General features: G+C 51.2%; 89 protein-coding genes, 1 tRNA gene and 7 pseudogenes (2 of these 97 only partly in view). 45 read left to right on the top strand and 52 right to left on the bottom strand.

Annotated features, from left to right (window positions below; all coding sequences use genetic code 11):
- Positions 1–3 carry the 5' portion of an ABC transporter ATP-binding protein gene (locus SBL51_RS00460; protein ID WP_317928497.1) on the bottom strand. 1,935 nt of this gene lie to the left of the window's left edge, so 3 of the gene's 1,938 nt are visible here — the first part of the coding sequence; it begins with the start codon at positions 1–3; its stop codon lies off the left edge, out of view.
- Positions 1–1,856: the 5' portion of an ABC transporter ATP-binding protein gene (locus SBL51_RS00455; RefSeq protein ID WP_317928496.1), read on the bottom strand. 1 nt of this gene lie to the left of the window's left edge; only the first 1,856 of its 1,857 coding nucleotides appear in the window; the start codon lies at positions 1,854–1,856; its stop codon straddles the left edge of the window (only 2 of its three bases are visible, at positions 1–2). Before SBL51_RS00455 ends, SBL51_RS00460 begins: the two co-directional genes overlap by 4 nt.
- A 175-nt stretch (positions 1,857–2,031) precedes the next feature.
- Complete coding sequence (locus SBL51_RS00450; protein ID WP_317928495.1) at positions 2,032–3,294, bottom strand: MFS transporter; 1,263 nt, start codon at positions 3,292–3,294, stop codon at positions 2,032–2,034.
- 55 nt (positions 3,295–3,349) lie between these two features.
- Positions 3,350–5,200, bottom strand: coding sequence for an NAD(P)/FAD-dependent oxidoreductase (locus SBL51_RS00445; protein ID WP_317928494.1), 1,851 nt, complete (start codon positions 5,198–5,200; stop codon positions 3,350–3,352).
- A gap of 40 nt (positions 5,201–5,240) precedes the next feature.
- Positions 5,241–5,732, bottom strand: coding sequence for a cupin domain-containing protein (locus SBL51_RS00440; RefSeq protein WP_317928493.1), 492 nt, complete (start codon positions 5,730–5,732; stop codon positions 5,241–5,243).
- 223 nt (positions 5,733–5,955) lie between these two features.
- Positions 5,956–6,897 (bottom strand): NAD-dependent epimerase/dehydratase family protein, encoded by a 942-nt coding sequence (locus tag SBL51_RS00435; protein WP_317928492.1) that lies wholly within the window; start codon positions 6,895–6,897, stop codon positions 5,956–5,958.
- A 316-nt stretch (positions 6,898–7,213) separates the two neighbouring features.
- On the opposite strand from SBL51_RS00435, the gene SBL51_RS00430 reads away from it, so the two are divergent.
- The 5 genes from SBL51_RS00430 (at position 7,214) to SBL51_RS00410 (ending at position 11,274) form a co-directional block, all read left to right on the top strand.
- Positions 7,214–7,513 (top strand): antibiotic biosynthesis monooxygenase family protein, encoded by a 300-nt coding sequence (locus tag SBL51_RS00430; RefSeq protein WP_317928491.1) that lies wholly within the window; start codon positions 7,214–7,216, stop codon positions 7,511–7,513.
- Between the two features lie 87 nt (positions 7,514–7,600).
- Positions 7,601–8,935 carry a histidinol dehydrogenase gene (gene hisD / locus SBL51_RS00425; RefSeq protein WP_317928490.1) on the top strand — a complete coding sequence of 445 codons (1,335 nt, stop codon included), beginning with the start codon at positions 7,601–7,603 and terminating at the stop codon, positions 8,933–8,935.
- Positions 8,928–9,698, top strand: a complete 771-nt coding sequence (locus SBL51_RS00420; RefSeq protein ID WP_317928489.1) for an SDR family NAD(P)-dependent oxidoreductase — start codon at positions 8,928–8,930, stop codon at positions 9,696–9,698. The genes hisD and SBL51_RS00420 overlap by 8 nt, the downstream gene beginning before the upstream one ends.
- A gap of 20 nt (positions 9,699–9,718) precedes the next feature.
- Positions 9,719–10,870: an alpha/beta hydrolase gene (locus tag SBL51_RS00415; protein WP_317928488.1), complete on the top strand. Its 1,152-nt coding sequence runs from the start codon at positions 9,719–9,721 to the stop codon at positions 10,868–10,870.
- Positions 10,870–11,274: a VOC family protein gene (locus tag SBL51_RS00410; protein ID WP_317928487.1), complete on the top strand. Its 405-nt coding sequence runs from the start codon at positions 10,870–10,872 to the stop codon at positions 11,272–11,274. Before SBL51_RS00415 ends, SBL51_RS00410 begins: the two co-directional genes overlap by 1 nt.
- A 194-nt stretch (positions 11,275–11,468) precedes the next feature.
- Here SBL51_RS00410 and SBL51_RS00405 read toward each other — a convergent pair whose 3' ends face one another.
- The 10 genes from SBL51_RS00405 to SBL51_RS00360 form a co-directional block, all read right to left on the bottom strand.
- Positions 11,469–12,608 carry a CaiB/BaiF CoA-transferase family protein gene (locus tag SBL51_RS00405; protein ID WP_317928486.1) on the bottom strand — a complete coding sequence of 380 codons (1,140 nt, stop codon included), beginning with the start codon at positions 12,606–12,608 and terminating at the stop codon, positions 11,469–11,471.
- Between the two features lie 14 nt (positions 12,609–12,622).
- Positions 12,623–13,393 carry an SDR family NAD(P)-dependent oxidoreductase gene (locus SBL51_RS00400; RefSeq protein ID WP_317928485.1) on the bottom strand — a complete coding sequence of 257 codons (771 nt, stop codon included), beginning with the start codon at positions 13,391–13,393 and terminating at the stop codon, positions 12,623–12,625.
- Between the two features lie 204 nt (positions 13,394–13,597).
- Positions 13,598–14,827: an acetyl-CoA C-acetyltransferase gene (locus SBL51_RS00395; RefSeq protein ID WP_317928484.1), complete on the bottom strand. Its 1,230-nt coding sequence runs from the start codon at positions 14,825–14,827 to the stop codon at positions 13,598–13,600.
- A 138-nt stretch (positions 14,828–14,965) separates the two neighbouring features.
- Complete coding sequence (locus SBL51_RS00390) at positions 14,966–16,138, bottom strand: acyl-CoA dehydrogenase family protein (protein ID WP_317928483.1); 1,173 nt, start codon at positions 16,136–16,138, stop codon at positions 14,966–14,968.
- A 67-nt stretch (positions 16,139–16,205) separates the two neighbouring features.
- Positions 16,206–18,362 (bottom strand): enoyl-CoA hydratase-related protein, encoded by a 2,157-nt coding sequence (locus SBL51_RS00385; RefSeq protein ID WP_317928482.1) that lies wholly within the window; start codon positions 18,360–18,362, stop codon positions 16,206–16,208.
- A gap of 52 nt (positions 18,363–18,414) precedes the next feature.
- A complete protein-coding gene (locus SBL51_RS00380) occupies positions 18,415–19,197 on the bottom strand; it encodes an enoyl-CoA hydratase/isomerase family protein (protein WP_317928481.1) in 783 nt (260 codons plus the stop codon).
- A 19-nt stretch (positions 19,198–19,216) separates the two neighbouring features.
- Positions 19,217–20,158, bottom strand: a complete 942-nt coding sequence (locus SBL51_RS00375) for a nitronate monooxygenase family protein (protein WP_317928480.1) — start codon at positions 20,156–20,158, stop codon at positions 19,217–19,219.
- Positions 20,159–20,257: 99 nt separating this feature from the next.
- On the bottom strand, positions 20,258–21,613 hold the full coding sequence (locus SBL51_RS00370; protein ID WP_317928479.1) for an MFS transporter: 1,356 nt from the start codon (positions 21,611–21,613) through the stop codon (positions 20,258–20,260).
- A 154-nt stretch (positions 21,614–21,767) separates the two neighbouring features.
- Positions 21,768–23,303, bottom strand: coding sequence for an acyl-CoA synthetase (locus SBL51_RS00365; protein ID WP_317928478.1), 1,536 nt, complete (start codon positions 23,301–23,303; stop codon positions 21,768–21,770).
- 285 nt (positions 23,304–23,588) lie between these two features.
- The gene (locus tag SBL51_RS00360) at positions 23,589–25,820 is read right to left on the bottom strand and encodes a TonB-dependent receptor (protein ID WP_317928477.1); all 2,232 of its coding nucleotides are present in this window, start codon (positions 25,818–25,820) and stop codon (positions 23,589–23,591) included.
- 324 nt (positions 25,821–26,144) lie between these two features.
- Here SBL51_RS00360 and SBL51_RS00355 point away from each other — a divergent pair, with 324 nt between their 5' ends.
- The 3 genes from SBL51_RS00355 (at position 26,145) to SBL51_RS00345 (ending at position 29,207) form a co-directional block, all read left to right on the top strand.
- Positions 26,145–26,768, top strand: coding sequence for a TetR/AcrR family transcriptional regulator (locus SBL51_RS00355; RefSeq protein ID WP_317928476.1), 624 nt, complete (start codon positions 26,145–26,147; stop codon positions 26,766–26,768).
- Between the two features lie 112 nt (positions 26,769–26,880).
- Positions 26,881–27,915 (top strand): phosphotransferase family protein, encoded by a 1,035-nt coding sequence (locus SBL51_RS00350; protein WP_317928475.1) that lies wholly within the window; start codon positions 26,881–26,883, stop codon positions 27,913–27,915.
- A gap of 35 nt (positions 27,916–27,950) precedes the next feature.
- Positions 27,951–29,207 (top strand): acyl-CoA dehydrogenase family protein, encoded by a 1,257-nt coding sequence (locus SBL51_RS00345; protein ID WP_317928474.1) that lies wholly within the window; start codon positions 27,951–27,953, stop codon positions 29,205–29,207.
- A gap of 423 nt (positions 29,208–29,630) precedes the next feature.
- Here SBL51_RS00345 and SBL51_RS00340 read toward each other — a convergent pair whose 3' ends face one another.
- Together SBL51_RS00340 and SBL51_RS23240 are read right to left on the bottom strand one after the other, a co-directional pair.
- The gene (locus tag SBL51_RS00340) at positions 29,631–30,419 is read right to left on the bottom strand and encodes an SDR family oxidoreductase (RefSeq protein ID WP_317928473.1); all 789 of its coding nucleotides are present in this window, start codon (positions 30,417–30,419) and stop codon (positions 29,631–29,633) included.
- Between the two features lie 17 nt (positions 30,420–30,436).
- Positions 30,437–30,715: a GFA family protein gene (locus SBL51_RS23240; RefSeq protein WP_411860457.1), complete on the bottom strand. Its 279-nt coding sequence runs from the start codon at positions 30,713–30,715 to the stop codon at positions 30,437–30,439.
- On the opposite strand from SBL51_RS23240, the gene SBL51_RS00335 reads away from it, so the two are divergent.
- The 6 genes from SBL51_RS00335 (at position 30,614) to SBL51_RS00310 (ending at position 39,065) form a co-directional block, all read left to right on the top strand.
- Entirely contained in the window at positions 30,614–30,859 is a 246-nt protein-coding gene (locus SBL51_RS00335; protein WP_317928472.1) for a hypothetical protein, read from the top strand. The genes SBL51_RS23240 and SBL51_RS00335 overlap by 102 nt on opposite strands.
- Before the next feature lie 813 nt (positions 30,860–31,672).
- The gene (locus SBL51_RS00330) at positions 31,673–33,928 is read left to right on the top strand and encodes a TonB-dependent receptor (RefSeq protein WP_317928471.1); all 2,256 of its coding nucleotides are present in this window, start codon (positions 31,673–31,675) and stop codon (positions 33,926–33,928) included.
- 16 nt (positions 33,929–33,944) lie between these two features.
- Positions 33,945–35,174 carry a cytochrome P450 gene (locus SBL51_RS00325; RefSeq protein ID WP_317928470.1) on the top strand — a complete coding sequence of 410 codons (1,230 nt, stop codon included), beginning with the start codon at positions 33,945–33,947 and terminating at the stop codon, positions 35,172–35,174.
- Positions 35,175–35,294: 120 nt separating this feature from the next.
- Positions 35,295–36,725: an aldehyde dehydrogenase family protein gene (locus SBL51_RS00320; protein ID WP_317928469.1), complete on the top strand. Its 1,431-nt coding sequence runs from the start codon at positions 35,295–35,297 to the stop codon at positions 36,723–36,725.
- A 20-nt stretch (positions 36,726–36,745) separates the two neighbouring features.
- Positions 36,746–37,861 (top strand): NAD(P)-dependent alcohol dehydrogenase, encoded by a 1,116-nt coding sequence (locus SBL51_RS00315; RefSeq protein WP_317928468.1) that lies wholly within the window; start codon positions 36,746–36,748, stop codon positions 37,859–37,861.
- A 334-nt stretch (positions 37,862–38,195) separates the two neighbouring features.
- Positions 38,196–39,065, top strand: a complete 870-nt coding sequence (locus tag SBL51_RS00310; RefSeq protein WP_317928467.1) for an AraC family transcriptional regulator — start codon at positions 38,196–38,198, stop codon at positions 39,063–39,065.
- Between the two features lie 343 nt (positions 39,066–39,408).
- Here the strand turns inward: SBL51_RS00310 and SBL51_RS00305 are convergent, their stop codons facing one another.
- Both SBL51_RS00305 and SBL51_RS00300 read right to left on the bottom strand, forming a co-directional pair.
- Positions 39,409–40,734 carry a glycoside hydrolase family 1 protein gene (locus SBL51_RS00305; protein WP_317928466.1) on the bottom strand — a complete coding sequence of 442 codons (1,326 nt, stop codon included), beginning with the start codon at positions 40,732–40,734 and terminating at the stop codon, positions 39,409–39,411.
- 179 nt (positions 40,735–40,913) lie between these two features.
- The gene (locus tag SBL51_RS00300; RefSeq protein ID WP_317928465.1) at positions 40,914–43,220 is read right to left on the bottom strand and encodes a TonB-dependent receptor; all 2,307 of its coding nucleotides are present in this window, start codon (positions 43,218–43,220) and stop codon (positions 40,914–40,916) included.
- 339 nt (positions 43,221–43,559) lie between these two features.
- Here SBL51_RS00300 and SBL51_RS00295 point away from each other — a divergent pair, with 339 nt between their 5' ends.
- The 8 genes from SBL51_RS00295 to SBL51_RS00260 all read left to right on the top strand — a co-directional run bounded on the left by SBL51_RS00295 (position 43,560) and on the right by SBL51_RS00260 (position 51,084).
- Entirely contained in the window at positions 43,560–44,456 is an 897-nt protein-coding gene (locus SBL51_RS00295) for a LysR family transcriptional regulator (RefSeq protein ID WP_317928464.1), read from the top strand.
- Between the two features lie 118 nt (positions 44,457–44,574).
- Positions 44,575–45,813, top strand: coding sequence for an amidohydrolase family protein (locus tag SBL51_RS00290; protein ID WP_317928463.1), 1,239 nt, complete (start codon positions 44,575–44,577; stop codon positions 45,811–45,813).
- Positions 45,814–45,851: 38 nt separating this feature from the next.
- On the top strand, positions 45,852–47,408 hold the full coding sequence (locus tag SBL51_RS00285) for a bifunctional 3-(3-hydroxy-phenyl)propionate/3-hydroxycinnamic acid hydroxylase (RefSeq protein WP_317928462.1): 1,557 nt from the start codon (positions 45,852–45,854) through the stop codon (positions 47,406–47,408).
- Positions 47,405–47,839, top strand: a complete 435-nt coding sequence (locus SBL51_RS00280; protein WP_317928461.1) for a heme-binding protein — start codon at positions 47,405–47,407, stop codon at positions 47,837–47,839. Before SBL51_RS00285 ends, SBL51_RS00280 begins: the two co-directional genes overlap by 4 nt.
- Positions 47,836–48,723, top strand: coding sequence for a VOC family protein (locus tag SBL51_RS00275; RefSeq protein WP_317928460.1), 888 nt, complete (start codon positions 47,836–47,838; stop codon positions 48,721–48,723). Before SBL51_RS00280 ends, SBL51_RS00275 begins: the two co-directional genes overlap by 4 nt.
- 36 nt (positions 48,724–48,759) lie before the next feature.
- Positions 48,760–49,590, top strand: coding sequence for a fumarylacetoacetate hydrolase family protein (locus tag SBL51_RS00270; RefSeq protein WP_317928459.1), 831 nt, complete (start codon positions 48,760–48,762; stop codon positions 49,588–49,590).
- Positions 49,591–49,703: 113 nt separating this feature from the next.
- A complete protein-coding gene (locus tag SBL51_RS00265; protein WP_317928458.1) occupies positions 49,704–50,567 on the top strand; it encodes an alpha/beta hydrolase in 864 nt (287 codons plus the stop codon).
- Between the two features lie 25 nt (positions 50,568–50,592).
- A complete protein-coding gene (locus SBL51_RS00260; RefSeq protein ID WP_317928457.1) occupies positions 50,593–51,084 on the top strand; it encodes a hypothetical protein in 492 nt (163 codons plus the stop codon).
- A gap of 45 nt (positions 51,085–51,129) precedes the next feature.
- Here the strand turns inward: SBL51_RS00260 and SBL51_RS00255 are convergent, their stop codons facing one another.
- From SBL51_RS00255 to SBL51_RS00245, 3 genes are all read right to left on the bottom strand, one after another.
- Positions 51,130–51,774: a glutathione S-transferase family protein gene (locus SBL51_RS00255; protein ID WP_317928456.1), complete on the bottom strand. Its 645-nt coding sequence runs from the start codon at positions 51,772–51,774 to the stop codon at positions 51,130–51,132.
- A 117-nt stretch (positions 51,775–51,891) separates the two neighbouring features.
- Positions 51,892–53,487 carry an arylsulfatase gene (locus SBL51_RS00250; protein ID WP_317928455.1) on the bottom strand — a complete coding sequence of 532 codons (1,596 nt, stop codon included), beginning with the start codon at positions 53,485–53,487 and terminating at the stop codon, positions 51,892–51,894.
- A gap of 201 nt (positions 53,488–53,688) precedes the next feature.
- Entirely contained in the window at positions 53,689–57,096 is a 3,408-nt protein-coding gene (locus tag SBL51_RS00245) for a glycosyl hydrolase (protein ID WP_317928454.1), read from the bottom strand.
- 946 nt (positions 57,097–58,042) lie between these two features.
- Here SBL51_RS00245 and SBL51_RS00240 point away from each other — a divergent pair.
- The gene (locus SBL51_RS00240; RefSeq protein WP_317928453.1) at positions 58,043–58,654 is read left to right on the top strand and encodes a TetR/AcrR family transcriptional regulator; all 612 of its coding nucleotides are present in this window, start codon (positions 58,043–58,045) and stop codon (positions 58,652–58,654) included.
- A gap of 47 nt (positions 58,655–58,701) precedes the next feature.
- Here the strand turns inward: SBL51_RS00240 and SBL51_RS00235 are convergent, their stop codons facing one another.
- The 5 genes from SBL51_RS00235 to putA all read right to left on the bottom strand — a co-directional run bounded on the left by SBL51_RS00235 (position 58,702) and on the right by putA (position 70,146).
- Positions 58,702–60,090: an MFS transporter gene (locus tag SBL51_RS00235; protein ID WP_317928452.1), complete on the bottom strand. Its 1,389-nt coding sequence runs from the start codon at positions 60,088–60,090 to the stop codon at positions 58,702–58,704.
- Positions 60,087–61,325 carry a metal-dependent hydrolase family protein gene (locus SBL51_RS00230; protein ID WP_317928451.1) on the bottom strand — a complete coding sequence of 413 codons (1,239 nt, stop codon included), beginning with the start codon at positions 61,323–61,325 and terminating at the stop codon, positions 60,087–60,089. Before SBL51_RS00230 ends, SBL51_RS00235 begins: the two co-directional genes overlap by 4 nt.
- 35 nt (positions 61,326–61,360) lie before the next feature.
- Positions 61,361–63,814, bottom strand: a complete 2,454-nt coding sequence (locus SBL51_RS00225) for a S9 family peptidase (protein ID WP_317928450.1) — start codon at positions 63,812–63,814, stop codon at positions 61,361–61,363.
- A 107-nt stretch (positions 63,815–63,921) separates the two neighbouring features.
- The gene (locus SBL51_RS00220) at positions 63,922–66,057 is read right to left on the bottom strand and encodes a TonB-dependent receptor (RefSeq protein WP_317928449.1); all 2,136 of its coding nucleotides are present in this window, start codon (positions 66,055–66,057) and stop codon (positions 63,922–63,924) included.
- A 435-nt stretch (positions 66,058–66,492) separates the two neighbouring features.
- Positions 66,493–70,146, bottom strand: coding sequence for a bifunctional proline dehydrogenase/L-glutamate gamma-semialdehyde dehydrogenase PutA (gene putA, locus SBL51_RS00215; RefSeq protein WP_317928448.1), 3,654 nt, complete (start codon positions 70,144–70,146; stop codon positions 66,493–66,495).
- Positions 70,147–70,312: 166 nt separating this feature from the next.
- Here putA and SBL51_RS00210 point away from each other — a divergent pair, with 166 nt between their 5' ends.
- Complete coding sequence (locus SBL51_RS00210; RefSeq protein ID WP_317928447.1) at positions 70,313–70,807, top strand: winged helix-turn-helix transcriptional regulator; 495 nt, start codon at positions 70,313–70,315, stop codon at positions 70,805–70,807.
- A 207-nt stretch (positions 70,808–71,014) separates the two neighbouring features.
- On the opposite strand, the gene SBL51_RS23235 is transcribed toward SBL51_RS00210, so the two are convergent.
- The 3 genes from SBL51_RS23235 to SBL51_RS00200 form a co-directional block, all read right to left on the bottom strand.
- A complete protein-coding gene (locus SBL51_RS23235; protein WP_411860444.1) occupies positions 71,015–71,173 on the bottom strand; it encodes a DUF4400 domain-containing protein in 159 nt (52 codons plus the stop codon).
- A 184-nt stretch (positions 71,174–71,357) separates the two neighbouring features.
- On the bottom strand, positions 71,358–71,609 hold the full coding sequence (locus SBL51_RS00205) for a helix-turn-helix transcriptional regulator (protein ID WP_317928446.1): 252 nt from the start codon (positions 71,607–71,609) through the stop codon (positions 71,358–71,360).
- A gap of 5 nt (positions 71,610–71,614) precedes the next feature.
- Positions 71,615–72,226 (bottom strand): hypothetical protein, encoded by a 612-nt coding sequence (locus SBL51_RS00200; RefSeq protein WP_317928445.1) that lies wholly within the window; start codon positions 72,224–72,226, stop codon positions 71,615–71,617.
- A gap of 319 nt (positions 72,227–72,545) precedes the next feature.
- Here SBL51_RS00200 and SBL51_RS00195 point away from each other — a divergent pair, with 319 nt between their 5' ends.
- The 5 genes and pseudogenes from SBL51_RS00195 to tnpC all read left to right on the top strand — a co-directional run bounded on the left by SBL51_RS00195 (position 72,546) and on the right by tnpC (position 75,947).
- A complete protein-coding gene (locus tag SBL51_RS00195; protein ID WP_317928444.1) occupies positions 72,546–73,772 on the top strand; it encodes a CoA transferase in 1,227 nt (408 codons plus the stop codon).
- 108 nt (positions 73,773–73,880) lie between these two features.
- Complete coding sequence (tnpA, locus tag SBL51_RS00190; RefSeq protein ID WP_317928443.1) at positions 73,881–74,174, top strand: IS66 family insertion sequence element accessory protein TnpA; 294 nt, start codon at positions 73,881–73,883, stop codon at positions 74,172–74,174.
- Positions 74,171–74,527, top strand: coding sequence for an IS66 family insertion sequence element accessory protein TnpB (gene tnpB, locus SBL51_RS00185; protein ID WP_317928442.1), 357 nt, complete (start codon positions 74,171–74,173; stop codon positions 74,525–74,527). The genes tnpA (SBL51_RS00190) and tnpB (SBL51_RS00185) overlap by 4 nt, the downstream gene beginning before the upstream one ends.
- Positions 74,528–74,556: 29 nt before the next feature.
- On the top strand, positions 74,557–75,252 hold the full coding sequence (locus SBL51_RS00180) for an IS66 family transposase zinc-finger binding domain-containing protein (protein ID WP_317928441.1): 696 nt from the start codon (positions 74,557–74,559) through the stop codon (positions 75,250–75,252).
- A pseudogene (gene tnpC / locus SBL51_RS00175) lies at positions 75,237–75,947 on the top strand (IS66 family transposase). Before SBL51_RS00180 ends, tnpC begins: the two are co-directional and overlap by 16 nt.
- 219 nt (positions 75,948–76,166) lie before the next feature.
- Here tnpC and SBL51_RS00170 read toward each other — a convergent pair.
- From SBL51_RS00170 to SBL51_RS00155, 4 genes and pseudogenes are all read right to left on the bottom strand, one after another.
- A pseudogene (locus tag SBL51_RS00170) lies at positions 76,167–76,337 on the bottom strand (transposase); the annotation flags it as partial.
- Between the two features lie 254 nt (positions 76,338–76,591).
- On the bottom strand, positions 76,592–78,217 hold the full coding sequence (locus SBL51_RS00165) for an arylsulfatase (RefSeq protein ID WP_317928440.1): 1,626 nt from the start codon (positions 78,215–78,217) through the stop codon (positions 76,592–76,594).
- A gap of 734 nt (positions 78,218–78,951) precedes the next feature.
- Positions 78,952–80,730: an alkyl sulfatase dimerization domain-containing protein gene (locus SBL51_RS00160; RefSeq protein WP_317928439.1), complete on the bottom strand. Its 1,779-nt coding sequence runs from the start codon at positions 80,728–80,730 to the stop codon at positions 78,952–78,954.
- A gap of 461 nt (positions 80,731–81,191) precedes the next feature.
- Positions 81,192–83,378 carry a TonB-dependent receptor gene (locus SBL51_RS00155; protein WP_317928438.1) on the bottom strand — a complete coding sequence of 729 codons (2,187 nt, stop codon included), beginning with the start codon at positions 83,376–83,378 and terminating at the stop codon, positions 81,192–81,194.
- Positions 83,379–83,741: 363 nt separating this feature from the next.
- On the opposite strand from SBL51_RS00155, the gene SBL51_RS00150 reads away from it, so the two are divergent.
- The 3 genes and pseudogenes from SBL51_RS00150 to SBL51_RS23225 all read left to right on the top strand — a co-directional run.
- Positions 83,742–83,951, top strand: coding sequence for a hypothetical protein (locus tag SBL51_RS00150; protein WP_317928437.1), 210 nt, complete (start codon positions 83,742–83,744; stop codon positions 83,949–83,951).
- Positions 83,939–84,133 carry a transposase gene (locus SBL51_RS23230; protein ID WP_411860456.1) on the top strand — a complete coding sequence of 65 codons (195 nt, stop codon included), beginning with the start codon at positions 83,939–83,941 and terminating at the stop codon, positions 84,131–84,133. The genes SBL51_RS00150 and SBL51_RS23230 overlap by 13 nt, the downstream gene beginning before the upstream one ends.
- 28 nt (positions 84,134–84,161) lie before the next feature.
- Positions 84,162–84,278, top strand: a pseudogene (locus SBL51_RS23225) (IS3 family transposase); the annotation flags it as partial.
- A 138-nt stretch (positions 84,279–84,416) separates the two neighbouring features.
- On the opposite strand, the pseudogene SBL51_RS00140 reads toward SBL51_RS23225, so the two are convergent.
- The 5 genes and pseudogenes from SBL51_RS00140 to SBL51_RS00120 all read right to left on the bottom strand — a co-directional run.
- Positions 84,417–84,947, bottom strand: a pseudogene (locus SBL51_RS00140) (SDR family NAD(P)-dependent oxidoreductase); the annotation flags it as partial.
- A 37-nt stretch (positions 84,948–84,984) separates the two neighbouring features.
- A complete protein-coding gene (locus SBL51_RS00135) occupies positions 84,985–85,173 on the bottom strand; it encodes an acyl-CoA dehydrogenase family protein (RefSeq protein ID WP_317928436.1) in 189 nt (62 codons plus the stop codon).
- Positions 85,174–85,199: 26 nt separating this feature from the next.
- Entirely contained in the window at positions 85,200–86,768 is a 1,569-nt protein-coding gene (locus tag SBL51_RS00130; RefSeq protein WP_317928435.1) for a class I adenylate-forming enzyme family protein, read from the bottom strand.
- A gap of 1 nt (position 86,769) precedes the next feature.
- Positions 86,770–87,999, bottom strand: coding sequence for a thiolase family protein (locus SBL51_RS00125; RefSeq protein WP_317928434.1), 1,230 nt, complete (start codon positions 87,997–87,999; stop codon positions 86,770–86,772).
- Positions 88,000–88,376: 377 nt separating this feature from the next.
- On the bottom strand, positions 88,377–89,108 hold the full coding sequence (locus SBL51_RS00120; protein WP_317928433.1) for a TetR/AcrR family transcriptional regulator: 732 nt from the start codon (positions 89,106–89,108) through the stop codon (positions 88,377–88,379).
- 105 nt (positions 89,109–89,213) lie between these two features.
- Between SBL51_RS00120 and SBL51_RS00115 the strand changes: the two genes are divergently transcribed.
- A complete protein-coding gene (locus tag SBL51_RS00115; protein WP_317928432.1) occupies positions 89,214–91,016 on the top strand; it encodes an acyl-CoA dehydrogenase in 1,803 nt (600 codons plus the stop codon).
- Between the two features lie 68 nt (positions 91,017–91,084).
- On the opposite strand, the gene SBL51_RS00110 is transcribed toward SBL51_RS00115, so the two are convergent.
- The gene (locus tag SBL51_RS00110; protein ID WP_317928431.1) at positions 91,085–91,480 is read right to left on the bottom strand and encodes a nuclear transport factor 2 family protein; all 396 of its coding nucleotides are present in this window, start codon (positions 91,478–91,480) and stop codon (positions 91,085–91,087) included.
- Between the two features lie 242 nt (positions 91,481–91,722).
- Here SBL51_RS00110 and SBL51_RS00105 point away from each other — a divergent pair, with 242 nt between their 5' ends.
- From SBL51_RS00105 to SBL51_RS00085, 5 genes and pseudogenes are all read left to right on the top strand, one after another.
- A complete protein-coding gene (locus tag SBL51_RS00105) occupies positions 91,723–94,128 on the top strand; it encodes a TonB-dependent receptor (protein ID WP_317928430.1) in 2,406 nt (801 codons plus the stop codon).
- Positions 94,129–94,267: 139 nt separating this feature from the next.
- Positions 94,268–95,500: an acyl-CoA dehydrogenase gene (locus SBL51_RS00100; protein WP_317928429.1), complete on the top strand. Its 1,233-nt coding sequence runs from the start codon at positions 94,268–94,270 to the stop codon at positions 95,498–95,500.
- A gap of 37 nt (positions 95,501–95,537) precedes the next feature.
- A complete protein-coding gene (locus SBL51_RS00095) occupies positions 95,538–96,641 on the top strand; it encodes a saccharopine dehydrogenase family protein (RefSeq protein WP_317928428.1) in 1,104 nt (367 codons plus the stop codon).
- A 265-nt stretch (positions 96,642–96,906) separates the two neighbouring features.
- Positions 96,907–99,525, top strand: a complete 2,619-nt coding sequence (locus SBL51_RS00090) for a LuxR C-terminal-related transcriptional regulator (protein WP_317928427.1) — start codon at positions 96,907–96,909, stop codon at positions 99,523–99,525.
- A 112-nt stretch (positions 99,526–99,637) separates the two neighbouring features.
- Positions 99,638–99,775 (top strand): annotated as a pseudogene (locus tag SBL51_RS00085) (helix-turn-helix domain-containing protein); the annotation flags it as partial.
- A gap of 513 nt (positions 99,776–100,288) precedes the next feature.
- Here the strand turns inward: SBL51_RS00085 and SBL51_RS00080 are convergent.
- From SBL51_RS00080 to SBL51_RS00055, 6 genes and pseudogenes are all read right to left on the bottom strand, one after another.
- The gene (locus SBL51_RS00080) at positions 100,289–100,585 is read right to left on the bottom strand and encodes a hypothetical protein (RefSeq protein WP_317929926.1); all 297 of its coding nucleotides are present in this window, start codon (positions 100,583–100,585) and stop codon (positions 100,289–100,291) included.
- 182 nt (positions 100,586–100,767) lie between these two features.
- On the bottom strand, positions 100,768–101,532 hold the full coding sequence (locus SBL51_RS00075) for an enoyl-CoA hydratase-related protein (protein ID WP_317928426.1): 765 nt from the start codon (positions 101,530–101,532) through the stop codon (positions 100,768–100,770).
- A gap of 10 nt (positions 101,533–101,542) precedes the next feature.
- Entirely contained in the window at positions 101,543–102,730 is a 1,188-nt protein-coding gene (locus tag SBL51_RS00070; protein ID WP_317928425.1) for an acetyl-CoA C-acyltransferase, read from the bottom strand.
- A gap of 21 nt (positions 102,731–102,751) precedes the next feature.
- Positions 102,752–104,833, bottom strand: coding sequence for a 3-hydroxyacyl-CoA dehydrogenase NAD-binding domain-containing protein (locus tag SBL51_RS00065; RefSeq protein ID WP_317928424.1), 2,082 nt, complete (start codon positions 104,831–104,833; stop codon positions 102,752–102,754).
- A 796-nt stretch (positions 104,834–105,629) separates the two neighbouring features.
- Positions 105,630–106,391: an SDR family oxidoreductase gene (locus tag SBL51_RS00060; RefSeq protein ID WP_317928423.1), complete on the bottom strand. Its 762-nt coding sequence runs from the start codon at positions 106,389–106,391 to the stop codon at positions 105,630–105,632.
- A 169-nt stretch (positions 106,392–106,560) separates the two neighbouring features.
- Positions 106,561–107,296 (bottom strand): annotated as a pseudogene (locus tag SBL51_RS00055) (IS481 family transposase); the annotation flags it as partial.
- On the opposite strand from SBL51_RS00055, the gene SBL51_RS00050 reads away from it, so the two are divergent.
- From SBL51_RS00050 to SBL51_RS23215, 7 genes and pseudogenes are all read left to right on the top strand, one after another.
- Entirely contained in the window at positions 107,260–107,511 is a 252-nt protein-coding gene (locus tag SBL51_RS00050) for a hypothetical protein (RefSeq protein ID WP_317929941.1), read from the top strand. The pseudogene SBL51_RS00055 and the gene SBL51_RS00050 sit on opposite strands and share 37 nt — an antisense overlap.
- 19 nt (positions 107,512–107,530) lie before the next feature.
- Positions 107,531–107,827 carry an IS66 family insertion sequence element accessory protein TnpA gene (gene tnpA, locus SBL51_RS00045; RefSeq protein WP_317928422.1) on the top strand — a complete coding sequence of 99 codons (297 nt, stop codon included), beginning with the start codon at positions 107,531–107,533 and terminating at the stop codon, positions 107,825–107,827.
- Complete coding sequence (tnpB, locus tag SBL51_RS00040; RefSeq protein WP_317928421.1) at positions 107,824–108,180, top strand: IS66 family insertion sequence element accessory protein TnpB; 357 nt, start codon at positions 107,824–107,826, stop codon at positions 108,178–108,180. The genes tnpA (SBL51_RS00045) and tnpB (SBL51_RS00040) overlap by 4 nt, the downstream gene beginning before the upstream one ends.
- A 20-nt stretch (positions 108,181–108,200) precedes the next feature.
- Positions 108,201–108,902, top strand: a complete 702-nt coding sequence (locus SBL51_RS00035) for an IS66 family transposase zinc-finger binding domain-containing protein (RefSeq protein ID WP_317928420.1) — start codon at positions 108,201–108,203, stop codon at positions 108,900–108,902.
- A pseudogene (locus SBL51_RS00030) lies at positions 108,887–109,478 on the top strand (IS66 family transposase). The gene SBL51_RS00035 and the pseudogene SBL51_RS00030 overlap by 16 nt, the downstream one beginning before the upstream one ends.
- A gap of 17 nt (positions 109,479–109,495) precedes the next feature.
- Positions 109,496–109,609 carry an IS66 family transposase gene (locus tag SBL51_RS23220; protein ID WP_411860455.1) on the top strand — a complete coding sequence of 38 codons (114 nt, stop codon included), beginning with the start codon at positions 109,496–109,498 and terminating at the stop codon, positions 109,607–109,609.
- Positions 109,609–109,737: a transposase domain-containing protein gene (locus tag SBL51_RS23215; RefSeq protein WP_411860454.1), complete on the top strand. Its 129-nt coding sequence runs from the start codon at positions 109,609–109,611 to the stop codon at positions 109,735–109,737. Before SBL51_RS23220 ends, SBL51_RS23215 begins: the two co-directional genes overlap by 1 nt.
- Before the next feature lie 1,121 nt (positions 109,738–110,858).
- Here the strand turns inward: SBL51_RS23215 and SBL51_RS00025 are convergent.
- The 5 genes from SBL51_RS00025 to pheS form a co-directional block, all read right to left on the bottom strand.
- A tRNA-Pro gene (locus SBL51_RS00025) sits at positions 110,859–110,935 on the bottom strand.
- 114 nt (positions 110,936–111,049) lie between these two features.
- Positions 111,050–111,406 carry a MerR family transcriptional regulator gene (locus SBL51_RS00020; protein ID WP_317928419.1) on the bottom strand — a complete coding sequence of 119 codons (357 nt, stop codon included), beginning with the start codon at positions 111,404–111,406 and terminating at the stop codon, positions 111,050–111,052.
- Positions 111,384–111,692 carry an integration host factor subunit alpha gene (gene ihfA, locus SBL51_RS00015; RefSeq protein ID WP_317928418.1) on the bottom strand — a complete coding sequence of 103 codons (309 nt, stop codon included), beginning with the start codon at positions 111,690–111,692 and terminating at the stop codon, positions 111,384–111,386. Before ihfA ends, SBL51_RS00020 begins: the two co-directional genes overlap by 23 nt.
- A 38-nt stretch (positions 111,693–111,730) precedes the next feature.
- Positions 111,731–114,127, bottom strand: coding sequence for a phenylalanine--tRNA ligase subunit beta (gene pheT, locus SBL51_RS00010; RefSeq protein WP_317928417.1), 2,397 nt, complete (start codon positions 114,125–114,127; stop codon positions 111,731–111,733).
- 82 nt (positions 114,128–114,209) lie between these two features.
- Entirely contained in the window at positions 114,210–115,202 is a 993-nt protein-coding gene (gene pheS, locus SBL51_RS00005; RefSeq protein WP_317928416.1) for a phenylalanine--tRNA ligase subunit alpha, read from the bottom strand.
- Positions 115,203–115,343: the final 141 nt, after the last annotated feature.

Below are 115,343 nucleotides of genomic sequence, written 5' to 3'. Positions count from 1 at the left end.
CATGATTTTGGCTCCTCTTCGGTGGCAGCTTCCCTATCGGCAACCCGTTCTTCGTCAGTAAACGCCCCCTCTTGCGACTGTATTGCAGATTGCTGCCCCTCTGCCGCCTGTAGCTCCCAGGTCTGGCGATAGAGAGGCGAGGTTGCCAACAACTCCTGATGCGTACCCCGGGCAATAATACGCCCATCATCCATCACCAGAATAAAATCCACCCGCTCCAGCACACTGGCCCGATGCGAGACAATAAGTATGCTTTGGCTCTGCATATTGTCGAAAATCTGGCCGAGCAGGAAGCGCTCGGTATCGTTATCAACGGCCGATAAAACATTATCCAGAATCATCAGTTTAGAGGGCGTATACAGAGCACGAGCCAAACTTAATCGCTGCTTTTGGCCACCGGACAACAGAATGCCCTTTTCGCCAACCAGCGTCTGTGCGCCGGCTGGGAACTGCTCCACCTCATTCAGTAAATTGCTCTGATAGAGCACATCATCGATCGGCTGTGATGCTTCGTTACCGGCACTAAAGCGAATGTTGTTAACCACCGAGTCGGAAAAGAGAAACGGCTCCTGAGTAATGGTACGCACGGCACTGCGCAAATCCCGCCGCGACAACTGAGTAATATCATAGTCATCAATAAAAATAGTGCCGGGCTCAACCTCCAGGTGGCGGTTGATGCAATTAACCAAGGTCGACTTACCCGCCCCAACCTGCCCCAGAATACCGATCGTCTGGCCGGGCCGAATATCAAAACTCACGTCCATTAGTGCCGCCTGTGTCTGCCCCGGATAGGTGTAGCTGAGGTGGCGAATGCTGACCCCCGAACTGAACAGCTGGTGGCGCTGCTCGTCGGCAAGGTGCTGATGATCCTGAGGCGGGGTTTCCCGGTCGAGTATTCGGCGCAGGCTCTCGATACTCAGAATGCCATTTTGGAAGGAGGAAAATATCATCGCCATGGAAAAGAACGGCATGGCCAGCAAGCTGGCATAGGTCAAAAATGCGACCACATCCCCCAGCGACATACCGGATCTAATCACCGCCACACCACCAACAGCCAGAATCAACACCTTCATGATGCGATCGGTATAGCCCAGAATCGGCAAGATCAGTGTGCGTATCCGGGCCAGCTGCAGCGAGCGTTGTAAGAGGATGTCATTGCCACGGGCGAATTCGCGTCCTGCCCACGCCTGAATACGGTTGGGTTTGATCACCTCGATACCCGACAAGAGCTCAACCGAATCCGTCGACAGTGCCTGTAACTCCTCCATGCGCACCTTCATCATCCGGCGCATACGGCCAATGGCCCGGTGTGACACCAGAAAAGTCGCTATCACCGGCACTAAACAGAAGAGCGTGAGTTCGGGCGATAATTGCCACATTTTGTAGGGGGTAAGCGAGAGGGCAAAACTGATATTGAATACCTGCAACAACACCACACCGGCCAGTGCCCGTATACCATTGATGTCGTTATTAACAATAGAGATCAGCGTGCCGGTGGGGTGTCGCTCATAGAAATCCCGCTGCAGGTGCGTCAATTGAGCGAAGGCTTCGTTTTTTAAATCCCGCTCAATAGCCCGGCCCGGGTTGAAAAAGAGCATCCTCGACAGCGTGCGCGTCACCATCATCAGCAGCGCGAGGCCGGCAATCAACAGCACCAGGGTATTGAGCTCCCCCTGGTGCAGGGGTAAAGGTTCATTGAGGAGGTCAATCGAGGCACCAATGTAACGCGGGATATTAACCGCAAACCAGTTGGTGGCTAGCAGCAGTACGACACCTGTACCATAGGACCACTTATGACGGAGTACATAGCGGCAGAAAAAGTGCCAATTCGATTCTCTTGCGGGGGCGTGTGACAAAACAGTTCCAAGCTATATTTAACAGGTGATAGTAGCGGCTGGCACCGGTTTCGGTAGAACAGTGCCTATATCATCTGGCGATAAACCGCCAAGTCCGCTACAAGTGGCCCGCTATAATACTCTCAATGCCGCTGATTTCACGCCCCCCAAGCGCCATCTGGTCGCCACTTAGGTGTTAATGAGCATGTGGCGTAATGCCGTGTCCGTTACCGGCTCGGATATTTGGTAAGAAGATCACCGAAATCACACACACCAGCAGCGCTACTACACCAAACACCTGGAATGACGCCAAATAGTTATCGCTGCCAACCAGAGAGACAACCCAGGCAAAAACCAGGGTTGTGGCGAACTGCCCTACAGCAAAAGTAGACTGCCACATACCGGTACCACGCCCCCGTACCGAGAAATCCAGCGGCGCCACCGCCCAGGTTAGCAAGGTGGGCAATAACATGCCGGCACCAAACTGATTGAGCAGCCCGGCGACCACGAACCACTGATAATTGGGGGCGTGACTGAGGCAAACAAAGCCTAACGCCAACAGACCAAATTCAATGGCGATCAGATTGCGAATACTGAAATGGTGGTGCGCGTAGCGATAGAAGATCGCACCGGCAGGAACGCCGATGCTGGCCAGCGCCAACAACCAACCACTGACCGCCGAGTTGGAGATAGCGTAACTCTCCAGCGCTGTGCTCATTTGAAACTGCAGAATGTAGAAGAATATGCCACCAATCAGCGTGTAGGCGCACACTTTGAGCATATGCAGCCAGGGTAAACCCTGCCTCTCTGCAATATGGGCATTGTGATCGTGTTCGCTGGCCGCTTCCGGAGAGACATCCCAGGTAAAGAACAGCACCCCCGCCAACATAACCAGGCTGAGACCATAGATGGCAAAGGGTCCTCGCCAGCCGTACACACTGCCCAAGTAACCCGCCAGGGGAAACAGGCACATGGCCGTCAGTGACGCCAAAGCGGCTTGGCTGCCCAGCCATTTATCGCGCTGGTCACCACTGAAATAGTCGCCAATCAGGGTGGTGGAACAGGTGATGACAATCGCTTCACACAAACCAACCCCCACTCGCGAGGCAAAAATGGCCCAGTAAGAGTCGAGGAAGATGGGTAATATGCCGCAAAAGCCATACACCAGCATGGATCCGATCAGCAGCTTGCGTCGCCCTACCCTGTCGGCCAACCAGCCGGCAAATGGCGCTCCTAGCGCGATACACAATGCCGGCAGAGACAAGAGTACCGGCACCAGATAATTGGCGTTGGGCATATCGCCAAACGCCTGCATCAACTGCGGAACAATGGGGGCTAACAGAACCGCCCCCATCACCGTCAGTGTAATCGGCAGAATCAGTACCACCCCCTGCAGGTTGCCAGGTGCTCGTGCCCTGGAGGGCGATCTGTTTGATGAACCGTATATCTCTGAAGACATGGTTTTATCCTTATTAGCGTCTTAACGGTAGCGGCAGCAGAAAAGCCGGTGCGGTTTAATCCTTGCGGAATAGCATCGTTAACAACACCCAGAGTTTTTTCGGACTCAAACTTAACTTAATCGCACGCCGCAAATCACCCGGTCCTAAACGGGCCACCAGCGGCATGGTGCCGAATGTCTTGCCCTTGATAACCAATTCATCTTCGGTCACCTCAATACGGTCCACCGCCATCAACTCTTGGTCCTGTTCATCGAACAGTCGCATGGCACCATCTTTCGGGGCCATCGAGCGGGCGGACGTCTTTTTCATAGCGTCGTCGACCACATCAAAGGTGCGATTAAAATCCATACCCAGATCGTCAAACATAACCATGGCCGCCGCGCGCCCGGCTCCGACCACGCCACCGGCCGGAGGCATGGACGGCCCAACCAGATACAAGCCTTCGATACCCGGCACCCGGAACTGCCCCAGATCCGCCGTTGGCCGGTTGCCGACACTCTGATAAAAATAGGGCGCGACCCCGTGAACATCGCCTTTCACCATGGAGTTGGGTGAGTTGCGTTCCAGGTCGAGCGGCGTGTAAAACTTGTGAGCGATGATATTGTCGCTATTGAGGTTGCTAACAAAGTGCGACTGCTGCGCCTGCCGCATGGCCCCATACTCCTCACGGAACTCATCCCAACGGGAGTGGCCACCTTCGATCAGGTCATAGGGGGCGAAGCCGGTGCTGTGCCACATACCGGCACCAGCGGGAACACGACTTGGGTCGGACTTCGACTCATCGTTACCAGCAAACATCATGCGTTTGGTGAGTTCGCCGCGCTTCAAAGCATCGAAGTCGGATTGCAGCTCGGCCATACTCTCGTGCTGACAGAGGGTCAACATAATGGCCTGTTCAACATCCTTCTCGCTGGTACAAAACTGGATGGGTTCACGCAGGTCGTAATGGGAGACAAACAGACTGAACGCCGCCAGTGAAGCTCTCTCCGCCCGTTGCAGAACCGGCTCCGCCACACCATCGACAAACTGACGTAATCGATGTGGATGCATGGAACCAACCACGGCATCTTTGGCCATGATCTTTTCACCATCACTCAGCTCAACACCCGCGGCCTTGCCGCCGCTAATAAGGATTCGTTTAATTTCAGAGTTGTAACGCAGCTCACCGCCATTGGCTTCAATACTGCGCACCATGGACTCCGACAATTTGCCACTGCCGCCGTAGGGCTGCGAAACACCGTAGGTGTGCATCAAAGCGGTAAACATGACGGTACCCATACCGGTACCCAACTCGTCGGGCAGCTGCAGATTTTCAGAGACGGCACGGGCGATGTGCATCTGTACTTTATCGTTTTCAAACCACTGACGAATAATATCGAGACTGCTGCGCTGCATCAGATCCAACATCACCCGCCCCTCATCACTGCTATCGAGCATGGCGACCAATTGGCCCAGCGGCGGCTGTGGTTTATACATGCCTGGCATTACCATGGGCAGCATGGTTTGCCCTAACTGCACAAAACGGCGGTAGGATTCAGCATCCCGCTGCGAATAACGGGCGATGCATTCACAGGTTTTATCCAGATCTTTGTAGGTAATCAGTACTGATTGATCGTTGAAAATAGTAGCGTGGGGCACGTCAGAATATTTGTACTTCATGCCGTGCTTACTGAACAGGTCTAACTCGTCGTTAGTGATCAGCGGGTTGGCCTGAATCATAATATGCACACTGGAGTGCAGATCGTGGTGGTAGCCCGGTGTTAAAATTTGTTGAGTGGCAACACCGCCACCGGCATAAGCGTGGCGTTCAAGCAACAACACTTTTTTCCCGGCTTTGGCCAGATAACCTGCGGTTGTCAGGCCGTTGTGGCCGGCTCCCATGACGATAATATCGTAATCAGACATAGTTATAATTTTCCTGATTTAAATAAAAAATCTTGGTCTGTTAAGGATGAACCTCAGGTAGAGGCTTGCCTTCGAATTCAACCGCTGTTGCCTCGGTCAGAATAAAGACAATACGGCATCGCTCGCTGGCACTGGGATTACGCCACAGGTGGATGGTGCCTCGTTGCACAACAATGTCGCCAGGGTGCAGCAAGGTCTTAACGCCGTCATCCAACTCCAGTTCCAATTCACCGCTCAGCACAATGCCATAATCGAGACTATTGGAACGATGCATGGGAGAGGACTGACCAGGCAGCATATCCACCACCCGTATAACAGAACCGCCATTGAGCGTGAGCCCGGCCTCGCGCTCACGACCATCGATCGGGTCATTATTGTCGACAGGTAGATCCGGAGCCGTCCAAAGCAAGGTGAACTCGGCGTCGCCACTGGGAATCAATTGGGTTTCAAAAGCGGAATCGTTTAAGAATACGGCCTTGCCCTGAGGGTCGTGGCCAGTAACAACACGTCTAACGGGGGGCAATTTGCTCATCACAACACTCTCTTGCCTATTGTTTTTATGAATGGTCAGGCGCACTTCAGTCGCCCTTTTTATTGACTTGATGCCAGACTACTGGGCCAATGCAGAGAGGACAAATCGCCTTTGCCGATAAGAACTATAGCTCGCACGAATTCAGGTTTTATCCCGCCATGGCAGGCGCATTAAGTGGCAGCACTGCCGCTTAATACGGAGCAGGCGAGCGGGCCAACGCCCACTAATCAAGCGCGGCCACGGCCTCGCGCACCAGCTGCTGCACAGAACCGTCGTGGGCAAAACCGGCACGCTCGGCCGCAGGAGTCTGTAAGGGGGGATGAGAGCCGAAATGCGCCTCGAGATCGGCATCTGGATTGTAGCTAACCAACTCCAGCGACACCTTCAACTCAGCGGCAACCGCCTGTAACAACTCACCCATGGTGCAGCGCAAGGCCGGTAGCGTCACCACCCGTGAAGCCGGCATCAATGTGCTATCCAGTTGGGCCGCGTGGATCAGGTTGCTCACGCATTGATTGACAGACATTAACCACAGAGTCGCCTGTGCCGAAACCGGACTGACAAACGCCTCTCCTGCTCTAAGCGAGTGAAACAAGTTACTCATAAATGCCGATTTAAGCCCGCTGGGGGCCAGTGGCCGGGCCACGATTCCCGGCAGACGAACCGCCACCGAATCCAGCACTGCCCGGCGGGACATATCGGCCAACGCCAGCTCAACCATCGCTTTGTGAGTACCGTAAATCATGGCGGGTTGAATCCGGCAATCATCGGTAACAACATTCGGCAAGGGCGCCCCCAGTACCGCGATAGTGCTGGTGAACACCACCCGCGGTTGCGATCCTGCTGCGGCGGCCTCTTCAAATAACGCCAGTGTCGCATCCAAGTTCACCTGTTTAGAGAGCGCCGGATTCGACTCTGCCGCACCACCGGGAAGCGCCGCCAAATGGAACAGGACGTCGACACCATCCCGCAGCGCCTCCTGCCGGACCTCTGGCTCCTGCAACTGCCCCTGCACCAAGCGCAGGCGATCACTACCCTTTAAACTGGCCTCAAACATCGACAGCTGAGCATCAACCAACACCACATTCAGCGACTCGTCCGCCAGCAATCGCTGGGTGAGTGCACGACCGACGAAACCGCCGGCTCCGGTAACCACTACATTCATCGCCAGAACTCCCCTAGCTAACTGCGTATTTGTTTATCACTTCGGTCAAATGAATTGCTGAATAGTCCAGCGCGACCCTGAATGGACCATACTAATCGAGCCCAGTTGACGCATCCAGAAAGAGGCCGCCATTTGCTATCGCAATTATGGATAGTGACCTTCCAAACAACGGATAGGGATCGCCTTGACCCTTTTTCTTGATCTATGCGAAGTTATAACCGCTGAAAAACAGACCAATAAAAACTCAGTGTGCCTGCAACACTGTTTCAAAAACCTAATTAAAACCGATTATTTAAAACCAATTGGAATCTTCCCAATGATTTACGAAATCGCTGAAATCGATATAACTCCCGGCTCAGAAAATCAATTCGAATTAGCGGTCAAAGAGGCCAGCAAACAGTTTCGTAATGCCAAAGGTTGCCAAAGTTTGAAACTGGAGCGCTGCATTGAGAATCGCAGCCGCTATCATCTGGTAGTTGGCTGGAATTCGGTTGAGGATCATATGGAATCCTTTCGAAATTCCGAGGGCTTTCAGGTATGGCGACAGCTGGCCAGCCCTTTTTTTAGCTCCCCGCCCAGGGTTGAGCATTACGAGAGTATCCTCGACGCCTTCTGAAAGATTTATTAAATAAACATCGAATGTTTAAACCCCGCAACAAGATAAAAAATTTGACGTTAATAATTAAATTGAGGTTAATCACTGATGGCCACTTGGTTAAAAAAAGGCGCTGCGGTAGAAGTCAAAGCCGATGCCGATCGCAAAGTACGAGACATTGTTGAGTCGACTCTGGCCGATATCGAACAGCGTGGTGATGCTGCCGTACGCGACCTGTCGATCAAGTTCGATAACTGGGATCGCGAAGATTACCAACTCACACCCACTGAAATCCAAGCGTGCATTGATAGCCTCTCCCCCCAAGCGCTGAAAGACATCGAGTTCGCCCAAACCCAGGTGCGCAACTTTGCCCAGATTCAGCGGGATTCGATCAAAGATGTGGAAGTTGAAACCCTGCCCGGGGTTATTCTGGGGCATACCAATTTGCCGCTCAATTCCGCCGGCTGCTACGTACCTGGCGGCAAGTACCCACTGCTGGCCTCGGCGCACATGTCGGTGATCACGGCCAAGGTCGCCGGTGTACCACGTATTATTACCTGTGCCCCACCCTTCCAGGGGAAGCCGGCGCCAGCCATTGTCGCAGCTCAGGCGCTTGCTGGTGCCGATGCCATCTACGCACTGGGCGGTATTCAGGCAGTCGGCGCGATGGCGCTGGGTACCGAAAGCATTAAACCGGTGGATATCCTGGTCGGCCCCGGCAACGCCTTTGTCGCCGAGGCCAAACGTCAACTGTACGGCCGCGTCGGTATCGACCTGTTTGCCGGCCCGACTGAGACCCTGGTCATTGCCGATGAAAGCGTCGATGCCGAACTCTGCGCCACTGATATTTTGGGGCAGGTCGAGCACGGCCCAGACAGCCCGGGAATCCTATTGACCAACTCCGAAAAGCTGGCCCGTGAAACCATGGCGGAAATCGAGCGCCTGCTGGAGATACTCCCCACTGCCGAGCACGCACGCAAAGCTTGGGATACCTTTGGCGAAGTGATTGTGGCAGAGAGCTATGAAGAGATGGTCCAGATTGCTGATGAGATCGCCTCGGAACACGTACAGGTGATGACCGAGGACCCCGAGTACTTCCTCGACAACATGACCAACTACGGCGCCCTGTTCCTGGGCCCCCGCACCAACGTCGCTTATGGCGATAAGGTGATCGGCACCAACCACACACTCCCCACCAAAAAGGCCGCCCGCTACACCGGTGGCTTGTGGGTCGGTAAGTTCATCAAGACCTGTACTTATCAAAAAGTGTTAACCGATGAAGCCTCGGCCCTGGTGGGTGAGTATTGCTCCCGCCTGTGTGGTTTGGAGGGCTTTGCCGGGCATGGCGAACAGGCCAATATCCGTGTGCGTCGCTACGGCGGTCGCGATGTTCCTTACGCAGGCACAGCCGAACCTACAGACAGGACCCGAGCCAATGGCTGAACCACTGCCCCAAACACCGAGCTTCCGTCTCGACGGTAAGCGCGCCCTGGTCACCGGCGCCGGCCGCGGTATTGGTTTAGCCGCGGCCGCAGCTCTGGCGCAAGCGGGCGCCGAGGTCACCCTGGTGGCCCGCAGCGGTCAGGAAATCGAAAGCGCCGCTGAAGCCATCTGCAGTGCCGGTGGCAAAGCTCAAGCCACTACGCTCGACGTTTCAGATCTGGCCGCCGTCCAGCAGTTCTTTGCCGGGCGACCGGCTTTTCATATTTTGGTCAACAACGCCGGTACCAATCGGCCAATGGCCATGCAGGAGGTCACCGAAGCGGACTTCGATGCGGTCATGGGGCTGAATCTGAAGAGCGCCTTTTTTGTTGCACAGGCGGCGGTCAAGCGGATGCTCAGCGAACAGATCAGTGGCTCGCTGATTCATATCGGTTCGCAAATGGGGCACGTCGGTGGCCCAGAGCGGTCGCTCTACTGCGCCTCTAAATGGGGGCTGGAAGGCCTTAATAAGGCAGTCGCACTGGATCTGGCTGGAGTCGGTATTCGCAGTAACACCATCGCCCCCACCTTCATCGAAACACCGCTGACCAAACCCTTTTTTGAGAATAAAGCGTTTCTCGACAGCGTACTGAACAAGATTAAATTAGGCCGTCTCGGCCAGGTAGAAGACCTGATGGGCGCCATCGTCTTTCTCGCCTCCGATGCCTCCGCCTTAATGACCGGCGCCAGCATGGTCATCGATGGCGGCTGGACTGCGGACTGATACCCTTTTAGGAGAACAACATGTACGAACCCTTCCCAGGCAATTACGTTTGGAACCTACAGGTCAACCTTGCCTTAGTGTGCGGCGGCAACCACGGTGAAATCGATGAGGCCTGCCGCCCCCTGATTGAAGCCGCTGCCAAAGGTGAAGACGCGGGTACCGCGCTGCTGTTTGACAGCTGGATTGCCGTTGCCAAACAGGTCGAAGCCAATGCCCGAGCCGATGAGGAAGCGGGCTACCTGCTCTCGGCCGGCACTAAATACGGCCGCGCCTCTGGCTATTACCTATCGGCGGAACGGATGCAGTCGCGCGACTATGCACCCCGTTGGGAAGCCTATGACAAAGGTCTCGAGCTCTACCGCAAGCACGTGCAACTGAGAGGTTTGCATGTGGATTTTGTCGATATTCCCTACGAAGGCAGCAGCTATCCGGCCATTTTTGTTCACGATGGCAGTGGCATTAAACGCCCGGCGCTGGTCTCCTGTAACGGCCTGGATTCCATGAAAGAGCAGGTGAATATGGCCGGCCATGGTCAATCAAATTTGGAACGGGGCATCTACACCCTGTTTGTCGACCAGCCCGGTACCGGTGAAGCCCTGCGTAAACGTGGCTTACCAGCCATCTACGATACCGAGCGCTGGGCCACGCCCGCCTATGAATACCTGGCCTCACGTGCCGACGTGGATGCAAACAAGATCGGTATGTTCGGCTTGTCTTTAGGTGGCTACTACGCCCCCCGCGCCGCCGCCAATGAGCCGCGTTTTGCCCTGTGTGCCGTGATGGGGGCCAACCACCTTTGGGGCCAACGGCAGGAAGAGCGCATGAAAAACGAGGGTGAAAATCCGGTGCCACACTACTGGGATCATGTGATGTGGGTGTGGGGTAAGCAGAGCCTGGAAGAGTTTATGGCGTACATGCCCAATGTCACCCTCGATGGCCAAATCGAGAAGCTGAAAATGCCGTTCCTGGTGACCCACGGTGCAGGCGACCGACAAATACCGGTCAGTAATGCCGATCGCTCCTATGAGCAGGCCGTTAACAGTGTCAAACGCCATAAACGAATTTTCACCAAAGCCGATTTTGAAATTGAACACTGTGGTGCCGACAACGGCACCGGCATGCGCGACTATATTGCCGACTGGTGTGCGCAAACCTTCAAGGAAATGGATTGATGGAATTTCACTTTCACCACGGCGCCGTCAACGTACCGGATCTGGAGCAAGCACTGCAGTGGTACCACGATGTATTGGGCTTTGAAGTTGAAAAACAGTTTGAAATTCCGCCGGCCAATGCCCGCGTTGCCATGGTACGCAAGGGGCCTTTACGATTTGAAATCTTCGAAACCAAGCACGCCAATCCACTGCCAGAGGAGCGGCGCATGCCAATCACCGACCTAAAGACCCATGGCAATAAGCATGTGGCCTTTCAAGTCGATGATCTCGAGGCCTTCCTCGTGGAAGCCGAAGCCAAAGGTGCCGATGTCGCCTTTGTGGTGCGGGAGGCCTTTGGCAAAGGCTGCTTTATTCGTGACTGTGCCGGCAATTTGATTGAGTTTGTGGAAGAACCTAACCACTGAGAGGCCGGTTAATTTAAAACTAAGCCACCCTCTTCCCGATTGGCATTCAAATTCGAACCACCGGCAATCCCTCACTTAAAGAGCAATGCAGAAATACGGAAAAGTAGTCGACGCGGCTGAGCTGGTGAGCCGCTCGGCCGCTTCCGATAGCACGCTTATCATCATTCAGATTGACAATGCTCCATAGCAATTGCTTAGGGTTGTTGCAGAACATCGGCATCCAGCAATTTCGCTATTTCGTCTGTGCTAAAACCCATTGCTGCCAGCACAGTGGCACCATCTTCACCTGGCTGATGTTTGCCATGCTGGACTTCTGAAGGGGTGCGACTGAAACGCGGGGCCGGTGCGGGCTGAATAAAGCCATCCAGTTCCATATAGGTGTTGCGTGCAATATTGTGCGGATGCTGGGGCGCTTCCGTCATGGAGAGCACGGGCGCGTAGCAGGCATCGGTACCCTCCAGTAGGGCATTCCACTCCTGCTGGGTTTTGCTTTTAAATACCTTGGCCAGCTCAGTTTTCAAGTTTGGCCACTGATTACCGGCCATCCGCTTGGCAAAGAGTTCCGGGTCCAGCTCCGCCTTTTCCATCAGCAGTGCGTAGAATTGTGGCTCGATGGCACCTAAGGCGATGTACTTGCCGTCGGCGGTCTCATAGCAGCTATAGAAATGCGCACCGCCGTCCAGAATATTGACGCCGCGCTCGGCGGCATTCCACATACCCTGCGCATGAAAACCGTGAAACATCCACATCAGTTGCGCGGCACCATCCAACATCGCGGCATCGACCACCTGTCCTTGGCCGGATTTCTGTGCTTCCAGCAAGGCCGCCAATACACCAGACACCAATAACATGCCACCACCGCCCATATCGCCCACCAGATTGAGTGGCGGTGTCGGTGCCTCGCCCTGACGACCACAGGCGTAGAGTGCGCCGGTTAAGGCGATGTAGTTGATATCGTGACCGGCGGCATGAGAGAGTGGCCCCACCTGCCCCCAACCGGTCATGCGGCCATACACCAAGCGCGGGTTATGCTGCCAGCAATCCTCGGGGCCAATGCCCATCTTCTCCGTGATACCCGGCCGATAACCCTCAATCAGTACATCGGCCTTTTCCACCATGCGCAGGAGTGCCAATCGGCCCTGATCAGACTTCAGGTTAAGCACCACCGACTGCTTGCCACGATGGCTGGCATCTCTGGCCTGATGGGGGTCCTGTTCCAGGCTGCGTTCAATGCGGATAACCGAGGCCCCCATATCGGCCAGCATCATGCCGGCCATCGGCGCCGGACCAATTCCAGCGAGTTCGATAACCGTAAAACCGTTTAAAGGCCCCATCGGACGGCGACTCCTTAACGAGGCTGCATACGAATTGCACCATCCATTCGCACACACTCACCATTCATGTAATCGTTATCGACAAGGTGCGCCGCCAGCTTGGCGATCTCTTCCGGGCGACCAAGACGCTGGGGGTAAACCACGGAAAGCTCGAGTGACTTGTAGTAAGACTCCTCAATCGTCTCGAATAGCGGCGTATGAATCAAACCGGGCGCGATGGTATTTACGCGAATACCAAATTCTGCCAATTCACGAGCCATAGGCAGTGTCATACCAACAATGGCACCTTTGGTTGCACTATAAGCCACCTGACCAACCTGCCCTTCATAGGCTGCTACCGAAGCGGTGTTGATAATAACACCGCGGCCGCCGTCAGCAGTGACAGGCTCGTTCTGAGCCATTTTTTCAGCGGCCAAGCGTGCCACGTTAAAAGTACCTATCTGGTTAACCTGCACAACCTTAATGTAATTATCCAGATTGTGAGGGCCTTTCTTACTGAGCGTTTTCTCCGCGCTACCGATGCCGGCATAGTTACAGCAGATATGAACGGCACCAAAGGCTTCCACAGTTTTATCCAATGCACTTTGCACCGACTCCGGGTCGACAACGTTGACATTGAAATAGATAACGCTATCGCCAAGCTCTTTAGCCAGAGCTTCACCGGCCGCTTCGTTCATATCAAAAATAGCAACCTTTGCCCCCTTCTCTACGAACAGTTCAACGGTCGCTTTACCAAGGCCCGAAGCACCGCCGGTAATGACGGCAACTTTGTCTTGAATATCCATGGTCTTCTCCTGTTAACATCGGTAAAAAGCTTGATCGCTTTTATTTTTAGAAAGTGGCTACTCGAGCCTTTTAATAATTTCGCAGCAGTTGTAATAGCCAGCCATCACAAGCACGCTAGGCCGCTAACTATTTTCATCAATAAAAAAAGGGCTGCCCCACAGGTTCATAACGGGACAGCCCATGCCAAAAAAAAGTTACAACGGTTAAACTCTTTCGACAATAATTGCCGGAGCCATTGCCCCAGCAGCACACATGGTCACCAAGCCGAGTCCCTGATCACGGCGCTCAAGCTCATCCAGCAGTGTGCCAATCAGCATACAACCGGTGGCACCAATCGGGTGGCCCAAGGCAATAGAGCCACCATTAACATTAAGTTTGTCGTGGGGCACATCCAGGTCACGCATAAACTTCATCGGCACCACCGCGAAGGCCTCATTCACTTCAAACAGGTCGATATCACCAATAGTCATGCCGGCTTTATTCAGAACTTTTTTTGCCGCATCCACCGGCGCATTGAGAATGTATTCCGGTTGATGGCCCATATTGGCCATGGCCCGAATCTTGGCGCGGGGTTTAAAACCGTTGGCCTTGGCATACTCTGGCGAAGCCAAAATCAAGGCACTGGCGCCATCGACGACACCGGAGGAGTTACCCGCGTGGTGGCGGTGGTCTATCACCATCCCCGGCCAGCGCCCTTCCACCAGCTCGCGATAGGTCTGGCCCGTGCCAAAAAATTCGCTATCCATCAAGCGGCCAAAGACAGGCTCCAGTTGCGAAAGTGTTTCCAGTGTGGTTTGCGGGCGGGGGTATTCTTCGTGATCAAGCGCCAGTGAGCCATCCTCATGGTAGACGGGCACCAGGCTTTTATTAAAACGGCCTTCAGCCAGCGAGACGCCAGCACGACGTTGGGACTCCAGTGCGAACTGATCCAACTCCTGTCGAGTGATACCCTCTTCATTGGCAATAATGTCGGCAGCCAGGCCAACGTTGGTCATTGGGTAGAGGCGACGCAGGCGTTCATTCCAGGCGTCGGTAGGCATAGAGGCGGTGATGGGCACAGTCATCGACATCATCTCCACACCACCGGCGACAATGAGATCCTCCATGCCGGCCATAATACTGGCCGCGCCCATGTTCACCGAGCTGATACTGGAGCCACAGAAACGGTCGACGGTAATACCCCCAGCTTTAACACTGTAACCGGCATCCAGAGCAGCCATACGTGCGATGTCAGAACTCTGCTTTTGCACCTGTGTACAACAGCCAATGATAACGTCGTCGATATCTGCGGTATCTAATGAATTGCGCTCGGCCAACGCCTTTAACACAGTGGATAACAATTGCTGAGGATGGACTTCCCAGAGAGCGCCTTTACCAACTTTGCCAACGCCTCGGGGAGTTCGCGCGGCATCAATAATCCAAACTTCATTCATGATATTGTTCCTCTGTTAGCTAGACGGTCAGTCGATAATTAATAAGTCGACTCGTTGTTTGCTCTATTTAAATTTACTTAAAACAACAGTATGGCTAAGCGTTGAATGACTTCGAGTGTAATTAGTCGGCAAGACTTATTACGGTTTGTCGATATAGGGAACAAACTCCTTGCGGAAGATATCCCTGCTGATAATCAGTTTCATCACTTCCGATGAGCCAGCATAAATTCGTGTGACACGGGCATCGGTGTACATACGTGAAATCGGGTATTCGTCCATATAGCCCGCCCCACCATGCAGCTGTACCGCTTCATCCACCATTCGACCAAGGGTCTCGGTGGTTGCCAGCTTGGCTTTGGCGGCATCCTCTGGGGTGAGTTGATCCAGGTTTAACGCCTTAACACATTGGTCGACATAAACCTGTTGTATATCCAATTCGGCTCTTAGCTCTGCCAGTTTGAATTGTGTATTTTGAAAATCAGCCAGCCGTTGCCCAAACAGCTTTCTTTCACGGCAGAATTGGTCCGCCAGATCAAAGGCTTTCTGGGCCGCAGAGAGCGCCTCTACCGCAGCAATAAGCCTCTCCTCTGCCAGCGCCTCCATCAGGTGCGATAGCCCTTTGCCTTTAGTTCCGAGCAAATTCTCTTTGGGGATTTTCACGTTAGAAAAAAATAGTTCGGCGGTATCCTGAGCTTTTTTGCCCATCTTCTTTAAATTGGCGCCCCGCTCAAAGCCTGCCATGCCCCGTTCGACCAAAAACAGGCTTATTTCCCGCGGTTTATTAACTGGGTCTATTTTGGCAGCAACGACAACGAGATCGGCATTAATACCGTTAGAGATATAGGTTTTACTGCCGTTAAGCAGATAATGGTCTTCCTGCTCCAGGGCGGTTGTACGCATACCGGCCAGGTCGCTACCGGCATCTGGCTCAGTCATTGCGATCGCTAAAATAGATTCGCCCGATACACACTTGGGCAGGTATTTCTGCTTCTGGTCGCTATTGCCAAACCGTTGGATATAGGGCCCCACCAATCGGCTGTGCAGCGTCGTATACCAGTCGGAGGTGAGTGCGTACTGATTCTCTTCGATCATGATCTGCTCGAAGCGAAAATCGGGGTCACCCAAGCCACCATACTCTTCGTCCGCCCAGGTCAGCAGAAAGCCATTGTCGCCGGCTTTCTTGAAAAGATCCCGTGCAACAATCCCCTGCTCCCGCCAGGATTCCATATGAGGAGTAACTTCAACCTGCAGAAAGCGTCGATAGGCCTCACGAAACGCCTCCTGCTCCGCTGTAAAGTCTCGCTTAAACATAATCTATGCTCTTAATTTTCTAGTGATGGAATAGCAGCCAATAGGGTCCGAAGCAAAGGCACGAAAGCTAATCAATAAAAGAGGCTCCAGCCTTCAACTTCTCTAAAACAATTTCCGGCGTTTTAAAGCGGTCACCGAACAGCGTTGCAAGTTGATCACAACGCAGGATAAATTTTTCCAGGCCGTAGGTATTCACAAATTGCAAAAAACCACCGGTCCAATGGGGGGCGCCGATAGCCAGCAGAGAAGCAATATTGCCCTCACCAACAGAGCGCAAAACACCCTCCTGTAAACACTTCAAAGCCTCGATCACCAGGCGAAACAATAGCCGGTCTTTAATATCCTGCTCGGCCATAGAGAGCTGCGGTGTAAAGAAGAGTTCGCCTAATTGTGGCCACAACTGCTTCTCGCCTTGCTCCGGGTAATCGTAAAAACCGCCGCCTAGATGGCGCCCACCGCGGGAGTAGTCAGTAACCATTCGTTCACTCACAGCCTTACTGATGCTGTTGTCGCTTACCCAAGCCGAGAGTCCCAAGGCCTGCTCTGCTGCGGCAAGGTTGCGAGTGAATTCCTGGCCCACTTCATCCTGATAAGCCAGTGGACCATCGGTCATTCCGAACGCTTTAGCCATTTCTTCGATCAGAATTGGCTGGGTACCCTCAGTTAGCAATCGCGCCCCCTCATCCAGGTAACTACTCAAAACTCTGTCGATAAAAAAGCCTGGTGAGTCGTTTACCACTATTGGCGTTTTGCGGATCTGTTTAACAAAGTCATACACCTTGGCGATGGTTTTCTCGGGCGTATTTTGGCCGCATATAATTTCGACAACCGGCGTGTTACCAAGCAATGGTAAAAAGTTAATACCAATAACCTCTTCCGACAGACCGCGGGCCTCAGCTAGCTGCGCGAGGGGTAGCGTCGAGCTGTTTACAACGTTGATAGCAGTGCTGTCTGAGGGAGAAGCCAGTACTGCAGCTGCTTTAGTTTTGAGCGTGATCGCTTCAGCGTTGGTATCAATAACCAGGTCACAGTCGATGAAAGGTTGCCCTTCAGACAAGGGCAGAATGAGCTCGACCAGCTTGGTTTTATCCGCCTCGGTTTTTAACCCTTTGGCAAGGGCAGGATCGATGTTGGCTACACTCGCCAGTCGGGCACTTTCAGCCTCAGCTAGAGAGCTGGCTTGTAATACCACCTCGACACCATTGACGGCCGATATGTAGGCAATGGCTTGCCCAAGTCTACCGGCGCCCACTACACCAACGCGCGCAACTTTGCTCTTGGTAATATCCCGAGGCCGATACTTTCCGGATTTGATCGCATTCATCTGGAAGAACATGGCGGTGATAATATTTTTGGCGTGCGGTGTCATAATCAAATTGGTCAGACCACGCGTTTCGATATGTTGCGCGGTTTCAAAATCGACCGTTACTATTTCTGTCGCAACACTGATAATACGTTGCGGAGCCGGCAGCAGGCCGCGGGTCTCCTGCAGAACTCTGGTTGACGCAGCCATTAGCAGCTGTTGAATTTCAGGGTTTGCAATATCACCACCGGGAATATGATGATCTATACGGTCCCACGGTTGGGCCCAGCTTTGGGGGTTAGCTTGGATATAGGCTTTTGCGGCAGCGATCAGCTCTACCGGCTCGTCAACTAAGGCATCCACCAAACCCAAGTCACAGGCTTTGGCCGCCGCCATTCTCGTGCCTTGCAGGGCCAGAGGCAGGGCTTTTTCCAAGCCCAGCATGTGGATGGTACGCACCATACCGCCACCACCCGGCAACAGACCCAGAGTGACTTCCGGCAAGCCAAGTTGCACCTCGGGGCGGTTGAGAGCAATCCGGTAATTGCAGATCAGACAGATCTCCAGTCCGCCACCCAATGCTGCGCCATTAATGGCGGCGACCACAGGCACCGGTAGTTTTTCAATTCTTCGAAAGTGCGCCTTAACATCATCTTCAATCATGCGGTACTGCTGCTCTTCCATGCCCTCTGGCACATTGGAGAGTTCAATCAGATCTCCACCGGCAAAAAAAGTACTTTTAGCTGAAGCAAAAACGACCCCGGTCAGTCCCGGTTCCTCTTCCAGGCGATCAGCTGTCTCCTTAAGCGCTGCTCGAAACTGAGCATTCATGGAGTTCACCGGACCATCCATATCCATGGTTATGGTGACTATCCCCTGTTCATCCTTGTCGAAGATGAAACCATTATATTTTTCAGCCATGCGCTACACCTGATGTTATAAAATTGCCCGAACAGCGAGTTGTGCCCTACCGTTAATCGCCCTGGTATTGCGCGCGCTCTTTATTTAAAAACGCCAGCACACCGCGACGAAAATCCCCGCTTTTGGTTGCCCGGCAAAATTCCTCTCGTTCCGCTTCAAGCTGGCCCTTCAAGACGCTTTGATCCTTGTGCACCAGGCGCTTGTATGCGCTGTAAGCGAGGGTTGGGCCGTTGGCCACCCGCTCGACAACCTTGTCGCATTCGCTGTCGAAACTCTCCGCCGCAACCACCTTATTGATAAGCCCATACTCGAGCGCCTGCTGCGCACTCCAGCTTTCGCCTAGCAACATTAGCGACGCCGCTCGCCGTTCTCCCAACAAGCGCGGCAGGAAGAAGGTGCCACCACAATCCGGCGGCGCGCCTATCTTGTCGTAGGCCAACAAAAAGTTGGTCCCTTCTGCGGCTACCACCAGATCGCACGCTCCCAGCAAACTGAGCCCGGCACCTGCCACTGCACCATGTACACAAGCGATGACCGGGACCGGGCTGCTGTAGAGAAACTCGATGACGGGAATCAGCGCATCCAGCAACTGATTGATAACCTGATCGGTGGTGTCGAAATCTTTGGCAAAGGCCGTCAGGTCGCCACCTGCCATAAAAGCCCGGCCAACCCCGCGCAGAACAATGCAATGTAGATCGTCGCGATCCGCCAGGGGCATAACCGCCAGGTTGACCGCATTGGCGGTGGCAACATCCAGCGTATTGAGTGCTTCAGGACGATTTAGCCAGACGGTAGCGATACGGGATTGCTCGTCGATAGAAACTTTAGCCAACATCAATAATCTCTCCGTCTGCTTATAGATAGGCAGATGCACTGGTGTTCAGGGCATCGAGGGCAGCGCGATACTCCCGCTTGAGGTTCTGCACAATATCGGCAACCGGCTCCACCGCAGAGATCGCTCCAACACCCTGCCCGGCCGACCAAACATCTTTCCATGCCTTGGCTTCGCTATTGAGCTCTTTCTCAGCATTCATGGTTGGCGTCGGTGTACTGTCCAGATCGAGGCCGGCTGCCTCAATGCTGGGCATCATAAAATTGGCATTAACACCGGAGACTTTCGGTGTGTAGATGATGTCCTTGGCCTCGGAATTAATCATCATTGAGCGGTAGGCATCGCTAGCCATGCTCTCCTGGGCGGCAATGAACCGGGTTCCCATGTAAGCGAGGTCAGCCCCGGCCGCTTGTGCCGCCAGTATCGACGCACCATTGCTGATGCAACCGGAGGCGAGAATAGGTTTGTCGGTAATCGCTCTAAGCTCAGAAATGAACGCAAAGGGGTTGTAACTTCCGGCGTGACCACCGGCACCGGCGCACACTGCGATCAGACCATCAACACCCGCAGCCAGTGCCTTTTGTGCGTGGTTAGTGGTAATAACATCGTGTAACACCAAGCCACCGTAGCTGTGCACCGCATCGACTACCTCTGTGGCGGCTCCCAGAGAGGTGATAACAATAGGCACCTTGTGCTCAACCGTCAGCTCAAGGTCGGCGGCCAGGCGCGGGTTGGTTTTGTGAACAATAAGATTGACGGCAAAGGGGGCGTCGCCCTCCCCCAGTTCCGCCTGAATCTGTTCAAGCCATTCTCGATAGCCAGCGCTGGTGCGCTGATTCAGAGCCGGAAAGCTACCGACAATGCCCGCTTTACAACATTCGATAACCAGTGCTGGCTGCGAGACCAGAAACATAGGTGCAACGATTACAGGGAGAGTTAAATTCTGTTTGATTTCGTCCAACATAAAGAGACCCGTTTTTTGGTGCGGGGGTCAAATCCAGACCACCAGCATTGCTTGTATTTGGTTTCTATCGGTGTTCGTTAACCGTGCCCTTTTGAAGTTTTAGCCGGCGCCCTCCGGCGTCTGTGCAGACTTACTGATGTGATGTGCAGCAATAAAGTAGTGTACCGATGACCATATTGCGGCGGCGGGCAGTACGCACAGCATTGCCCAGCGCAGGGACTCGTTACCAAAAGCAGGGGTAAGCGCATCACTAATTACCCCAATAATGGTGGGGCCCAACCCGAGGCCGATAATATTGATCACCAGGTAGAAAAGTGCAGAGGCCGTAGCCCGCATTCGCGGATCAACATTACCGTGCAGAACCGCAAGTGAAGTGCCGATATAAGTGGCCAATAACATACTGGGAAAGAAGTTGATAACCAGCGCCAGATAGAGGTTACTCGTCAGAAAAATAACCAGGTAAAGCGGTATCAGAATGAGGCCGGAAATTGCGGGAATCCACAGATACCAACTCTTATTGCGCTTACCAAGACGATCGCCCAGATACCCGGCAAAGAAAGTACCGATACCACCAAACAGTCCGATGGCCAGTGCCAACCAGAGGCCAAGGCTTGCCGTACCCATTTCGTGACTTCTGATAAAAAACGGTGCGATCCAGTTGAAGGTTGAGTAGCCAACCATGGCAAACAGAGCCGACCCCAAAAAAAGGTGGCGCAGTGTTGGGTTAACAGCCAACTTCTTAACGACGTCGACAAACGTCACATGCTCCAAATTAACAGTGCCCTGCTCCGACCAGCCTCGAATGGGTTCTGCCACCATAGTGCGCAACCAGATCGCCATGATCACACCGGGAACACCGATCAGAACAAAAGACCAGCGCCAGCCAATGTATTGATTCAAAACGCCCCCCAAAAAGAAACCCAGCATGACACCAATATTGATACCGACACTGTAAATGGACATGGCTGTACCGCGTTTATCTGAGGGGTAGATATCGGAGATCATGGAGTGTGCCGGGGGACTGCCGCCAGCTTCGCCGACACCCACGCCGATACGGGCCATCAATAACTGGAGATAGTTAAAGCAGAAGCCACTGAGCGCCGTCATAAAGCTCCAGATACCCACAGCCAGAGCAATAATGTTGCGGCGATTGGAGCGATCGGACCAACGCGCTATGGGGATTCCCGCCGTTACATAAAACAGCGCGAAGGCAAAACCGGTAAGCAGGCCAAGTTGAGTATCTGACAGGGAAAGATCGTGCTTAATTGACTCTTGCAAGATGCTGATAAGCTGTCGATCAATAAAGTTAAACGCGTAAACCAGTGTCAGCATACACAACACATAGGTGCGATACTTAGGGCGGCTATAGGGGGTGTCAGCAGAGCCATTTTCCAATAGCGGGTGTAGCGCTTTCGGATTGCTCTGATCAGAATTTATCGTGGATTTCGAATTCATAATTAAAATTGCCGCCATGCAGGGAATAGGAATCCTGACATTGAGTATTATGAATACCCAAAGCTCGAATCGTTGTTGTCATTATCCATTACTGGGAAGACAGGTATGGTCGCCTAACCCAAGACCTTAATCGGGCATTACTGACGGACTTTTCTCACAGGGTGCCGTTTATCAACATCTCACGCAGTAATTTCTTTTGAATTTTTCCGGTTTCCATTCGCGGGACCGAATTGCGAAAGATGAATTGCCTGGGGGTTTTTATTCTGCCTATCTTGGCCAGGCAATACTTCTCCAACTCCTGACCAAGCGCGACATCGGTGCTGTTGTCAGGCGCCTGATCTGAGCCGACGATAATGGCGACCACACGCTCGCCCATCTCTTCGTCGGGAATACCGAACACGGCGGCATCAGCCACTGCAGGATTTGTCAAAAGGCAGTTTTCGATCTCCTGCGGGTAGATATTGACCCCACCCGAGATCACCATAAAATCTTTGCGGTCAGCCAGGAATAAAAAGCCATCCTCATCTAAATAACCCATATCACCGAGTGTTGCCCAACCATGTCGATTGTGACACTTCCGGGTTTTTTCCGGGTCATTGAGATATTCAAACTGAGGGCCGTCCGAGAAGTACACCGATCCAATCTCACCCGCCGGCAACTCATTACCATCTTCGTCGCAGATACGGACCTTACCCAGAATTGCGCGACCTACCGAGCCCTCTTTTTCCAACCACTCCTCTGTCGAGATAGTGGTAATTCCAGGGCACTCGGTACCTGAATAAAATTCGTGAACAATCGGGCCCCACCATTCGATCATGGCTCTCTTTATTTTGGGAGGGCATGGTGCTGCGGCATGAAATACCGTTACCAGCGATGAGTGATCGTATTTATTGCGCACACTTTCGGGCAATTGCAACAAGCGATAAAAGTGGGTAGGCACCCATTGCGCGTGGGTGATCTGGTACTTTTCAATAATGGCCAGCGCGGCTTCCGGATCAAATTTATCGGAAACATAAATAGTGCCGCCGAACTTATTGATCGCCATGCACCAGCGCAAAGGCGCTGCATGATAGAGCGGCGCAGGCGAATAGAAGCGGGTATTGAAGTCCATGTTGTAGAGCGCTTTACCCAGCTCAACCAGACCGTTGGTTTGATCAATTGGCCCTGCAATTGGAAAAGGCTTAATCCCCTTCGGCCGGCCAGTGGTTCCCGAGGAGTAAAGCAGATCGCTGCCGTGGCTCTCGTCGGCTATGGGCGAGGCTGGAAAAACCTCGCAGCACGCTTCCCAATCTTTGGAGAACTCTGTAGCACCACCGACCGAAAGCGTAGGCACAGCCTGCAGTTCTGCGAAGCTATTCCTACATTTCTCAATCAGTGGTCTTGAGGTAATAACCAATTTAGCACCGCTATCGCGCAGAATATAGCTTAGATCTTCAGTGCTGAGCTTGGTGGAGATGCAAGCCAGGTAGAGCCCGGAACGCTGCGCAGCCCAGGCGACCTCGAGAATTTGTGGGCGATTCTCCATCATCAGAGCAATAACATCACCGCGCTTAAGCTCCATACTCCTGAAGAGATGAGCTATCTGATTGGATCGATCGTCAAGTTCTTTATAGGTTACAGTTTCCCCGGTCTCTGTCATAACCAGTGCTGGTTTATTGGGGTGTGTTACTGCGTGATTACGTGGATGCATATCGGTCACCGAAAATTGCCCCCGGATCGGGGCGACGACTTAACAGATCAGTCGCCGGTCTAAAATTATTCGTTGTTAATGTTTCTGATTTTCTAAAGCGTACAGGCTATTTTTCTATTTGAGGTCAGCAACATTGATGCTGACCTCAACATTAGTATGGTCGCGACCGTAATGGCAGAAAGTAAGGGTTTAACAGGCCAAGTCAACAGCTGGATCTGCACCCAATTGTGTAGCACCGTTAAATCATCACCTCTGCCATTAACAGGCCTAGTCCGTGCGACAGAATTAGAACTTGTAAGACGCTTTCAGAGCAACGGAACGGGTTCGGTCCGTCGTTCTATAGTAGGCACCGCCATTCAAGGGTACATCGTTACCATAGACTGAGGTCAGTTCGTTACTCAGGTTCTTACCAATCAGTGAAACTGCCCACTTACCATCTTGGGACTCTACGCCAACACTGGCATTGTATTTTGTAAAGGCGTCCTGAATCAGATTTTCATCCAGGTCAGGGGCAAGGTAGTAGTCATCGGAGTAGTTCACGTCCAAGGTAGCCACGAAATCAATACCACTGATAATACCTTTTACAAATTCAAAACCAATTGTGCCTGAAAGTTCCGGAGCATATACCGTGGTCTCACCGGAAAGATCCTGTGTACAGCCACCCGGGCCTGTCCACGCAGCAGTCTGATCATTGGTACAGTTGGCACCTTCGAAGCTATCGTATTCAAAATCGAGATAAGCAAGGCTGCCAGACATAGATAAATAGTCTGTCATCTGCCAGCGACCATCGAGTTCAAGACCTTGCACAGTTGCTTCAGCTGCATTGCCCACCACAAAGGCGGTCTGCCCATCAAACTGGCTGACCTGCAGATCTTTATACTGAGTTCTGAACAGGGCCGCGTTCAAATTGACGGTTCCACTAAACAGAGTGGATTTACCACCTATTTCATAATTGATGGCGTTCTCTTGTTCAAACTGCCAGTCAGAATCGTCGGCGGCAACAATTCGGGCGTCGAAGCCGCCCCCTTTGTAGCCGGTAGAGACAGTGGCATAAGCCATAATATCTGAAGTCAAATCATGCTGAAGATTGATCGACCAACTGACGTCTTCTTCCGATCGGTCACCGGAAAACTGATGTTCGTAGGTGCCGAGAGCCGCATTGAACACACCAATCATCGCGCTGCTGGCCGGAGTGCCATAGTTGCCGAGTTCGGTAATGAAAATACGGTGTGTTGCGTCTTTATCTTCGCTGGTATAGCGAACCCCCGTATTCAAACGGGTACTGGAGCTAAGGTGCCAGGTGCCCTGCCAAAAGGCGGAGATGGTTTCCGAATCAAATTCAAAATCGGTATGTTTGGTGCCTACCAAGGCTGTACCAATATTGAAGTCGGTTTGTTCATCGTACTCAGTATTGGCCTTTTGCCAATAAAGTCCGGTAACGTATTCAAATACATCGTTCAATGGTGACGTTAAGCGAATCTCCTGGCTTACTTGAGAAAATGACTCCTGCTGATCGGCCTGAATAAATGGATTCATGGAGAAATCCGCATCAAAGGCCTCTTGCACGTCATAGTCGGTGTAGCCAGTGACTAAGGTCAATTCAAAATCGCCAATACCCTGATTGATGGTCATGGACGCTGTGTGCATCTCTACATCCTGGGATTCGGGCTTATTGATGGCTGGGTTGCCAGTATTGTAGTAGTTTCGGGTTTCGTCGAATTTTTCTCCGGGGATACCTTTGGTCACCTGGAAAGTTCGCGCCGAGGTTTCAAATTCTGACACCTCGTACTTCAGCAGAAGATCGGTGGTATCGGTAGCCGCTATTTTTAAAGAACCGCGCAAGGTTTGATCATCTTTACCAGGATCATCCTCACCCGTTGCCAGGTTTTTCAGGAAGCCATCAACTTCATAGTCCCTGAAAGCCAAGCGACCCGACACCTTCTCGGTAAGTGGACCGGAAATATAACCACTTACCTCTTGCTCGCTATCTGTGCCATATAACAGATTGATCTTACTTTCAAAGGTATCGGTTGGCTCGCGCGAGACAACATTCACTGCACCGGCAATCGCATTTTTACCGAACAGAATAGATTGGGGACCACGCAGGATTTCGATACGTTCCAGATCCATAAACGGAGCTCGGGACTGGTAGGAGCGTCCGTAATAAACGCCATCGAAGAAAGTAGCCACAGACTGCTCGAAACCGGAGTTCGCAGTACTGCCAATACCTCGTACATAGATAAAGTTGGCCAGAGCGGATTCAGCAACCTGGAAACTGGGAACATAGGCGGATAGGTCGCCCATGTCAGTCACCCCGGAAGCTTCCATCTTGCTACCCATCATGGCATTCATTGAGATAGGAACATCCTGAAGGCTTTGCTCCCGCTTTTGTGCGGTGACGACCACCTCTTCCAAAGTCGCTCGACGATTAGATTCTTGAGCCAGGGCAGTATTAATAACAAGACATGCAGCCAAAGGCGCAAGTACAAAAGCTGGATTATTTCGTGTCTTTTTCATGGGATATAACCTTATGCTTATTATGATTATCTATAGAGCGTTTGAGAATTTAGGAGTAGATCTCGCGGCACTGAAAAAAGCTTATACCATGTTACTTGACCCAATCAAGTATAAACTTGATCCAATCAAGTAAATACTTGACCGAATCAAGTAGGCTGTGCTGTAATTCCTTCCGTAGAAATGGATTTACCCGGCTTAACAGGCTTCAGTTTGGCAATCTAAAGACGCTAAACCACATTGACTGATACTTAGGCCACTGGGCCCCAATTGGCCTTTATCGGCCATAAAACGCCATAAAAAAACTAAAAATTGTGAATAAATAAGATGTCAAAACCGGTTAAGAAGAAGTTAACGCAATCTGAACGTGTAGCGTTGTCAGACGAAAAAATGTTCGAGGCGGCAATTGCTCTCATCATTGAACAGGGCGTCAACAATACAACGCTAAAGGAGGTTGGCGAGCGGGCCGGCTTCAGTCGCGGCATGGCCCACTACCGTTTTGGCTCAAAAGAGAACCTGTTAGTTGAGTTGATAAGCACCAGTAATCACCACTGGCGCAACAACTTAACGCAATACGTCACCCAAAAAGATGGCCTGAATGCGGTTATGGGGGCACTGGAAGCCTTCGAGATGCAACTGTTGAATCTGGCTGACGAAACAAGAGCACTCTATATCCTCTGGTTTGAGTCGGTTGGTCATGACTCTTCCGTGCGCGACAGATTATCTCAGATTCATGCCCATTATCGCGATGATATAAGCCAGTGGATCGCCGAAGGTATCGAAGAGCAAACTATAAGAGCGGATGTAAACCCGGTTTTTATGGCACAACAGATATGTTCATTCTTTTTTGGATTCATCTATCAATGGGTTGTCAATGAAGAGTCTGTGGATATCCGCAACTCAATCTCCGACTACAGAAAGAATCTGGTAAGACTACTAGCTCCAGCTTAACTGCTGGGCCAACCAACATTTATATTTGCTGTTTTCTTGCCCAGCGCATGGGCGAGCTGGTCGACTCTTGCCTTTAAAAAAATAAATTTACAGATAGTTAAAGGTCTACGCTATGCAGGCACCAAAACCTAATAACGATGATATCGATAACTTCACGCCCCTGTTTGAACTTATTCGCAAGCATATTCCCGACTTTGAGAAAAATGTGAAAGTAGAGCGAATTGGTGGAGGACAATCCAACCCCACCTATTTTCTCGATACCGACAAACACTCTCTGGTATTGCGTAAACGGCCAGCTGGGCTTACCTCCGGTGCCGCACATGACGTGTTGCGGGAATTCACCATCATGCAAGCCCTGCACGAATCCGGCATACCGGTGCCTAAAGTATTCTTCTACTCCGATGACCTTAATGTGGTGGGCACCGATTTCTACATCATGGAGCGAGTCAATTCATCTCAATACTTTAATGCCACGCTACCCGAGATGAACAATGCAACTGAGAGAATGTCTCTCTATTCCAACCTGGCGATGAATCTCGCTAAGCTGCACCAGTTCGATTGGCAAAATTCAGCGCTCAAAAAGTATTACCGTGAAGGTGATTTTCTAGAGCGTCAGATCGGCCGCTGGTATCGAGCCTTTGACGCGACAGACGAGAGCGTCGATGCCGAACTTATCCGAAACTTCCTGCAGCAGAATAAACCCGAAACTTACAATAACGCCCTAATTCATGGCGACTACAAGTTTTCAAATCTTTTAATTGAAAATGATCAACCGGCAGTAGCGGCGATCATAGACTGGGAATTAGCGACTATCGGCGACCCGCTTACCGATCTCGCCCATACCTGGGCCTCTTTCTGGGGAACAAAGCCAAATGAATACGGTGGCTTATTAGGTATCGATTGCCAGGCACATCAGATTCCCAACGGCGAGCAGTTTCTCAGTAGCTATTTCGACTACAACCCCATAGCTCAGTCACTGCCTACCTTCTACAAGGTTTTGGCTCTTTTTCGCTACGCCGGTATTTTCCAGGGTATTAAAAAGCGGGACGAGGAAGGTACTGCGGCCTCTGCCACCGCCAAAGAGGTGGGCAAATTGGGCCGGGTCTATTTAGATCGAGCGCTGGATGTAATGCGCGCTGACGACTAAGCCCACAACAAACAGATTAGAATTGAAGGTGACCTATGGATTTTACATATTCTGAAAAAAGCCTGGCGATGGCAGAAAAGCTCAATGCTTTTATGGCGGAACATATCATCCCTGCCAACCGGGAATATCTTCGCGTACATGACCGAGGCGAATTCCCTCTGGAACTTATTCAGGGTTTAAAAGCAAAAGCCAAAGCAGCGGGTCTCTGGAATCTGTTCCTGCCGTCACTGCCCGAAGATCAACCGGGAACCCGGCTATCCAATAGCGACTACGCCCCCCTGGCGGAAATTATGGGTCGCTTTTATTGGTGTTCAGAGGTGTTCAATTGCAACCCGCCCGACACCGGTAATATGGAGCTGCTACACCTGTTTGGTACTGAAGAACAGAAGCAACAGTGGTTTTATCCCCTGCTGAACGGTGATATTCGTTCGGTGTTTTCAATGACCGAGCCCGACGTGGCCTCCAGCGATGCAACCAATATCTGCACCACGATAACTCGCGAAGGTGACGAGTATGTCATCAGCGGGCGCAAGTGGTACTCCAGTGCGGCTTCACACCCGCTGGCAAAATTCACCATCGTGATGGGGGTAACCGACAGCAGCGAAGAGACTCCCGTCCATCGCCGTCAATCGATGGTTATCGTGCCCTTGAATACTCCAGGGGTTCGCATTGTTCGCGACTATACGATTCTTAATCACCGCATGACGGATGGTATTTGTGAAGTGGTCTTTGATCAGGTGCGTGTCCCAGCCAGTAATCTGCTGGGTGAAGAGGGAGCCGGATTTGCACTGGCTCAAGCTCGCCTGGGACCGGGGCGCGTGCACCACTGCATGCGGGCAATTGGCATGGCTGAGCTGGCGCTGGAGCTGATGTGCGACCGCGTGGTACAGCGTACCGCCTTTGGTAAAAAGCTTGCAGATTTCGCCAATAATCAGGATCTAATCGCCCGTTCGCGCATGGAAATTGATCAAGCCAGGTTGCTGACCCTGCAGTGTGCCAGCAAGATCGACAACGAAGGCAACCGGGCGGCAACGGTGGATGTTTCAGCCATTAAATATGTCACGGCCATAATGCTGCAAAATGTAGCCGACCGGGCCATGCAGGTCTACGGCGGCGCCGGCTTAACACCCGATACCCCGCTCGCCTTCCTGTTTACCTGGGGCCGAGCAATGCGCTTTCTGGATGGACCGGACGAAGTGCACCTGCGCAATGTCGCCCGGCAGGAACTGAAATACGCCAAGGCAAACCCCGGTTTTACCGAAAAATATATGACGCCTTATCTGGAGGAATAACCTTAAGGACTTTCCCAAAACCTGCGCAAAGGGAACACATTGACGGTGCCTTTTTAGCAAAATCGTTAGGCACCGTCAGCTTCTCTGCGAAGTATAGACTAGATAAAAATGCTCCAGGAATAGGAAAAAGCAGCTAGAGCAAAAAGCAGCTACGGGCAAGAGGGCCTAGTAACCCAACCCCAAGCTCTCATCAATTCTAGAAAGAGAGACCCGATATATCTCAGATTAACGCAAGCATCCTGAGTCTCCAAACCCCATCTTAGAATAGCTTTAGCGCAACAACAGGTACTTTAATAAATAGTTGAAAGCCGCCGGGGGCCAATTAAAAAAGTCCAGACCTTTCGGAGAGGCCTTTTTCTTTGGAGTGTACTGAGTGATTAGATCTGTGATTTTCCACCCTATTGGATGAATCTACTTTAGCAACTAGGGAGCCGTATAACCGCCATCCACCACATATTCTGAACCAGTCACGAATTTAGCAGCATCACTGGCCAGAAACGCTATCACCGGCGCAACATCGTCTGCCATACCAATACGCCCCATTGGAATTTTATCGACCCACGGCGCAAGCTGCTCCTCCAAGCTCAAGACATTACCTTCACTATCCCGCAGTGGCTCCCAATCTGCAGAGAGGTTGGTTGCTATCGGGCCGGGTAATACACAGTTCACACGAATTCCCGTCCCCGCCAGCTCAAACGCTACCGCCTTAGATAAACCAAGAACCGCAGCCTTGGTTGCGGTGTAGGCTGCAAACTCTGCCCCGGCATTGGTTGCGTAAATCGAAGAGATGTTGACAATAGAGGCCGAGCCCTTACCTTCGGCAAGGGCTTTACGCATTAAAGGAATCGCTCCCTGCATCCCCATATAGACGCCCTCAACATTGATGCGCTGCTGCAGCCGAAAGGTATCGATATCGCACTTTTCAAACGGCTCAGCTTTCATAATACCTGCGTTGTTGACCAGAATGTCCAAACAGCCAAACTTATCGGCGACTGATTGGTAAACACGATCCCAATCTCCCTGTGCGGTGACATCCAATGCTAAAGCAATTGCCCCAGGAAGGAGATTCTCACTAACTTCGACCAATGCTTCGACATTCCGGTCAGTGATAATAACTGTCGCCCCCAATCCCGTAAGAGTACGGCTGGTCTCCAGACCAATACCTGATGCTGCCCCTGTAACCAGGGCTACTTTTCCAGAAAGATCGAACATATTCACTCCCATTATTGTTAAATGTTTGATTTGTCGAATCGCTGGGTGTTAGGTAAATGCGGGACAAAGTCCATTGCGCTACTGCAATAGACTTCGATCTCAGGACTGAGAGTGTCTGTATGATTCAGAGTGCCCGCCTTGATAAAGACCATCTCGGGTAACGCCGTAATTTTTGAGAGAATCGGCGAACCGCATTGACTGCAAAAATGTCGCTCTACTGGCTGACCACTATCGCCGACATCCTGATATATTCTCGTTACACCAATCTGCTGGTACTGATCGGCGACTACTCCGATAATAACGGAATAAGCGGAACCACTCTGTCGTTGACAATTTTTGCAATGACAAACAGCGGTAAATTGCGGATCTCCAACTACCTTGTAACTAATTTCCCCGCACAAGCAATGGCCTCTTATATCATTTATCTGACTCATCTTTGAACCCCGCTTATTTATACCTGATTCCAGCACACTGTTCGTCGATAATTTGCTACCTAATTACCGCTTTAAAAGCGTAGGAACTGGAGAGTTAATATCGGAAGAATCGAACGGCTGAGAGTGCGCACTAGAGCCATTGCGTATGACCAGGTAATTGGCAACTCAATAAAATCAATATTACAGCAATGACTGTTTCATACTCCGATACAGATGAAGTATACCAATGCAAGTGGGATCCACTTGACAATTACTGCTGCGTTTCCATTCAAAGCCTGCTCATGCCCACAAAAGAACAGCACAACCTACCGCCATAGAATACAATCTCGCCGCATTAACAGAGGCCCTTCTCGGGAAAGGTCAAGAGATGGTCTCACTCTTTGGCCCATGCATGGCCATAACTGACTAGGTTCGATTGCAAACACACAACAGTGACAGTAGATAGCGAACCACACAGAGGACAATATATTCTGTAATCACACTGCGTTAATCATCTATATCTCTATTGAATTACTAGCATCGCAGTAGAAATCAGCCCATCAGTCATAATGAAATATGACTTTACCCCCACCGAGAGATCCGCGGCGACCTTTTCAAGTACTCGTTAGCCACAGTACTCGTTAGCCACAGTACTCAATAGCCACACTTAAAAATCATAAAAGCCGCTGAAAATGAGCGGAGAAAGCTCCGGCCTCGACCCCGCACATTTAGCGGAAAGATAAAGCACGAATTAGCACAAAACGGCTACATGAATTGTATAAACCCAAAAAATAGGGTCGCTATAATCGGTATCAATAAAAATAACGTCAGGAGCTCGAGATGCCCTCATCTAAAATCACCATTCCCCGCTATACAAAGACAATCCTTGCGGCTGTAATCGGGGTACAGACAATCCCTTCGGTATCAGCCAATGACTCTAGCCGTTTCACCATTGAGGAAGTCGTTGTCACGGCACAGCGCCGGGAAGAATCCATACAGGATGTGCCCCTCGCCATCTCCGCACTCAGCAGCGAAACATTGAAGAATGCCGGAATAACCAACAGCACCCAGCTCTCAACCGTTGTCCCAAATCTTTCAGTCAACAGCTCATTTGGCAACACGCAACCGAACTTTTCCCTACGGGGGGTTAGCGTTGCTAACGAATATAACGCCAATCAGGTATCCCCCATCGGGGTATACATTGATGAAGCCTATATGGCTTCAAGATCGCTACACGGTATGCAGCTCTACGACCTGGACCGAGTAGAAGTGTTACGTGGTCCGCAAGGTACCCTTTATGGTCGCAACACCACCGGCGGTGCAATTAACTTTATAACCAAATATCCCACGCTATCAAACGATAGCGAGGCTTATATCGACGTCGGTTATGGTAACTTCGACCACAAAAGAGCACAGGGTGCCTTTGAAAAAACCCTCATCGCTGACACGCTTGGCATTCGTGCGGCAGTCAATTACGACAAAACTGACGGCTATATCGAAAATAAGCATCCTGGCGGTAAAGATGGCAACTCCAATGACAGTGTCAGCGGCCGTCTATCCGTTCGTTACCAGCCAACCGATGACCTGGACATAAAATTCAAAATCTATGGTGGCGAGGATAAACCTACTCAAGCTGCGGTTCATGGCATAGGCACAGCCAACGGAATAAATCCTTTAATCGGTTACAGCCGGGAAGGCCTGGATTTTTATACGGTCGAACAGGATAAAATAGGAATTAGTGAAACCAATTCCAATGGTCTCCTGCTGAGGGTCGACTACCAACTGTCGAATTCATGGTCAATCACCTCATTGACATCGTCTGACAGTGGCGAACAGGTGATCGACCAGGATTCCGATGGCTCTCCATTCGACCTCCTGTTTATCAACTGGCATTCAGAGTTTTCCCAATTTAATCAAGAGCTCCACCTCGACTACACCGGCGAAAATCTTTCCGGTATCGTCGGAGTCTATTACGGCTGGGATACCACAGAAACCCGCAACGAATTTTACTTCTTCCACTTCCTGGAGGATCTGGGTGTTCCGGCTGATCCGATCGGCCTGACAACAGGTGGCTTCAGAATAGTCCAGGAGTATGAACAGCGTCGTGATTCCAAAGCTATCTTTGCCCAAGGCGATTACAACCTCTCTGACCATTTCAAGCTGACGGCAGGGATTCGTTACACCCAGGACGACGCCGAATACTCCGATGGCCGCAGTTATACCACTGACTATGATGGCAACCCAGCGATCACGCTGATCCCCGTGCCTGGCCCATACACAACCGAAGTCCTACCTACCCAGGAAGAGGACGACTCGGCAATTACCGGGCGCTTGGCACTCAGCTATACCTTTGACACCGGCCGTATGGTCTACGCCAGCTTTAGCCATGGTTATCGATCCGGAACTTTTAATGGCGGCGGATATATTGATGCGTCCCAAATTCAATATGTTGAGCCGGAGAAAGTCGATGCTTACGAAATTGGAGCCAAAGGTTATTTCCTGAATGATGACCTCTCCCTGGCGGGCGCAATCTTCCAGTACGACTACAGCGACCAGCAGGTGCAGGAGGTTGTTGGCCCGGTTGCCTTCCTGCGTAATGCGGGTGAATCAACCATTCGGGGCCTTGATCTGGAGTTCACCGCAGTCGTCACCGAAAATCTGAAAATCAATGGCTCTATGGGGCTTCTCGATGCCAAGTATGAGAAACTGGAACTCAGTGGTAATGATCTATCCGGTAACGACTTGCCCTTCTCTTCAGATATGACTGCACAACTCGGTCTCGATTGGCGCATCGCTTCATTAGCCGACGGAGACCTCATTCTTACCCCAAACATCAACTATGCATCTGAGCAATGGTTTTCACCCTATAACGATAAAAATGGTAATAGCAACCTTCGTCAAGGTGGATACAGCAAAATCAATACAACCGTCAGTTGGCAAAATGACCGTGTCACAATTAGCGCCTGGTGTAACAACGTAACGGATAAAGAATATTACGGCTATGGGTTGGATCTCCGTGACACATTCGGTTACGACTTCATGATCCCGGGTTCACCCAGAACTTTCGGCCTCTCAGTTCGTTATGACTATTTTTAAAATGGAGGGCAGCCAGATGAATGAAACAAATTTTAAACCAGACCTAAAAGATGCACTCCTTTATCACAGCTCGGTACCTCATGACACATTCGCGCGATTACGAGCTGAGTGTCCGGTCTATTGGAATGAAGAAGCGGATGGAGCTGGATTTTGGGCAATCACTAAATACGAAGATATTTCGGCAATATCTAAAAACCCCCAACTCTTCTCCTCGGCTCATAAGCACGGAGGCCATCGTATTTTTAACGAAAATGAGGTCTCTGTGGCCAATTCCGGCGAATCGGGCATTGGCACCCCGTTAATTTCGATGGATCCACCCAACCATACAAAATATAGAGTCATGGCCATGAAGGGACTGGCACCCGCTCGTATCGATGGTATTGAGGAGAGGATTGTCCAGCGTGCCGAATCCCTTCTCGATCAGATTGATACCCCTTTGAGTGTTGAGATGGTCTCCCAGTTTTGTGCCCCTCTGCCACTGCTCACCCTGTGCGAACTAATGGATGTCCCCAGCACTATGTGGACCAAGCTCTATGACTGGACTAATTGTCTGGTGGGTGAAGACGACCCGGATTTCAGACCCACCCCTGAGGAATTTGCAGCGACCATGGGCGAATTTCTCAACTTCTGCCAAAACACTTTTGAAAAATATCGCTTAGCTCCCGATGACAGCCTGGCATCCGTTTTTGCCAACGCTGAATTTGACGGCAACCCGATTAGCTATTCCGATTTTCTCGGGAATATGGTTTTGTTGCTGGTCGGCGGCAACGAAACGACCCGGAATTCTCTTAGCAACTCGCTTATCGCGTTCGCTCAAAACCCTGAACAGTGGCAAAAACTCAGGAGCAATCCGGATTTGATGCCTGTGGCAGTTCGGGAAATGATGCGCTATTCAACGCCAGTAATGCATATGCGCCGGACAGCAACGGAAGATACTGAAATACGCGGACAGAGAATACGTAAAGGTGACAAGGTAGTGATGTGGTATGCATCCGGAAATCGTGACGAGGATATTTTTGATTCGCCGCATACCTTTAATATCGAACGCAAAGGCCCCAATCATCTGGCGTTTGGGACAGGGACACATATGTGCCTGGGTTCGCGTCTGGGTGAGCTTCAGATTCGTGTAGCAATGAAGCTGCTTACCAGCCGCTATTCAGATATCGAGCTACTGGAAGCACCAGAAAGAATTCGCTCCAATTTTATTAATGGGATTAAAACGTTAAAACTCCGGCTGATTGCTTAAATCCCTGTTTAAAAGGACTTACCTTAAGATCGATAGATTTTCACTGAAATAATAATTCCACATAGGCCATCATCCAAAATGAGACCACAAGAGTACTACCCTTCATTGCAACTCCCGGAGATGAAGCTACATGCCGGATACGATGCCCTATCACTACAGGGGTGTTATAACAATGTCAATCCGTCCAATGGTGAAGTTTTCCTCGAGATACCCGAGGCCAATGAAAGTGCGGTGGATGCAATTATCGATTCCGCTTATAGCACAGCATTTGACCCGGCATGGCGTTATATGGCGCCGCTGCAAAGAGAGCAGTTACTGACAAGGTGGGCAGACCTGATTGAAGATGACCTTGCCAATCTTGCTGCACTGGAATCGCTGGATACAGGCAAACCAGTAACACTTGCTGAAACCGTTGATGTTCAAACCACCCTATCCTGGTTGCGCACCTACGCCGGCTGGCCTACCAAGCTCACAGGGCAAAGCACCCACATGGCTGGACAATCCATTGACCAGTTCCACAGCTTTACTCAAAGGGAACCGGTTGGCGTAGTGGCGGCTATCACGCCCTGGAATTTCCCCATGGTACTGGCTATGTGGAAGCTGGCTCCGGCACTCGCATCCGGCTGCACAGTGGTACTGAAACCGGCTCCAGAAACCCCTCTCTCAGCTCTGCGCCTATGGGAACTGGCTAAACAGGCTGGTTTTCCTGCGGGAGCGTTTTCGGTAGTAACGGGTGGCCCTGAGGTCGGTGCTGCACTCACGTCACACCCGAAAATAAGCAAAATAGCCTTTACCGGTTCTAGTCGAACAGGACAAAAAATACTCGCATCATCCATTCCGGATTTTAAACGGGTGACACTGGAGCTCGGGGGTAAATCTCCGTCCATTATTACAGCATCGGCAAATCTGGATAAGGCGATACCAGAAGCAGCCATGGCCTGCTTTTTCAATTCGGGACAGGTTTGCTACGCAGGGACACGCCTCTACGTACACAGCAGTCGTTACAGCCAGGTCCTGGAAGGACTCGCCACCCTTGCCGACACATTAAAACTGGGCCCCGGCTGGGATCGAAATAGTCAGCTCGGCCCGCTTATCAGTGAAGTGCACCTACAAAAGGTAACGGGCATGGTCTTAGGTGCTGAACAGGAAGGTGCGACTCTTGTAAACCAACCTCAGGCGGTAACTGGCGGCGGCTTCTTTTATGCCCCTCGCATTTACACAGACGTTCATCCCACGTCACAGATTGCCCGAGAGGAAATTTTCGGCCCGGTTCTGGTGGTAACCCCATTTGACGAAATAGATGAGGCAATTGAACTGGCCAACGAAAGCCCTTACGGATTGGCTGCCCATGTGTGGAGTGAACGCCTGTCAGAAGCGCATGAATATATAAACCGGCTACAGGTCGGATCAGTATTTGTGAACTGCATGCTCATGGCAGACCCTACGCTTCCTTTTGGCGGGATGAAGGCCTCTGGTATAGGTCGTGAGAATGGTGAGGCCGTATTTGACGCCTACCTCGAAACCAAATCAGCCGTAATTTCACTAAGCTAAATAGATTGAGTGGGCATTGAATGAAAATTAAAGCAGCCGTGGCCAAAGCGCCCCACAGCAATTTCTCTCTTGAAACTCTGGATATTGAAAAACCACGTGCGAATGAAGTGCTGGTGAAAATCAAGGGCGTAGGAATCTGCCATACCGACCTGATTGCACGCGACCAGTTTATACCCATTCCCCTGCCCGCGGTCCTCGGTCATGAAGGCGCTGGTGAGGTGGTCGCGGTGGGCGATGAAGTGACCAAAGTACACCCTGGTGACGCGGTCATACTCTCCTTTCTCTCCTGCGGTCACTGCCCCCGCTGCGAAGAGGGCCTAAGTACCTACTGCCAGGACTTCCCGACACTCAACTACGGTGGCTGCCGCGCGGATGGTTCCACGCCATTGAGTAAGGAGGGGGCCCCCGTCTCTGGTTCCTTTTTTGGCCAATCATCATTTGCCACTTACGCCATTGCCAGTGAGCGCAACGTGGTAAAAGTCACGGATCAGGTTACAAAAGGCGTACCGCTGGAAATTCTAGGGCCATTGGGCTGTGGTATACAGACCGGCGCAGGGAGTGTCATCAATTCCCTGCGCTGTAAGAAGGGATCATCCCTGATTATATTTGGCGCTGGGGCTGTTGGCCTAAGCGCTGTGATGGCAGCTAAAATTCGGCAGTGTAAAACTATCATTGCTGTCGACCCGGTCACAGCCCGCCGTGACCTTGCACTGGAACTCGGTGCGACACACGTGTTTGATTCAGCTGATGATAATTTAGCCGATAAAATTCTGGCGCTATGTCCCAGGGGGGCAGATTACGCATTGGATACCAGCGGCAATCCAACGGTTATTAACAACGCCATTACCTCGCTCGGCTCTTATGGCGTGCTTGGTCTGGTAGGCGTACCACCCAATATTGAAAGCCTATCCAGTTTTAACATCGCGCATCTCATTACCTATGGTATTCAAATCAAAGGCATCATCATCGGAGATAGTCAGCCTGACACCTTTATTCCCCGACTAATCGATCTTTATATCTCCGGCGACTTTCCATTTGACCGCCTGATAAAAACGTTCGCTTTTGAAGCGTTTAACGCTGCCATTGACTCCCATAAGAAGGGAGAGTGTGTAAAAGCTGTCATACTGACAAATTAATCCCTTATGCTCTGCAGCTTAGTAGCTGCCTTTCGGAGCTGATCTTTTGATCGGCTCTTTTTTTATGTAAAAATCCAAAACATGGGCTAGCCCAAAAAACTCATCGACAATCGGTCTTTCATTGTCAGAAGCTCAGGCTGAACTTGGAAATCAGCCCCACTCTGCGTGCATTATTTAATGAGCAATCAGATTCAGTATTTTGAAATACTTTATACCGTTTAAGTTTTCGGTATATAAAAGTTAAACGTAAGAATAGTTTTGTGGAATCTTATCATTGTTGATGTAAAAACCATCGACTATACTTGTCGGCCTGAATAATAATAAACGCACCGCCATGACCAGAAGAATAGTCAGTAACACAGAGATAATCGCGGATGCCATTGGCCGAGGTCCCGATATTAGTATCAAAAGTGCAACGGGAAACTGGGAGTTGAGCCGGTGGCGGCAGTTTGTTGGAGACTATACACTGCCAGCACTCACGGCACCTGTGTATACCGTGCACCTTGCAGGCAAGCCATCGGTCAAAACCTGGATAGAAAAGCGCTGGAGCGACGAATATTCGATTCCTGGTTGCTCAACCATCGTGCCCGCTGGCCATAAAACCGGCTGGTTGGTTAATGGTGAACTTGACGTTGTCACCCTGTCGTTATCGGAAGATCAACTAAAAGGGGTTCCGGCAGAAGAACAATTCAAGCGAATGAGATTCGCCTTCTCTGATCGCCTGAGCGCAGCGCTAACCAACCAGGTGGTTTCGGAACTCTACGAAACGCGAGATGAAGAGGACGATGAGTATATCCGGTCTTTAATCAATGCCCTGGTCGCACACATCATGCGCGGATCAAAAATTCCGAGTATTCCTATCAATACCTTCTCCGCTAATCGCATACATCAGGTTATCGATACAATCTCTTCCCATCCAGACAGAATGTTCTCAGTAAAGGACCTTGCCGACCAGGTAGGCGTAACTATGGCCCACTTTAGTCGAATCTTTAAGCAGGGAACTGGGCTGGCACCGCATCAGTTTATTCTAAAAGCCAAAGTGACTCGCGCCCAATACCTTCTAAGCCAAACAACACTGCCAATCAACACTATTGCTGATCAATTGGGGTTTTCCAGTCAAAGTCAATTTTCGCGAGCATTCCGTTCGTTTACCGGTTTTTCTCCAAGAGATTATCGAGTTCGAACCAGTGCCAGCATCAATTAACGGATGTAATAGCCATTCGTAGATATAGTCTTACATTTCATAACCACAAAGACTAAATAAGCTTATGCAGTCAAAACTACTACCGAGCAGACTAAAAGCTAATCTTCCGCTCTAATGAATGAGATCCAAGGGTGCCCTTCCTTTGGCTGCCCTCCTCCTGTAAAACCATCACATCAAGCTAATACACATCTTAATACATCATTAGGGCCAGGTGCCCGGTCACCGCACCTCTACCTCTGAAGGGAATTGCTAATGGCCTCGAAGGCGCAGTCAAACGAGAACCAGAGATTCCCACCACAAGGCGGCTGAAGATGACACCGTCAAAACCTATAAATCAGCCCAACTATACGGCATTGCGTTTGGCAATACTGCCAAAGATATGGGCACTCTCTTTTGGTGTGCGTTTAAAGGTGGTTCGATCCACACTGTGCAATCCAAACTTGGGCGCATAGCCAAACACCCACTCAAAATTATCGATCAAACTCCAGTGGGTATAGCCGAGTACGGGCACCCCCATGGCCAACTTTTCATGCAGAGCTTTTAACGCCTCGGGGATCAACCAGCAGCGGATATCGTCCTCGTCCGTTGCTACACCGTGTTCAGTCACCAGTACTGGCCGATTGGTTTGTTGATACGCGTACTCCACCGCATTCGCCAGGGACGCGGGATATACCTCCTTGCCCATTAGCCCCATTACCGCGTCTTTGGGCGGCGGCAGATCACCTTCGGGGCCAAATAGTGAACGTTCGTAGTTCTGCACTCCGATAAAGTCATCCTGCCGGGCCGATTCCAGCCAATCAACGTAGAGCGCTTTGCGTTTTTTATCCCGCAAGGCTTCGCCGCCGGCAATGGCCTGATCATCGTTAATCGCCAGGCTCACCCCAACAGGCAAATCGGGACGTACGGATTTAATTGCAGCAAACGCCAACCGATGCCCCTTAAGCATATGTTTTTTCACCGTGGGGTAATCGTCCATGTTCAAGGCGTTGGCACTGGAGAATTTTTCCACGCCCAATTCATCGGCGGCCGCCTGTAACATGGCTGCCTGCTTTTTCAGGATAAAGTCAGGCAAGCCACCTTTGTAGGTCAACAAGGCCATCAGGTTGGGCTCGTTGAGGGTAATCGCATAGCCAATATGTTCGGCCAGGTGTTGGGCGGCCGTGTGACAGTAGTTGGCAAATCGCTCCGGCGCTTTCGGATTGGTCCAGCCCCCGTCTGCAGCGAACCAACGAGGGGTGACAAAATGGTTAAAGGTAACCATCGGCACTATACCCATGGTTTTACAGCGCTCAATACGCTGCCTATAGTAGGCCAGCATAGCGATTGAAAACTCGCCGGGTTCTGGCTCGATACGCGCCCACTCAATAGAGAATCGATAGCTGTTAAGTCCCATCTCTTTTGCTAATTTCAGGTCGGTTTCCCACATCAACAAACTGTTACAGGCATCACCGGAAGGCTCGGCAAATACGGTTGGCTGAAGATGCTCAAGAAACCAGATATCACTGTTTGTATTATTGCCTTCGGTCTGATGCCCTGAGGTGGCCGCCGCCCATAGAAAATTGGCAGGAAATTCCTTAGTGGCCTCAGCGCTCATACCTATAGAGCGCATGGCGCCGAGCCCTGCCACGGCAGCACTGCCCACCAATAAACTACGTCGTTTCAGCTTCATCTTTTGCTCCGATTATTAACTATTATTTTCAGGTTGTGGCTCGCACTATTGTGAAATATCCGGCCAGGCGGACATAACGACGAGATAACAGATCAGCGCCCTTTGTCAGCGCCATATCTGAAAAGAAAAACACTCACACAAAAAAGGCCCGCCAAAGCGGGCCATATGAAAGCACAACATTAAAAACTGTAGCTGACTTCAGCACCGACCGTGCGTTCAGCGTTCCGAACACGCCAGTTAACGTAGCTGCCGGCATCGGCAAAGGGCAGAGAGAGAATGGCGGAGTTATAGTCCTTGTCAAACAGGTTGCGGACAAACAGACCTACCCGCCAGGTATCCTCAGCGCTGTTAAGACCCGCCGACAGGTTAACAATGGTGTAACCCTCCTGAATGGTATTTTTATCGCCAACACTGTTTTGCGTTGCACTGCGGTAAGAGGCGTTTGCGGCAATATCAAACAACAGTTTGTCGGTTAACTGGTTGTCATAGACAAAGCCTAATACCGCAGAGTTTTTAGGCGCACCGGGCAGAGGTTGACCATCCGCCTGATAGAGATGAGTCGTACTATTGGATCCAGGCTCGGCACATAAAGTCAACTCATTACCCGCCGCCACGATGGATTTCGGGCAATCGGTTATGTAGTCCGTAAACTCAGCGTCTGAATAGGTATAGGAGGCATTCACCGTCAGGTTGGGTGTCATCAGATAGGTGACCTCCAGCTCCAACCCCTTGGTTTCGGCACCCCCGGCATTTTGGGTGAGAAATTCAAAGCCATCAAACACCGAGGTTTGCAGGTCGGTGAAATCATCGTAAAAAATATTGCCATTCAATGTCAGGCGGCGATCCATAAATTGACTTTTGAAACCGATAGTCACGTCATCCACCTTTTGCGGGGCGACAGACGATTGTGTGCCGGTTAGGCCGGAAAATGTAATGGTTGGGCCTAAATAACCTTTCGCGTAAGTTCCATATAGCAGCAGGTCTTCCGCCGCTTGATATTCAACACCAAATCGCCCGGAGACATCGGTCTCGGAAGCATCGGCTTTTTGGTATGGGCGTGGACCATAGGGTATGGTCACATCCGTTGCAAAATCATTATCAACCTGTGAATAGGTCTCTGCTTCAACTTTATCACGGGTTAAACGCAGGCCTCCCAACAAGCTGAATTGATTGTTGATATGAAATTTTCCGTCAATAAAAATTGCGGCGCTGTCGCTGGTGGTTTGTGTGGTACTGTCTCCATTAGTGATGGAGATTACCGGTTGGTCAAGGTAGGGCTGTGCCGGCGCCAGCGTGGCCGAGGCATCATTGCCCAGGCCAGTTTCCTGGCGAGAAAGGTACAGTCCAGCCACATATTCAAACGAGTCATGCGCAGGCGATGTGATACGCAACTCTTGCGAGTAGAGCCGTTTAATTTGTCCGGTTTCCCGCGCTTTAAATTTGCTATAGGGGGCGGCATCAATGGCATAACGGAACTCCCCCTCATTGTATTCACGCCAGGCGGTAATAGACGATAGTGTGTATTCACCAATATCCAAATCGGCCTGAAGGGAAACACCATAATTTTCAGTATCGATATAGCCCTCGCCATCTTCGATGGACTCATCATTTTCAGAACCTACGGTAACACCCAGCCCATTGAGATCCACAAACGGTAAACCAAAGGCTCCACCCGGACTGGCGGCACTGTCTGACAATTTGTTTAATGTCCAGACCTGTCCAGGGCCGGTCAGTTTTTCTTTGGAATAATCGGCGATCAGATACAAACTGAGGGTGTCGGAGGGATCCGCACTAAACTTCACACGAGTGCCGTAATTTTTGCGTCCGCCCCACTCTTCATTGCGCACCACATTATCCACATAACCATCATGCTCTCGGCTAAACGCATAAACACTCATGGCCATGGTGTCGGATAAGGGCAGATTAATCAGGCCATTAATATCGTGTTCGTTCAGTGTGGCATAGGAGGTGTAGATACTACCGCTGAACGCTTCGGTATCCGGGCGCCTGGTCGTAACATTGATAACCCCCGAAGAGGCATTTTTACCAAATTGCGTCCCCTGCGGCCCCTTCAATACTTCAACCCGCTCAATATCACCCAGGCTGCCCATGGGATTGCCAAACCCCACCACAACATTATCCACCACCAAGCCTACCGGCGCTTCGGATGCGCTGCTGAAGCCACCCATGGTGCCAATGCCACGCACCCGGAAGCCATCGTCGTTGGGCGTTTCACCGTATTGCACGCCACTAAAAGTGTAGGCAATGTCGGTGATGTCTTTGAAAGCGGTTTTTTTCAGTTGCTCCCCTGAAACGGCATTCACCGCCAAAGGCACCTCCTGCAGTCGTTCGGCACGGCGGGTGGCGGTGACCACTATCTCCTCCAAAGACATTTCGTACTGTTTACTCTGCTCGGCATAGGCTTGTGGCACCACCTGGGCACAGGTCAATCCGGCAATGGCGACGGCGAGTTGTTTTGTTTTCATAGAATCACCTCAGGCTCTTCTCTCGGGCGATTGTAGAGCGCTCTATTTATGGTTGTATTTTAAATGTGGGTGTGTGGAATGGATTGTGGTTATGAATCACAAGAGATTCGATAGGCTTCGATGAATGATGGGCATCGTGAACTCCTCTTATCGTTATTATTGTACGGCGTTATCGCCGGCACGCTGTTTTATCGATAGCGCTTTATGAGCGTTACGCTATCAATCTCTACGCCAAAATTAAAATAATATATTTTTTGTATAGCATAGGCCTGGGCTATGCTTTGAGAACTGCCACTCTTTCAGGGCGGCAGTCAGAGATTAGCTAACAGAGGAGTTCTCATGCGCATTGATCCGAGAGGGTTGCGGTTGTTTCTGGCAGTTTGCCGCGAGGGCACAATCAGTGGAGCTGCCCGCGCGGAGCATCTGTCACAGCCGTCGGTATCGGTGGCGATCAACCAATTGGAGCGAGCGCTGGGTGCTAAGTTATTTGATCGCCAGCGCCAGGGAATTCGCCTGACCCTGGCCGGCGAGGCACTGAAGCTCAGAGCCACAGCCATCGACAACCTGATGGACGCCGCCCTCCGCGAGATTCAACTGCTCGGCCAGGATATCTCCGGGCCACTGGTGCTGGGCGGCACACCTGGTGCACTGGCGACGTTGGTACCCACGGCTCTGAGTGGCTTTATGGCCTCCACGCCGAAGTCCGAGATTCGCATACTGGAGCGCCCCGAGCCCGAACTGCATAAGCTCCTGCGTGATTACGAGATTGACCTGGCGGTGGTGACCACCGGCATGAAAGAGTGCCCCCGAGATATGAAAGAGTTAACGGTGTTAAGTGACTCTTTTTCGATCATTGTCGGTCGTCAGAATAGCCATATGCCCAATGAGATTTCCCTGGTCGACGTAGAGCACGCCCGCTGGGTGCTACCAGACGCAATCGGCGGCTTCCGGCGCCAGGTGGAGGCCCTATTTATCAGTGCCGAGGCCCCCATCCCCCACAATGTCATTCGCTCAGACTCCCTGTTAACCACCAAATCCATCGTCAGGCAGACAGATTACATCACCATCCTGCCGCACGAGGTCGTTAGGCCAGAGCTGGAGGCAGGCACTTTGCGCGAAGTGAAAATCCGGGAGATCAGCTTCCAACGGCAGGTGGGGTTTATCTGGCTTAAAGAGCGCGCATTGAGTGAGCGAATCAAGGCCTTTATCGAGCAAGCCCGCCAATCCAATGTATAGGATACTCCTATGGATAACATAAAAATAAATATTTGATCTAATGCATACGACCGCCAAAATAGACTCATCGTAAATAAGACCTATATACGTTGACTGTAGTGAGAGGACGAGATTAGCCATGCGAACAATAATAAATAACGCCAATATTTTTGATGGCAGCGGCCAGGCCTGTTTCAAAGGCTCGGTGGCGATTGTTGATGATCGTATCACCGAGGTTACTGAGCAGCCGATTACCCCTGCTGCCGGCGACCGGGTCGTTGATGCGCAGGGTATGACCTTGATGCCGGGCATGTGTGAAGCACACGCTCATCTTACCTGGCCCTCGTCTGTGGAGAAGTTTGTACCCGGCATGCACCTGCCAGCCGAAGAGCTGGCCCTGACCGCAGCCCGCAATGCCCGTATTCTGCTGGATTACGGCTTTACCAGCGCCTACTCCGCCGGCGCTTTGAGCAAAAAACTCGAAATCTACCTGAAAGAGCAACTCGACAGCGGTGGCATGCCGGGACCCCGCTTGATTCCCTCGTCGGTTGAACGCGAGCCACCCAACGACAGCGAACTGGACCCCGGGCAGGTGGAGGAACACCAGCGTGGGCCGGAGGGCGTTAAGGCATTTGTCAAAGAGTGCGCCGATATGGGCGCGAAAGCGATCAAGTTTCTGATCTCCGGTGAAAGCGCTCTCAAACCCGGCGCCTCTCACGAACTGTTGTACAGCGAAGCCGAGTTGATGGCCGCCGGCGAGCAGGCGCGCGCCTCCGATGTCTGGCTAACTGGCCACGCCCACGCCGCCCTGGCGGTGAAACTCGGCGTACGCAGCGGTTTCCGTATGCTCTACCACTGCACCTACGCTGACGACGAGGCGATCGAACTGTTGGCCTCCCACAAGGATGACATTTTTGTCGCGCCGACCGTCGGTATTGTGCAAGCCACCCTCGATGCCACCCCGCCGCCGCACTTTGACATGAGCTACATGAAGGAAGACGCCGCCCAGGTGCTGGAATACCAGAAACGCTTAGTGCCCAAGTTGCGTGAACGCGGTGTGCGATTACTTCCCGGCGGCGATTACGGCTTTCCATTTAACCCAAATGGCCGCAACGCTTGGGATCTGGAGTTGTGGGTCGAGCACTTTGGTTATACACCAGCGGAAGTTCTACACGCTGCCACCGCTCTCGGCGGCCAATTGATGGGCATGGGCGATGAGCTGGGCCTGATCAAAGCCGGCTACCTGGCGGACTTACTGCTGGTGGCTGGCGACCCCACCGAGGATGTACGAATCCTGCAGGACAAACACAACCTCAAAGCCATTATTCAGAATGGACAATTTTACAAAGCCCCTGACGGTTTGGTGGCCACTGCGTAACGCCATTACCACTTCCAAACTGTTCAAAGGTAAACACCATGTACGATGTAGCAATTATCGGCTGCGGTCCTGTCGGTGCCTTCGCGGCCAACCTGTTCGGCAAAAACGGGTTGAAAACCTTGGTTGTCGAGAAAGAGGCAACCCCCTACCCCCTACCCCGAGCCGTGCACCTGGACCACGAAATGATGCGCTTGTTTCAGTCGGCCGATCTCATTGATCAGCTGCGCGACGATATGCGCGATACCGAAGGGCATCTGCATATCGGTGCCGATAACGGAGTAATCCGCTATATGGGCACACGCGGAAAGCCCCGCCCATTTGGCTGGTCCAACGACTACTTTTTTTACCAGCCCGAGCTGGAAGAGCACCTTCGCCAGGCCCTGGCTAAATACAGTAACGTGGATTTACGCCTGGGTACCGAGTTTCATTCTCTGCAGCAAGAGGGCAATCAGGTAACGCTGAATCTCTGCACCGCAGCTGGCAAACAGCAAACAACGGCGCGCTGGGTAATCGCTTGCGACGGCTCCCGCAGCGTAGTACGCAAGTCACTCGGTATTCAGCTTGAAGACCTGCAATTTGAAGAGCCCTGGCTGGTTGTCGATGTGGAAATGGATGGACCGGTAAACTTTCCCAATCTTACGGGTGTACCGGAAAACACCGACCTGCAGCAGTTGTCTGTCATGATGTGCAGCCCGGAGCGCCCTGCCACCATTGTTCCTGGGCGCGGCAATCACCGACGCTGGGAGTTAATGCTGCTCCCCGGCGAAGACGACAACGAGATGATGCAACCGGATAAGGTGGCTGAATTATTAAGCCCTTGGGTAGCTGGTGTACCACACAAAATCATTCGCGCGGCCACCTATCGCTTCCATGGCCTGATTGCCGAGCAATGGCAACAGGGCAATGTCTTTCTCGCCGGCGATGCGGCCCACCAAACGCCGCCATTTTTCGGCCAGGGGATGTGTCATGGTCTGCGCGATGTCGCCAACCTGGCCTGGAAGATGACAATGGTGCACCGCCAGCAAGCCTCCCCGGATATCCTCAATACCTATCAGCCGGAACGGGACCCCCATGTGCGCTCGGTGATTTCCACCGCCGTGGAGACCGGCCGTTATATCTGCATTCTCGACCAAGAGAAAGCTGCCGCCCGCGACGAGGAGATCCGCGCAAAAGCACGCCAGCAAACCATGCCACAATCGGCGGCCGATCTGATTCCGCCCATCAGTACGGGGTTTGTGCTGAAAGAGAGCTATCGTGCTGGTCAGAGATTTATTCAACCCAGGGTTGAGACCTCGCAGGGTTTGCAGCTACTGGATGATTCGGTCAAGGGGGCCTGGCGATTATTCGTTGATAGTGATGAACTGGCAGCAACCGCCCAAACCGAGTTCAACCAGCGGCTGCCCGACCTGGATTTAACCATTACCAATGTCGCCAATCTGAATGATGGCGGTAATGTGATGGCCTGGTTGAACGAAGGCCATGTCAATGCGGTACTGACCCGCCCAGACTTTTATGTTTATGGCACCGTCCAGGGCGATGTATTGCCACTGGCCGACACGCTGAGCAAGCAACTGCAGGGAACCAACATGTTATGAGCAGCTTAAGCCTGAATCAGGCCGAACAGATTTTAAATGCCGCACTGAGTAGAGCGCGCCAGCTCGACACCCAACCGGTAGCCGTGATGGTACTGGATGCCGGCGGTCACCCGGTGGCCATGCGCCGCGAAGACGGCGCTAGTTTTTACCGTACCGATATCGCCAAGGCTAAAGCGCACGGCGCCATCGGCATGGGGATGGACACCCGAACCATTGCGGACAAGGCTCAAAAAAATCCGATCTTTTTTGGCAGTTTATCCCAGGTCGATGGCGTCAACCTGGCGTTGTCGGCCGGTGGTGTTCTGATACGCACTACCGAGGGAGAGATCATCGGCTCAGTGGGTGTCAGCGGTGACACTCCCGACAACGATGAGGCGGTGGCCCTGGCGGGTATCGAAGCCGCACAGTTGAGCCACGGAGTTAATTCATGAAATTGCGCAGCATAGAGATGGTTTTACCAGAAGCGGATAAGGCCCACCAATTCCTCACTGATATCTGGGGGGCCGCTTCAGCTGGGTCCAAAGAGAACACTCACTATATCCGTGGTTCCGGTACTTTTCCCTACCTGGTAGCGCTCGAAGAGGGCGACTCCTCCTTTGTGCGCAGCGTGACCTTTGTCTGCTCCGCACAGGAGCTTGACGAGCTCAAACAGCGGATTAGTCAGCGTGGTCTTATGGCATGCCCTACCGAGTCCAAAGACTTGGGTGGCGGGGAAGGTATTCTGGTGCAACTTAGTGAGGGGCAGATTCTACGTTTTCTGATCAATACCCACGAAGTGGAGCCGCTGGCAGGCGCGGAGCTGCCAGTCAAACTGACTCACGTTGTCTTTAACTCGGAAGACGCCGAAAAAACCGGTGACTTGGTGGAAGCAGCTTTAAACTTTCGGGTTTCCGATCGCACCAAGGGGATGGTGTTTGTGCGCTGCAATGAATCACACCACAGCACCGCCTTTGCGCGGGCCGGCTTTTGTTCGCTCAACCATATCGCCTTTGAGATGGCCGACATAGACGCAGTCATGCGCGGTGTGGGCCGCTTGAGGGATCACAATATGGTGCCAGCCTGGGGACCCGGCCGGCACGGCCCCGGTGCTAATGTGTTCGCCTACTTTATTGCCCCGTTTAATGCCGTAGTGGAGTTCTCCACGGCCGTGAACAAAGTACCGGAAGATTACCCGGTGGGCGCGCCGGAAGATTGGACCTGGCCCCCCAACCGCATCGACCAGTGGGGAATGTCGGATAAAGATTTCGATGGCCTGCGCAAAGCCGAAGAGCACTTTAAATTTCACCGGGATTGGCAACCTGCACCTCTCGTATGAGGTAGGTGTCTTTCTGGTTTATAGAGGAATTTGACTATGAAATACGTCAGCTTTACCCGTGCCGATGGCACAACAGCGTTTGGCCGATTGGATGGCGAAACCGTCTACGATTTAACCCAACGTGCTGTTGATCTGAAAACCGCGATTGCACAAGGCAGCTTGTCATCCCTGACGGATGGTGAAGCCTACAGCCTGGAAAGTGTTACCTTGCTACCGGTTATCCCTAACCCCACTAAGATCTTTTGCGTGGGCCACAATTACGAAAGCCATCGCCAGGAAACCGGTCGCGATAAGGTCGACAACCCGTCTATTTTCACCCGCTTTGCCGACACACTCAGCGCCCACGAGCAACCCATTCTGCGCCCCAAAGTGTCAACCGATCTCGATTACGAGGGTGAACTGGCCGTTATCATTGGCAAAAGTGGACGCGCCATCAGCGAAGCCGACGCCATGAATTATATTGCCGGCTATGCCTGTTTTAACGACGCCTCGGTACGCGACTGGCAGTGGCATACGCGCCAGTTTACACCGGGTAAGAACTTCCCCACTACCGGTCCGTTTGGCCCCTATATGATTACAACCGACGAAGCCGGCGATCTGAGCGAGGTGAACGTTACCACCCTCTTAAACGGCGAGATTATGCAGCAGCAACCCATCAAGGATATGATTTTCCCCATTGCGCAGGTGATTGCCTACATCTCGACCTTTACCCCACTGCAACCTGGGGATGTAATTGCCACTGGCACCCCCGGTGGCGTGGGCGCCAAACGCACGCCACCGGTATGGATGAAACCCGGTGATGTTATTGAAGTGGATATCGGCCCGGTGGGTAGTTTACGTAATGTTATTGAAGACGAACCCGTCTAATTACACCTTGCCGGTTTATCAAACGTTTTGGCTTGGCTGTAAAACAGCTATGACGTTTCTCTCACCGTTTTGTCATTGCTTTTTTGCTGTCATTTCCAAACTGAGGGAAAAGTATGCAAAGCCCTGAAGCCCGCCGAGCTATCCTCTCTCTGGGTACCAGACTAGGACCCGATGTGATTGATGCTGTTGCCAAAGTCTATGATGCAGAGCAACGCACTCTGGTTGAACAACAACCAGCCACAGCCATCGATATTGCCTATGGTCATCATGAGCGGCATAAACTCGACATCTACTGTCCCAATAACGCCAAAGGGAACTCATTGCCGGTCGTTCTCTTTGTGCATGGGGGAGGCTTTTTAAAAGGCGACAAAGGTTCAGTGCAACACTGGCACAACACCAATGTCGGCCGCCTCTGTGCTCAGGCCGGGTTTGTCGGTGTGGTGATCAATTATCGTCTAGCGCCAGCGAACAGCTGGCCCGCCGGTGGTGAAGACGTGGCAGCCGCCATTGGCTGGATTAAAAATCACATAGGCGAATATAGTGGCGACCCCAATCGGTTGATCGTGATGGGAACCTCGGCGGGCGCGGTACACCTGTGCACCTATCTGCAATTGCACCCGGAAACAAGCGATATCCGCGGCCTGGTACTCTTATCCGGCCTGTACGGCTTCACCCCCTTGGATGAGCGCGACACCTACTATTATGGAGCTCAGGAGCTTTACAAAGAGCGGCGACCGCTGGCGGCGATCAGCAACACGGCCCTGCCACTATTGGTCTGTTGCGCTGAATTCGACCCTGCCCGATTTCAAAATGAGTTTATCGGGCTTATGCAAGCGCGTCTGTCGATACATAGCGTCATACCCCGCGCTGCTATCCTGAGTGGCCATAATCACTACTCCATGGCAATGCATCTAGGCTCTTCGGATCGTCGCCTGGCCGATGAGGTGATCAGTTTCGTAACCGAAACCTGCAGCTAAACCTTTTAAATTGGTAGCGATAATAATGATAAATGCTTTACTCCACCCTACTCTTAATCACGATCAAAAGCGTTATATCCTCCAGGAGACGATTATTGGTATCGTGATTTCGGCTTTGCTTAGCGCCTTTTTTGTCTGGCTGATTTTCGGTGATAGAAACGCTGTTGCACTTTGGGGAGAGGAAGGCCTAGCGCTCGATTTTCTACCGCAAACGTTTATGATCACCTTCATGTGTGTATTGGTACCGTCATTGATAGCCCGGAAAAAACGTCGCCTTGGTGTTGTTGCTGCGCTTTCCGCGCCGGCTTTGCGATGGTTGCCTACCCGCTTGTTTCTACGGGCCTTAGTGTTAGCCTTTATGGCAACGGTCGTTGGTAGTGGTTGTGGCGTTTTGATTTTGAGCCTAATGCCGACACCTCTCTCTCTGAACACGGTCTATCTATTTAAAGTTATCTATGGGAGTGTTGTGGCGGTCTGTATGGCTCCTGTTGGTTTGCTGGCCGTCTTGTCCGAATAATCCAGCACCAGCCCCACATTGATGGGGCTGATTACCTCAAGTCACTCAGTTATAACCCGCTAAGATCGCCCTCTCCTTCTCAGTAGCTTTTTGAACGGCCGGGCGCTCTCCCATGCGTTTAGCGTGACCTTCGAGGTGAGGGAATTCTGAGAAGTCAAACCCACAGAGTGCAATGCGGGCATAGACCCAATAAACGTAGGCATCCACTGCACTCCAGGCGTCGCCATACCACCAATGAGTGTTGGCCAGGCGCTCTTCCACCAAAGCCAGCCCTGCATGCATAGCCAGCGTGGCTTTTTCTTTAACATTGTCGATAGCCTCTTCACCCGCAAAAAATTCCGGCTTGCAAAGCCGGGTAACAAGCGGGTGTAAATTGGCAGCACAAAAACAGAGGTCGGACCACTGCTGTAGGCTTGCCATGGTATCGACTGCCGGAGGCATTAGTTTTGCGTCAGGAAATCGATAAGCCAGTGCTTGTATCAAGACCGGATTTTCTGTCAGAAATTCTTCGTCCAGCTTTAAAGCGGGGACTTTGGCTTTGGGGTTGATAGCCAGATAAGCCGGCTGCTTATGTTCACCACGCATTAAATTGACTGGCTGGATAGCATACTCGACGCCGGTCTCTTCCAACAGGATCATCGACACTTTGGAGCAGCTACCGGGGTACGCATACAGGGTAATACCAGGCATGAAGACCTCTGGATATCGCTTATGAAAATTGAAAACGCCCAACAGAGGGCGTCTTGTTATCCGCTATTAATAGCTATCGGTGATTAATTGCTATCGGTAATTAATGACTAGAAATGATTAATGGCTTGGTCGTTGAGGATAAATAATACCGTTACCTTGTTCGTAATCAGCCCAACGTTGCATTAATTGTTGAAATTTAGCCGGCTGTTGAGCAGATAGATCCTGTTGCTCCATAGGATCGTCGACCAAATTAAAGAGTTGCCATTGTGTCTCACCCATACGCGGTGACTTCCTGACCAGCTTCCACTCCCCATATCGATAGGCTTTGCCCCCAAACAACTCCCACCCCATCGCGGCAGTGTTCCCAGCTTCGGTGAACAAGGAATGACCTTCCACAGCCACTTCCTGATCGACCGGTAGCGGGATATTTGCGAGGTTAAGTAGGGTTGGCAATACATCCTTAACCGACACAAATTGTTGCGAGATTGAGCCGCGCTCTTTCATACCTGGGTAGACGATAAATGCCGGCGAGTGAATGCCACCTTCGGTGATATCACCTTTAAAGTCCCGAGCCGGACCAACGGACGCCCGCGCCCAATTAGGACCATAAAACAGATAGGAGTCCGGTTTACCCAGGTTTTCGTAGCTGTTATCACAGCATTGCTGAACATGAGGGACAAATTTTTTAAAAACACCGTCCTCAAGGGTGGCGCCCTCGGCACCATTATCGGACATAAAGAAAATAATGGTGTTGTCGAATTGCCCCGTCTCTTGCAAATAGATCAGCAGCCGACCAAAGTTGCGATCCATATCGTCAACCATGGCGGCGTAAATTTCCATTTTACGTTGCTCGATTTTTTGCTCTTCCGATGACAGTTCCCGCCAGGCCTTTTGCCCGGGTTGACGAGGGGCAGTGGTGGCGTTTTGTGGAGCTAGGCCCAAAGATTTGGCGTTTTCAACTCGCTCCTGATGCAGTTGGTCGTAGCCCATGGCGTAGTGACCCTGGTATTTTTTAATGGAGTCATCAGGCGCCTGCAATGGCCAATGAGGAGCCGTGTAGGCCAAGTAGCCAAAAAAGGGTTGGCCACTGTTTTTCCCGGAATCGATATAGTCAATCATCTTGTCGGTGTAAAAGCGCGAAGAGTAAAAGTCTTTGGGCAACTGCGCGGGCTTACCGTTCTCGCGAAATGAGGCGTGCATCTTGTCGATGCCGAGATCGGAAAAATGGCCCGCACCGCCATCCAGCAAGGCGAATGATTGCTGAAACCCTTTGGCAGCCGGACTGTGTTGCTCATCGAGCCCCAAGTGCCACTTACCGCTCATCAAAGTGCGATACCCGGCATCGGCGAAGGCCTTGGGCAGAAAGGCGGCGCGATCATTCAGGAAACCCTCATAACCCGGTTTACCACGCTGATTGGGTGCCAGTGCTTCGGCCATGGTACCCAAGCCCACTCGGTGATGGTCGGTACCGGTCATTAACATGGCCCGGGTCGGTGAGCAGGTAGCGGCAGTGTAAAATTGAGTCAGGCGCATACCGGATTGAGCCAGCGCATCCAGATTGGGGGTTTGGATCTCCCCACCAAAGCTGCCCAAGTCGGTGTAACCCAGGTCATCCGCCACGACCAACAAAACATTTGGGCGCTGTGAGCTTGCCAGAGCGCTCGTGATACAGAGGGATAGGATTAAAAACAGTAGTGGATTCTTAGTGTTCATCTCTAGCCTTATTAATTATTGGTTGTTCAGCCACTCTCAATGGCCAAACTAGAGCAAGGCTAGCCCCAAGTAAAATAATATTATTTAAGATATCTATAGGAAAGAAATATACTTCTGAAAGCCAACAGCGCGTGTGGCGATACCTGGGCAGCCACTGCACTGCCCAAATATCGGATGCTGTATCGTTTAACGCGGATCGTTTTAAGGTTGAATCACCTGAAGGGTTACCGGGCCCATCAAGCCGGAGGGGCGCAAGGGCGCATCGGGGTGATAGGTGTCGATGGTGGTGAAGGTGATTTTCTCTTCTACATCGGGTTGTTGATCGCCAATCAATCGGTTCACCCATAGGTTAGCGACTTTGATGGTGATGTCATTGTTACCGGGCTGCAACTGCTCGCGCACATCGACTCTGTAGGGTGGTTTCCAGGCTATGCCGGCAGACTGGCCGTTAATCAGAACTTCAGCAATATCTCCTACATCCCCCAGATCCAACACCAGGGTGTCGGAACCTTGCAGCCAATCTTTTTCGACCTGCAAATTCGACTGATAAATGGCGGTGCCGGAGAAGTATTTAATACCCTCCTGAGCACTCCTGCTCCAGTCACCGAGCGGAAGCGTTTGTAGCTCCTTAGGCGCCCCACGGCCGGATTGAAAGCTCACCTGCCACGCCTTGGGAAGTGTGGCTAATGTTTTTTCTGTCGCGGCTGGCACAGCCAGTTGGGTCAGTTTAGTCTTCTCCGTAAACACGATATAACCGGACTCATAGGGCTCCAATTTACGAGGAATTATTGTACTGCCTTCTACTATGCGATAAGTGACCGGGGTAATCCTGCCGCTGTCTGCGTCCCAATGCATGGGTTGCTTACCCGTTACCCGGAAGCTCAGCTCCAAATCCTCGACCCGATTTTTGCGATTGGTGTAAAAATAGATTTCACCGTCCGGTAAGGTTCGATGCACATACATTACGGTGGTATCCGCGTGGGGGCGCGTGTTGGCAAAGTCCGGCGCAATACCCAGTTGCACAAGCCCCGCTTCGACATCGTTGCTGTCAATGATTCGTCCCTTACCGGTGTCGCCAGACCAAAGGGCATCGGCCAGTTTTTGGAAAGCCTCCGGGTCATCTTCCAGAGAGGGTGAACCCATAGGTTGCCGGCCAATGACCTGGCCACCGCCGCGAACCAGCGCCGCCAGTTTTTCCAGCACGGGCAAAGTCATGGTTTGCGAGCTGCCACCCAGAAAAAGCGTTTTATAACGCGCACCGCCATTGGTGATCAGTTCAGAGCCGTCCAGTTGCAGCTCATGGATAATCACATCGGCGTTGACATAGTCGAAGCCGTTGTTGAGTGGCACATCGTCTGGCGGCTGATCGTTATACAATGCCGTCAGCGGCGCCTCTTCACCATAGAAATAGGCCACATCCGCAGCAAAGTGACCCTGGCGCAGCAGGTAAGAGTTGCGGGTGATGTAACTCACCCAGGGTTGCGCGTAGTCGGCCCAGGTTTCCAACCGATTAAAATACTGGCCGAAGATAAACAGGCTCAATCCAGGCGCTTTCTCCGTTAGCGGTTGATGCACCGACGTGTGAATAATGGGGCGGTTTACACCAAGGGCAAATTCCATGTCGATCATGGGTTGCAGGTCACGCGGGGCAAAGGCCCAAGGAGACATCGCGCTGGTCAGGGATTCAGCGGCAACCAGGTTTTGCCCGTAGATATGGGCTACAGACGCGGCTTCACGAATATCCGACCAATATTGAGGCTTGGGCCCGACGTTGTTTTCGGTATCGAACGACCACATGGCGGCCATCGGAATATCGGCGCTTTTGCGCATGGCTATACCATCGCCTAACGTCGGGCGACCGTTTTCCAGGGCTTCGGAATAGTGTTTCAAACCGCGTTGGTGGAGCGCTTCGGTAATCACGCCATAGTGATTTTCCGCCAGCAATTCGGCCAGTGTTTTACGGTAGTCGTAGAGAAACGCATCTGTGTCGGTGGCATTATTGATCACCACGCCAGTCAGCGCGGGCAGCCAAGAGGCCAGCTCATAACCCCGTCGCCGTTTGAACTCAGCCGCCATGGAGGGCGTCCAGTTGGAGGGGCCAACTTCAATACTGTCATTCAACGCGGCCTGGATACCTTCGGTTCCCATTTTGGTATCACCAACGGCCGCCAGGTATTTATCCAGGTAGGTGTTGATGTAACTGCGTACCGCTTCTGCATCGTACTTGTCTACTTCCAGGCCCGTGGCCTCCGGGTTGGCCGGATGGTTCTCTTTGCCGGTCAACGAATAGCCCAAGCGAATAATTTTCCATTGGCCCGCTTTCGGTTGCCAATTGAGCTGGCCATCGTCTGCCAGGTATTGAGTAATATCCAACACCTGGCTCTTATCAATGCCCGCCACCAGACGGCTTTGATTGAGCGTGTAGTAGTCTTCGTTTAAGGCAAAGCCAGCCTTCTCTTCCGCTCTATGTACCCGCGCCTGCTGGAAGAAAGCGACTTCGGTGATATCAACCTTTTTACCCTGCCCGCCAAACATGGCCGCCAGCCCTGCCAGTGGATCAACCGCCCCAGGGGCAGACGAAGAGGGCAAATTGAATCCGGTCGATTTGGCGGTGTTAAACACTAGACGAAATGCTTTGGCCTTAACTGCGGGGAAAGCCACAGTGTAACGAGGGCTGGAATTCAGCTCAAAATCAGCCACCGGGGTGAAAGTGATACCATCCGCACTGGCCTGTAATTCCGGGTGCAGTTGCGAAGGCATAAACATGGAAACCGGCGGCATCGATACCGCAGCGGCGCGAACAGACTCTGCTTGTGGAAACTCAAACTCTAGCCAGTAGGGTTCATCGCCTTCGTAGGGTAAGGTCAAAGGCTTGGCATAACTGCCATCCATCAGAACGGAGGCGTCGATGGTTTTGCCGGCGGCATCGGTAACACGGGCCACCGGAATCGAGTCCGGGGTAGCAAGTGGATAAGCCAAAACGGCGATGTCGCCGTAATAGCTCGGGTACTGATCTTGGGCTTTGGCAGCACCACCGAAGGCTTCGGGTTGCAGCGGCATATCCAGAAATGGACCGGTGGTGCTGGGGGGCGCAGGCAAGCGAACGGGTGTTGGGTTATTGGCATTGACCGTTGTCTCGCTCCACACCAGCTTCTTCATACCATCCTTGGGGGCAACCCAGGGTCCCCCGGTTTCACTCCAGCCGGGGGAAGTTGCAATACCAAACTCAAACTCGTATTGGGCGGCTTTATCCAAAGCAAAATTAAACAGCTCCTGCCAGGCCGGCGTCATGTAGGTGATACGCTCATCCACCACTTGCGGCGTATTCAAGTTGGCGTCGAAATTCTGCACGCCACCTATGCCGACACTGTGCATCCACTGCAAGTCTTTCTCGATCCCCTCCTTGGTGACATTGCCATTCATCCAGTGCCACCACACCAGCGGTTTGCTAGCCTTGGGAGGCGATTCGAAGCCAGCTTCCAATTCCGATGTGGACGCTTGTTCCGGGCCGCTGCAGGCGGTGGTGTAGAGGCAGACGGAGGAGAGTAACGTCCAGCGCGCCCAGCGGCGTAAAGGTGGCAATGAAAGATGTAATCGCTCTCTCAACATGAGTAGTTCAACCTTGTGTTATAGATTTATTGTCTTTGGGCTTGAGATTCTGATTTTCGATGCTCTTTATTTATTGTGATTGCAAGGTTGTTTTTGATGACAATCTACCCTCCCCAATCCATTGCTGGAGGAGCCACTGTCTACAAGATTGAATTGACCATCTTGTGCAGCGCTAGCGCCCTCTTCCCAAGAGTAAACCAACATTAAGCCGTTATTTGGGTATCAGTTAGGACCCAATTTTGCGCCTTATTCAGTCTTTATCAATCATAAACAATCAATTGCAATCATTATGATTGAAGTTGGCGATATATGAAAGACGAGATTTAAAAATGAGAGCAGTGAGACAGCCGCTAAAAGCCCAGCCCCAGTAACAGTGCTTATAGCCCTGCGGTAGCTCCTGTGCCAATGACAGCAAGGACACCAACCTACAACCCTCCCCATAAGCTACTCCCGTTACGGAGTGAGCGGCTAAATGGCGAACTTTTAGCATTGGCTGCAGATAGCACAGATTTCCACTACGCCTTCCCACCTGACTATTGTCACCACCGGTGTGAGTACTGTGCAAACTTCGGAACCTATAAAACTAGTGATCTACCTGCTGGAATCGACGCCTTAACGCCTTAACGCCTGAACGCCTGAACGCCTATTTTCATGTCTGTTTAGCAGCGAGTATCCAGAGATTGCTTCAGGTCGTCGATGGTGGAGTGGTAGGCCGGTAAAACGCTTCTCTCGACCACGATTCCAGAATCGCCGTTCACTGACTGATACCCCCACTGATGATCGGCACTGCATCCGGATGCGAGAACCGGCAACTCCGTGATAATTCTCTGTCGTATAATTCGGGTGACTTCGCTAGAATACAAAATCCAATCTGAACAGACCGCTTTCAGGGGGCAAGTGTGCGGATGAAAATGAGACCGAGATCTACCAAGGGCTGTAACCAAAAATGGATTTAAAAATAAAGCATCCTGGCAATATGCAGCAGCGCAGTGTTCTGACCCGAGAAAAGCTCATTAATGCTGCTCTCGATTGTGTTTCCGAGCTTGGTTACAAAGGTGCGACAATGGATGCTATTGTCGCCCGTGCAGGAGTCTCGCGGGGAGCTCAGGTCCATCATTTTCCGACCAAACTCGGACTGATTTCGGAAGCTTTTGAATTAATGCTGGATGCCTTCGTCAGCGATCTGCGCGAACGGGTGGATGCAATAAGGAGCAATGCAGGGCAACCTAACGAACTGTTTCATTACCTTTGGGAAGTCTATTTTTCGGGCCAGCTGTTCTCCGTCACCATGGAACTCGTGGTACACGCGAAGACCACACCTGAACTGCAAAGCATCCTAAATCCCATCACCGAAAAATTTCATCAGAACATCGATGACTGTTGGTATCTATTACTACGTGGCAGGAATATTGACGACAAGAAGGTGGTTATGATTCTCAATCTAACGCTGTCATTGCTGCGGGGGATGGGTTTCCAGTCGGTACTCTGGAATCGTCCGGATTATTTTCAGGAATTGCTGCGGGAGTGGATCAGCATTGTCGAGGATTACCTGAAATAGACCGCTGCCGGACCAACAGGTGAGCCCAACAGCTCACCCTTATCGGCTCAACCCAGCTGACGTTGTTCCAGCTCTTCCAGCGAAATTCCCCGGGTGTTGATGCCGAGCAGCATGACAGCCAGTGCGCCACTCACAAGGACAATGGTGGTGATTCCAAAAATACCGAAAAATCCCCACAACGGATAGATCACCCCCACCAGCACTGGGGCAACAATTGCACTCACCCGTCCCATTGCAGAAGAGAGCCCGACACCGGTAGCTCGCACCCGCGTCGGATATATCTCAGCCGTATACGCATACACGCCGGCATAGGTTCCGTTCATGAAAAATGAGAGGCAGATACTGGCCAGAATGGCTGTCAGGTCAGAGCCTGACGTCGCCAGACCAATACCGGACAAACTTCCCAGCAGCAGATAACTCACAATAGTGAATTTACGACCGAGGATCTCATTCATGAATGCAGCGGAAAAATACCCAGGTACCTGCGCAGCATAAATGGCAATGGAATAGGTGAAGCTTTTGGTCACCGACATCCCGTTCTGTACCAGCAGTGTCGGAATCCAGGTAAAAAAGCTGTAGTAAGAAAAAGTGATTGAAATCCAGAGTATCCACGACATCAGCGTGATCCTACGCAGTCCGGCTGACCACAACAATGGTACATTGCGAAAAAAACCCGTGGTCTTGGCCGCACATTCAGCAGTCTTTTCCAGACCTTCTTCAGGTCCTGGCTCTGTCGAACGAACTCCGCATTGCTCTTCAATACGACCGACAATCGCCTCCGCTTCCGCCTGACGCCCCTGAGACACCAGCCAGCGTGGAGATTCAGGTAGCTCGCGCCGCCACCATAGCAGCAGAAAAATTGGCAGAGACGTCACAATAATGGCGAGCATCCAGCCGGATTCGAATCGGGGTACCAGCAGATAACCAAGCACTGCCGCACCCAGAAAGCCGAACGAAAAGAAGCCCGCCAAGGAGCCAATAAAGCGCCCTCGGTAGCGAGATGCAACGAACTCAGAAAGAAAAGGAGCCACGATTGCACTCTCGGCTCCAATACCGAAACCGGCAATAATCCTGAGTACAAAAAATACATTCCAGTTCGGCGAGAAGGCGCTAATCAGAGACGCCACGCTGAAAATCGCAAGCGCTGACATCATAATCAGGCGCCGCCCCAACACGTCGCCAAAGGTACCAGCGACAATGGCTCCGAAGAAATAACCGATATAAGTGGCACTGACAATCAGCCCCGCCTCAACATTACTGAGAGACCAGAGCGATATCAGAATGGGTAGAACAAAAGCAATAATTGCACCATCCATCGCGTCAAATGCGTAGCCTGTGCCTCCCATCAGCAGCAGACGCTTGTGAAAACGCCCGTAGGGTAAGGCTTCCAGTCGTGTGGAAACAGAAGACGCGGATGATGTTTCAACAGATGTCATCGGACTGCACTCAAGGTATCTTTATAAACTTTCCCGTCTTTCATAATCAGACAGACATGCGCTCCATCAGCGGTAAAACAACTGAGATCCTCAAGCGGATTACCATCGACAACAATCAGGTCCGCAATCGCTCCCGGCTTAACACACCCCAGCCGGTCTGCCATATTCAGTAATTCAGCATTAATAGAAGTCGCAGATCGCAGAATATCGAAAGGCCGCTGTACTTCACTGCGGATCAGAAATTCATCGCACTGATAGACATGGAGATCACCTAGCAGATCGCTACCGAAACCGATTTTCACGTTATTTTGCATGAGAATCTCCAATGCCCGTAGACCGGAATCCTTAACTTCACTCACTTTCGCCAGGCTCTCTTCAGGAAAGCCCCAGCGCCCTCCATGGGCCGCCAGTGCATGATAAGTTGAGAGAGTTGGAACCACAAAAGCGTCATGTTCGCGGACCAAATTCGCTGTCGCCTCGTCGATCAGATTACCGTGCTCAATGGATCTGATACCCAACCGGATGCAACGGGAGATAGCCTCGGGGGTATAGGCGTGGGCCATGACATAGGTCTGATGGCGGGCAGCTTCTTCCACCGCCGCGCGGATCTCATCTTCCGTATACTGGCACATCCAGATAGGGTCTGACGGTGATGCCACACCACCGCTCGCCATAATCTTGATTTGATGGGCACCGTAGCGTAACTCTTCCCGGACAGCCTTGCGCATTTCATCGACGCCATCGGCCAGGCGACTGATGGAGCCGGAGTAACTACAGGCGCAGCTTTCAAACTGGTGGGGGCGTCTGAAGTCGCCATGGCCACCGGTCTGACTGATCGCTTTGCCAGAAAAAAACAGACGTGGTCCTCTGATCAGGCCATTCTCAACGCCATTGTACAGCGCGCGCTCAGCGCCTCCAGCATCTCGCAGGGAGGTGAACCCCCGCTGCAGAGCTGCTTCCATAAATACATTTGAATGCAGTGCCCTGGTGGTAGTGTCGAGTTCATCTGAAGCGGCAATACTGGTCTTATGCACATTGACATGCACGTGGGCATCGATCAGTCCGGGCATCAGCGTCATACCACGTACATCGGTCTCTGAATCAAAATCACCGGACGGTCTATCGGGAGTTACATCCTGTATAAGACTGTCTTCTATAACCACATACTGATGTTGCAGCAGAACGTCACTGAAGCCATCGAAAATACTGCAATTTTTAAAGAGAGAACGAAACATTAAACTGAAATTCCTGGATAATTTTAAAATATTAATTAAGGCTGGCCCGCTGCTTCAGGCAGCTCCGGAATAGCAACCGACAGCGGCTGAGTCCTGCCTTTCAGATAGCGATTAAAGTAGTCCGCACGTAGTACCCGAAAATAATCGGCATCGTGGCCTCTAAATCCATGGCTTTGCCCGGGAAACAGGAAAAAATCAAAACGTTTATTCTGCCGGATCAGTTCATGTATCAGACGATAAGTGTTGGCAGGATGAACATTGGTATCCACATCACCGGTGGCAAGTAACAGGCGCCCCTGCAACTGGTCAGCAATATCGGTATTTTTCTGAATATCGATTATCCATTCGACATTGCCCTCGGTACTCTCTGAGGCGGTAAGCCCATTATGAATTTCGCCCCACCAGTTGTTGTAAATATCGTTGGTATGATTACCAAATTCGGATACGGCGACCTTGAAAACATCCGGATACTGCAGCAGTGCTGCGGTAGACATAAAGCCTCCGCCGGATCCCCCGTAAATACCAATCTTTGCCGGGTCGATAAAGCTGTACTGCTGCCCCAGCTGTTGCACGGCGACAGCAATATCTTGGAGACCGTAATCTCGGAAGTTGCCACTGCTGATGGAACGGAAATTAACGCCTCGGTCGGGACTTCCACCGCGGTTTTCAACTGTGACGACAACATAACCCTGCTCTGCCAGGAAGCGAAAATCCGCACCGAAGCTTCTGTCTTCAAACGTTTTGGGAACCGGATCACTCTGGGGGCCGGGATAGACATTCACCAACAGCGGGTATTGCCGGGTGCTGTCAAAATTGGAAGGCAGGTACATCGCGCCATAAAGACGGGTTTGTCCATCCGCAGCAACTAAAGACACCCGTTCCGGCCAGGTAAAGTCGATCGCTTTCAGTCGGGAAACATCCGCCTGTTCAAGCTGCAGTAATTGCTGACCAGTGCTACTGATCAAACTGGAATAAGGTGTGGAAGAGATATCAGACACATTGCTGACAAACACAGAGTGGTCAGGTGAAAGTTCCACTGTGGTCGTGCCATCAGCAGCGTTCAGTTCAGTGAGACCGGTACCATCAAGATTGATCCGGTACAGGTACTCATAATGAGGATTGCGCTTGGGGTCGACCCCACGTGCTCGGAAGAAGACCACGCCGGCCGCTTCATCTACGGCTTCAATAGCCATGACCTGATAGCGGCCCTGTGTTACAGGAGTTACAGCGTCCCCATCGTTAACCAGAAAGAGTTGTCCCCAACCGCTTTGCGTAGACCAGATCAGTTGTGAGCTACCATCATTAAATGCATAAAATGGCAGATCCAGGATCATCCGGTAGTACGGATGGTAGGTCAGATAGCGGTTGGTGGATTCCTTATGAAGGACCTTGATTTTACCGCTCTTCGGAGACAACTGAACAATTTCCGCCTGTTTCATATCCCGGCTTACCCGATAAAAAAACAGATGATTGTGACTGTCAGTACGCCACCGAACCACACCCTCTGCATCCGGATCAGTAACCATGGGAATGAGATATTGATCGACAAATTTCTCTGTCCGAATCTTTCTGGAGCGCCTTTTATTCAGGTCAAACAGCCAGAGTTCGGCCTGAGGAACATGATCTTCCCCCGGCATGGCATAGGGGTAAGAGACCAGTTGAGGCCTGGACTGACTCAGAGAATCAATTACCCATAATTTTTCGACCTCGCGATTATCGTAGCGAACGATGGAAACATATCTTGAATCCGGAGACCACTGCACCAGTGCTTTGGAACGTTCGGCGGGGACTGTGGCGGAATAACTGAATTCCGGCGGGTGGTAAGCACCACTGAATGAGTAATCCACTTCACCATCATCGGTCAGCCGGACTTCTTTCGGATGATCTGTTTCGCCGGACTGTAACGAACGGAGTTCGGCAACAGACATCATAAACAGGTTTGCTTCTTTGATATAAACGACCGTAGAACCGTCCGGCGACAGACTGGCCCAGTCCGGTAAAGGGGCTTCAGCTCCGCTATTTTCAACGGATAATATTTTTTGGCGTGCGCGGTCATAGTCAACCTCAACCTTCATACAACCGGCGGCGGAGTTCTCTGAAGATGGCTCAGCAGGCTCAGAACACTCCGTTTCCAGGGTAACAATCTGATGCTGAAAGTCATACCCGGTTACGTTGAGCCGACCGATATGACCAAATTCGCGAGCCGTTGCAGAGGCCTGCAATCTCCTGATGACATCACCTGTGTTGACCAGAATAACCTTGGCAGGTGTCTGAATGGGTTGTACCAGCCAGTATGAGGTTGACTCTGACGTTTCATAACCGTACCAGAACCGCTGACCACCCTCTTCCCAGTGTGGATCAATGCGGGTGGAGTAAATCCGCTCCTTGAGCGCATCTGGTGTGAACTGCATGGAGCGGGCGTAATCCGGCTGTTCCTGAGCAGAAGCAACAGCAGTGAAGGGAAGCAATAACCAGGGTAGAAAGCGCATAGTAAAGGCTACGGTAAGTGACAATTTGGATGAAGTAACCAACAACATTCCCCCCATACGCGTTGACAGAAACAGACGGGCGGTGAGGAATGTTGTCGCCGGCAGAGTTACTCGAAGTCTACACCGACAGAAAAGCCGATTGTGCGTGGACGCGGTCGCATGGTGATGCCCCAGTTGCCCCAAGGATCAAGAGAGCCATTTTCATTCAGGGCATTTTCCACATACAGCGCCAGACGCCACTTGTCGATCGTTGTACCCAGACGCAGATTCAGAAGTTCCACTGAATCGGACTTGCCGATACCCGGCATAGTGGTCCGGTCGATTACCGTAATCTCACTGCGGGCATTGTAATCCGCTCTCACGTAGGAGGGACGGCCATAGTAATCGAATTGGTATTCAGCACCCAGGGTGTAGCTGTAATCGGGTACGTAATCCAGTGGGTCGCCGGGAATACTACCAGTCGGGTTAGAGAGATCCGCGCTGGTGATCTCTCCGTTACTGAAAGATCCACTGGCGCTCAGCGTCAGGTTTTCGGTCGCCAGCCAGTCAAAACTGAAATCCACTCCCTCTACTTCAGCATCACCGATATTACTGGTTACGCCGCGAAAAACGTTGTCGATAACCTGTAGCGAGCGTTGCAACATGTCCTGATATTCGCTGTAAAAGAGTGCGATGTCGTATTTCACTCGACCAGCAAACAGCGTCCCTTTGGTTCCCAGCTCATAAGAGAGAAGGCTTTCTGGTCCATACGGTGCAGCTCCGGCAATTTCGAGGTTGAAGCCACCACTGCGGAAACCGGTACCGATACTCGAATACATATTAACGTTGTCAGTAACGCCATAGGTACCGTAAACCCGCCAGGTGGTTTTGGTAAACGTATCACTGTCGTTCACACCGCTTAGAACATTCTCCTGATAGCGATCATCAGAGAATTGTCGAACACCAACACCCAGTTCCAGACCATCCGTAAACCGATAGGAGCCATCTGCGAAAACTGCCCAGGATTTGGAAGATTGCTCGTTGTGTGTCACTTCGATGTAGGTGAAGCCACTCCAGAGTACGTCACCAACAGAACTGCGCCCCTGTTTGGAATCTGAGTAGTAAGTTCCCAGCGTCCAAGTGTAGTTATCAGCGGTATCTACCAGACGGAATTCCTGAGTAATATTTTCAACATTGTTTTCACGTTCGGATAGGAACTCGTAACCATCGAACAGCGTTGCGCCACCACCAATGTCCTTAAACATATACTGGCTTTCAGAGTCCTGATTCAGATAGGTAGTCGAGGTCAGAAACTGAATACTGGAAAAGTCATAGGTGATCGTCGCATTGAAGAGTTCGGACGCCTCGTCATATGGAACACCTTTAGAGGTATCAAAACCGGGATACCAGTTGTAATCTTCATCAGAAATACTGGTTCCCACGTCACTGTGATTACGGCGGACCATCGCTGTCGCTTTTATGCTCAGCGCATCGGTGGGCAACCAGAGCATTTTAGCTCGGATGTCGGAAATATCCTGGTTGTTCACATCCTCACTGCTGGAGGGAGAATCCGGCATATCGATCCAGCCACCCTGCTTATCAAAGGAACCGACAATACGGAATCCAAGCGTCTCCTCAACGACCGGAGTATTCAGGATCATCGTCAGCGCCTGTGAGGGCGCACCTTCGTGCGTATATTCGAGGGCCACATCTCCCGATGCTGTGAAGCGATCCAGCTGCGGATCCTTTGCAATGTAGCGAACGGTTCCACTAACAGCTCCGGCACCGTATAACGTTCCCTGCGGCCCCCGTAGCACTTCGACGCGCTCCAGGTCAGCAGTACTGATATTGAGCATATTTGATGCGCCGAGTGCGCCGGAACCGGTATTTATCGGCGCCTCGTCAAGATACACACTGGTCAGAATTCCGGAGCCGTTATTGTTCCCGATTCCACGCATGTACATGGACTGACGCCCCGGCCCTTCTTCACGAATCATAAGGCCCGGCACGGCAAAAGAGAGATCCATAACATCCTGAATCCCCTTTGATTCCAGTTCTCCGGCACCCATAGCCGTAATACTCATTGGTACATCCACGGTGCTCTGCTCCCGCTTCTGCGCAGTAACCACAACTTCCTCTACCATAGACGAGCGTTTCTGGCTCGTTTCTGCCTCCGCAGCCGTTGATATTGCCAACGCCAGTTGCGACGCGAGTACCACCAGCGACACCTGATAGCCCAGACCTGTTCCCTTACTACTCAGCATACCTACCCCCAAATCACCACATAATTTACAAAGTTCAGTAACAGTCTGTTCAGACTGTTTATAAATATACCGCTGCAGATTTTTATGTCAACCGAGAAATTGTCCGATGACGCGCCCCAGTAGAAAAAGGCGAAATACAGCACTTTATACGGATTATTATTAAATAAACCGCATAATAGATAATTTAAAACTATTATTAACTCGCACTTTGCTGGTTCAAAAACGGGAGATATTTCTGTAAAAATATGAAATCAGGGTAGCTGATAAGTAAAATTTATAGTTGACATTAAGGATAATCAGTCTGATCAGATCTTTTATGCCGTAATTTGAAGCGATGGGAAACTCAGCGCACCATAAGCGAGCCGACTTGCAAACAGAGCAGCCTCTGCGCGGGCAGTGTGTACCGCCGCAGAGACACCGAAGACAAACAGCAACTCAGACGTCGCTTAACATCATTAAAGAGGTATTGCCGCCAGACGCGGTCGTGTTGACGGTGATGGTTTTCTCTTCAACGAATCGATGCCCGTAAAACACTCCTGGTATCTCGGCAAGAATCGAGATAATGGATCCCGAAGCTGAAGCCAACCGTTCTGCTGTCAGGGAAATCAGTGAGCTTCCCGGGCACATCACAACCATGCCATACTTGGCAGAGGTTAGCTCAGGGCTCTCGTTAGAAAGAAAAATCACCTCGGAACTTCTGCCGCACATCCGCAGAGCAGAACTCAGACAAGCCAACGAATCCCGCCAGTGACCGGGAACACACAGCTCCACGCTATTGCCAAGCAGACTTGCGGCCGCCAGAGTCAGCCAGGCATGATGCTGGGAATCAGAACCGTCGTAATGCATGAGAATCCGACCTCTCGGCTCCAGCAACAGCTGATTGGATTCTCCGGTCGGCCCCGGCAGGCTGATGGGCTCGAAGATATCGTGCAGTAGAGTATCGAGCTGAGCACCACGGGCCTGCAGCCGAGCGGATATAACATCGGGGTCGACTGGATTCGCGCCTATTATCTCTTGAATCAGCTGACTGAATTGGCACAGAGGATCGGCGACTTTTTTCAGCTCCGAACCAAAAGAATCTCGGCCCCCCTTAACAAGACGGGTCAGATATAGCGGACCACCGGCTTTGGGTCCTGTCCCGGAAAGACCGCGACCTCCGAACGGCTGGACGCCAACGACAGCTCCGATCATGTCCCGGTTAACGTAGATGTTACCCACTTCCGCTCGCGAGCAGATCTGGTCAACCGTTGCCTGAATCCTGCTGTGAACTCCCAGCGTCAATCCAAAGCCACTACTGTTAATTTCATCTACAACGCTGTCGATCTCACCAGCCCGGAATCTGACCACATGCACCATGGGCCCGAACACCTCGCCCTCCAGAACGGAGACGGAAGGAATTTCCAACAAGGCCGGCGCGACGTAGTGCCCCTCGAGTAAAGTTTCCGGTAAGCGAGTCTGAAATATGTTATGAGCAATGCCACACATTCTATCCAAGTGCGCCTGCAGCCGCTCAGCTGCCACGCGATCAATCACCGGACCGATATCCGTGGTCAATAGTGCGGGATTACCGATTACCAACGACTCCATCGCACCGCGGATCATGGCGATCACTGCATCCGCAATATCTTCCTGCAGAAACAGCACCCGTAGCGCTGAGCAGCGCTGTCCTGCACTCTGAAACCCCGAGCGGATAACATCATCCACAACCTGCTCTGGGAGCGCTGAGGAATCCACAATCATGGCATTCTGCCCACCAGTTTCGGCAATCATTGGTACAGGAGCGTCAGTGCGCTTCGACAGTGTCGCATGGATCCGGCGCGCTGTAGCCGTTGACCCGGTAAACATAACAGCATTGATGCGGGGATCGGGAACCACCCATCCGCCGGTGTCTGTACCGGTCAGGCATAAGAGCTGCACCGCGGCCCGAGGGATCCCGGCCTGATACATCAGCTGTACCGTCACCTCTGCAATCAATCCCGTCTGCTCTGCCGGCTTGGCAACAACGGCGTTCCCGGCCACCAGCGCAGCGACAATCTGCCCTGTAAAGATGGCCAGAGGGAAATTCCAAGGGCTGATGCAGAGAACCACACCATGGGGCTTATAGCCCGCCCCCCCGATATAACCAGCACGCGCCTGTTGAACATAGTAGTGGCAGAAATCAACAGCCTCGCGCAGCTCAGCCAGGCTATCCGGTATCGTTTTGCCAGCCTCGCGGATACAGAGCATTAGTAACTGCTCCCGCTGCTCCTCTAACAACTCAGCAAAATGGCTGATGAGATGGCAACGCTCCTCTACCGTCTTCTCGGCCCAATCACTCGCTCCACGACTCACTGCCACAAGCGAGGATTCGACAGCCTCTGCCGGCGCCATCTCCAGAAAGCCAACGGTTTCCTGTAGGTCAGCCGGATTACGAATTCTAACCCCGCATTCTGATTGCATAGTGAATCGGGCGGCAGCCGCATCAATACCCGCATTCAGCCCTGCCACAGACACCGGATGGCTCAGATTCACACCACGCGAATTGGGTCGGCCTTCCCCATAGAGGTGTGGTGCGAGAGGAATCGCGGAATTTCTGAAGACTTTCTCTCCGACCATCCGCTCATAGGGATTGGCAACCAGCTGACTGGTAGACAGGGATTCATCGATGATATTGTTGACAAACGAGCCGTTCGCACCGTTTTCTAGCAGCCGCCTGACCAGATAGGCAAGCAGATCGGTGTGATTGCCCACCGGCGCATAAATTCGACAGGCTATCTTCTCCCGTTTCATAATCTCGTCATACAGCTCTTCGCCCATGCCGTGCAGCCGCTGGAACTCATATCCGCTACGTTCCTGACTGAGCGACAGAATCGCAGCAACGGTATTGGCATTGTGCGTCGCAAATTGAGGAAACAGACAGTCCCTGTGCGCCAGCAACTCGGCAGCACAAACAAGATAACTCAAATCCGTGGTTAATTTCCGGGTGAATACCGGATAGTCGGACAATCCCTCCATCTGTGCCTGTTTGATTTCTGAATCCCAGTAAGCGCCCTTGACCAACCGAATCATAAGGCGCCGGCCGGTAGATCTGGCAATATTGGCCGCCGTCTGGATTACAATCCTGGCCCGCTTCTGATACGCCTGCACGGCAAATCCAAATCCGTCCCACTTTTCAAGTTGCGGATTGCGGGCGACCGCAGCGATCACTTCCAGTGAAAGTTCAAGCCGGTCTGCTTCTTCGGCGTCAACGGTCAGCCCGATATTGAACGACTTGGCCTGCAGAGCCAGCTCCAGCAACAGTGGTGTCAGCTCTTCGAGAACTTTATCCCGATTAGCCCATTCGTAACGCGGATGCAGTGCGGAAAGCTTGACGGAGATACCGGCGCTGTCGACGCAGTCCATATCCGCTGTCGATTGGCCAATGGCATTAATAGCGCGGCGATAGCTTTCAAAATAGTCAGCGGCTGCAGCTCGGGTACGCGCCCCCTCACCAAGCATGTCGTAGGAATAGCGAAACCCTTTCGCCTCAAGCCCTCGGGCGCGCGTCAGCGCCGAACCAATCTCCTGCCCCATAACAAAGATATTTCCCATGATGCCCATCGCCCGCCGCACGGCGAGGTGAATCCCCGCCTCACCGAGCCGCGAGATCAACTTGCCCGCCGCTTTGTGCGCCGACGCTTGAGTATCGCTGTAACGGAGAAACCGTCCGGTAACAACCAGCCCCCAGGTCGCCGCGTTCACGAACACCGAGCTATTCTTGCCCGCATGGGAAATCCAGTTTCCGCCCTGTAGCTTGTCGCGAATGAGCTTTTTCGCTGTGTCGGCATCCGGAACCCGGAGCAGAGCCTCGGCCAGACACATCAGTGCAATGCCCTCCTCTGACGACAGGGAATACTCATTCAACAGTGCATCCACTCCGCCTTTACCAAGAGTCCTTTCACGAACCTTTGCAATCAGCTCCTCAGCGATTACCGAGGCAGGTACGAGCGCTGCCTGCAAGGGCTTGGCTGCAGCCAGTAATTCCCGCGCAACGTCATCTTCAGGAGCAGAATAATAATCGTGTAGACGTCGGATCAGAACATCGGATTGAGAGAGAAAGGGAGCGTTCAAGAGATACCTCACAGGACAGATAAACGACTGAGCGGGCACTCACAAGCGCCCTCCATCAAAAAATATACTGTTCGTAGAATACCAATTAAATACCAGAATTATTTTGTCATTTTTGGCTTATTACCGTACTATATTCTGACTTTATAAACATTTTCAGAACATTAATATGCCAACGTCAAACCACAAAAAGCCTCTCCGCAATCTTGATCGTACCGACCGTCGCATCCTAAAAGTCCTACAGAGTGATGGCCGCACCTCAAACATCGAGTTGTCCAAGCGCATTAATCTCTCTGCAAGCTCCTGCCTTGAGCGCGTAAAACGCCTTGAATCCGAAGGGTTTATCACGGGCTATTACGCGAAACTCAATGCGGATTATCTGGGGCAGCACACCGTGGCATTTGTTGAAGTCACGCTGAACCGCAGCAGCAGCCAGGTATTTGATGATTTCAGAGATGCGATTCGTGAACTGCACCAGGTTGCCGAGTGCCACATGCTCGCCGGAGGATTCGATTATCTGGTTAAGCTCCGCTTTCCCCAGTCTGAAAGCTATCGTGAAGTACTCGGCAAACTCGTCGATCTCCCCGGGGTGGCGCAGACACACACCTACATGGTGATCGAGCAGGTGAAAGAAGATCAGGGGATTCACTTCAGTGTGGATTGATGACAGACATGCTCAGGGAGTGGAAGGAGGTATTTATACAACCACAGGCTACTGTCAAACCAGTGTCCCAAACCTTCCGCTCAGATTCCTATTAAGGGGTCTGTTAACGTACCCACGGTCACGTTACCCAAGAAGGCAACGGCCAGTACAAACAGCAGGTTGATCCAGAAAGGACGAACGCTTACCGGCGACACCAGGTACAACACCTCAGCAGTAATGATCAGTAGGATCGCGACTTTTCTTGGCGTAGAGATACACGAAAGAACTTTTCCAGCCGCCACCCCAACGATGTAGATTGCTGTATACCGGACCATCGACCAATGCTATCAGGGTGAACAACCCAAACACCGGAGTGACCCGGCTCAAAAAAACCAGGCGCTCCGCAGGACTTGCATAGCCGGTAAGACCTAATTGGAAACAGACAATTGAATGGGATTCAGAAGCGGGCGTACTCTGGATTCGTTAGTTCACTCTACGAGCAACACCAATACCCACGCACACCGGTAAACACCACTGTTCCGCCCTGATAACTCAGCCTCGAGCCCGGGTTTCAGAAGCCGTAGCGGGATTTGCGGTAGTGACCGGGGGTTTCGCCGGTGGCCTTGCGGAAGGCGTGGCAAAAACTGGCTGAGGATTTGAACCCCAGAGTGTAGGCGATGGCCTTGATGCTCATATCACTGTGCAACAACGTCAGCGCATGCTGCTGACGGACTTGCGCAATCTGGTCACCGATGGCGTGGCCGGTACTGATGCGGTAGCTTCTGGTCAGATGCCTTACCGACAGCTGACACAATTGCGCCAATTCAGTCAGGCTAGGCGGCGGTTTAATTTCCTGCACCGCTCAGTAATTAATCGCAATTGACGCTCGTTCAGCCCCTGTGTGGAGTTATTAAGCCGAGGCGAGATACCATTGCAAAAGCGGCCCAACTCTATGGCCAGCTGCGCACTGATCAGTTCGGTTAATGCCTCACTGCCGAGTCCCGGGTCGCGCACCTCGGCAGCCATGCGATTGAGCAGTTGATGAATACGGCCATCGCTTATGTTCAGACAGGCAGCCAGCCTTGCGTCAGTGCTCAGTTGTTCGCAATCCAACCATTCATGCAACGCACTTGCCGATAGCTTGCAAACCAGCGACGTCTGCTGCTTGCTGCCTTCACCACGGACGCACAGCATCTCTCCACGCGGCACCAGGAATATTCGGCCGAGGCTCTCAAAGCGGCCGGGATGCCAGTGATTCAGGTAGTTCGCCTGGGCGTTGATGGGACGCGGGGTAAGGGTCAGATCGAGCCAATACTCATCACACTCATGCATGGTCTCCTGAACCGGCCCCTTGGCGGGGTAATTCACCAACTGCACGGTAGCCTGCGGAAGCAGAAGCTCCTGGATAACGGTGATGGGATTAGGATTCAAGCTATTCATTATGGTTATGGTGGCGTAGCCGATCGCTGAAGCCGTTCGATATTCCCCCAGACACCGGCCACTGTCAAATCCGCCAGGGCCTGCCAGCGACGCCAAGGCCCGCCAGCGATGCCGGCACGTGTTGAGGGGCTGTGGCAGTCACTGCCAGAATGAGCGGCTGGCTGATCCGCGTCGAACAGCCGTTACTAGCAACTAAGCAGGTATTCACTGGGGGTACCCTGGTGCCAGGCAAAATCACCGTTATCACCGGCGCTGGCTCCGGCCCCTGCCGGGCACTCGCCCGCCGCTGTCATTGCACGAGTCTGAGGAGCAGATAACCATGACCCAAATTGCCAAAGGCGTAATCGTCCTCGAAGTGGCACAACACACCTTTGTCCCCTCCGCCGGCGCTGTCCTGGCCGATTGGGGCGCCGACGTTATCAAGATCGAACACCCCCTGCGCGGCGATACCATGCGCGGTTTCCGCAGCACCGGCGACGCCAAGCACAACCCCAACCGCCACACTCTGGTGGAGCACGCCAACCGCGGCAAGCGCAGTGTCGGCATCGATATCTCCACCGCCGAAGGCCAGCAGCTGATCTACGAGATCGCCAAAACGGCTGATGTTTTCCTCACTAATTACCTGCCGGCGCAACGGCAAAAGCTGAAGCTGGATATCGAACACATTCGCGCGGCCAATCCCAAAATCATCTACGCCCGCGGCAGTGCCTTTGGCGACAAGGGCCCGGAGCGCGAGGCCGGCGGCTTTGATGGCACCGCCTTCTGGACGCGCAGTGGTATCGGCAACTCCATGTCGCCAGCAGAGCTGGACGGCCCCCTCTCCCAGGGCATACCGGCTTTCGGTGACTGTATCGGCGGCATGAACATCGCCGGCGGTATTCTCGGTGCCCTCTATCACCGGGAGAAAACCGGTCACGCCGTCGAACTGGACGTATCGCTGATGAGCAGTGCCTGGTGGGCAGCGGGATCAGGGATGGCCCAGACCATGGAGCTGGGTGTGGTGCCACGGGCGCGCATGCCACGTGGCGGCGGCTCCCCGGGCAACCCGTTTATGGGTAACTTCACCACCGCCGATGGCGGCACACTGAACTTCTGTATCCTGACACCCGGCCCCTACATCCGCGATACCTTTGAACATCTTGGCTTACCCGAAGCGGCCGACGACCCGCGGTTCGCCACCGCCGAAGCACTGATGGAGAACTGGGCCGATGCCAGTGCCCTGATGGTACAGGCCATCGCTAAACAGCCCTTCGACTACTGGCGCACACACCTGAAAACCATGCGCGGCCAATGGGTCCCCTTCCAGAGCCTGGAAGAGCTCGCCCGCGACCCACAAGCGCTGGCCAATGACATGGTGGTTGAGGTCGAAGCCGCCGAAGGCGACGAACCCCTGCGCCTGGTTCGGCCACCGGTGCAGTTTGATCACACGCCAGTAACCACCACCCGGGCGCCGCTGGCGGCGGAGCACACCGAGCTCTATCTACTGGAATTGGGTCTGGAGTGGGACCGCATTGAAACACTGAAAGCGGCGGGAGTTATTACCTGAATGAGAGTCCCGAACGGCTCTGGCGGTGTAACCTCCAAACTAACCGCGCCCTACCGATCTCGCTAATCTTGATCTACCCTCCGAGCAAATCATATTCGAAGAAGTATCATGACTCGACTCACTCGCGAACAATGGCAATCCCTGATCAAGGCCTACGAAACCAGTGGCCTTACTCAAACTGACTGTTGCAAACAGCACAACCTCAACCCCAAAAACTTCAGCCTAAAGCGGGGTAAGTTGCTGCCTCTTGAGAGTTCGGCTTCGCCCTTTGTCCAGGTTGCGCGGGTGGCACCCCATCAACCCGGTAGCGACATCGAATTGCAAGTTGGTGCCGTTAAACTCAAACTCTCGGCATCTGTACCTTCGGCTTACCTGGTTGATTTGATTAGAGCCCAGGCATGATCGATTGGCACAGTGACATTCCGATTTATCTGCACAAAGCCCAGGTGGACTTCCGCAAATCGATCAATGGCTTATCGGTCATTGTTGCTGAGTCAATGCATCTGTCGGTCACTGAGCCCGGTCTGTTCGTGTTTTGCAATAAATCTCGTCGACAGCTTAAGGTGCTGTACTGGGACTCGACAGGCTTTGCGCTCTGGCAAAAGCGCTTAGAGCGCGACAGGTTTAAATGGCCCAGCGATGAGCGCTTTAACGTTGTTACCTTAAATCATGAACAGTGGTGCTGGCTACTGCGCGGCTTCGACATCACTAAAATTAGCCCTCATTCGCCTATTTTCTATCGAGATGAGGTTTAAGCTCGAGTAAAATATCGGCCATGATTAATATGGCTGATCTTGAAAATGAAAATCGAATGCTGCGAGAGCAGTTATCTGAAAAAGATAACGAGATCTCTCGGCGCGACTCACAGTTGGCCGCATTAAAAGAAGAAATTCAACGGCTCTTATTACAGCGCTTTGGACGCTCCTCAGAAAAGGTATCCGTCGACCAATTAGGCTTATTTAATGAAGCCGAAGAACTGGATAACAAAGTCGAACCCGAAGCAGCCACTGAAACCACCACCGTAAAAAGCCACGAACGAAAATCTCGCCCTCGCGTCGGCATCCCCGCTGAAATACCTCGTGAAGAGATCATTCACGACCTAACAGACTCAGAAAAGGTCTGCCCCAAAGACGGCACCGCTCTGGAAGTCATCGGCAGTGACAATCACGAGCAGCTGGATATTATACCGGCACAAATCAAAGTACTTGTGCATCGCCGTTTAAAATACGCTTGTCCTTGCAGTGAGCAACATATTGTAACAGCGGCTAAGCCCACGCAGCCCATCGAGAAAAGCATCGCCAGCCCGGGGTTACTTGCCTATATCGCTGTGCAAAAATACGCCGATGCCTTACCGCTGTATCGCCAAAGCGAAATGTTTAAGCGCATTGGCATTGCGTTAGATCGAACCAATCTCGCCAACTGTACAGGTTTGTTGCTCCTGCAAAACCTGCATTTCCGCCATCCATGGCGGTCATGGTAAAGTGTGGTGAGTTAGTGCAACCACTGATCAACCTACTCACGGAACACATCCAGCAACCGCCGCTGATTCACATGGATGAGACCACACTGCAAGTGCTGGATGAGCCCGGTAAACCGGCAGAAAGTAAAAGCTACTTGTGGTTAATGGCCACCTTTGGAATTCACTCCGCAATGGTTTATCACTATCGCGATAACCGTCCACAAGCCGTTCCGTTGGAACTACTCACAAATCAAACCAGCGCCATTATGGTCGATGGTTACGAGTGGTATCAAAAAGCGTGTGATACCTACCACATCCAACGATTAGGTTGCTGGGCGCATGCCCGCCGTAAGTTCGTTGAGGCACAAAAACTGCAGAAAAAGACCGGTAAAGCCAACTAGGCACTCGCGTTTATCCAAAAACTCTACGCAATAGAAAAAAACATCAAAAATCAACCGCCTGATGAACGTTATCGAATCCGACAACAAGAAGCGGTTCCCATAATCGAGAAACTCAAGGCTTGGAAAGAGAAAAGCCTCAACACCGTATTGCCGTCGACAGCCCTGGGTAAAGCGTTAACCTATTTCAATAACCAATGGGATCGCTTGGTCGGCTATCTAGATGACGGCAATTAGCCGATAGACAACAACCCGGCTGAAAGGGCGATACGCCCGTTCACCATTGGCCGGAAAAACTGGTTGTTTAGTAAAAGCTAGGCAGGCGCTAAGGCCAGTGCCAATCTATACAGCCTAATCGAAGCGGCAAAAACTAATTACCTAAATGTGTATGAGTACCTGAGATACATTTTAAAGAGCTGCCCAACGCGCAAAGCGTTGAGGATATTGAAGCTTTACCTCCATGGAGCGTGTCACATGGCTAGGGTGTAGTTGGTTGGGCGCTTACCGTTTTAACCGCTGTTTTTCCTCTTCCAGCTATTTCAAACGCCGCAGCTCCGATACGCCGAGCCCACCGTATTTCTTCTCCCAGATATAAAACGTGGCTTCCGACATGCCCATCTTTCGACAGATCTCAGCCACGCGTGTGCCGCTTTCCGCCTGCCTCAGCGCAAGCGTAATCTGTTGCTCCGTATACTTGGACGTTTTCATGGCCGATCAGCTCCTGAGGTTGCGTGATACTGCCCGAAAACTCTAGTTTAGACTGCTTCGGTTTTATGGGAGGAGGTCACAAGACTCACAACACATCCGCTATTTCCTTGAACTCCAATATACAGGATTTAAATTTCATTACTGCCTCTTGTGTTGGAGGCTATATCTTAACCCACTGCCTCAGATCTAGGGGCCACAATAGGCTTGGCCCTCTATGTTTAAGAGAGCCTTGATTTACGCAGTTTCCTTATCATCTAGTCATCGGTCGCACCGGGTGGCCTTACCACGACCTTCGGTGGGTAACGTTTAAATGTTTCCATATGAGCGAAAATGGCGTTCTGCCAGATAGATATGTAAGGCAACTTGCGTAACAGGAAGTTGTGGGTCTCTTTCGGGTCGAGGTAAAGATTAAAGACTTTCCCGTATTTATACTTTTGCTCAACACCAGTAAAGCCACCCGCGTTCCAACTATCATTCGGAACTCCGTTATCGATCCCAGCCGTCATGAATTTATATTCACCCACACGCACTGCGGAAAATGTATCAGCGAGCCAATAATAAAGAAATTTTCGGTTCGATTCGCCACTATCGGATAAAAGGAATGATGTCTGGTCGATACTATCGATGAATCGATCGCTGGGTACCTTTTCCGGCACCCCTGCTAAGGATAACGAAGTAGCAAAAATATCCGCCATATCGAATAATCCATCCGACTCACGCCCTGGAGCAATCATTCCCTTCCAGTAGGCAATGCCCGGCACACGCACCCCGCCTTCATAAGTGGAGCCCTTGGCTCCCCTGAACGGGGTATATCCGGAATCCCACCAAGTCTCCATTTCCGGACCATTGTCCGAGGTTACAAAAATCAGAGTATTTTCCAGCTGACCTGTCTCTTCCAGGGCCTTAACCAACCGACCTACGATATCGTCTAGCTGCACAACCACATCTTTATAAGGATAACCTGCCGGCGACATACCCTTGAATTTATCCGGCGGGTAGTTGTCGAAATGCGCCCCAGTGGTCGCATGATAGAGGAAGAACGGTTCGTCGCTATTCTTCATACGATGAATAAACTTGGATGAATACTCTGCCCATTCCTCATCTAATTGTTTGAAAACCTCCAGGTCTATTTCACGTACCTGCTTAAGTTTCTTACCCCGCTCGCCGTGAACCAAGAAGCGATTGAATGCCACATTACGCATCCACTCTTGACGCTCGGGCTTATTGACGATGTCTGGCTGAAACGCCGGATCGCGCCACTCTGTATACATGTTTGCTACACCCAGAAAACCGTAGAAATCATCAAATCCGACGTTCTGCGGCTGGGACGCTTCGTTCTCTCCCAGATGCCACTTTCCCACTGCCTGGGTCACATAATTCGATTCTCTCAGCAACTCAGCCATGGTAATCTCGCCCTCTAGTCCTCCCTTCTCACCAGCCATAGGCGGGCGTAGCAGACCATGGCGCCTAGGCAGTCGTCCAGTGAGCAGTGTGGCGCGCGTTGGAGAACATGACGGCTGTGAATAGGTTGACGTCAGGCGAAGACCGCTCCTCGCAAGCCTGTCAATATTTGGAGTAGGCGCGCCCACCGCGATGCCGCCACCATAGACACCAATGTCCCCCCAACCTATATCGTCCATCAACACGACGACGATATTGGGGCGTCGGCCCTTTTTTGAGGACAATGCATTCAATTTTTTCTGTGCCTCGGCGGCTTGCTTCGGATGGTCGAGAACTGGTTCACGGCTGGGACCCAACGAGACTGTTTCCCTCACCAGCGCATCCTCATAAGCACTAACATTTGGAGGAAAAATCAGACTCCAAGAGATCCCAATAGTGAAAGCCCAGGTGGTAACCACATTAATCAATCGTCTGTTCATTGGCATTTTCTCTATTTTTATTCCGCTATAAATTGTCACACTTTTTAGAGTGAAGCAGCCAAGAAAAATCTTAGCTTCACCCTGGATATCGAGTTGTGAGGGCTTTCCGCCATAGCTTTTCAGCCACCACAGCTTTTATTGTTACCCTCCCTTTCACAACTTTATGACCCTATTATGAAATTCGAGAGACAGTAACAAATTTCATCAAGCGAACAATCCATCGTCTACGACCAGGGACACCCCAGGAACCTAACTGGTCTGGTCTGGTGTGGTCTGGCCTGGTCAATGCAAACGTATAGTATAGCTGCAACTATATCCTCGACCCGACCAAGCCTATCCAGAGAGGTCATACTCTCTCATGCTGCTTGCGAACTCTCAATCAACCCATCAAAACCCGCCCTAACAAAGTCATCTAGTATTTTATCGTCAATTTCGATTTCAATAACTCACGCATGAACACAATTTACCCTTATATTGCGTGAAGGCTTGCCACATTCTACAGCCAATTTCTTAGTGAATGTTTTCACAAACCCTTTACTGCCACCGTAAATTTAACATCCTAGGGCGACTTTCAATGCGGCAAAACCACTTTATTTGTTAACCTGAAGCTCATATCGCTAGACATAATTTCCACCTCAAAAAATAATTTTATAGAATGACACCTAAAGAGATATAGCCCCACTGACAACCACCTCATCTTTCTTTTCAGCAGTTAAAGCTATATTTCTATTACGTTATCTCAGATGCATATTGATCTCAGTTATCTCCCGATCAAGATAACCGACAAATTCTATTGCCGCTAATTTGTCGCCCTTGACGCTGATTTCACCAGATTTGATTCCATCCTCTACTGTAATCTCATTACGATTAATCTTATTTAGTGTTTTCGTACTCAATATCACAACGGCATCGCTTATTTTTGGATCGGTAGAGAAAGATTGAACTTCGATAATGCTGTGGCGAAGCTCAACGCCAATACTTTCTTTCGTATCTGATAATTCAAACACCAATGATATATGCCGATCTTTTGCTGATTCAGCATCGACAAGATAGCGCCAAGAGTCAATAACATCTCTGGCTGGGTGTAATTCTCCTTGAAACATTTTCATAGTCGACTTCAAAATCTCTCTCGTATCGAGCTTCCCCTCTAGCTCCAAAGCTCCAGTTAAATACCATGACCTTGCAATAGAATTGACCTGCTGATAACCAATCTTTCGAAGACATGCAGCTTTCAGATATCTAGCATCCATATCCTCTCTATCTAGTTTAATAAGCATCGAAACCAACTCCGCAGCCAGTTGAGGATCGCCATCATCGAACGTTTGCCTCGCCTCGGACAGTACCTTTTCTCTCCCCCCCATCATTTCAACGTACTTCTTGGCCTGATGTTGTGGTTCAGAATGTAACATGTCCACAGAGTCTCCGCTAAACCAACTTACCCAGCCAGTATAGAACTCCGGGGTAATAAGCCAGGGTGTTCCGTACGTAGGTCTAGTGAAAGGAACTAAATCAAGATAGCTTGGCAGTGCCTTAAATTTGTATTGCAACTCCAGAGGTGTGTAGCCTTTATTAATATATCGAATGCTTTGATCCCAAAGATACTGGATGGCATCCCGACTGGTTGTAATATATTTCTCAATACGATCTTTACCCTGAATCGGTATTATGTGTGATCCGAGCAACCACTCGGGCTGCAATTTCCTTACTCTGTCCAGCGCAGTGATATAATTCTCAGGTAACCTCGGCTTGGAACCACGAATGGAATGTATATTGGCCAATGAGTAGAAAAACTCATCGCCAATAATAACCATATCGTATTCTGGAATGTGAATGCCAAATTCCGATATGGCCTCACCGCCGGTATGGAAAACATTAAACTTGACACCCGCAATTTCCATCTCCGTGTCTTTATCAATTAAATCTGTCGGAGGAATATAGCCGGAATTTCCTCCTACGACATTTAGCGAACAGCAACCATGATAATGTTTATCCTCAGGAGGTAATAACGAACCGGAGTAGTATGCCACTCCTATTGCTTGTCGAGGAAGTAAATCTCCAAACTCATTGTCCTTTTCCGCTTCAAAATTCTTCCACGAAAATATTTTAACTCTTCCGCTACTAACGTCGCCCTCTGAAACCAGGGATGCAGTTCCGTTATAGTGATCTGTATGATGATGCGAATAGAAAATTGCCTTTATAGGCTTGTCCGAAATTTTCTTAATCTCCTTCGCGATTAATCGTCCATGCTCAATCGATACTCCGGTATCGTAAACAATCAAACCGTCATCTCCCTCAATAACGGTTGTATTCCCAATAAAACCCCCTAATGTATGAAAGGTCCATACAGGATTAGGGCCAGCCTTATAAACACCTTGCTTTTCAGAAAAAAGTTTTCGATGTTCGAGAAAGTAATCTGGCCATGTTCTTTCAACATAGTAAGGATTTTCTTCTGCCGTTAACGAGCCAGAAATACTCATAAGTAGAAATGTGCAAACCAGGTAAATTATCTTCATTATTCAACTCTTATGTTTGTCATTTAAACAATATAAATTGTTTAATTGGATATAGGCGGATTCACTGCATTGGTAACAGATTCACCAATGGGCGGGGAAATCAGTATTATTTACCTATAAGAGGCTCATCAATTCTACCATCCTGGCTCATCCGATATGGCCAATCCCACAACCTGTGGTGCATACAAATCGACAAGGGCGGCCAGATAAACCCAGCGCAAGCTTGGCGCCCGCACTTGCCAGAGCCCTGAGTCTCGCCCCTCCGATTCACCTTGCACAACCAGGTACTTTTTCTACTTTAGAATCCAGCTTGAACTTCATACCCATAAACATTACTGCATACTGTAATTGCAGGCTCACCATTTAGGTAAAGTTCACCTTCTCAACATCCCCGTCATCAGAAACACAAAGCTAGGAATTTTGACGAGACTGAAAGCACAAGCTAGAACCCTAAAAATCCATTAGAAATTGTAGGTAACATCTACACCATACGTTCTCGGTGGCGCATAGGAAGCACGAAGCCCTCGACCGGCTCCGACAACATCATCAAAATATTCTTCGTCAGTGAGATTATTTCCCCATAACGAGACGATCCAATTCTCTTCCTGCGAAATATAACTGGCTCTTGCACTCAACAATCCGTAGGCGTCTTGACGAAGAGCCTTTGTGTTGTCGGTTACGATAAAGTCAAAATTAAATTCATCCTTGTAAGAATAGGTCACTGTCATCGGAACGCTTGCCTTGCCCAAAGTAAACTCATATTCTGCCGAAACAAAGCCCGACCAGTCTGGAGTACGAACTAAGGGCTCTCCACTCACATCGACCCCAAAATCAGTCATTCCAGTTGCTGTAGGATCTCCTGTAGCATCAGCAACAAATATTTTTGCATTTGCTTCGTAATTTTTGTACTTAGCATCCAGGATGCTTAAACCAGCAGTCAACTTTAGACGATCATCTATCAACCAAGTAATGTCCAGATCAAAACCAAAAATTTCCGCGCTTGCTGCGTTTTCTGTCGAAGATATTCCATAACTTCCGGCTGCCGACCGGGTAACCTGCATATCCGAATAATCATAATAGAAAATCGAGCCATTAGCTCTCAGAGTTCGATTCAGGAAGTCGCCTTTAAATCCGATTTCCACCATATCTAAAATCTCGGGATCCAGTGGTTCCTTACCTGAGGCCGGGTAATCGAATCCTCCGCTTTTGAAGCCACGCGACAAAGTCATGTAATACATGACATCCTCTAGGTTATATTCGAGGGTAGCCTTGGGAGTAAATTGACTCCAATCCTCTTTATCTTGAAAGGGAACCGAAACAATAGTGACAGGCGCATTAGATGAAGCATTAACCTCAACCTCCTTTTCCTCCTCACTCCAACGCCCCCCTATCGTCAGCGACCATCGTTCACTCAATTCCCATGTGGATTCGCCATAGACCGCCCACGCATTCGTATCCACGGATTGAACACCTTGCGACAGGAGAAATCCCGCCCCCACATCTAAGTTAAATTCAAAGTCTGTTTCACCAACCAGGAAATTAGTACCAATAACCCAGCTCCAATTACCATCATTGTTGGAAACAAGTTGAAATTCCTGTGAATAGGAATTTGTTTCATCAGGAATTTTCGGCAGATCCAAAGTCTTGGCACTGGTTCCGTCAGCATCAATGGTGATTACCTGATCCATATCGGTGAAGGTTGTTATTGATGCAAAATCAGCTTTATCAAACGCAATATCGAAGCGCAACTGAGAGGAAAATTCTTTCCCGGTGTCCTTCGCCGTTATCTCAGTTGCCGCCTCATCTGCCTGTGTTCCAGTTATTCCACCCAGAGCGAGACCAGTACTAAGACCAGCTGGGCTTACATCGACCTGATCGTTACCATTGAGATCATCCTTTTCCCAATATCCCAATGTCAATCTGGCGGTTGCCCTGTTGGTCAGGTCCCAGCGCAATTTAGCTCGATAGGCTTGGTAATCCTGGTCGTCCAATTCCGAAACCCCGATTGGGGAAAGGTTGTCTACATAGCCGTCCCGTTTCTTAGACAACGCAGTTAACCGAACACCAAAGCTTTCACTAATCGGCACGCTTACCGTACCCGATAGGGTTTGTTGTCGGAAGTTTCCTAAACCCACTTTTACACTTCCTTCCAACTCATCAGCGACATCCTTGGTAATAATCCGAATCGCACCGCCGGTCGCGTTTCTACCATACAAAGTACCTTGCGGCCCCTTTAGCACCTCAATCCGCTCAACATCGGCAAAATCCATCATTGAAGTTGTAGCGCGAGAAACATAACGATCATCAACGTAGGTGGCTATGCTCGGCTCTAGCCCATTTAAAGCGAGCCTTGTCCCAACGCCTCGTAAATATGGAGATCCTGTAGCACCCGTGTTGCTGAATACCAGGCCGGGTGTAACTAATTGCAACCCCTGAGTACCTGAAACCCCAAAATTTGACAATTCTTCTCCTGAAAATGCAGAGACAGCGATTGCTACATTTTGAAGGCTTTCCGAACGCTTTTGTGCAGTAACTACTACCTCCTCTAGCTCTGCAGCAACAATATAAGTTGGCACTAGCCCAACAGCGAAACCTGAGATCACCGCTGATATGAATTTTATTCTTAAAGGATTTTTTCTAGAAAACATTGCTAACCTCTATTTTAATAATTTTATTGGACTTATATATTAAGAGACTATTTCTGCATCAATGGCACTACCGTGTCCACAGACCAGCTAAAGGGAGATATCAAGAGTCTTTTGAGCAATTGTGGATAAACATACTTCATCCTCGTTAGTTAGAATTATTATTGTGTTTGAAGTTGAAACCTTTGGTTCGTCATGTCTTTACAGCGTAATCTTAGTAACATCTTTGGATAGCTGTAAACTACTCTTAGGGGTAAATCCTGGGTAGTTTAAGCTCGAATGTTTCATGAGAGAGGGAGGATAGAAAAAGCGGCGTAAACTGCTTAAAAATCAGTGTGCGGCCATTGATTAACAGAAGAATCCTTCGTGACAGAATGCAACCAAATTTCCATCGATTTTCCATCTGTCGAACACCGTAAAGTTGATACCGATTTCTCCAGCGGTGATATCAGTATTCATGGCGATGCCATGCTCCTTCATCAGATTTATCGCCGGTTGAATCTGTGCCGCCGTGTGGCGCGAGCGATGGGTGATGATCGGGCCAGGCCAGCTGCGAATTTTCGCTGGAAGAACTGATCAAACAGCAAATCCATGAGCTCGCCCTCGGGAACGAAGTTCTCAACGACCATGATCAGCTGCGCGATAACCTGGTGCTTCAAACGGCTACTTCCTGGGTTGACACGATGGCCAGTGGCTCAACGTTGTGCCGTATGGAGCATCGGTCTATTGTTGACCCTAGATCTGAGACAGTAGGCTAAGATATAGCCTCCAAAACGAGGGGCAGTAATGAAACGTAAATCCTGCATATCGGAGTTCAAGGCAAAAGTTGCCATAGTAACCTTGAAAGGGCAACAGACGACTAATGAGATTGCCCAGGAATTTGGAGTGCACCCGACTCAGGTCTGAACGACTGACATCACCTATCTTCGCCTGCGGGGTGACTTTGAGGCCTGGTAGCTATTATGGACTGGCACAGTCGCAAGGTGTTGTCCTGGGAATTATCGAGCAGTATAGAATCGAGCTTGCGATAGCGTTCTTGACCAGAGGGGTCATCACATAGCCTGGGTGAACAGAATTGACCCTAATATGATAGCCTTGCTGGGCACACAGCAGAGCACAAGACTTGGTGAAAATCCGCACAGCGCCCTTACTGTCGTTGTAGGCGGGAGCGACGGGCTCACCGATAATGCCCTAGATTGAGGAAATATTGATAATGGAACAGCCACATTTCTTCATCACCCGGATTGCCTCGCGGGTACCCATGAACACTACGTCGGAGTTGACGGCCTGCATTTTGCGTCAACCCTCGAGGGTTTCTGCCTCGACGGTGGCCGGGGCGGCCATACCGGCATTATTGACCAGTACGTTCAGTTGACCACAATTAGCAAGGATTTGATCGACGATTTCTTTCCAGCGAGCCTCGTCTGTCACGCCCTGTTCCAGAGCAATGGCACCCGGAATTGTCGCAGCGTGAGACTTGACTGCCTCGAAATTGATGTCGGTGACGACGACGGTAGCGCCCTCCTCCGCCATTCTCGTTGCAGCGGCGGCGCCGAGTCCACTGGTGACCATCGCAACTTTGCCTTTTAATCTCTTCATGTTGTCTACCTTATCGTGCTGGGTGGAATTTAAGTAATTCAGGATTGACGAGACAAACCACGCCCTTGAGGGCAAGGGTCTCGTCACAACCGTCGGCGATCAAGACGGAACGGGCATCGCGGAGCAGTTTTTCCATCGGGTACTCCCTGGTCACGCCGTTGCCGCCAAAGATCTGCAGCGCGTCGGCGAAGAGACTCACACCAGTGAGTCCCGCCCCTCATTAATTTAAATTCGATAAATATTCGGCGCTTCGGCGTCAAAGGCATCCAGCAGAAAACGCTCTTGGGGCTTCTCAGACGCCGTTTTCGGAATCTGCTCAACCACTTGCAAGAAAGTCGGCATAAAGCTCGCCGCCAGATTCTTCCTACAGGCGTCAAATACGGCTCCTGCGTCAAAATCATCCATCGAACTTGGAACGATGGCTGCGACCACTTCCTTTTCACCCGGCGCCATACCCGGCATAGCGACACCGTAGACAAATACGTCATCAACCATGTCGTTCTGGGATAGGGCCTTTTCTACAAAAGCCGGATTGACAAAATCACCGTTGCGACGGATTCCACCGCCCTTTCTGTAGTGGAAGTAAAGCCAGCCATTCTCATCGACGTGGCCGACATCCCCCATACGCAACCAGCCCCCCACGGTCTTCCTCTCGGAGGCCTCAGGATTTTTAAAGTACTTCACCACAGGTGAGGTACCGTCGCTGTTCTTGAAGCAGATCTCACCGGGCTCACCGGGAGCACATTCGTTACCGTCATCATCGAATATCTTCAGTTCCAACATGGCAGGAGCCTGACCGCAACTTCCGATGGGACCAGCTCCGGAGGGATTGAAGGTCAAGCCTCCTTCTGCAGCACCGTAAAACTCGGTCAGTTTCAGGTCGAAACGTCGCTCGAAATCTTCCCAAATGGCGGCGGGCATACCGGCACTTAGAATCATCCGAACCGGGTTGTCTGCGTCGCTGTCCTTACGCGGTTCGGCATAAATGGCCGTAGTCATGCCGCCGAGCAGGTTGAACCAGGTGCAACCGTAGGCACGCGCCACATCCCAGAGGCGGGATTTGGTGAACTTGCGACTGATCACACCGCGTAAACCAAGGTAGATGGAACAGCCGAGAGTGATCAACTGGGCATTGGCGTGAGTCAGGGAAAGTCCAGTATAGGGGCGGTCATCCTCTCGAAGATTCATCACCTGTTGGATAATCGGAGCTGTTCCAAAGCGCGCGTGGGCCGCCATAATCGCTTTCGGATCTCCGGTCGTACCCGAGGTATAGAGCAATTGCGCCGGATCCATCGAATCTGTGCTTTCAATCGCCACTTCGGGATTCGGTGTCGGTCCCGCAAGAATGCTGGCAACGCTTTCACCATCACCCTCCAGGGGCAGTACCCAGCTCTCGCTTTTCGCCCATACCTCGCCGACAAAATCGAGGGCATAGTTAGCGACAACCGCCCCCTTACAGTCGGCGAAATTGAGCATGAATTTCAGCTTATCGCCCTTGATACGGGGGTCTATGGGAACAAAGATGGAACCGACGATAGAACTGGCGACCATCAGGTCTGCAAATTCAGCGTGATTCATCATCACCATGCCAAAGGTATCGCCCTTTTGAATACCTTTCGCTTTCAACCAAGCAGCCAGTTTCTGACCGTTATCCCACAGTTGTTGATAGGTACGACGCTCGTCGACAAAATTGCCATCCGCATCGATGTCAACAAAGGTTAGAACGTCGAGATCCGGCTTCTTCTTAAGCCAAACTCGAATTTGATTGGCGAGAATGGCGTCTTCCGAATTCATATCAGTCCTCCCTAGCAAGGATGGATACCACCGTAGCGGCTGAATCGATACCGATCAGGCCGCCGCCATTGTGTGCCAAGCCAATACGTGCGCCCTCTACCTGACGATTACCACAGTGACCGCGAAGTTGCTCGGTTAATTCAACGATCTGTGCCGCACCGGAGGCACCAATGGGGTGCCCCTTCCGCAACAGCCCGCCGGAAACGTTGACAGGAATTCGTCCACCGAGGCGGGTATCTCCAGAATCCAGCAGACGCGCGCCCTCGCCTTTCGGACACAGTTCAAGATACTCGTAGGTGAGGATTTCAGAGGGCGCCGAGGCGTCGTGCAGTTCGACAATACTCAAGTCGTTAGGACCGACTCCCGCCTCTTTATAAGCCATGTTGGCTGCGTAGTTTGCAACCTGGTCTGTCATTTCCCAACCGGATACCAAAGCCGAAGACAAGACTTTGACTTTTTTGTCCATACCCATCTCTTTCGCCTTCCGCTCGCTGACGATAATCACCGCAGCGGCGCCGTCGCCTACCGGCGAACACATGGGAAGTGTCAGAGGGTAGATAATTTCACGACAGGCCAAGACTTCCTCGACCGTCATTTCAGTCTGGAACTGGGCCTTGGGATTGAGGCTGCCGTGGTAGGAGTTCTTCACCGTAACACCTGCGAAATGCACTTGTGTAGTCCCGTACTTTTTCATGTGAGCGATGGACATGTGGGAGTAGATATCCATGAATACCGAACGTGTGACACCAGCATTTTCGATATCGATGGGTTCACCCGACTTCTCAGCCAGCGCCTCAAGAGCCCCTATCAGGCCTTTTTCCTGTTCAGTATCGACTGCACCATCAAAGGCGGCAAAGGTACGGCGCTTGTCTTCGTGGAAGAGTTTTTCAAAACCGCAGGCAAGAACCACATCATAAAAGCCGGCCGTCACCATGGCGCAAGCCTGGTTAAAGGCTGTAGACGACGTCGCGCAGGCGTTTTCAACATTGACAACAGGAATCTTTCCTATTCCCATCTCGCGCAACGCGGCCTGACCGCTGATCATCTCCTGGCCCTGAACAACACCACCGGCTCCGTTGCCCATCCACGCGGCCTGAATTTCTTCCTTGGCGATACCCGCATCAACAATGGCCTCGGCAATAGCTTCACCCGCGAGGGACTTGAGGGTGCGATCAAGGTGTTTGCCAAAGCGCGTCATCCCGACTCCGGCTACGTAGGCGTTCATCTTCATATTGTGGTCTCCGTTGGTTTCAATCTAGTTTCCATCCAGAAACGCCGCTCATGGCGTTTGGCAGATTCGACTCGTACTTGTTTATATGCTTCCTTTCGCTGGAGGCATTAAAATAAAGCCATCCTTGTGGAAACTCTCAATAAGAGAGCAGTAATCAAAGGGCTAGGTTAACGCCAGTTTTTCGGGGTTAGGGCCAGCCACACAGAAGGGAATCCGCTGCTTGGCCAAATACTGTTAAACAACTTTTCCGGTGTACCCACTTGCGCCGTAAACCAATACTTTAAGTTCTGAACTCATTGTTCGATTCTTATATTTTTTCGCGTATATTTCTCACAATAACGCAAGTTTTACATGGTGAAATTTTTGAAAGCCGCTTATTAAATATCGAGGCGAGCCATCACCAGTTCGGTGATAAATTCCGCATAGCGTTGTGGAGAAATTTTTCTCCCCCGGTGCTTCCAACTCTTCAGATGCCAATCCTGTAACAGGGAAATTATTGCAGAAGCGCAGAGATTTATATCAAGTGAATTAAAAATGCCTTCTTTTATTCCGTCGCCTACCAACCTGACAAAACGTGCTTCAAAGTCCAACTCAGTCCGTTTTGCCTTCTCTTTTTGTTGCTCGGAAAGACTTTTTGATTCCATATAGACAAAATAAAACCAGGGCTGTAACTGCTCCGAGAGATAAATATGCGCGTAGATCAATGCAATCAGCTTGGCTCTGGTATCTTCGATCCCGGCAGTGGCAAGATCTGTCAATTCGCTGGAGATAACACCAAGCACGTGTTCGATAAGATTGGCCAGCTCCTCCTTGCTGCCGATATAGGCGTAGAGCCCCCCCATACTGATATCGCTCTCCCTGCTCAGTTCACGCAGACTCATGGAGTGAAAGCCGGTTTTGGAGCTGAGTTTGAAAGTAGCCTTTAGTATGCGCCCCAGTTTTTCCAGACCTATACGCTGATTTCTCACAGAAATCTGATCGCCGCGCAGGGAATAGACTGTCTGGCAAATCCAATCATCGGAAGCTGGAGAGAACCTCAAAAAAGCTTCATAGGAAAGACTTTCAGGCCATGCGGGGGAATTTCTTTTCGTCGTGTTTTTCAAGTTCATCTCATTATCCATATCGCTTTCAGGATTGACATTATTTGAAAACACAATAAAATTCAATACAAATAAATCGAACGCTCGATCGATAAATGCATCAGGAGTTCTGCTATGCCCGCCATCTTGAATGAACGAGAACTGGATTTTCTGCTTTACGAATTACTCGATACGGAAAAGGTACTGAGCCGCCCCCGTTACACAGAGCATTCCAGAGAAGTTTTTGATGCCACGCTGGCGACTGCGAGAACTGTCGCAGAAAAGTATTTTGCCAACCACTATGCAAAGGGCGATCAGTGCGAACCCACCTTCGATGGAAAAAAGGTCTCCATCATTCCCGAAACCAAAGAGGCATGGGATAACTTCAGCGAAGCCGGTTTCCTTGTTGCCCATTACGATTACGACCAGGGCGGCATGCAGTTGCCCGAGACGGTTTTGCGTGCAGCCATGGGATACTTTTTTGCAGCAAATATCGCTACCGCGGCATATCAGTTGTTAACTCTCGGGGCCGCCAATCTGATCAATACCTTTGCCAGCGATGAACAGAAAGCACTCTATCTGCCACTGCTGCAAAATGGCAGTTGCGCGGGAACGATGGCCATGACCGAACCCAACCAGGGTTCTGCGCTGGGCGATATCCGCACTATCGCCAAACCCGCCGATGATGGCAGTTACCGAATTTTCGGCAACAAAATGTTTATCTCAGGTGGCGACCAGTGTCTCACCGAGAATATTTTGCATCTGGTCCTCGCAAAAATTGAAGGGGCTCCTGCTGGAGTAAAAGGGATTTCCCTGTTTCTCTGCCCAAAATTTCTGGTCAATGCTGACGGCTCACCCGGAGAGCGCAACGACGTGGCACTGGCCGGTCTTCTGCACAAAATGGGTTATCGAAATACCACTTCCACAGTGCTTAATTTTGGAGAGAAAGACGGTGCAGTAGGTTATCTGGTCGGCGAGCCCCACAAAGGGCTAAGCTATATGTTCCAGATGATGAACGAAGCCCGTATCGGCGTTGGCCTGGGTGCCGCCTCACTGGGTTACCAGGGTTATCTCGCCTCTCTCGATTACGCCAGAGAACGCCGTCAGGGACGCCTACCCTCCAGCAAGGATCCACTATCTGCTCAGGTTACCCTCATAGAGCACGCCGACATACGGCGTATGCTGTTGGCGCAAAAGGCCTATTCTGAAGCATCCCTCGCCATGTGCCTGTACGCCAGTTCACTGCTGGAAGACTCGCACACTGGAGAAACTGCTGAGCAACGCGAGAAAGCATTCCGCCTGCTCGATCTAATCACTCCGATTGTCAAATCCTGGCCTTCCAGATACGGGATTGTGGCTAACGATCATGCCATTCAGATTCTAGGCGGTGCGGGTTATACCCGAGAGCACCCTATCGAACAGTATTTACGCGACAACCGCCTCAACCCCATTCATGAAGGTGCCGAGGGCATTCACGGTCTGGATATTCTGGGCAGGAAAGTTGTTGTCAATGGCGGCGCTGACTTTGAATTGCTGATGTCCGAGATGGATGAGACCATAAATGCTGCAACGTCAATGGATCGCTGTGCTGCTTTGGCTGCCCCGCTGAAATCTGCCTGCGCAGCTCTTTCGGAGACCACTGTAACGCTGCGGGGTGAACTCAGCAAGAACTCCGACAAGACCCTGTCCAACGCGACGATTTATCTGGATGCTTTTGGACGCGTATTTGCCGCATGGATCTGGCTGAAGCAGGCAGTAGTGTCTGAACAAGCTTTGAGTAGTGGTGCCAAATCTATAGATGATGAGCATTACTATCGGGGTAAATTGCAGGCAGCGCAGTATTATGTTCAATGGGAGTTGCCGCAACTGCAAGCCCAGCTCGATCTGCTCAATCGATTTGATAATACGACTCTGGCGATGCATCCGGACTGGTTTTAATCTGCTGGACAGACAAATAAAAACGCCCAGCATCAACTGACGGGGCGTTTTTACAGTTGTGCGAAATATCAGGAGAAAGTGCGCACAATCAGATAGGTATCGGTATATTCCCGAACCCTGTGAATTTTACCATCTTTCAGCTCAACTACGATACAGTAGTTGTTGTTGTAGTCTTTTCCGTTTGCAGTTCTGGATGTGCCCTGCACCTCCATTACAACCCGGCCTCCCTCGGCTGTAGCTGTGGAAACATTCATTGCCAGCCCACCATCAAGGAGATCGCCAAGGGGAAGCAACAGCTTGTTGAGAACATCATCAGGACCTCGCATGACGCCGCTAAACGGATGTTCCCCCAAAATTTCCCACTGAATATCGTCATGGACATTACTGAGAAATTTTCCTATTTCGCCATCAGCAATGGCCATCCACGAGCTGACCACGAGCTCCTTGTTACTATCATTAGACATCGTTCTACTCCTTGGAATAAGCAACTGGTAATTGGAAATTTCACTGTTGTGAAAGTTGAGAGTCTATTTATTTTCGAGAATATTAAAACTACCCATGAGAGTGGTTCTTTTTACCACCCTGCAATGATTGCCTCGGCAGGAACTACTCTATTTTCACCCTTGTGGGTAGTTTAGCCAGGGGCTGGCTGCACCTATACTCGGTAGCTAAATAATTACAATAAATACCAGTTAAGAGAGGCCTTATGACTCACCGATTAAATAAAAATAAATTATTACTGACGACTACCTGTGCCGCTATGGCTGTCGGGTCAACTGCAGTCTCTGCAGCGACAATCGAAGAGGTAATAGTTACCGCAAACAAACGCGAAGAGAGCATCAACGATGTTGGCATCACCGTATCGGCAATGTCCGGAGAGGTGATAGAGCAGCGCTTGATCAATGACCCTGTAAGTCTGGCTCAGAATATTCCCGGTCTGTCGCTCGCCCCCTCTAGCCACGGCACCCCTGTATATACCTTGCGTGGTGTAGGTTACAACGCCGATGTACTGGCAGCCTTCCCGGCAGTAAGCATCTACATGGATGAAGCGCCTATGCAGTTCCCTATCTTTGGCGCCAACTCCGTTTTTGATCTGGAGCGTGTGGAAGTACTGAAAGGTCCTCAGGGTATTATGTTTGGTCAAAACTCCACCGGTGGTGCAATCAACTATATTGCCGCCAAGCCAACCGATGAGTTCGAAGCAGGCATCACAGCCAGCTACGGTCGCTGGGACGAAACAACCTTAAGTGGTTATGTCAGTGGTCCCCTGTCTGATTCCGTTCGTGCCCGACTGGCCGTTAACGGGCAGCAAAGAGACGAGTGGCAGCGCAATTTCAGAACCGGTGATGAGCTGGGTAAGCAGGACTTTTTCGCTGCCCGCCTGATCGTTGAAGCTGATCTGAGCGAAAAACTGACCATGAGCATGAATATCAATGGCGCAAGTGACAAGAGCGATCCCCAGGGCAAACAGTTGATAGTACACAACCCTGCCTATCCCGGACTTGAAGGATTTATCAACCCTGACGCAGCAACTGTAGCTCTGTCTCCTACCAATGATGCCCGTGCCACTGACTGGGGCGACAAAGCTCTGGATCACTGGTCTGTAAGCAACGGCCGTCCCAAAGGCGATCGCGACCTGTCACAGTTTTCTGTACGTTTTAACTACGACATCTCTGATGAAGTGCAACTGGTTTTTCTGAGCACCTATAACCATCTCGAGCAGGACCCTGTTGTCGATCTGGATGGTTCCTACCTGCAGTACACCGACCTGCCCAAAGATGAAGGTCATATGGATTTTTATAACCAGGAAATCCGTATCTCAAATGCAAACGATGCCGGTGCCAAACTGCGTTGGACCGCTGGCGCCAACTATGACTCCGGCGATGTTGCTGAAGACCAGATCATTACCTATGCCGACAACTCACTGAGTCCGGCTAACGCTTTTGTCACTGGAGAATACGTTGAAGATTATCGAATTAACGCTTCAGGTATCGACTTCAAGGCAGACACTAAATCCTGGGCGGTTTTCGGTAATGTCGAATACGATATGAGCGAGAAGTTGACTCTGCGCGCCGGTGCTCGGTATACAGATTCAGATTTTGACACCACCATATGTAGCTATAGCCCCGGCGATGGCCACGTAGCAAACGAGTTCAGCCTGCTGGGCTTTTGGTTTACCGGTATAGAGTCGAACCTCAGCCAGACTGACTGTTACACCCTAAACGAGAACCTCGCTCCCGGCGACCCCTATGTCAACAAGCTTTCCGAAAATAACACTGCATGGAAAGTGGGTGCCGATTACCGTATCAACGAAGAGACCCTGTTCTATGCCAACATTTCCAAAGGCTATAAGTCAGGCAGCTTCCCTGCTGTAACTGCAGCCACTTTCCAGGAACTCAACCCGGCAACCCAGGAGTCTGTACTCTCTTATGAATTGGGTACCAAAGCCACTCTCCTCGATGGTGCCATGCAGTTGAATGCAGCTGTTTTCTATCAGGATTACAAAGACAAGCAGATTCAGGGCGCACTTGAGACTGCATTATTTGGTACTCTGCAGCAGTTGATCAATATTCCCAAGTCAACCATTGCCGGTGCGGAGATGGATATAGTTTGGGCTGCAACTGACGCTTTGACTATTTCTACTTCTATCAGCTATCTGGATACAGAGGTTAAGGAATACACCAATACCAATCTTGTTGGCACTAAAAATGACGATCATTCCGGCGACAAGCTGCCCTATGCTCCGGAACTGACTTTCATTCTGGACGTGGATTACACCGTACCCTTAGGAAATGGCGAGTTCTTCGCCGGAGCCACCTACAACTGGCAGGATGAGCAGGACACCTATATAGGTGGTAGCCGTGTCAATATTTATGATGCCGACAACGGGCTGCTGCGTACCACTACCGACCACCCTTATGTGATCGAAAGCTACAGCCTGGTTGATGCCCGTATCGGTTACCGCGGCCAGAACGGCGTGAGTGTTTCAGCCTGGGCCAAAAACCTCACAGACGAGTTTTATGTAACCAACTCCGTACTTTACAACGAGGTTAGCTACCAACTGACTGGCTTGCCGCGCACCTACGGTTTGACTGTTTCTTACAAATTCTAAGAAGCGGTATCTGCAACAAACTGCGCTATCCGGCCTCAGGGTCGGATAGCACATACTTCCGGTAACTAGCACCCACACATTGCACAGATCTGTGTAAACGAATGTGGAGCTAATAATAGAATACAAATGAGGTTTCAGCATGAGTGATTTTTTAGTGAACTTTCCTAACAGCACCATTGAGCCACCGATGACGGAAGAAGAAGCTGCTGTACGTGATGCCTGTAACAAATTTGCCAGGGAGGTTATGCGCCCTGCCGGTATCAAACTGGATAAGCTGAGCGCCGAAGAGATGATTGCTCCAGGATCCAAGTTCTGGGATGTAATGGAAGGCGCCAAAGATCTGGGGCTCAGCGTCAAAGCCATGGCTGAGATTGAGCCTGTGCAGCGTGCCCGTCTGTTTGCCATTGCCACTGAGGAAATGTCCTGGGGTGATGTAGGCCTCGCCGCCGCTGTTCTTGTGCAGAATATGCCGGCACTCTATGCCCTGATAGCTAATAATCAAGAGATGCTCGACTACTGTGATGGCAAGAGAGGCTGTTGGGCAATTACCGAACCCGACCACGGCTCAGACAATCTGGATCCGGGCAATACCTCAGCCCATCCCAAGGGTGAGATCAGTCGTCCCAACTGTGTAGCCCAGATTCAGGGCGACAAGATAATTATTAACGGGCAGAAATCCGCCTGGGTCTCCGGAGCCATGACTGCCGAGATCTGCGCCTTGTACTGCCATACCATTATTGATGGCCGCCCCCAGCAAGGCATCGCGGTAATAGTGCCACTGGACGCACCCGGAGTATCCCGAGGTAAACCCCTTGAGAAAATGGGTGCCCGTTGTCTGAACCAAGGCGAGCTGTTCTTCGACAACGTCGAAGTACCAATTTCTCACTTATTGGTAGGACCAGACCAGTACAAGGATTTCCTCCACCATACTCTGTCAAACGCTAACCCCTACACCGGGCTGGTGTTTGTCGGGGCCGGTCGTGCCGCCTATGAACTGGCATTGGCCTACGCCCACGATCGCAAAGCTGGTGGAGTACCACTGATCAAGCATCAGAATGTGCAGTACCGTCTATTCCATATGTTCCGCAAACTGGAGGCCGCTCGTGCCCTGCTGCACCGCACCCTGGCTTACAATGCCTCTGCGGAGACGCCGTCATTGATCGGTGCCTGCTCTTCTAAAATAACCGCAACCCAGTTCGGTTTTGAGGTGGCTAACGAAGCGTTGCAGATTTTTGGCGGAAATGGAATGACCAAAGAGTATCCGCTGGAAAAACTACTCCGCGATGCACGTGCCGGCTTGATTGCCGATGGCTGTAATGAGTTTCTGGCGATTGCCGGTGGCCGCCAGCTGATGAATTCTGATCTGTTCTAAATAAAATAAACAAACTGTATAAACAGAGGAAAATAATATGTCAGACCCAAAAGTTATTGTTCACGGCTGTGGTTATACCGGCAAACTGGCTGCAGAATATGTAGCTCGGCGCAATATCCCCTTTATCTTTCTCGGTCGCAATCCGGAAAAACTGGAAGCGTCGATGAAACTGATCGAAGAGCGTCTTGGCCGCAACTCCGGCGGCCAGATCGCTGTAGCAGAAAACACCAAAGAAGCCCTTCTGCCGATTTTCGAGAAGGCCGAAGTGGTAATCAACACCGTAGGCCCTTTCATGCAGTTGGGCGGTCCGGTTGTCGAAGCCTGTCTGGAGGGCGGCTGTCATTATCTGGATACCACCGGTGAGCAGGACTGGGGGCTTCTCTGTCAGGAAAAATGGGGCCAGGCTTTTGCTGATAAAGGCCTTTTGATCTCCCCGGCCAACTCCTTTATGTGGTGTGCCGGAGCGCTGGTATCTGAAGCTATGCTGGAGACTGACGGCATTGATACTCTGGAGATCATTTACGACATTCACAATGCACTGCCCTCCGTCGGTTCATCCCGCTCCTTCCTGCGAATGGTTACTGAACCCCAATACTATCTGGAGCAGAATGAACTTGTGGCTTGGCCGAAAGATGAAGTTTTCACCCGCGTAGTGCCCAACAAGCCCGCCCCCATCTTGACCCTGCCCTGGAGTGGTGGTTTTGAGCCGATCTGGTTCAAAGATGATCACCGTGTGCGCACCTGTAAAGTGCTGACTGGTTTTGGTGACCAGATGATGATGGATGTTGTGGCGTTGATCAAACAGATCCACAATGAATCAGCCAATCTCAGTGCGGAAGAGAAAGAGCGCATGACGAATGACATGGGTGACGACATCTCCAGCGGCGAGCCTGACAAAGACGATATGGACGTCCAGCGCAGCTATATCGCCTGTTACGGCAGTGGTCGACAGATTTCCAAGCAATTGGTTCTCAGTCTGGCCGCGCCCTATCAGTTTACCGGACAGATCTCAGCCCAAGCAGCCGAGCTGCTGATCAATGGGCAACTGAATAACCCCGGCTTCCAGTCTGCACCGCAAGCCTTCGGGCACAAGGTGCTGCTTGATAAGTTTAATGAAATGGGATACACAGATATCAACTAATTTCCCCCTCCCCTGTAGCCGTGCCAGCCTTTGGACTGGTGCGGTTTTTTTCCTGAAACCCTCTGTTACGCCCGTTGCCACACTAGCGCGTTGCCCTTATTATTGACACCAAATAACTATGCCGACCGCTTTTTAAAGCGCACAAGCAGATTCCGAGCTCTCTTTTACCAGTATGCAAATAGTCAAGAGTAAACTGTTACCCCCGAGATATTGCGGAAAAATACTTTCCCGGCCACGATTACAAAAGCTGGTTGCACCGGAAAATTTGCATAAGCTGACCTTTGTCCACGCACCGGCCGGGTTCGGTAAGACCACGCTTCTTTACCAGTGGCGCGATATCCTTCAGGAAAATGACTCCTGTGTGGCCTGGTATATGCTAGACGAGGGCGACAATGACTCGGTAACGTTCAAAGAGTATCTTGTCGCCAGCCTTGAATTGGCACTTGGAGATACCGGGAGTTCAAGTGATCTTGGCCGGGTTCAGGCTGATGATATCCGCTCACCGCCCTCTTTTATTACCAGTATTGTCAATGAGTTAGGAGCACTTGAACGAGAAATTGTCCTGATAATTGACGACTTCCATCTCGTTACAGATTCACGGGTGATTCAGAGTGTCTATGACCTAGTGAGTTATGCCCCACCGAATTTTCACCTGATTATCGCCAGCCGGGCCCTGCCCCAATTCTCTATATCCAATCTAGTCGTATATGGCCACGCATTGGAGCTGAATGGCAGAGCCCTGCGTCTCAATGAGGAGGAGATCAATAATTATCTTCAAGATGTTCAGGGAATCTCGTTGAGTGATGAAGAACGGGCAGATATCCTCTCCCAAACCGAAGGTTGGGCGGCGGGTTTGCATATGGCTTCGCTTGCAATCAGGCAAAAACAGCCCGGGGAAAGGGTCAATCTTAATATGGGACAGGGGTCTCTCGCCCTGCAGGACTTCCTGATTGAACAGGTACTGAACAAACAATCCCCGGAAATGAAGTCATTTTTGCTGAGTACTGCTTTCCTGCCGCGACTCAACGCCGAGATATGTAATGAAGTGGCCGGCGTCGACAATGCTAACGAAATGCTTGCTGAAGCTTCCAGTAAAGGCCTTTTTGTCGTACCTCTGGACGGCAACTGGTACCGCTACCACCATATTTTTTCAGCCTTTTTACAGGATTTTGCCAAGTCGCACTGTAAGGATATCCTCAGCGATATTGTCGCCAAATCCTGTAACTGGCTAGAAAGTCACAAACGCTTTCATGAGGCTGTGGTTCTCGCTCTGCAAGCCGAGGAGTATGAACTGGCAGAAGACTTTATCACCCGCTATGCGCTGGAACTGCTGCGCCGGGGCATGACCACAACCATGCTCAGCTGGCTCAGCCAGCTTCCAAAACCGATCAGTGAATGCGATCTTACCTTACAATTGTATGTGGCCTGGGCGATGGTTTTGGTAAGGAAGCCTGATGAAGCGAAGGCACTTCTCGATGGTATTGACGAAAAGAATGCCGACCGGGATCAGAACCTGAAAATCCACTCGGAAATTGCCCGCTATGGTGCTATGGCCTGGTCTGAGAATCAGAGTGACGCCAAAAAACGCATGAAGGAAATCTATGCAACGGGGCTGGTTCAGGACCCCTGGGACATAGCCGCCGTACACAATATCATCAGTTACTGCTGTACGGTGGATGGTGATATAGTCGAAGCAACCAAGGCTTACCAGAAGGTATTGCTTCATTCCAATGCACCCTACCCTATTATCTACAGTAAAGTACTGATGGGTATGTGTCTGAAAGCAAGAGGCCAATTACACGAGGCTGCGGCCCTTTTCGAGGACGCGATGATCCTGGCGGAAAATGAGAGTGCAGAGAACTCGGTCTCAACTTCTCTTGCATCTGCCAATCTGGCAGAAATTTTCTACGAGTGGAACGATCTGGCGGCTTGCAGTAACTTTGTTGAGCCGCGAATGGATGTTATCGATGAAACCAGCCTCAACGATGTATTGATTTCAGTCTACTCTTTTCTGGTGCGCGTTCGTGAACAGCAGCAGAATTACGGAGAAGCAACCAAGTTGATTCAGCACGCCCTTGAACTGGCCTACTCACAACCCTATGGTCTGCGCCTTGAAGCTGCACTACTTTTTGAAAGATTGTGCCTGTTGCTCAACAAAAGCTATCTGAAAGAGGCACAGGACCAACTCGCACAGATGGAAATGCGCTTTAAGAAAGAGGCCGGAGAAGATTCCTTTACATCCCATCAGGTGCAGAAACACTTTGCCAAAAGTCGTGCGCGGGTTCTGTTGGCACAAGGGGACTTCGGTGAGGCGAAAGAGATTATTCTGGAGTTGATTGGCACCGCGAAACAGGAAAACAAGCTCTACGACGTGCTCAAGCTTAGAGGTTTTCTTGCTATGCTGGTGTTCCTCAGTGGCGAAGTCGACGAGGCCTGCAAAATGCTGCACGAACTGCTGGCTGATACCTCACCTCACAACCTTATTCGCAGCTTTATTGACCTTGGAAAGTCTTTCCGCCAGCTATTTGTTCAGTATTTGCAAACATACTGGGGCACAGAATCAGAAACTGGCGAGACTTCTATCGACCACGCTTACATTAATCGTCTGCTGGAAGCCTTTGAAATCGATGAATTTCAACTGACCACTGTTGTAATGAACGATGATGAACAGGAAGCTAACCTGTTTGTTCGCTATGGACTGAGCGAGCGGCAGCAACAGATTATTGTCGCCATCGCCAAGGGGGAAACCAACAAACAGATTGCCTCATCAGCCAATATCTCTGTAGACACTATCAAATGGCATATGAAACAGATCTTTCAAAAGCTGGGCGTCAAAAACAGGACAGACGTGGTCCGTAAGGCTCACGAGCTTCGTATGATTTAAGGTGTATTAGTTCAGACCCAATCTGACAATTCCCCCTGAAAAAGCGAGGGTTACCGATTTTGATTGAAGGTGACGAAACCTTTAAACCAATCGTAACCAAGAGGCAACCCTCATTCTCCATACTACCGACAAGATCGTTAAACACAATGTCGGCGTGCTCAATTTAGCTGATATGTTCGGCAATATATTCAAAGCCTGCAAGATGATGGGCGTGCCTCGAAATACGTTCTATCGCTACAAAGAAGAAGTAAATGATGATGTTTCATAAAGCCGTAAGCCTCGCGGTTTTCGGCCATTTTTGTGTCTACATTTTTGTGTCTATAGTATTCACGATTGAATTATGTTCCGCGAATCTAATTGAAAGATCAGTTACTTACGCAGGGTATATATTTTTGTCCCGCATAAAGTACTGCATTAAATTTTCCGATTCGTTGGGAGCCGATTCATCAACAGATGGTTTCGATGCTAGAAAACCAGGCACCCAATAGTATGGCTCCTTTCAAATTAGTTGCAGTCACCTATTAACAGACCGCTGGAGATGGGACAGGTAATTCCGGTGCGAATCGACTGCACATTGCTGGTTCGTATGCTAATAAAAAGGATGACCATCAAGCTACGGTGACAGGTGTACCCGTAGCTTGATGGCCACCAAAACGACACGCTGGAGAGTGTGGGGTAAGAAATGTATCCGGGTGTCAGCGGCAGTTTTTCATACAGGTCAAGGCTCTTGGGGTTCCAAGAACTACAACCGTGACACCATAGGTCATTGGCTATGGTCGCAACTAGATCCGCTCAATAACGATGGCTGCGTCATTGCACCGGCCGCACACATCGTTACCAGGCCAGAAGTCTCATCCAGCCGCTCCAGCTCATCCAGCAGGGTGCCAACCATGCAGCCGGTTTCGCCAATGCGGTGGCCCAGGGCAATAGAACCGCGATTGACGTTGAGCTTGTCATGGGGAACATTGAGATTCCGCAAAAACTTCTGTCGGACTACGGCAAAGGCTTCGTAAACCTCAAACAGGTCGATATCACTAATGGGCATACCGGCTTTGCCCAGGACATTTTTTGGCTGCAGCCACCGGCGCGTTCAGAATATATTCTGGCTAATGCCCCATTTTGGCGATGGTCCAGGCTTTAGCACGCGGTTTAAGGCCATTTGCTTTAGCATATTCGGAGGAGGCGAGAATCAAAGCGCTAACTCCTGCACGATACGGCCTTCTATTTCCATAGTATTTGGTTCTACTTACCCTTCCATATCGGCGTTCGTTTTTCGACAAAGGCCATAGCGCCTTCTTTAGCGTCTTCGGAATTTTCGATTTCCGGCCAAAATTTATCGTTCATCATCCAACAGTCATTTTCATCACCGTCGCACGAATATTTTGCAATAGCGCGAGAAACCTTTACAGAAATCGGGGCATTACCAGCAATTTTCGCAGCCATATCCAGAGCTGTAGTCATTAGCTGTTCTTTAGGGACAACGCTATTAACCAAGCCATGGGCAAGTGCAATATCACTCCCTATCGGCTCACCCGTCAATAGCATTTGGTTTGCAATGACGGCGGGCAATCGTTTTGTCAGTCTAAACGCGCCTCCTGCACCTGCAATAATTCCCCGCCTAACTTCAGGAAGCCCAAAAATAGTTCCCTCCGCGGCAATTACCAGGTCGCAGGCTAACATGAGTTCCAAACCACCAGCCAACGCGGCACCATGTACAGCAGCGATGACCGGTTTTACTCGTTTCGCCGCAACAAACCCGGCAAACCGCCCTTCGCCCCTCAAGATATCTTGAGCCTCCCCAGAGGCGAAAGCCGCCAGGTCCATACCGGCGCAAAACAGTGGTCCATTTCCTGACAAAATGGCAACTCGCAATTTCGGATCCGACTCAAAGCGATTCAATGCTGATCGCAGCTCTCGGGTCATTTTCCCGTCAACGGCATTGCGACGCTCTGCCTTATCAAGGGTAATCAGTGCAATATGATCTTTTGTCTCAAATTGAATTGCCATACTTCAGCGCCTAATATGCGACCTCAAATAGTCCCGCGGCACCCATACCACCGCCGATACACATGGTTACCACAACGTACTTAACACCTCTTCGTCTGCCCTCTATAAGAGCATGACCAACTAATCTGGAGCCGGTCATACCATAAGGGTGGCCGATTGAGATACCGCCGCCATTAACATTATATTTTTCAGGATCAATATTTAAATAATCACGACAATACAACGCTTGCACAGCGAACGCCTCATTGAGCTCCCACAAACCAATATCATCAACATTCAGGTTATGCTGTTTCAGCAGTTTAGGGATGGCGTATACAGGGCCTATACCCATCTCTTCCGGTGCGCATCCAGCTACCGCCATTCCACGGTACATCCCCAGCGGGGTTATCCCTCTTTGGGAGGCCAATTTGCCATCCATCAAAATGCATGCAGATGCGCCATCCGACAGCTGACTGGCGTTGCCAGCCGTAACCACACCGCCGTCAATTACCGGGTTAAGCGAACGCAGTAACTCTATGGTAGATCCCGGTCTATTCCCTTCGTCTTTGTCCAGGGTAATCTGTTGTTCACTAACCTCACCGGTCTGCTTATCCTTAACCAACATCGTGGTAGAAAAAGGTACAATTTCGTCATCTAAAAGGCCTGTATCTTGCGCATTGGCAGTACGCTGCTGCGACTGCAATGCATATTGGTCTTGAGCCTCTCGGCTAATCCCATATTTTTTTGCGACAAATTCAGCGGTTTGCAGCATCGGCATGTAAGCAGTGGCCACATTGGCAATAACATTGGGATCCTGTTCCTCAGCCACCCAATTCATATAATGCTCTTGAACAGCCGAGATATTTTCTTGTCCTCCAGCCGCAACCACATCCATGCCATCGACAATTATTTGCTTTGCAGCAGTGGCAATTGCCATTAACCCTGACGAACATTGACGATCCATAGTCTGGGCGGACACTGACAGCGGGACGCCTGCCGCAAACAATGAATTGCGTGCCACGTTCATTCCGGCTGTGCCTCCTGAGAGAACAGTACCGAGAACAAAGTCTTCGATCTCTGCAGCTTCAATACCAGCGCGCTGAATGGCATGATTAAGAACATGACCGGTCATTGATGGTGATTTGGTCGCATTTAAACCACCTCGGTAAGCTTTTCCGATAGCGGTTCTGGCAGTACTTACAATTACAGCATCTCTCATTTGCTTTCTCCTCTCGTGCTACTACTCAACGCACCAATCAGTTAATTTTCCACCATTTACCGCCAACTCTCTCAGCAGGGGAGATACCGTCCAATAACCATGGTCGTTACCATAGAAATCAGCGTAATAATCGAGTCGCTCGACAATATTGCTCAAACCGATCTCGTCAGCCATAAATAAAGGGCCTCCCCGCCATGCGGGGAAGCCGTAACCAGAAGTCCAGATCACATCAATATCACTCGCCCGATAGGTAATTCGCTCGGCCATAATAGCAGCAGCCTCGTTGATCATTGGGTACAGCAAGCGCTCAAAAACTTCCTGATCACTTACCTCCCGCTGAGCAACACCATACTTCGCCGCCAAATCACTTGCCAATTGCGCTGTCTTTTCAGACGCAACAGGCTGACGATTTTCATAACGATAATAGCCTTGTCCGGTTTTTTGCCCATGATCACCCATCTCATTCAGTGTTCTACACAACACCCTATACGCTGGATCAGCAGGACCAGTACCACTCTTTAACCATTCGATGACAGTGAGCGCGCCTACATCGACGCCGGCCATATCCAACATCCGATTTGGTCCCATAGCCATACCTAAATACTGCGGAGATTGAATGACATAATCTATACGCTCCGCAGTGACACCCTCGAGCTGCATCATCTCATTTTCTCTCATATAGACTTCGGCCATTCGGTTGCCGATAAACCCATAGCAAACGCCACATACAACAGGCACCTTGCCAATCTTGCTTGCGAGACTCATGACTGTCTGGAGCGTGTCTGATTGGGTTTGAGCTCCTCGCACCACTTCCAATAGACGCATAATGTGCGCGGGGCTAAAGAAATGCGTACCTATAAAATCGCCGGCTCGCCCTGTGGCGGCAGCGATCTTATCGACGTCCAAGGTTGATGTATTGGTTGCTATTATCGCTCCTGGTTTGCATATTTTCCCCAGCTGCGTGGCAATATCCAGTTTGAGGTCCATATTTTCAAACACTGCCTCGATGATCAACTCGCAATCGTTAACCGAGTTAATATCTCGTGAAAACTCAGTGCGGGATCGAATATCTGCAGCCGACTCTTCCGTCATTCGTCCACGTCGTATCGCGGACTGGTGATTACCCTCGATGATATCTTTTCCGCGCTGAATACCCGCTTCGCTTGCATCGACAATAGTCACAGGAAAACCTGCGTTTAGAAATGCCGTAGCAATACCGGCACCCATGGTACCGGCACCGATCACACCAATTTTCTTCACTTTTATCGCGGCGCTATCGGCAGACAAACTAGGAATCTTGCGGGCCTCTCGCTCTGCGATAAAACCATAGCGGAGCGCCTTGGAAGGGCTCGACTTCAGTAGCTCGAGAAACCACTTTTTCTCAATGTCGATAGCGTCCTGAAACTCTTCATGAACCGCTGCTGTTAGTGTTTCACTTATTGCAGCTATAGCAGGCAGCCAGCTTTGAGATTTGGCACTGATCTCTAGCGGAGCCAAAATACTTCTCGCCTCGCCGAGATCAGCAATACTCAATTTATCAGTGTGGCGATACGGCCCTTTGTTAACGACTAAATCTCGAACCTGCTGTTTAGCAACTTCGGTCTCATCAGCACCAACGGTCGCATCAATAAGACCACTTGCCAACGCTGCTTCGCAGTCAATGGGTTTTCCGGATATGATCATATCGGTGGCCTTACGCAGCCCAACTAAACGCGGAAGATTTTGCGTGCCAAATGAACCTGGAATCAAACCTAATGAAATTTCTGGCATACCAAATTTGGTACCGCGTCTGGCGACACGGCCTTGGCAGGCCATGGCCAACTCCAGGCCGCCACCAAGAACTGTACCAAATAATGCTGCGACAATCGGACGCTCGCTGTGCAGAATTGACATCAAAAGGCTATTAAAAGGGTCTGTCGAAAAATCCGGTTCATTAAAGGCGGCTAAATCACCGCCAGCAATGAATGTTCGTCCCTGGCACTCAAAAACAGCACCGATAGCATCGGCATCAGCATTAAACTCATCTAAGGAAAGTTTCAGGTCGGCAATAAGATTAGAGTTGATAGCATTAACTGGTGGATTATTAATGGTGATGACAGCCACGTCATCAACTCGGGAATAGCTTACTATTCGCATACCTGAGACCTTAACGTAAATTAACCTAAATTATTAGATACTGTACGATTCGAGCGTAGCGGCCAAAATAACTCTTTGGCCGCCAGTTGGTATACGGAAATACCAATACGCTTTCCCCTGAAATCTTCGGACTTTTCAATACCCTTACGAATATAAATACAGCTATGACGGAAAGCGTGCGATAAAACCATTTCCATCTCGAGTAATTCGTAAAACCGAAAATCCAGCTCTCGTTCATTCAATATGGCGTGCACAGCAGAACTCCTAACGCGCATTATAATAACGAGCGCTCGTTCGATTTATAATGGATTTTATTGTATTTTCAAATAATGTCAATTATGAAAGCGATATTAGCCAAGGACATAAACATGAAAAAACAGTGAAAAGAAATTTCCTCGTATGGTCGACAATCTTTCCTACAAGGCTTTTTTGAAGTTATCTCCAGCTTCCGATAACTGGATTTACTAGACAATCTATTCCCTGCACAGCGATCAGATTTCATTGGGAAATTAACAGCATGTCACCAAAATGAGGGGTTTACTTCGTTAGCTGAAAGTTCATCCATCACCTTCGTCCTCAATAACGCTCGATTCGTACAAAATGGTCGATTCGATTTACATATGACAAGGGAATGCTTTCGTAGCTCACAACATGGGCTAACATGCAGGGTGGATGGTTGTCAGTTACTTTACAGGAATCCTTTCCGACAAAATAAAAAGGCCCGTCAAAAGACGGCCTTTTCGACAGGCTCTCGCGGTTGGAATCAAGTAGAGAAACCACCGTCTACCATATAGACACTGCCGGTGCAGTAACAGCTTTCGTCTGAGGCCAGAAACAGCATCATATTGGCCACTTCTTCCGGCAATCCGTAACGCCCCATAGGGATCATTTCATGAACAATTTCTTTAAACTTCTGTCCGTCACCGGGGACAAATCCCTCTTCAATTGAGCGCATCATGCGGGTTTCGATACAACCGGGATTGACCGTATTGATACGGATATTGTCAGCGGCGTATTCCAATGCCGCACAACGCATCATGCCGATAACCGCATGTTTACTGGTATTGTAGGGCGAATGACCCGCTGTACCGTTAACACCGGCAATTGAAGAGGTGATCATAATGCTACCGCCCCCGTTGCCCTGCATGACCGGCACAACATGGCGTAGTCCAAGCCAGACGCCAACTACATTGATTTCAATAACAGTCCGGAAATTTTCCACTTCGGTATCAACAATATTGCCCACTTTACCTTCGATGCCGGCATTGGCGACAAATACATCAATGGTTCCAAATTTAGAAACAGTCTGACCGACCATGTTTTTTACGTGCACTTCTTTAGTGACATCACAAACGACAGAGCTTACGCTGTTGGAATCAATTTCAGCACAAACTTTTTCCAGCTGTTCGCCATCGATATCGGCCAGCATGACTTTGGCGCCCTGGGCTAGGAACAACTTTGCCGTCGCCAAGCCAATACCACCGCAGCCACCTGTAATCAGTGCAACTTTATTGTGTAATCGCACTATTTTCTCCTTATTAGGTATATGACTAGAAAGATTATAAGGTCTCTGTAAAAGGAACAGAACTACTCTCTCGGGTAAATTTGGGGTAGGAATGTAGTTCCCCAGATGCAGTAATTCAGGCCTGATTTGACAGTTGCCGATTTTTCAGAATGTGTCTGTCAGGACAAATTCAGTTCAAGAACTTTTCCTTCCAGGTCTGTTTGCTATCACGCAAGGTGGCCATCTGCGTTCTGCCACAGCACTTCTTGACCTGAGACGTACGCTAATTTTTGTAGTAATCCAGACAGATGTCCGGATAGGCTTGTGGCTCTTCCAGAGTGCTAAAGATTTTTGGTGTCAATGCAAACAGATAGAATTACTGAAAGAAAGTTCTATGGAAGCGTTCACGGATCCCGTTTGTCTGTCGGTGACGAACTTTAGTTCGAGTATGCTCAATATCGTTAATAGATAGACACCGTTGGTAATCATCGCTTTCTGCCTTGCCACAGAACCCTGCTCCCCGATCTGTTGGGATAAGAAAGCTCCTCCGTGACGCAGAACGGCAGTACACGGTCATTGATTAGATCGGCTGCTGTGAAGGGTATTCTGGTTGTGTAGAGCTTACAGTGAGCGACCCTGGCATAGGTATCGAGATAGGGTTGCTGATACACCCGGCTCACTCCTTTGAAGGTGCCGACGTAGAAGGTGTCTTGTGAGCCCAGATAACCGGGATGTGCGGTATTAATCTAGCCGCAGGCCTCGTCATCCAGCTTCTTGCGCTCCAGCGCCTGCAGCTGGGATTCGGCCAGGATCACGTCTTCTTCGGCGACCTTATCTTCCAAAGCCCTCAGCCGTAATTTGAATTTGGCCAGATCATGTCGAAGCCCGATTGAGCCCACGCCGCTCCGAGAACATCGACGGCCACGGCATTGACTCCGATAGCTACGGCTTCGACGCAAAAGACGATGTCACCAGAATTGAAGCCTGGGCTTCTACTTGGGCTATTCGCCAATTTCAGAAAATTGGCGGCGCCAGCGTTACTGTGTGGCGTGAACTACGGCGACTAGATGCCCAAACAATCGTAAGCGCCGAAGCAACCACACCCTGTGGTAACAACGTCCTTCAATTAACCTCCGAGTAAATCAAACTCGGAGGGCATCATGGCCAGACAGTCACGCCAGCAATGGCAATCACTCATCGCGGAATTCGAAGTCAGCGGACAAACACAAACCGAATTTTGCAAACAGCGCAATCTCAACCCAAAATACTTCAGCCTCAAACGCAGTAAACTGATTGTAAAGGATGTCACCGACGTTCCGGCATTCACTGAGGTCAAATTGGAGCAACCCAGAGTTAGCTACTTTGCTATCGAATTGGAGTTTGGAAAGGTTACCATAAAAATATCGAACTCCACTCCGGTAGCGTATCTCGCTGATGTGATACGAGCCTTGGTATGATCGAATGGCGCAATGATATTCCAATCTATCTTCATAAGGCACCCGTTGACTTCCGAAAGTCGATCAATGGCTTATCTGTCATAGTAGCCGATTCGATAGCGCTGCCGATAACAAGAGCCAACTTGTTCGTCTTCTGTAATAAATCTCGGCGACAGTTCAAAGTGCTTTACTGGGATCAGACAGGCTTCGCGCTTTGGCAAAAACGGCTGGAGCGAGACAAATTTAAATGGCCTCGTCTGGGAGGCAATGAAATTATCACACTCAACCATGAGCAGTGGTATTGGTTACTCAGAGGCTTTGATATTAGCAAAATTAATCCCTATTTACCGATTTACTATCGAGACATTGTCTAAGCTCGAGTAAAATAGCGGCCATGAATGATTCGGCTGCTTTACAAAAAGAGATCGAAACTCTACGCGAACAGTTATCTGAAAAAGATAACGAGATCTCTCGGCGCGACTCACAGTTGGCCGCATTAAAAGAAGAAATTCAACGGCTCTTATTACAGCGCTTTGGCCGCTCCTCAGAAAAGGTATCAGCCGACCAATTAGGCCTTTTTAATGAAGCCGAAGAGTTGGCCATTGAAGAGGTGCTCGAGCAAACCGAAGCCACCACAGTAAAAAGCCACGAACAACAATCTCGCCCGCGCATCAGTATTCCCACTGAATTACCCCGTGAAGAGATCATTCACGACCTACCTGAGTCTGAAAAACTCTGTCCCAAAGACGGTACCGCTCTGGAAGTTATCGGCAGTGAAGATCACGAACAGCTCGATATTATTCCAGCACAAATCAAAGTACTTGTGCATCGCCGTTTAAAATACGCTTGTCCTTGCTGTGAGCAACATATTGTAACAGCGGCTAAGCCCAAGCAGCCCATCGAGAAAAGCATCGCCAACCCGGGGTTACTTGCCTATATCGCCGTGCAAAAATACGCCGATGCCTTACCGCTGTATCGCCAAAGCGAAATGTTTAAGCGCATTGGCATTGCGTTAGATCGAACCAATCTCGCCAACTGTACAGGTTTGTTGCTCCTGCAAAACCTGCATTTCCGCCATCCATGGCGGTCATGGTAAAGTGCGGTGAGTTAGTGCAACCACAGATCAACCTACTCACGGAACACTTCCAGCAACAGCCGCTGATTCACATGGATGAGACCACACTGCAAGTGCTGGATGAGCCCGGTAAACCGGCAGAAAGCAAAAGCTACTTATGGCTAATGGCCATCTTCGGCGTGCAGTCAGCGATGGTTTACCACTACCGAGACAACCGGTCTGACCAATCAAACCCGTGCCATCATGGCCGATGGTTACGAGGGTTATCAAAAAGTCTGCGATACCTACCACATCCAACGCTTAGGTTGCTGGGCGCATGCCCGCCGTAAGTTCGTTGAGGCACAAAAACTGCAGAAAAAGACCGGTAAAGCCGATCAAGCATTGGCATTTATCCAAAATCTCTACGCGATAGAAAAACGCATAAAAGACCTGCCGCCCGACGAACGCTATCGAACCCGCCAGCAAGAGGCGGCTCCAATTATTGAGAAATTCAAGGCTTGGAAAGAGAAAAGCCTCAACACCGTATTGCCGACCACAGCCCTGGGTAAAGCGTTAACCTATTTAAATAACCAATGGAACGCTTGGTCGGCTATCTAGATGACGGCAATTAGCCGATAGACAACAACCCGGCTGAAAGGGCGATACGCCCGTTCACCATTGGCCGGAAAAACTGGTTTTTAGTAAAAGCCAGGCATGCGCTAAGGCCAGTGCCAATCTATACAGCCTAATCGAAACGGCAAAAGCTAATGACCTAAATGTGTATGAGTACCTGAGATACATTTTTAAAGAGCTGCCCAGCGCGCAAAGCGTTGAGGATATTGAAGCTTTACGTCCATGGAACGTGTCACGTGGCTAGGGTGTAGTTGGTTGGGCGCTTACCTGGCGGTTAAGAGAAAAGGCCCCATCCTTACGGAGCTCTAAACCTGGGATGGGGTACTGTGGCCGGATTGATGGCCTACATCCCTGTAGGCCATCCTTCGGGCTGCCTTCGGCAGTGGCAATTCGTTCCAGACGAATTGCTGAACCGGGTCTAAGCCTCAAATTCGGCCTCTTTGGCCGTATAAAAGAAAAGGGCCCATCCTTACGGAGTTCTATACCTGGGATGGGGTACTGTGGCCGGATTGATGGCCTACATCCCTGTAGGCCACCCTTCGGGCTGCCTCCGGCAGTGGCAATTCGTTCCAGGCGAATTGCTGAACCGGGTCTAAGCCTCAAATTCGGCCTCTTTGGCCGTATAAAAGAAAAGGGCCCATCCTTACGGAGTTCTATACCTGGGATGGGGTACTGTGGCCGGATTGATGGCCTACATCCCTGTAGGCCACCCTTCGGGCTGCCTTCGGCAGTGGCAATTCGTTCCAGACGAATTGCTGAACCGGGTCTAAGCCTCAAATTCGGCCTCTTTGGCCGTATAAAAGAAAAGGGCCCATCCTTGCGGAGCTCTAAACCTGTTATGGAGCATTGTGGCCGGATTGATGGCCTACATCCCTGTAGGCCACCCTTCGGGCTGCCTTTGGCAGTGGCAATTCGTTCCAGACGAATTGCTGAACCGGGTCTAAGCCTCAAATTCGGCCTCTTTGGCCATATAAAAGAAAAGGGCCCATCCTTGCGGAGCTCTAAACCTGTTATGGGGCATTGTGGCCGGATTGATGGCCTACATCCCTGTAGGCCACCCTTCGGGCTGCCTTCGGCAGTGGCAATTCGTTCCAGACGAATTGCTGAACCGGGTCTAAGCCTCAAATTCGGCCTCTTTGGCCATATAAAAGAAAAGGGCCCATCCTTACGGAGTTCTATATCTGGGATGGGGCACTGTGGCCGGATTGATGGCCTACATCCCTGTAGGCCACCCTTCGGGCTGCCTTCGGCAGTGGCAATTCGTTCCAGACGAATTGCTGAACCGGGTCTAAGCCTCAAATTCGGCCTCTTTGGCCGTATAAAAGAAAAGGGCCCATCCTTACGGATGAGCCCTTTTCTTTTAATTGGTCGGAGTGGCCGGATTTGAACCGACGACCACCACACCCCCAGTGTGGTGCGCTACCAGGCTGCGCTACACTCCGTGCTGTTTACCGGCCATTTCTGCTTTGCCGGTGATCTGCTTAACTGCTTGTTTTGCAAGGGGTTTAGCAGAGCGCGGAATCATACTATTTTGAGCCGGTTTTGCAACCGGAATCTCAATTTTTTAGTACCGCGAGGACCTCTTCCAGCTCAACGATCATCTGTTGAACGATTTGCTTAAATTGTGACGAGTCGTCAGCGGCCTGCTCGCCGGTCATGCGCTGGCGGGCACCATTGATGGTAAAGCCCTGATCGTAGAGCAGAGCACGGATTTGACGAATGGTGATGACATCCTGCCGTTGATAGTAACGGCGGTTACCGCGACGTTTTACCGGCTTTAACTGAGGAAATTCCTGCTCCCAGTAGCGCAAAACGTGAGGTTTAACAGCACACAACTCGCTGACTTCACCGATTGTGAAATAGCGTTTTGCCGGGATAACCGGCAATTCGTCATTGTGGCTTGGTTCCAGCATAGGCTTCTACCCTTGCCTTTAGTTTCTGGCCCGGCTTAAAAGTGACAACCCGTCTGGCGGAGATTGGGATCTCCTCTCCGGTTTTGGGGTTGCGACCGGGCCTTTGGCTTTTATCTCTTAGGTCAAAGTTGCCGAAGCCGGACAACTTGACCTGCTCATTGCACTCCAGTGCGGTGCGTATCTCTTCGAAGAAGACTTCCACCAGCTCTTTCGCTTCACGCTTATTGAAGCCAAGATCTTCGTACAGTAGTTCTGCCAAATCCGCTTTTGTTAACGCTCCAGACATAACAGTGTAGCCCTGTTGCTTGGCGGCCGCTGGATTTATTACCTTTGTGCCGCGTTTAGCTTCTCCTCCAGATATTTGACAACCGCGTCGACGGAGGCGCCGATCTGTTCGTCTGTAAGAGTGCTCGAAGGATGCTGGAAGGTCAAGCCCAAAGCAACACTTTTTCTTTGTGTATCAATGCCTTTGCCCTCATATACGTCAAAAATCTTTAACTCTGTGAGGTACTTCCCGGCCGCCTCGCGAGTACATTGCTGCAGCTGCGCGGCGGTCACATCCCGATCAACGATAACGGCGATATCACGGCGCACTTCAGGAAATTTAGACAGAGGGGCAAAAACAGGTGTTGAAGTCTCGATCAGAGCGGCCTGCACCACCTCAAACAGGTAGACCGGCTTCTCCAGCCCCAACTGCCGCTGTAACTGTGGGTGCAGGGCGCCAATCACACCCACCACCGAGCCATTGCGACGCAGCTCGGCCGTCTGGCCTGGGTGCAGTGCCGGGTGGCTGCCCGGCGCGAATTCAAACTGCGAGAGGCCAGCCAGAGCCAATAACGCCTCCAGGTCCCCTTTTAGATCGTAGAAATCGACCGCTTCAGATTTACCAAACCAGGACTCGTCCGCGCGCGGGCCATAGACCACCGCCGCCAGCACGGGAGTCTGTACCAGTTTCTCCAGGCTGCCGTCGGGCGAGACGAATTTAAGCCCGGCTTCGAACAACCGCACCCGCGGTTGCTGGCGATTGGCGTTGTACTGCACGGCTGAGAGCAGGCCCGGCCAAAGCGTGGTGCGCATCACCGACATATCGGCGCTGATGGGGTTCTGCAGGGGAATCGGGCACCCTTCCGGGTTGACCAACGCCTCCAGCTTGGCATCGACGAAACTGTAGCAGACAGCCTCTTGATAGCCGCGATTAGTCAGCCCCTTTTTCAGGCTGGTCAGGCTGAGCTTGTCTTCCGAGTGGCTCTCCATGGCCATGGGCACGGTCATGGTGGTGGTGGGCAGGTTGTTGTAGCCATAGACCCGGGCCAGCTCTTCGAGCAGATCGGCCTCGATGCTGATATCAAAGCGGTAACTGGGCACAGTGAAGGTCCAGCCATCGTCGTCGGTTGCGCTGAGCTCGAGCCCCAAGCGGGTGAGGATATCGATCACCTCGTCATCCGCCAGGCTGAAGCCCAGGCCGGCCAGAATACGGCGGCGGCGCAGCTGCACGGTGGCCGGGGTGGGCACCAAGTCATTCTCGGCCAGTACCACAGGTCCAGCCTCGCCACCGACAATCTCTAGGATGAGCTGGGTAGCGCGCTCAATAGCGTGCGCCTGCAGTTGGTAGTCAACTCCGCGCTCAAAGCGGTGGGAGGAGTCGGTGTGCAGGCCAAAACGGCGCGCCTTGCCGGAGATGGCGATAGGATCAAAGTAGGCCGACTCCAGCAATATGTGCTGGGTGCCTTCGCTCACCGCGCTGGGGTCGCCGCCCATGATACCGGCCAAAGCCAGGGGCGACTCAGCATCGGCGATCACCATTAAATCGGGCTCCAGGGTGATCTCCTGGCCGTTCAGCAGCGCCAGCTTCTCTCCCGCTTCAGCCATACGCACATTGATACCGCCATTGATCTTCTCCAGGTCGAAGGCGTGCATGGGCTGGCCAAGTTCAAGCAGGATGTAGTTGGTGACATCGACGATGGCGTCGATGCTGCGCAAGCCACTGCGACGCAGCTTCTCCTGCAGCCATTTGGGGCTGGGCTTGGTGACATCCACATTGCGAATAATCCGCCCGGCGTAGCGGGAACAGGAAGCGCCGGCGTTGAGCTGCACACTGGGTGCATCGCTGATACTGGCCGCAACCGGGGTAATTTCCGGCCCTTTTACCGGTGCCTTGTTCAGCACACCCACTTCGCGGGCGATACCGGCAATACTCAGGCAGTCGCTGCGGTTGGGGGTAAGATCCACCTCTATGCACTGGTCGTTCAGTGCCAGGTACTCGTTCAGGCTGACCCCCGCCGGAGCATCCACCGGCAGCTCCCACAGGCCGCTGTTATCCTCGCCTAGTTGCAGCTCTGTTTGCGAACAGAGCATGCCGTGGGACTCCACCCCGCGCAGCTTCGCCTTTTTAATCTTGAAGGGCTTGCCATCTTCACCCGGCGGCAGAGCCGCACCCACGGTGGCAAACGGAATTTTAATACCGGGGCGGGCATTGGGCGCGCCACACACCACCTGCTGCAGCCCTTCAGCCAGGCCCGCTACCTGGCAAACCCGCAGTTTGTCGGCATCTGGGTGCTGCTCGGTGCTGATAATTTCACCCACAATCACCCCCGGCAGGTCGGCACCCGCCGGCTCCACGCCGTCCACTTCCAGGCCGGCCATGGTTATTTGGTCCACTAACTGCTGGGTATCGATTGCTGGGTTTACCCACTCACGCAGCCAAGATTCTGAAAATTTCATATCGAGTCCGTTGTTGTCTCTTTCGCTCTACTTTCCGCCACCAACCGGGGCGGCACGGGTCACTTCTCGGTCGCGTTGGGCGTTAGTTAAACTGCCGCAGAAAACGCAGGTCGTTCTCGAAGAAGAGACGCAGGTCATTTACCTGATAACGTAGCATCGCCAGGCGCTCCACACCCAGGCCAAAGGCGAAACCGGAGTAGGCCTCTGGGTCGATGCCACTGGTGGTCAATACGTTGGGGTGCACCACGCCACAGCCGCCTATCTCCAGCCAACCGGTTTTACTGGCTTCCCAGGCGATATCCACTTCGGCGGAGGGCTCGGTGAAGGGGAAGAAGGAGGGGCGGAAGCGTACTTCGAGATCATCCTTCTCAAAGAAGGCGCGCAGGAACTGCACAATAATCCCTTTCAAGTCGGCAAAGCTGATGTTCTCGTCAATCACCAGTCCTTCCACCTGATGGAACATGGGTGTGTGCGTCTGATCGGAGTCGCAACGGTAAACCCGCCCGGGGCAGATGGCATAGATAGGCGGCTTTTGGGTCTCCATGGTTCGTACCTGCACCGGCGAGGTGTGGGTACGCAACACATGGTTTTCATCAATGTAGAAGGTGTCGTGCATGGCCCGCGCCGGGTGATGCGGCGGAATATTGAGGGCATCGAAGTTGTGGTAGTTGTCTTCAATCTCTGGCCCCTGCTCAACGCGGTAACCAATACTGGTGAAGATGCTTTCAATACGCTCCAGGGTGCGGGTCACCGGGTGTAGGCCACCGGTTGCCTGTGAACGGCCTGGCAACGTGATATCGATGGTTTCAGCAGCCAGCTTTTCGGCAATCGCCGCCTGCTCTAATTGGTCTTTGCGGTTGTTGATCTGCTCAGCAACGGCCTCTTTCGCTTCGTTGATTTTAGCTCCGGCCGCAGGGCGCTCCTCGGCGCTCAGCTTGCCCAGCCCCTTCAACAGCGCAGTAATCTGCCCTTTCTTACCCAAGTACTCAACGCGCACGTGATCCAGGCTTGCCAGGTCATTGGCCTTGGCGACCAAATCCAGCGCTTCCTGAGTGAGCGCCGATAGGTTTTCCATGATGTTCTCCTCTTTGTTTACCTACTGAAGGCAATAATCGTCCTGATGATTGCCTTCGTCGCGTCGAAAAACTCGGCGTAATTGCGTCGAATTTCTGGGTTTTTCGACGCTCGCAAAAGCTTTCAGCTTTTGGCAATGCTC

This window comes from Halioxenophilus sp. WMMB6, from assembly GCF_033283405.1.
Taxonomy (GTDB): Bacteria; Pseudomonadota; Gammaproteobacteria; order Pseudomonadales; family Cellvibrionaceae; genus Halioxenophilus.
Note: the sequence above shows the minus strand (reverse complement) of the source record. Positions and strands in the feature narration are given on the sequence as shown.

Bases quoted from the DNA above. Each gene is read 5' to 3' on its own strand.
- SBL51_RS00285 (WP_317928462.1), top strand. From the start codon at position 45,852: ATGTACGATGTAGCAATTATCGGCTGCGGTCCTGTCGGTGCCTTCGCG.
- SBL51_RS00245 (WP_317928454.1), bottom strand. From the start codon at position 57,096: ATGTTGAGAGAGCGATTACATCTTTCATTGCCACCTTTACGCCGCTGG.
- SBL51_RS00450 (WP_317928495.1), bottom strand. From the start codon at position 3,294: ATGTCTTCAGAGATATACGGTTCATCAAACAGATCGCCCTCCAGGGCA.
- ihfA (WP_317928418.1), bottom strand. From the start codon at position 111,692: ATGTCTGGAGCGTTAACAAAAGCGGATTTGGCAGAACTACTGTACGAA.
- tnpA (WP_317928422.1), top strand. From the start codon at position 107,531: ATGGCCAGACAGTCACGCCAGCAATGGCAATCACTCATCGCGGAATTC.
- SBL51_RS00310 (WP_317928467.1), top strand. From the start codon at position 38,196: ATGACCAGAAGAATAGTCAGTAACACAGAGATAATCGCGGATGCCATT.
- tnpA (WP_317928443.1), top strand. From the start codon at position 73,881: ATGACTCGACTCACTCGCGAACAATGGCAATCCCTGATCAAGGCCTAC.
- SBL51_RS00315 (WP_317928468.1), top strand. From the start codon at position 36,746: ATGAAAATTAAAGCAGCCGTGGCCAAAGCGCCCCACAGCAATTTCTCT.
- SBL51_RS00160 (WP_317928439.1), bottom strand. From the start codon at position 80,730: ATGAAGATAATTTACCTGGTTTGCACATTTCTACTTATGAGTATTTCT.
- SBL51_RS00380 (WP_317928481.1), bottom strand. From the start codon at position 19,197: ATGTTGGCTAAAGTTTCTATCGACGAGCAATCCCGTATCGCTACCGTC.
- SBL51_RS00305 (WP_317928466.1), bottom strand. From the start codon at position 40,734: ATGAAGCTGAAACGACGTAGTTTATTGGTGGGCAGTGCTGCCGTGGCA.
- tnpB (WP_317928442.1), top strand. From the start codon at position 74,171: ATGATCGATTGGCACAGTGACATTCCGATTTATCTGCACAAAGCCCAG.
- SBL51_RS00110 (WP_317928431.1), bottom strand. From the start codon at position 91,480: ATGTCTAATGATAGTAACAAGGAGCTCGTGGTCAGCTCGTGGATGGCC.
- SBL51_RS00095 (WP_317928428.1), top strand. From the start codon at position 95,538: ATGTCAGACCCAAAAGTTATTGTTCACGGCTGTGGTTATACCGGCAAA.
- SBL51_RS00290 (WP_317928463.1), top strand. From the start codon at position 44,575: ATGCGAACAATAATAAATAACGCCAATATTTTTGATGGCAGCGGCCAG.
- SBL51_RS00350 (WP_317928475.1), top strand. From the start codon at position 26,881: ATGCAGGCACCAAAACCTAATAACGATGATATCGATAACTTCACGCCC.
- SBL51_RS00325 (WP_317928470.1), top strand. From the start codon at position 33,945: ATGAATGAAACAAATTTTAAACCAGACCTAAAAGATGCACTCCTTTAT.
- pheT (WP_317928417.1), bottom strand. From the start codon at position 114,127: ATGAAATTTTCAGAATCTTGGCTGCGTGAGTGGGTAAACCCAGCAATC.
- SBL51_RS00225 (WP_317928450.1), bottom strand. From the start codon at position 63,814: ATGCGCTTTCTACCCTGGTTATTGCTTCCCTTCACTGCTGTTGCTTCT.
- SBL51_RS00130 (WP_317928435.1), bottom strand. From the start codon at position 86,768: ATGAATTCGGAAGACGCCATTCTCGCCAATCAAATTCGAGTTTGGCTT.
- SBL51_RS00375 (WP_317928480.1), bottom strand. From the start codon at position 20,158: ATGTTGGACGAAATCAAACAGAATTTAACTCTCCCTGTAATCGTTGCA.
- SBL51_RS00180 (WP_317928441.1), top strand. From the start codon at position 74,557: ATGGCTGATCTTGAAAATGAAAATCGAATGCTGCGAGAGCAGTTATCT.
- SBL51_RS00405 (WP_317928486.1), bottom strand. From the start codon at position 12,608: ATGGGGCCTTTAAACGGTTTTACGGTTATCGAACTCGCTGGAATTGGT.
- SBL51_RS00115 (WP_317928432.1), top strand. From the start codon at position 89,214: ATGCCCGCCATCTTGAATGAACGAGAACTGGATTTTCTGCTTTACGAA.
- SBL51_RS00265 (WP_317928458.1), top strand. From the start codon at position 49,704: ATGCAAAGCCCTGAAGCCCGCCGAGCTATCCTCTCTCTGGGTACCAGA.
- SBL51_RS00105 (WP_317928430.1), top strand. From the start codon at position 91,723: ATGACTCACCGATTAAATAAAAATAAATTATTACTGACGACTACCTGT.
- SBL51_RS00270 (WP_317928459.1), top strand. From the start codon at position 48,760: ATGAAATACGTCAGCTTTACCCGTGCCGATGGCACAACAGCGTTTGGC.
- SBL51_RS00020 (WP_317928419.1), bottom strand. From the start codon at position 111,406: ATGCTGGAACCAAGCCACAATGACGAATTGCCGGTTATCCCGGCAAAA.
- SBL51_RS00440 (WP_317928493.1), bottom strand. From the start codon at position 5,732: ATGAGCAAATTGCCCCCCGTTAGACGTGTTGTTACTGGCCACGACCCT.
- SBL51_RS00195 (WP_317928444.1), top strand. From the start codon at position 72,546: ATGACCCAAATTGCCAAAGGCGTAATCGTCCTCGAAGTGGCACAACAC.
- SBL51_RS00410 (WP_317928487.1), top strand. From the start codon at position 10,870: ATGGAATTTCACTTTCACCACGGCGCCGTCAACGTACCGGATCTGGAG.
- SBL51_RS00240 (WP_317928453.1), top strand. From the start codon at position 58,043: ATGGATTTAAAAATAAAGCATCCTGGCAATATGCAGCAGCGCAGTGTT.
- SBL51_RS00260 (WP_317928457.1), top strand. From the start codon at position 50,593: ATGATAAATGCTTTACTCCACCCTACTCTTAATCACGATCAAAAGCGT.
- SBL51_RS00385 (WP_317928482.1), bottom strand. From the start codon at position 18,362: ATGGCTGAAAAATATAATGGTTTCATCTTCGACAAGGATGAACAGGGG.
- SBL51_RS00340 (WP_317928473.1), bottom strand. From the start codon at position 30,419: ATGTTCGATCTTTCTGGAAAAGTAGCCCTGGTTACAGGGGCAGCATCA.
- SBL51_RS00210 (WP_317928447.1), top strand. From the start codon at position 70,313: ATGCCAACGTCAAACCACAAAAAGCCTCTCCGCAATCTTGATCGTACC.
- SBL51_RS00415 (WP_317928488.1), top strand. From the start codon at position 9,719: ATGTACGAACCCTTCCCAGGCAATTACGTTTGGAACCTACAGGTCAAC.
- SBL51_RS00035 (WP_317928420.1), top strand. From the start codon at position 108,201: ATGAATGATTCGGCTGCTTTACAAAAAGAGATCGAAACTCTACGCGAA.
- SBL51_RS00330 (WP_317928471.1), top strand. From the start codon at position 31,673: ATGCCCTCATCTAAAATCACCATTCCCCGCTATACAAAGACAATCCTT.
- tnpB (WP_317928421.1), top strand. From the start codon at position 107,824: ATGATCGAATGGCGCAATGATATTCCAATCTATCTTCATAAGGCACCC.
- SBL51_RS00250 (WP_317928455.1), bottom strand. From the start codon at position 53,487: ATGAACACTAAGAATCCACTACTGTTTTTAATCCTATCCCTCTGTATC.
- SBL51_RS00420 (WP_317928489.1), top strand. From the start codon at position 8,928: ATGGCTGAACCACTGCCCCAAACACCGAGCTTCCGTCTCGACGGTAAG.
- SBL51_RS00075 (WP_317928426.1), bottom strand. From the start codon at position 101,532: ATGGCAATTCAATTTGAGACAAAAGATCATATTGCACTGATTACCCTT.
- SBL51_RS00370 (WP_317928479.1), bottom strand. From the start codon at position 21,613: ATGAATTCGAAATCCACGATAAATTCTGATCAGAGCAATCCGAAAGCG.
- SBL51_RS00355 (WP_317928476.1), top strand. From the start codon at position 26,145: ATGTCAAAACCGGTTAAGAAGAAGTTAACGCAATCTGAACGTGTAGCG.
- SBL51_RS00275 (WP_317928460.1), top strand. From the start codon at position 47,836: ATGAAATTGCGCAGCATAGAGATGGTTTTACCAGAAGCGGATAAGGCC.
- SBL51_RS00445 (WP_317928494.1), bottom strand. From the start codon at position 5,200: ATGTCTGATTACGATATTATCGTCATGGGAGCCGGCCACAACGGCCTG.
- SBL51_RS00235 (WP_317928452.1), bottom strand. From the start codon at position 60,090: ATGACATCTGTTGAAACATCATCCGCGTCTTCTGTTTCCACACGACTG.
- SBL51_RS00365 (WP_317928478.1), bottom strand. From the start codon at position 23,303: ATGCATCCACGTAATCACGCAGTAACACACCCCAATAAACCAGCACTG.
- SBL51_RS00165 (WP_317928440.1), bottom strand. From the start codon at position 78,217: ATGAACAGACGATTGATTAATGTGGTTACCACCTGGGCTTTCACTATT.
- SBL51_RS00125 (WP_317928434.1), bottom strand. From the start codon at position 87,999: ATGAAGATGAACGCCTACGTAGCCGGAGTCGGGATGACGCGCTTTGGC.
- SBL51_RS00430 (WP_317928491.1), top strand. From the start codon at position 7,214: ATGATTTACGAAATCGCTGAAATCGATATAACTCCCGGCTCAGAAAAT.
- SBL51_RS00070 (WP_317928425.1), bottom strand. From the start codon at position 102,730: ATGAGAGATGCTGTAATTGTAAGTACTGCCAGAACCGCTATCGGAAAA.
- SBL51_RS00155 (WP_317928438.1), bottom strand. From the start codon at position 83,378: ATGTTTTCTAGAAAAAATCCTTTAAGAATAAAATTCATATCAGCGGTG.
- hisD (WP_317928490.1), top strand. From the start codon at position 7,601: ATGGCCACTTGGTTAAAAAAAGGCGCTGCGGTAGAAGTCAAAGCCGAT.
- pheS (WP_317928416.1), bottom strand. From the start codon at position 115,202: ATGGAAAACCTATCGGCGCTCACTCAGGAAGCGCTGGATTTGGTCGCC.
- SBL51_RS00280 (WP_317928461.1), top strand. From the start codon at position 47,405: ATGAGCAGCTTAAGCCTGAATCAGGCCGAACAGATTTTAAATGCCGCA.
- SBL51_RS00255 (WP_317928456.1), bottom strand. From the start codon at position 51,774: ATGCCTGGTATTACCCTGTATGCGTACCCCGGTAGCTGCTCCAAAGTG.
- SBL51_RS00230 (WP_317928451.1), bottom strand. From the start codon at position 61,325: ATGTTTCGTTCTCTCTTTAAAAATTGCAGTATTTTCGATGGCTTCAGT.
- SBL51_RS00320 (WP_317928469.1), top strand. From the start codon at position 35,295: ATGAAGCTACATGCCGGATACGATGCCCTATCACTACAGGGGTGTTAT.
- SBL51_RS00435 (WP_317928492.1), bottom strand. From the start codon at position 6,897: ATGAATGTAGTGGTTACCGGAGCCGGCGGTTTCGTCGGTCGTGCACTC.
- SBL51_RS00120 (WP_317928433.1), bottom strand. From the start codon at position 89,108: ATGAACTTGAAAAACACGACGAAAAGAAATTCCCCCGCATGGCCTGAA.
- SBL51_RS00300 (WP_317928465.1), bottom strand. From the start codon at position 43,220: ATGAAAACAAAACAACTCGCCGTCGCCATTGCCGGATTGACCTGTGCC.
- SBL51_RS00295 (WP_317928464.1), top strand. From the start codon at position 43,560: ATGCGCATTGATCCGAGAGGGTTGCGGTTGTTTCTGGCAGTTTGCCGC.
- SBL51_RS00200 (WP_317928445.1), bottom strand. From the start codon at position 72,226: ATGAATAGCTTGAATCCTAATCCCATCACCGTTATCCAGGAGCTTCTG.
- SBL51_RS00390 (WP_317928483.1), bottom strand. From the start codon at position 16,138: ATGTTTAAGCGAGACTTTACAGCGGAGCAGGAGGCGTTTCGTGAGGCC.
- SBL51_RS00100 (WP_317928429.1), top strand. From the start codon at position 94,268: ATGAGTGATTTTTTAGTGAACTTTCCTAACAGCACCATTGAGCCACCG.
- SBL51_RS00360 (WP_317928477.1), bottom strand. From the start codon at position 25,820: ATGAAAAAGACACGAAATAATCCAGCTTTTGTACTTGCGCCTTTGGCT.
- SBL51_RS00345 (WP_317928474.1), top strand. From the start codon at position 27,951: ATGGATTTTACATATTCTGAAAAAAGCCTGGCGATGGCAGAAAAGCTC.
- SBL51_RS00395 (WP_317928484.1), bottom strand. From the start codon at position 14,827: ATGAATGAAGTTTGGATTATTGATGCCGCGCGAACTCCCCGAGGCGTT.
- SBL51_RS00220 (WP_317928449.1), bottom strand. From the start codon at position 66,057: ATGCTGAGTAGTAAGGGAACAGGTCTGGGCTATCAGGTGTCGCTGGTG.
- SBL51_RS00400 (WP_317928485.1), bottom strand. From the start codon at position 13,393: ATGGATATTCAAGACAAAGTTGCCGTCATTACCGGCGGTGCTTCGGGC.